Below are 96,399 nucleotides of genomic sequence, written 5' to 3'. Positions count from 1 at the left end.
GAGGTGATCGAGCTGTTCGCCGTCGACGACACCTGGGCCGACCGGCCCCCCGAGACCCCTCCCGACACCGACACCGATGCCGATACCGATGCCGACGACCACGGTGCGGGCGGTGTGGTGGCGGGGGTGGACCGTGGCTGTGCCGGCGGGCCGGGCGGGTCCGGGTACACCCGGCTGGGCCCCGCGGGCGGGGGGATGCTGCACCCCGCCGACGAGACCACCACCCCGGCCGCACCCCTGACCGTCGACACCCCGGCCTGGCTGCGGGCCGACCCCGCCGGCTGCCTCATCCCCGGCATCGGGGTCATCCCCGCCGACAGCTCCACCGTCGCCAACCTGCACTGCCTGTGCAAACACCACCACCGCGCCAAACACCAAGCCGGCTGGCGCCTGACCATGACCCGCGACGGCGTGTGCACCTGGACCTCACCAGCCGGCCAGGACTACCCCACTCACCCGACCAACCACCTCCAAGCCAGCGCCTGACGCGCCCCAAGAGCCACGTCACGTCAGCGTGCACCGGTGACCACGGCTGGCCCGTCGTCCGAGCTCAACGCGTGCCGGCGTCTGCGCAGCCCCAGGGACAGCGACACGAGCGCCGCCAACAGCGCAGCCACGGCCGCGCCCAGAAACACCGTCTGCACCTGCACCACCCCCGCGTGGACCATCGCACCGGGGGCCTGTGGGTCGGGCAAGGCATTGACCGCAGCGTAGAACCGATGCAGTCCGATCGCGGTCAGCAGCGCCAGCCCCACGACCATGCCGACCATCCGCCCGACCACCAGGAGTGCGCTCGCCATCCCGTGCGCCTCCTGTGGCGCGTCCGCGAGCGCCGCGTCGTTGACCGGTGCAATCGCGAGCCCGAGTCCGAGCCCCACGACGACGAGCACCAACGTCGCGGTCCAGTGCTGGAGCGAGCCCTCGTCCCATCCGGCCATCGCCAACATCCCGGCGGCGGCAGCAAGCAGTCCCGGCCCGGCCACGAGCCCGGCCCCGCACCGCTGGAGCAACCATCCGCCGGCCACCGCTCCGATCGGCACCGCCACGAGAAACCGCACCAGCACGAGCGCCGCGGTGGTCTGGGAGTCGGTCATCACCAACCGCGCGAGCAGGGGGACGTCCACCACGACCGCTACCAGAGCACATCCCACGAGCACGCTCACCAGCAAGGCCGGTATGACGCGTGCCTGGACCAGTCCGCGCGCGATCAGTGGAGACGCCGCGACACGATGGCGCCACAGGAAGAGCGCGACCGCGACGAGGCCCACCGGGACCAGCCACCAGCCGAGCGGTCCGATGACGGAACGCTCAGGGTCGGCCGACGAAAAGGTGAGAACCAGGGACCCGAGGGCCACGGCCAGGCACACGGCACCGGTGAGATCGGCCTGCCTCAGCACCGGGCCCCACGATCCCGCGGTGGCGGTGACAAACAGCAGCACAGCCACGGCGGCGGCGACCCCGATGGGCGTAGCGACCCGCGAATCTCCATGGAACGGGATGAAGGGGACGCCCAGCGTGATGTCGACGACCAACCGTTGGGGCGCGAGCAGGGTCAGCACGCCGAGCACTCCCGCGACCAGGCCCAGGACAACCGGCACCGGCCGCGCCCGGACGCGTTCGCGCCCGGTGAGGACGATGACCCCGGCCAAGGCAATCCCCAGGGCGACGTTGACCCAGAAGATCATTCGCCAGTCGGACACCGCGAGGATCAGCGCGCCCACGAGCGGCCCGAGGACGCTGCCGAGCTCTTGCACGCCACCCACGACCCCGAGCGCGGTGCCACGCCGCTCGACCGGCCACAGGTCGGCGACGAGGGCCAGGGTCGCGGGGACCAGGCCTCCCCCACCGACTCCTTGGAGCACCCTGCCGGATACCAGCACCGACAGGTCCACCGCGCTCGCGGTGACGACGGACCCGGCGACGAAGATGCCGAGGCACACCAGCAGGATCCGCTGCCGAGACACCAGGTCGGCCACCCGTCCGATCAGCGGGAGGACCGCGACGTAACCGAGCAGGAACCCGGAGATGATCGGCGCCGCCCGTTGCAGGGCGTCGATGCCGAGGCCCACGCCGGCCATCATGTCCGGGAGGGCAAGCACCACGACATACGTGTCGGCGGCGGCCAGCGCGACGGCCGCCGAGGCCGTGCCCAGAAGGGCCCTAGGGCTGGGTGATCTCAACCGGCTGACCGTAGGCGTCCAGGTGCAGGGTGTAGGTCGACGTGGCACCTGGGTAGAACGGCCCGCTGACCGCCACGGTGCGGATCTGCTTGCTGTCCGGGACGATCCCGTAGGTCACGTCGTAGCTGCCTTTCGCGTCACCGATGACCAGGACGTCGGTCACCGCCTTGCCGGGGAGCGTGCCCGTGATCGTCTGCACGACCTCCTTGCCATCGCGTGACTTGTCGCCGAGCTTCGGGTCCTTCGTGGCCGGGAGCAGCGTCGTGATGCCGTGGTCGGTCGAGAAGAGGTCGGCGGGGTCGGGCGCGTTGTACTTCGCCGGGTCCTCCTTCAGGTAGGAGCTCGAGAAAGGCAGCTTGAGCCAGAATCCGCCGCCGACCGCGACCACCGGCACCGTCGCCTGCAGGCCCTTGATCCGGGCCTCCAGGGTGCCCTTGAACGCCGGCGCGTGGGTGCCGTCTCCCTCCGCGCCAAGGACGCCGTCAGCCTTCTCGGGCACGTCCTGGGAGGTCAGCCTGAGGTGCACCGACGACGCGTCATCCAGCACCTTCTTCGCAGCCGCCAACTGGTCGCGGGCCGAGGGCGGGGTGGCCGTTCCCGACCCGGAGTCGGCGCCGCCTCCCCCGCTGCAGGCGGTGAGGGCGAGAAGCGCGGCTGCCACGGCAGCCACGGACGTGGAGCGAAGTCGCATGAACTGAACCTAACCTCTGGCCGGCAGACATCGGGACCGCCGGTCGGATGACCGGCGGTCCCGAGCGGTCCCGCGGACTCCGTCAGCCGTTGACGGCAACACCGGCCGGTCGCACGGTGAGTCCGTCCGCCTCGGGGTCTCGGTCCACGACGACCGTGTCGCCGTCATGGATCTGGCCCGCCAGCAGCTCCTTGGCGAGCTGGTCACCGATCTGGGTCTGCACCAGCCGGCGCAACGGACGGGCGCCGTATGCCGGGTCGTAGCCGGTCAGCGACAGCCACTCACGCGCCGCGTCGGTCACCTCGAGGGTGATCCGGCGGTCGGTGAGCCGCCGAGCGAGCGCCGCGACCTGCAGGTCCACGATGTGCGCGAGCTCGTCGGTGGTCAGGGCGTCGAAGATGACGACCTCGTCGAGCCGGTTGAGGAACTCCGGCTTGAACGCGGCACGCACCGCGGCCATGACCTCCTCGTGCTTGGCGTGGTCGTCCAGCAGCGGATCGACCAGGAACTGCGAGCCCAGGTTGGAGGTCATCACCAGGATCACGTTGCGGAAGTCGACCGTGCGGCCCTGACCGTCGGTGAGCCGTCCGTCATCGAGCACCTGCAGCAGGATGTCGAAGGTCTCGGGGTGGGCCTTCTCCACCTCGTCCAGCAGGACGACGCTGTACGGACGTCGACGCACCGCCTCGGTGAGCTGGCCGCCCTCCTCGTACCCGACATACCCCGGGGGAGCTCCGATGAGCCGCGCGACGGCATGCCGCTCGGAGTACTCACTCATGTCCAGCCGCACGATGGCGCGCTCGTCGTCGAAGAGGAAGTCGGCGAGCGCCTTGGCGAGCTCGGTCTTGCCGACTCCGGTGGGTCCGAGGAAGAGGAACGAGCCGGTGGGGCGGTCGGGGTCGGCGATACCGGCGCGCGAGCGGCGCACCGCGTCGCTGACCGCCTGCACGGCAGCCTTCTGGCCGATCAGCCGCTTGCCGAGGTGGTCCTCCATCCGCAGCAGCTTCTCGGTCTCGCCCTCGAGCAGGCGGCCGGCAGGGATGCCGGTCCACGAGCTGATGACGTCGGCGATGTCGTCGGGCCCGACCTCCTCCTTGACCATCGGCGCCTCACCGCCGGCGGTCGACGAGGTCGACTCGGCGGCCTGGGCCTGGTCGAGCTCCTGCTCGAGCGCGGGCAGCTGGCCGTAGAGGATCGCCGACGCGCCGGCGAGGTCGCCCTCGCGCTGCAGCCGGTCGGCCTGGCTGCGCAGGTCGTCGATCTGGGCCTTGACCTCACCGACCTTGTTGAGGCCGGCCTTCTCCTGCTCCCAGCGCGCGTTGAGGGCGGCGAGCTCCTCCTCGCGGTCGGCGAGGTCCTGGCGAAGCTTGGCCAGACGCTCCTTGCTCGCCGCGTCGGTCTCCTGGGCGAGCGCGAGCTCCTCCATCTTGAGCCGGTCGACGCCGCGCCGCAGCTCGTCGATCTCGACGGGGCTGGAGTCAATCTCCATCCGTAACCGCGAGGCGGACTCGTCGATCAGGTCGATCGCCTTGTCGGGCAACTGCCGACCGGTGATGTAGCGGTCGGACAGCGCCGCCGCGGCGACGAGCGCGGAGTCGGCGATGGCCACCTTGTGGTGCGCCTCGTAGCGCTCCTTGAGCCCGCGCAGGATGCCGATGGTGTCCTCGACACTCGGCTCACCGACGAAGACCTGCTGGAAGCGCCGCTCCAGCGCCGCGTCCTTCTCGATGTGCTCGCGGTACTCGTCAAGCGTGGTCGCACCGACCAGCCGCAGCTCACCGCGGGCCAGCATCGGCTTGAGCATGTTGCCGGCGTCCATGGCACTCTCGCCGGTCGCGCCGGCACCGACGACGGTGTGCAGCTCGTCGATAAAGGTGACGATCTCGCCGTGGCTGTTCTTGATCTCCTCGAGGACGGCCTTGAGCCGCTCCTCGAACTCGCCGCGGTACTTCGCGCCCGCGACCATCGCGCCGAGGTCGAGACTGATCAGCCGCTTGCCGCGCAGCGACTCGGGCACGTCACCGGCCACCATGCGCTGCGCCAGTCCCTCGACGACGGCGGTCTTGCCGACGCCGGGGTCGCCGATCAGCACCGGGTTGTTCTTGGTGCGCCGGGACAGGACCTGCACGACGCGCCGGATCTCCGAGTCACGGCCGATCACCGGGTCGAGCCGGCCCTCGCGGGCAGCCTCGGTGAGGTCGGTGCCGTACTTGCCCAGCGCGTCATACGTCGCCTCAGGGTCAGCGGAGGTGACCTGCGCTCCGCCGCGGATCTTGGGGATCTCGGCGGTGAGCGCGTCGGCGTCCAGACCGAAGCTGCCGGTGCCGGCCAGCGCCACGAGCAGGTGGTCGGTCGAGACGAAGGTGTCGCCCATCGACTGCATCAGCGACCTGGCCTGCTCCAGCACGGCCAGCGCCTGGCGCGAGAGGCCGGGCGCGCTCACCGAAGAGCCACTGGCCTTCGGCAGCGACGCCAAGGCCGTGGTCGCAGCGTGCCCCGCGGCGGTGGCCGACGAACCGACCGCTTCCAGCAAGGGTCCCGTGGTGGTGTCGGTCTGCTGGGTCAGCGCCAGCAGCAGGTGCGCCGGCTCGACCTGGGGGTGGCCGGTGGCAGCGGCGTCGCGAACGGCGGAGGACAGCGCCTCCTGAGCCTTGGTGGTGAGCTGCAGGTCCATAAACAGATGATCTCCTCGTGATGACGACGCCGCAGGTCGGTGCCGTGACGTCGCCGGGTCGGGACACGTTCAGTATCAGCAACCGGAGTAGAGTTGAGTCTATTCCGCTCAACCCTGGGAGTGAGCGGCGCCCGGGACCGTGCCGAGCCGCGCGGTGACCAACTCGGCGGCGGCCTGCCACGACTGCTCTGGTGCGTCACCGGTCGGGTAGCGCTGGTCGAGCTCGAGAATCGTCATGCCGTGCGCCATGGACCAGAGAGCTTGGGCGAGGCGGCATGTTCTGGTCCGTTCGGGAATTCGGCGCGGCGAGCCTTCAGCTGGTGCAGGATGGATCGGACGAAGGAGGAGCCATGCCGTTGCCTAGGAAGGTCGCCGAGCTCAACAAGGTCGGTCTCAACCGCGTCACAAGACCGCTGGCAGGGCAGCTGCCCGGGTTCGGGCTGGTCACTCATCGCGGCCGCAGGTCCGGCAAGGAGTACAACACCCCGGTCAACGTGTTCCGGGTGGAGGGCGGCTTCACCATCGCGCTGACCTACGGCACGGACTCCGACTGGGTCAAGAACGTGCTGGCCGCGGGTGAGTGCCGGATCCACACCCGTGGCAGGACACATCACTGCACGGCACCGCGGCTCTTTCACGACGAGAGCAGGACCGGGATGCCGAGTGTGGTGCGCCAGATCCTGGCCCTCACAGACGTTTCCGACTTCATGTCCCTGACCACTGTCGGTGAGGACGACTAACGTCAGGGGGTATGCCCGACTCCGACGCCACCGCCACCGCCACCTTCCTCCAGCTGCACCACGACTCCGGTCCCCTGCTGCTGCCCAACGCGTGGGACACGGGATCCGCGCGCCTGCTCGCCTCCCTCGGCTTTCGTGCCCTCGCCACCACCAGCAGCGGGTATGCCGCGTCGCTCGGCCGGCTCGATGGTTCCCTCAGCCGCGACGAGGCTCTCGAGCACACGGCACAGCTCGTGCGAGCCACCGCGCTACCCGTCAACGCCGACCTGGAGAACTGTTTCGCCGACGAACCTGCCGGCGCGGCCGAGACGATCCGGCTGGCGCTCGGCACCGGCACCGCGGGCGCATCCATCGAGGACTTCAGCGGCCGACCCGACTCTCCCATCTACGATCTCGGTCTCGCCACCGACCGGGTGCAGGCCGCCGCCGAGGCGGCGCATGCCGGGCCGCAGCGGCTGGTCCTCACCGCGCGGGCCGAGAACCACCTGCACGACCGGGCCGACCTCGCTGACACGATCACGCGGCTGCAGGCCTACCAGGAGGCCGGGGCCGACGTGCTCTATGCACCGGGCCTGACCAGCGCCGACGACATCCGCGCGGTCGTGACCTCGGTCGACCGTCCGGTCAACGTCCTCGCGATGTCGGCGACGCCGACCGTCGCCGAGCTCGCCGAGATCGGTGTCGCCCGCATCTCGGTGGGCGGCGCCTTCGCCTTCGCCGCGCTGGGTGCCCTGCTCGAGTCGGCCCGCGAGCTGCTCGACCAGGGCACCTACGGCTACACCACCCGGTCCGCCGCCGGTCGAGCAGCCATCGAATCGGGGTTCTCCGACGAGAGCGGTGCCGGAACGGCCTGAGCCGAGGGACCGCGTCCGGTGTCCGTCGCGCCACGGGCTCGGCGCAACAGACGCATCGCGTTGGCGATCACCACCAGCACGGACGCCTCGTGCACCAGCATCCCGATCGCCATCGTCACGCCACCGAACACCACGCCGAGCAGCAGCGCGAGCACGGTGGCCAACGCGACCGCGATGTTTTGTCGCATGGTCCGCACCGTCCTCCGGGCCAGCGACACCGCCTCCGGGAGCCGAAGGAGGTTGTCGCCCATGAGGGCGATGTCGGCCGTCTCGACCGCCACGGCCGGTCCGGCCGCCCCATCGCCACGCCGATGTCCGCGATGGCGAGGGCCGGGGCGTCGTTGACCCGTCACCCACCATGGCGACGGTGTGACCCCGGCGTTGCAGCTGCGCGACGACCTCGAGCTTGTCCTCCGGGAGGAGAACGGCATGGACCTCGTCGACACCCGTGGCCGGGGCGACCGCCTCGGCGACCTGCCGGGCGTCACCGGTGAGCATGACGACCCGCTCCACCCCGGCCTCGTGCAGCCGCGCCACCATGTCGGCGGCGTCGGCCCGCACCTCGTCCGCGACGGCGATCACCCCGACGGCGGTGTCGTCGACGGCGACGATCATGGGCGTTCGGCCCGCCGAGGCGAGTGCGTCGGCGGCTCGTGGAGCGTGTCCCAAGAGGTGCTCGGCCGGGTCTCCAGCGAGGTAGAGCGGATCCCGTCTGCCCAGGAGAGCGAGTGCATCCGGCGGTCGATCCCCTCCAGCTGCTCGCGGGAGAGACCGGCGAAGTAGGGCACGCGCGACAGCACGCGCATGCGCACCGCGTCGTCGCAGGAGTGCGGCACGCCACAGGTCTGCGCCAGCGGTGTCCGCCGCCTGGCCGCGGAGGAGGTGGGGATGGCGCTGGTGGTCATGTCAGCTCCGTGCGGTCAGGGATGGATCATTCGGACCGTATCCCGCCGTGTCGGCGTCTGACAGGGGCCAAGGTCCTGCCACGAGCACGGACCGGGCCCCCGACACAGCGGTAGCGTGGCCGTCATGACAGGTCACATCGAAGCCGTCGAGGGTGACATCACCACCCAGCAGGTCGACGCGATCGTCAACGCTGCCAACAGCTCGCTGCTCGGTGGCGGTGGGGTGGACGGCGCGATCCACGCCGCCGCCGGTCCAGCCCTGCTGGAGGAGTGCCGGGCACTGCGTCAGGACTCCTACCCGGACGGGCTGCCGGTCGGCGCGGCGGTCGTCACGGGCGCCGGCAACCTGCCCTGCCGCTGGGTCGTCCACACCGTCGGGCCGAACAGACATGCCGGCCAGACCGATCCGGCTCTGCTGATCTCCTGCTTCAGCACGTCGTTGTCGGCCGCTGCGTGCGCAGGAGCACGCACCATCGCGATGCCGGCGGTGAGCGCCGGCATCTACGGGTGGGACGCGGACGAGGTGGCCGAGATCGCCGTCACCACGGTGAGGGACACCCTCGCCAGTGGGACGGTCATCACGCCATACGGCGACGGCGACCTCGGCCAGGTGGAGCTGGTGCGGTTCGTGCTGTTCGGCGCCCGCACCTACGACGCCTTCACCCGCGCACTGGGCTGAGCGCGGGCGCACCGGTCAGACGACTCCGAGCGCCAGCATCGCATCGGCCACCTGGACGAAGGCGGCGGCGTTGGCGCCCACTACGTAGTTGCCCGGCACGTCGTACTCGTCAGCCGTGGCGGCGCACCGCTCGTGGATGCCCTTCATGATCTCGGCGAGCCGGTCCTGCGTGTAGTCGAAGGTCCACGAGTCGCGCGAGGCGTTCTGCTGCATCTCGAGCGCGCTCGTCGCCACCCCTCCGGCGTTGGCTGCCTTGCCGGGGCCGAAGAGCACACCGGCCTCGGCGAAGATCTGGGTCGCCGCGGGGGTTGTGGGCATGTTGGCGCCCTCCGCGACCGCGACGCAGCCGTGGTCGACCAGCCGTCTGGCGTCGGCCTCCTCGATCTCGTTCTGAGTCGCCGACGGCAGTGCCACGTCGCACGGCACCTCCCAGATCCGGCCGCCCGCAACGTGGTTCGCTCCCGATCCGCGTGCCTCGGCGTAGTCGGTCATCCTCCCGCGCCGGACCTCCTTGACCTCCTTGAGCAGCTCGACGTCGATGCCCTTCTCCTCGACGACGTAACCGCCGGAGTCCGAACAGGCCACCACGGTGCCACCCAGCTCGTGCACCTTCTCGATCGCGTAGATCGCCACGTTCCCCGAGCCGGAGACCAGCACGCGCTTGCCGTCCAGCGAACCGCCCCTGGTTCGCAGCATCTCGTCGACGAAGTAGACTGTGCCGTAGCCGGTCGCCTCGGTGCGCACCAGCGACCCGCCCCAGCCGATGCCCTTGCCGGTGAGCACGCCGGACTCGTAGCGGTTGGTGATCCGCTTGTACTGCCCGAAAAGGTAGCCGATCTCGCGGCCGCCCACACCGACGTCACCGGCGGGAACGTCGGTGTATTCGCCGATGTGGCGGTAGAGCTCGGTCATGAAGGACTGGCAGAACCGCATCACCTCGCCGTCAGAGCGGCCCTTGGGGTCGAAGTCGGACCCGCCCTTGCCCCCACCGATCGGCAGCCCGGTGAGCGCGTTCTTGAAGATCTGCTCGAACCCGAGGAACTTGACGATGCCGAGGTAGACGCTCGGGTGGAAGCGCAGCCCGCCCTTGTAGGGCCCGAGCGCGGAGTTGAACTCGACCCGGAAGCCGCGGTGGATCTCGATGCGTCCGTTGTCGTCGACCCACGGCACGCGGAAGATGATCTGTCGCTCCGGCTCGCAGATGCGCTCGATGACCCGCGCGTCGGTGTATGCCGCGTGCTTGGCCATGACCGGACCCAGGCTGTCGAGCACCTCGCGGACCGCCTGGTGGAACTCGGTCTCCCCCGGGTTGCGCTGGAGCACCAGCTCGTAGATCGACTGCAGCTTCGGTTCGAGCGCCGACACGGGCGCCTCCTCGGGGGGTGGCGGGCAGGGACGCGGGTCACCATACCCGCGGTGTCCGGTCCCTGAGATGACTGTCCACTCCGCGGAAATGCGACCGAGGCACCGTGCCCGGGAGTGGGCTTCAGGCCCGCGGCCGCCACACCACCAGCGCCCGCGAGTCGCTGAGGGTGCGGCTGGGACGCTCACCTGCCCGCACAGCGACCACGTCGCCGGCCCGGCCGGCCGCGAAGACGCGGGCCGCCGCGCTGCGCTCGAGTCGCGCGCGCTCGAGCTCTGCGGTCAGCACCTCCACGCGTTCCTCCAGCCGGCTGACCTCGTGCTCCAGCTCGAGGATCCGCTGGATCCCGGCCAGGCTGATGCCGTCCTCCTGGGACAGACGTTGCACCGTCCGCAGCCGTGCGATGTCGCGGGCCGAGTAGCGGCGCCCGCCTCCACGGGTGCGAGAGGGCGAGACGAGGCCGAGCCGGTCGTACTGCCGCAACGTCTGCGCATGCATGCCAGCCAGCTGGGCAGCCACCGAGATGACAAACACCGCGGCGTCGTCATCGTGGGGGAAGCCTCGTGGCGTCACGTCCGCTCACTCCTTCGCACGGGCGAAGAGTTCGGCCCGGGGATCGGCCCCGTCCTCGTCCGCGCGCAGGACCTCGAGGGCGTCGCGCGCGGAGTCGGACAGCCGTTGCGGCACGACGACGGTGACCTTGGCCAGCAGGTCACCGGTGCCCTTCTTGCTCTCGATGCCCCGCCCCTTGACCCGCAGCACCCTGCCGCTCGGCGTGCCCGGTCTGATCTTGACCTTGACCGGCGCGCCCGACAGGGTCGGCACCGAGACGGTCGCGCCCAGGGCGGCCTCCGCGAAGGTGACCGGCAGGTCGACGGTGAGGTTGTTGCCGTCACGGCCGAAGACGGGGTGCGGCTCGACGTGCACGGTCAGCATCAGATCTCCCTTGGGGGCTCCGTGGTCGCCGGCATGGCCCTTGCCGCGCAGCCGGATCCGCTGACCGTCCTTGACCCCCGCGGGGATCCGGGTCGTCACGTGGCCGCCGTCGGCGTCCTGGAGAGTGACCGTGTCACCCTGGGTCGCCTGCCGGAAGGACAGCGTCGTGCGGGCGTTGATGTCCGCGCCGGGGCGGGGGCCGGCAGGTGCGCCGAACCCCCCGTAACCGCCACGGCCGGCGCCACCGCCGAACATCCCACCGAGCAGGTCCTCGAGGTTGGGTTGCCCAGCCCCGCCGCCACCGCCGGAGGTGGTGAAGCGCACATTGCCCCCGCCGCCGAACATGCCACCGAAGAGGTCCTCGAAGCCGGCGCCACCGGCAGAGCCGCCCGGGCCGCCGCCGGCGGTGAATCGGGCGCCGCCGTGGGCCATCTGGCGGATCGCGTCATACTGCTTGCGCTGCTCGGGATCGGACAGGACGGCATACGCCTCCCCGATCTCCTTGAACTTCTTCTCCGCCGCGGTGTCGCCCGGCTTGGAGTCGGGGTGCCATTCGCGCGCGAGCTTGCGGTAGCGCTTCTTGAGTGCCTTGTCGTCGACGTCGGGGGAGACGCCGAGGATCGCGTAGAAGTCCTTCTCGAACCAGTCCTGGCTGGCCATGGGCGCCTCCTCCTCTGCTCACTGTTTCGTCCCGACACCGCTTCGGCGAGTCGTGTCGCCGAAGCGGTGTCGGGTCCGGGTCACTGCGGGTCGGCGACCGCCACGCGGGCGGGTCGGATGACCCGTTCTCCCATCTTGTAGCCGGGCTGCATCACCTGCACGATCGTGGTGACCTCCGTGCCGGGTGCCAGCTCGGCCTCGGTGTGCATCAGGGCCTCGTGCACGTTGGGGTCGAACGCCTCGCCGGGCTCGCCGTAGCGCACGACACCGTAGCGGCCGAGGGTCGTCTCGAACTTCTCCGCGATGGCCGCGAACGGCCCGCCCTCGAGGTCGCCGTGCTGCCGCGCCAGGTTGATGTCGTCCAGCACCGGCAGCAGAGCCTCCACGACACCGCTCACGGCGAGATCCTTGTGCAGCTCACGGTCGCGGTCCACGCGCCGCTTGTAGTTGACGTATTCGGCGTTGAGCCGCTGCAGGTCGCGCTTGAGGTCGTCGGCCAGCGTGGCGTCGGGATTGGCCGGCGCCTCCGAGGCGCCGGACCCGGCCTGGCTCCCCTGCGAGTCTGCGGTGTCTGCGGCCCGGGTCGAACCGTCACCGCTCGGGGACGCCCCGGCGGCCGGCTGCCCCGAGCCGGCGCCGCGGACGGCGCCGGTCTCGGGGTCGAGCCGCCGCTTGTCGCGGATCACCGGCCCGACGGTCTCCTCGGCCGCTTCCGGGTTCTCCGGCGGGCTCGCGGCCCCGTGCACTGGCTCGTCGGTCACTTCTTCTCCTCTTCGTCCTCGACGACCTCGGCGTCGACGACGTCCTCGTCGGCCGAGCTCGCGCTGTCACCGGCCGCTCCCGCACCGGGGTCCGTCGCTCCGGGGTCACCCGCGGCGCCGTCGGCCGGCTGCTCCGACTGGGAGGCGGCATACATTGCCGTGCCGACCTTCTGCGACTCCTCGGACAGCTTGGCGCTCTTGGCCTTGATGTCCTCGGCGGACGCGCCGGAGCCGTCCTTCAGGGCCTCCTTGAGGTCGGCCAGGGCGCTGTCGACGTCTCCGCGGCTCTCGGCCGGGATCTTGTCGGCGTTGTCGGCCAGGAACTTCTCGGTGGAGTAGACCAGCTGCTCCGCGGTGTTGTGGGACTCGGTCTCCTCGCGGCGCTTCTTGTCCTCCTCCGCGTGGGCCTCGGCCTCTTTCACCATGCGGTCGATCTCCTCCTTCGGCAGCGCGCTGCCGCCGGAGATCGTCATCGACTGCTCCTGACCGGTGCCGCGGTCCTTGGCGGACACGTGCACGATGCCGTTGGCGTCGATGTCGAAGGTGACCTCGATCTGCGGGACGCCACGGGGGGCGGGGGCGATACCCGTCAGCTCGAAGTTGCCGAGCGGCTTGTTGTGCTGGGCCAGCTCGCGCTCACCCTGGAAGACCTGGATCATCACCGACGGCTGGTTGTCGTCGGCCGTGGTGAAGACCTCGGAGCGCTTGGTCGGGATGGCCGTGTTGCGCTCGATGAGCTTGGTCATCAGGCCGCCCTTGGTCTCGATGCCGAGCGACAGCGGGGTGACGTCGATGAGCAGCACGTCCTTGCGCTCGCCCTTCAGCACACCAGCCTGCAGGCTCGCGCCCACCGCCACGACCTCGTCGGGGTTGACGCCCTTGTTGGGTTCCTTGCCGTCGGTGAGCTTCTTGACGACCTCGGTCACGGACGGCATACGGGTCGAACCACCGACGAGCACCACGTGGTCGATCTCGCTGACCTTGATGCCCGCGTCCTTGATGACGTTGTGGAACGGCGCCTTGGTGCGCTCGAGCAGGTCAGCGGTCATCTGCTCGAACTGCGCGCGCGACAGCGACTCGTCCAGGTGGATCGGGCCGCTCTCCGACATCGAGAGGTACTGCAGGCTGATGTTGGTGTTGGACGCGGTCGAGAGCTCCTTCTTGGCCTGCTCCGCGGCGTCACGCAGACGCTGCATGGCGATCTTGTCGCCGGACAGGTCGGTGCCCGTGTGGTTCTTCACCGTGGTCAGCAGGTGCTGGACGATGCGGTCGTCCCAGTCGTCGCCACCGAGCTTGTTGTCACCGTTGGTGGCCCGGACCTGGATCGTCGAGAAGCCGTCCTCCGGGTCCTTGCCGACCTCCAGGAGGGACACGTCGAAGGTGCCGCCGCCGAGGTCGAAGACGAGGATGAGCTCGTCCTCCTTGCCCTTGTCGAGCCCATAGGCGAGCGCCGCCGCGGTGGGCTCGTTGATGATGCGCAGGACGTTGAGGCCCGCGATCTCGCCGGCCTCCTTGGTGGCCTGGCGCTCGCGGTCGTCGAAGTAGGCCGGCACGGTGATGACCGCGTCGGTGACGTCCTCACCGAGGTAGGACTCGGCGTCGCGCTTGAGCTTCTGCAGGATGCGCGCGCTGATCTCCTGCGCGGTGTACTTCTTGCCGTCGATCTCCGGCGACGTCCAGTCGGTGCCGATGTGGCGCTTGACGGAGCGGATGGTCCGGTCGACATTGGTGACGGCCTGGCGCTTGGCGATCTCGCCGACGAGGACCTCGCCGTTCTTCGAGAACGCGACGACGGACGGCGTGGTGCGGCCGCCCTCGGCGTTGGCGATGATGGTGGGCTCGCCACCCTCGAGGACCGCGACCGCCGAGTTGGTGGTGCCGAGGTCGATTCCTACCGCACGTGCCATGAGTGACTCTCCTGTATGTCGGGTGCCTGGCTCGGTGCTCCCGGCGTGCTGTCGGGAGACTTCACCAGCTGGTTGATGCGTCAACACTCAATCTGCAGACTTCCCGCCCGAGTTGTCAAACTGAGGCTCCGCAAACTTGAGTTCGTCAGGCTCAACTGTACCGGTGGCGGATTCATTCCCGGCCCTGCGGCAGTCGGCCCCAGTCGCTCGGCCGCTTGCGGCCTGACGTCGCAACTCGCGCTGGCACTACTGGGGTGAACGGACGCCATACCGGCGTGTCGTGCTGCGTGTCGCGAGGTAGTGCCAGCGTGACGTGCGGTCAACCCCTCCCAAGCGGTCCTTCCGTGGTGTCGTATGACGGTGCAGTCGTTCGTGGAGTAGGTGAGCGGCCGTCCGGCCGCTGGAGCCGAGGTCGCGAGGCGGCGGCCCCGGCCCGAGTCGAGAGGAGACGACAGTGGCTCAGTACCTGATCATGTTCAACGACGAGTGGGTGCCCGACCAGACGCCCGACGACCTACGCACCAAGAGCGCGACCTCGCACGCCCTGCTCGACGAGATGAAGGCGGCCGGCGTCTTCGTCTACGCCGAGGGCGGTATCGACGCCTCGACCGCGCTGTTCAGCGTCGAGACCAAGGACGGAGAGCCGGTCTTCACCGACGGGCCGTTCGTCGAGACCAAGGAGCACCTGGGCGGCTTCACCGTCATCGAGGTGCCCGACGACGAGGCCGCCCGCGAGTGGGCGGGGCGGATGGCCGTCACCCTTGACTGGCCGCAGGAAGTGCACCGGTTCGGCTCCGGGGTCGAGGAGATCATCGAGCGGCAGACGCAGGGACGTGAATGAGATGCCCCGTTACCCGTTGTCGGTCACTCCGTGCCCACCTCCAGGAGTGCGCTCGAAAACCGGGTGACCCCGACCGCGACGACGGTGTGTGATCGCGGGATGACGATCGTGATGGAACGGCCGGGCGCCAACGGGCTCGCCGCGGCGGTGGGCGCGCTGCGCGACTGGCAGTACGAGGGGTCGCCGATGCAGCTTCACCCCGGGGACCTGGGCTGGAACTGGTCGTTCGGCGAGCGGACCCTGGCCGCCGCCGTCCGCACCTGGAGCCGGGACGGGCGACTCCTCGCGGTCGGGCTGGTGGACGACCCCCGCACCCTGCGGCTGACGATCGCGCCGGATGCAGACCGGGATGAGGAGCTGGCCGACCGGCTGGCCCAGGACCTGACCGAACCGCGGCGCGGCGTCCTGCTCGCGGGGCGGGCGGCCGTGGAGGTGCCCGCGGTGCCACTGCTCCAAAAGCTGCTGCGCGAGGAGGGCTGGCAGGACGACGAGCCCTGGAGCCCGCTGCGCCGTGGCCTCGCCGAACCGGTGCCGGCCCGGGGCCTGCGGATCGAGGCCGTCGGCCCCGAGTCGGCACCCGAGCGGGTCGCCGACCGGGTGGACGTCCAGCGCGCGTCGTTCGACGGGTCGAACTTCACGCCGGAGCGCTGGCACGCGATGGCCGGCGGGGTGGCCTATGTCGATGCGCGGTGCCTGGTTGCGTACGACGGGCAGGACGCGCCGGTCGCGGCGGTCACGGTCTGGTCGGCCGGGCGCGGCAGACCCGGCCTGCTCGAGCCACTGGGCGTGCACCGGGACCACCGCGGTCGCGGCTACGGCACGGCGATCACCCTCGCCGCCGCGGCGGCACTCCGGGAGATGGGCGCGTCGAGCGCCGTGGTGTGCACGCCGAGCTCCAACGTCGGCGCCGTCGCCACCTACCGCTCAGGTGGCTTCCGGGCACTTCCCCAGCGCCGGGACCTCTACCGCGAGGGGTGACGCGACCGGCCCCGAGCGCTGGAGCCGGACGCCGAGGCCGGCACCGGCCAGGCAGACGACGGCGACGGCCGCCGCGAAGACGGAGTAGACGCCGTCGAGGTCCCAGCGGCTCGCCGCCCAGCCGGCCGCGACGGCAGGAAGCGCCATCGCGGAGTAGCAGCAGATGTAGAACGCCGACATGACACCACCACGGGCGTCCGCGGGGAGCACGGAGGCGAGGTGCCGCAGGGCCCCACTGAAGGCCAGGCCGAACCCGACGCCGAGCACCACGGCGCTGCCCACGATGAGGCCGGCGTGCCCGCTCCGGACCGCCGGCACGCTGAGCAGGACGCCCACCGCCATGACCGCGTCGCCCGTGATCCCGAGGGGCCGGGCCGCATGGCGCCCCACGACGGCCTGCGCAGCTGCAGCCGACAGCATCATCGCGGCGACCACCACCGCACCGAAGGTGTGCCCGTGCAGGCCAACCTGCCCGGTCGCGAGACCGGGGAAGAGCGAGAGATACATACCGATGAGGACCCAGGACGTCCCCGCCGACAACACGGCGAAACGGAAGTCGTTGCCGATCGGGCCCGGCACGTGCGGGCGGGCCACGTGGATGTGCGTCCGGCGCACTCGGTGGGTCTCGGGGATGGTGGTCAGCGCGAGCGTCACGCCGACCATCAGCAGCCCGAGGACGGCATACGGAGTGACGAGCGCGTCCGGGGCGTGGTCAGCGAGCAACGCGGACACCAGGATGCCGAGGCCCATGCCGGCCGCGAAGAATATGCCGGTGAGCCGTCCCGTGCGGTCGCCCTCGGTCGGGCGCAGGTCGAGCATCGCGGCCGCGCCGGCGACCACCGCGGTGCCGATGGAGGCGCCGTGGATCGCGCGGGCCACGAACAGCTCCCACGTCTGGTGTGCCACGACGAACATCACCAGACCAGCGAACATCCCGACGCCCGACCCCACCAGCGCAGGTTTGCGGCCGAGCGCATCCGTGAGCGGCCCCGCGACGACGATCGCGGACAATGCCGCCACGGCATACGTCGCGAACAGGGCAGTGATCGTGAGTGGGCTGAGCTGCCAAGCCTTCTCGTAGGTCGAGTAGAGCGGCGTCGGTGCGCCCGAGACGGCAAGGGCGACCCCCATCAGGGCAAGCAGCAAGCGGTATGCCGAGTCGTGACGCAACGTTGTCGCTGCGCCGATAGCTGTGGTCACGGCCGCTCCCTCATGTTCGATGCTCATCAAACCTTCCGCGTTGAGATTACGCTGGGTTTGATGCTCATCAAACTTGTTTTATGCTGGTCCCATGCCCGAGACGGAAACCCCCCACGACCCGGACGGGTACCCCGTGGCGTCGATCCAGTCGGTCCTGGCCGCGCTCAGCGACCCCGTGCGCCTCGAGATGGTGCGCCGCCTCGATGCCGCCGGCGCCGCGCAGCCCTGCTCGCTGCTCTACGACGAGGTGTCGAAGTCGACCGCCAGTCACCACTTCAAGATCCTGCGGGAGGCCGGTGTCCTCGAGCGCTCGAAGATCGGCGGGCAGGTGCACCAGCGCCTGCGCCGCGCCGAGGTCGACGCCCTCTACCCGGGGCTGCTCGACTCGGTGACCGCTGCGCTGGGCTGAGGGCTCGGCTGGCCCGGGCCGTGTTCCGCCACCCCGAGTCCTTACCCACCGGTTCATCATGCCAAGCGCGCAGTCTGGCACCGCGGCCCGGAGCGCGACCGAGTCCGAAGCTGGATCAGGACGAGTGCAGTCGGGCGGCTTGGCGAGTGAGGTGCTCACGTTCGGCGGCGCTGCTCGCCGCCCGCGCCGCCTCGGCATACAGGCTTCGTGCCCGCGCGAGGTCGCCAGCACGCTCGTGCAGGTAGGCGCGCACGGCGGTTTGCCGCGGAACATCAGCGGGCACCTCTGCAACGGCACGCAATCCAGCCAGCGGGCCGTCGACCTCACCCACCGCGACGGCCCGGTTGAGCGCCACGACCGGGCTGTCGGTGATCCTGTTGAGCTCGTCATACCACTCGAGAATCTGCGGCCAGTCGGTCTCCTCGGCCGAGGACGCATCGGCGTGCAGTGCCGCGATCGCTGCCTGCGCCTGGTATTCACCGAGCCGGTCCCTCGCGAGCGCTGACTGCAGCACCTCGACTCCCTCGGCGATCAGGCCGGTGTCCCACCGCGACCGGTCCTGCGCGGCCAGCGGCACGAGCTGCCCCTCACCGGTGCGGCGGGACGCCCGACGTGCGTGGTGCAGGAGCATCAGGGCCAGGAGCCCCGCCACCTCCGGCTCGTCGCTCGCGGCGGCCAGCTGCCGGGTGAGCCGGATGGCCTCGGCCGCGAGGTCCACCTCGCCCCCGTAGCCCTCGTTGAAGATCAGGTAGAGCACCTTCAGGACGGCTCCCAGGTCACCCGGCTCGGTCAGCCGCCGGCCGCGGATGCTTGCCTTGGCACGGCTGATCCGTTGGGCCATGGTGGCCTCGGGCACGAGGTATGCCGAGGCGATCTGGCGGGTCGTCAGACCGCCGACAGCGCGCAGGGTGAGGGCGACGGCCGACGGCGGAGTGAGTGCCGGGGCACAGGCCAGGAAGAGCAGCAGGAGGGTGTCGTCCACCTGCTCGGTGGGCCCGGGAGCAGGCCGGTCTCCGTCGAGGAGCTCGCGCCGGCGTCGGGCGAGCTCGGAGCGTTGGGCGTCGACGTACTTGCGGGAGGCGACGGTGACCAGCCACGCCTTCGGGTCGTCGGGCATCGCCTGCGGCCAGTGTCGAAGCGCCTCGATCATCGCCTCCTGCACAGCGTCCTCGGCCGCCGCGAAGTCGCCTCCGCGGCGGACGAGGACACCGAGAACCTGCGGGCCGAAGCCCTTGAGCAGGTCACCGAGGTCGGCCATGTCGGCGGCGCCAGCTCACTCTGTGACGACGGGGGGTTCGGTCATGAAGGGTCGGACCTCGATCCACTCCTGCAGCGGTTTCCCGCCCTTTCCCGGCGCTGACGACAGGAAGGCAGCCGCCTCGTGGGCGCGCTCGACGGAGTCGACGTCGATGACCATCCAGCCGGCGATGAGATCCTTGGTCTCCGCAAACGGCCCGTCGGTCACCGGCGGCTTGCCCTCACCGTCGAACCGCACGAACGCGCCCTCGGGCGAGAGCGCCTGGCCCTCGACGTACTCCCCTCGCTCGCGGAGCACGTCGGCCACGTGGTTCATGAACGCAAGGTGGTCCGAGATCTCCTGAGGTGTCCAGTCCTCCATCGGTGCCTCGCTGTTCGGCATCGGCTTCGGGCCGCCCCGGTAGTGCTTGAGCAACAGGTACTTCGTCATCGTTCGCCCTTTCGTCCGTGACGGCCATCATGCCGCCATCACCCCGAGGACGGAGCCGTGTGGACGTTCTCGACATCCGACCCGCCGAGCCGCCGCGCCACCGACTCCGTGGCCCGCGCGAATACCGCTGCGGCGCTGTTGAGCCGGTGTCCCTCGCCTTCGATGAGGTGCAGCTCGGAGCCGGGCCACGCTCGATGCAGGTCCCACGCTGTGACCGGTGGGGTGCACAGGTCGTGGCGGCCCTGGATCAGGATCGCCGGCAGACCGGCCAGGGCGGAGACACCGGAGATCAGCTGGCCTTCGCGCAGGAAGGCCCGGTGAGCCGTGTAGTGGCTCTCGATCCGCGCGAACGCCAACGCGAACCGTGGCTGGGCAAACAGGTCCTCGATGAACGGGTCGGGCGCCGACAACATGCCTGCCGTCTCCCACCGCGTCCAGGCCAGGGCCACTGCGATCCGAGCCTCCGGACTGCCCGACTCCAGCCGTCGCCGGTAGCCGGCCACGAGGTCGTCGCGCTCCTCCGGCGGGATGGGGGCGACGAACTCCTCCCACCGCTCTGGCAGAAGGTGGTTCGCGCCGTCCCGGTAGACCCAGTCGAGCTCGCTGGCCCGGAACGTGGTGACGCTGCGCAGGATCATCGCCAGCACTCGGTCGGGGTGAGTCTGGGCGTAGGCCAGCGCCAGCGTGGTCCCCCAGGAAGAACCGGACAGGACCCATCGGTCGATCCCCAGCTCGCGCCGGAGCCGCTCCATGTCGGCGACCAGGTGCCACGTCGTGTTGGTCTCCAGGCTGACATCCGGATCGCTCGCGTGCGGCGTGCTGCGACCGGTGCCCCGCTGATCGAACAACACCACGCGATAGGTCGACGGGTCATAGGGATGGCGCATCGAGGGCAGGCTGCCGCCGCCCGGCCCCCCGTGCACCACCAGCACGGGTATGCCGTGTGGATCGCCGAACTCGCTCCACCAGACCCGCTGCCCGTCACCGACGTCGAGCAGTCCCTCTCGATTGGGCGCCGCGTCGCTCATCTCCTCCACGCCCCGTCCAACGCGTCGAGGGCCGCCGGTCGTTCCGGCGCGAGCCGCGAAGGGTCCCGTGGCAGCGGGCTCACGTCAGCGCCAACATCTGAACCGCAGGATGGATCCCCCTCCGTTTCCAACTTATAGCGCACCAGGGGGCTTGCGGCAAGGCCCCGTTCGTGACGCAGAATCACCGTTCGAAGCTCTCGCCGACAGCATGGGGAACCGGCCTCGTGCGCGCTTCCTGGAGCTTCAGATTCGGAGCCGATCAGGTGACTCCCCTGACCGTCAGCGCGTTCGACCTTCCCGACCACCTCACCGCCAAGACCGACCCGACGATGATCGCCGACGATGAACGCCACTTCGCGGCGATCGCCGACTGTCTCGAGCAGTCGACCGCTGACCTGACCGACCGCCTCGACGCCGCACGCAGGGCGCCGGGTGGCGCGGGGCAGGAGGCCATGGACCGGGACCTGGAGGTTCACCGGTTGACCGCCCGGCTTCGCCTCATGGGTCGCTTCGGTCTGGACCTGTGCCTCGGGCACATGGTCGCGTCGGATGACTCTGAGCCGGTCTATGTCGGACGACTCGGCCTCAGGGACAGCGAAGGACGACGGTTGCTGATCGACTGGCGATCCCCGGCTGCCGAGCCGTTCTTCGGGGCGACGCACGCGGACCCGATGGGTCTGGCGAGCCGCCGCCGGTATCGATGGACGCGCGGTCGCGTCAGTGACTACTGGGACGAGGTCTTCACGACGGACGGGACGGCCACGCTGGACCGGCACCCGGCACTGGACGACCAGTCCGCGTTCATCGCCAGCCTGGGCAGCAACCGGTCGCCCCGGATGCGGGACGTGCTCGGCACCATCCAGTCCGACCAGGACGCCATCATCCGGGCCGGCTCGCGCGGTGCTCTCGTGGTCGACGGCGGTCCGGGCACGGGGAAGACCGTCGTCGCACTGCACCGCGCCGCCTACCTCCTCTATTCGGACCCGCGCCTTGGCCACCACCGCGGTGGAGTGCTGTTCGTCGGTCCACACCAGCCCTACCTCGCCTATGTCTCCGATGTGCTGCCCAGCCTCGGCGAGGAGGGCGTGCGCACCTGCACCTTGCGCGACCTCGTCCCCGAGGGAGCCGCTGCTGGGCCGGACACCGACCCGGACGTGACCCGGCTGAAGTCGTCGGCGCGGATGGTGACTGCCATCGAGCCAGCGGTCAGCCTCTACGAGGAGCCGCCGGCCCACGGCATGGAGGTCGAGACTGCTTGGGGCGACCTGTGGCTCAGCCGCGACGACTGGACCGAGGCGTTCGAGTCGCCGGAGCCCGGTGCCGCCCACAACGAGGCCCGCGACCAGGTGCTCGAGACCCTGCTGGACATCCTGGTCGACAAGCACGACCACGCGGAGGTCTCCGCGGAGACGCTGCGGGCAGCCCTGCGACGGCACCGCGGGCTCAACGAGACGTTGGGCCAGGCCTGGCCGCTGATCGAGCCGACCGACCTGGTCGCCGACCTCTGGTCGGTCCCGGCCTACCTGCGCAGGTGCGCGCCCTGGCTCCAGCCGGACGAGGCCCGCGCCCTCCAGCGCGACGAGCCCTATGCCTGGACGGTGTCCGACCTCCCGTTGCTGGACGCCGCCCGCCAGCGTCTCGGTGACCCCGAGGCCTCCCACCGCAAGCGTCGACAGCAGGCGACCCTGGCGGCCGGGCGCAAGCAGATGTCCGAGGTCATCGACCACCTCATCGAGAACGACGACTCCGAGATGCAGGTGATGTCGATGCTGCGTGGCGACGACGCGCGCAACACCCTCGATGATGAGGACGTGCTGCCGACAGGCGAACCAGACGCGCTCGCGGGTCCGTTCGCGCACGTCGTGGTCGACGAAGCCCAGGAGCTGACCGACGCCGAGTGGCACATGCTGCTCCAGCGATGCCCGTCCCGGAGCTTCACCATCGTCGGGGACCGAGCCCAGGCCAGGCACGGGTTCACCGAGTCGTGGCAGGAACGGCTCGAGCGCATCGGCATCGATCGGATAGAGCTGGCGTCGCTGAGCATCAACTACCGGACGCCGGAGGAGGTCATGGCCGAGGCCGAGCCGGTCATCCGGGGTGCGCTCGCTGACGCCAACGTGCCGACCTCGGTGCGCAGCAGCGGCATCCCCGTCAGGCACGGATCCGTGTCGGAGCGAGCCCCGATCCTTCGGGACTGGCTCGCCGAGCACACCGAAGGGATCGGCTGCGTCATCGGTGACCCCACGTTCCGGTCCACGACCCGCGTCCGCTCACTGACTCCGGAGCTGGCCAAGGGGCTCGAGTTCGACCTGGTGGTGCTCATCGACCCGGACTCGTTCGGCACGGGCGTCGAGGGAGCCGTCGACCGCTATGTCGCGATGACCCGGGCGACCCAGCGACTCGTCATACTGACGAGGTCCTGACCACGTCCTGCCGGGCGGGACGACGGGCACCAGTGTCCACGGAAGGTCAGAGGCGCCCGCGCAGCCAGTCGAAGTCGGCTCGGTGCTCCTCCGGGCCGCCCGGGGTCTCGCAGACGACAGGCGCGCCGGCATCCCGCACCACCGAGGCGAACTCGTCGGGGTCCAACTGCCCCTGCCCGAAGTTGGTGTGCCGGTCGGCCCCGGAGTCGAACGCGTCACGGCTGTCGTTGGCGTGCACGAGGTCGATCCGGCCGGTGATGGCGTGGACGCGCTCGACCGCCTCGGTGAGCGGGATGCCGCCGGCCCACGCGTGACACGTGTCGAGGCAGAAGCCGACCTGCTCGTGCCCCTCCGCGCGGGAGATCGCCTCCCACACGCCCTCGATCCGGTCGAGGCGCCGCGCCATCGCGTTGTCACCGCCCGCGGTGTTCTCGAGCAGCATCGGGATCGTGCAGTGGGTCGCCTCGACCGCCTTGCGCCAGTTGTCGAAGCCCTTGGCGGGGTCGTCGCCCTTGTTCACGTGCCCGCCGTGGACGATGAGACCCTTGGCGCCGATCTCGGTGGCCGCGTCCATGTGCTGCTGCAGCAGCTTGCGGCTCGGGATGCGAATCCGGTTGTTCGTGGTGGCCACGTTGATGATGTAGGGCGCGTGGACGTAGAGGTCGATGCCGGCCTCCTCCGCCGCCGAACGGAGCGCGGCGGCGCCCCCGGCATAGCGCACCTCGGGGCCCTTGTAACCCTGCGGGTCGCCCAAGAAGAACTGGACGAGCGACGCCCCGCGGGCCTGGGCCTCCGCAACGGGGTCGGTCTGCTCGACGTGTGCGCCGATGGAGATCGTCATGCCCCCAGCCTACGAACCTCGACCGACACGGAGTCCGAGAGAACTTTTGCCGTCGAAACCGGGCTGGTGCTGGTGACTCCGCGGTCTCGCCGTGTGTCTGGCGGCGCGGGAGCGGTGGCCGCCCCGGGTCAGTGACCGAAGAGACTGGTGCGGCTCGGAGCACCGGCGGCGCGCTCGCACACCCAGCCGTCCGGCATCCGGCCGGACTCGATGAACGACTGCAGCTGCGTCGTCGCCTCGTCGGACAGGTTGTGATCGGCCTGTGGATAGATGACCGGCTCCTCCTTGGAGTTGTGCTGGTCGAGCTGCTCGAGCAGGCTCCGGCAGGCCTTCGCGGTCCCGTCGCCGCTGGCGCCCTGGGCCAGCAGCTCCTCCAGCCCGTCCATGGCGTCCCAGAGGTCGCCGTGCTCGCGCACCATCACGAAGATGGGCATGGACAGCCCGCCCTCGCGAAGCGGCGGGAACAGGAACGCCTCCTCGAGGTAGATGTGCCGCCGCAGCGCGTCGATCGCGCACTGCAGCGGCACGGGGTCTGCGGTGTTGGCGACGAAGGCCTCGATCGCACGGTCGATCTCGCGGTGTTCGCGCTCCAGAGCGCTCGACAACTTCTCCGACATCCGGTTCCTCCTTCGACCAACGGGCAGCTTGGCCCTTCGTCTCCTAGTCTGGCCCGGCTGCCCTCGGGAGGACAGGAGAAATCTGCCCGGACGGGTCAGGCGTCCGCGACAGCGTCGGCCATCCGCTCGACGGCCTCGGTCAGGATCGACGTCGAGGTGGCGTAGTTGAGCCGGCAGTGCCCCACGCCACCTGTCCCGAAGGCCGACCCGGCGTTGAGCGCCACTCGTGCGTGCTGGAGGAAGAAGGCGGCGGGACCGGAGCTCGTCATCACGTTGCCCCGACCGTCGGCGCCGCTCTCGTCCAGGCCGAGGGTGCGGCAGTCCAGCCAGGCCAGGAAGGTTGCCTCGGGTGACCGGTAGCCGATCGTCGGGAGGTGCTCGGCCACGAGTTGCGCCAGCAGCTCCCGGTTGCGGTCCAGCCCCGCGAGGAGCGCGTCCAGCCACGGACCTCCCTCGCGCAGGGCCGCGGTGTGGGCGACCACGCCGACATGACTGGGGCCGTGGCTGACCTCCTCGGGCATCCGGGCCAGGTCCTTCGCGGCCTCCGGGCCGGCGACGGCGAGCGCGGCCTTGAGTCCAGCGAGGTTCCACCCCTTGGAGGCCGACATCAGTGCGAAGCCGCGCTCCGAGCCGGCCACGCTGAGATAGGGCACGAACCGCGACCCGGGCAGCACCAGCGGCCCGTGGATCTCGTCGGCCACGACGCGGACACCGTGTCGCTCCGCCAGCGCGGCAACCGCCTCGAGCTCGCGCGCGGTGTGCACCGTGCCGAGGGGGTTGTGCGGGTTGCAGAGCAGGTATGCCGCGCCCGCACCTCCCGCTGTCGCCTGCTCCATCGCCCCCTCCAGAACCGCCAGGTCGAGGCGGCCGTCCTGGCCCGCGGGCGCTTCGAGGATGCGCCGGTCCATGTGCTCGATGAACGAGTAGAACGGGGGGTAGACGGGGTTGTTGACGATCACCTGCTCACCGGGCCTGGTGATGAGCCGCAGCACCTCGACGATCCCCATCATCACGTCGGGCACGATCGTGCTGCGCTCGACGGCGATCCCGTCCCAGTCCCACCGCTCCGCCGCGAACGCCGCCAGCGCCTCGGCATACGCCGTCCCGGAGGGGTAGCCGGTGTCCCCTCGCGAGACCAGGTCGGTGAGGGCGCGCGCCACGGGGTCGGCCAGGGGCACGTCCATCTCGGCCACCCACAGCGGAAGGACGTCCGGCTCGAAGGCTCGCCACTTCATGCTCGTGCGCTCACGCAACTGGGGCAGGGTCAGGGTCTCCAACGGGTTCGGGATCTCGTGCGCCATGACGCCCAGCCTCGCACCTCGGCGGCCGGCACCGAAACCTCGTTGCTGCCGCAGGTGCGCCTCGCTAGTTTCAAGACTCCACCGGTTCCACGTGAAGAGGCACGGCATCCGCGGCACGGGGGGGACATCCATCCACCGTTCCTCGACGCCGCGCGTGACCGGGCCAGCGCCCCGTGAGATACACCCGGTACCAACGCGCATACCCCGGCTGGGGCGTCTTCGCGTTGATGCGGCGCTGATCGCGAGCCGACCCCGAGGAGTCGAAAACCGGTCGACAGGGCGAGCACCGGATCACCAGACTGCCGCCCATGAGCAGCGCAGACCTGTGGGACACCGAGACCGCCGAGCGATACGACGACGAGGCCACCGAGATGTTCGCTCCGGAGGTGCTCGGCCCGGCCGTCGAGCACCTCGCCCGGCTGGCGGGCAACGGCCCGGCCCTGGAGTTCGCGATCGGCACCGGACGCGTCGGCATACCGCTGCGGTCCCGGGGCGTGCCGGTGACCGGAATCGAGCTGTCGGCACCCATGGTCGAGCAGTTGCGGCGCAAGGTCGACGAGCAGACCCTGCCGGTGGTCGTCGGCGACATGGCGAGCACGACCGTGCCCGGCGAGTTCGCGCTGGTCTACCTGGTGTGGAACACGATCGGCAACGTGCGCACCCAGGAGGAGCAGGTCGCGTGCTTCGAGAACGCGGCACGGCACCTGCGCTCCGGCGGCCGGTTCGTGGTCGAGGTGGGCGTGCCCTGCCTGCGCCGGCTGCCACCAGGCCAGCTCGCGGTGCCGTCCGACGTGGGCGAGCAGCACGTCGGCTTCGACACCTACGACCTGGCGACCCAGCAGGCGGTGTCGCACCACTACACCCGGGAGGCCGACGGCAGGATGCGCTACGGCGCGCACCACTACCGCTTCGTGTGGCCGTCGGAGCTCGACCTGATGGCCCGGCTCGCCGGGCTGCAGCTGGAGGAACGGCTGGCCGACTGGGACGGCAGCCCCTTCACGTCCGAGAGCGAGAAGCACGTCTCCGTGTGGCGCAAGGGCTGACCACCCGGGCGCCCGGCCACGAAACGCACAGTTGCGGCCATCTCGGGCGTGGGCGCGAAACGCACAGATTGTCCCCCGGATCCGGAGCCGAGCCTTCAGAGGTTGACGATGACGACCCTTTCCATCGCGCGGAACCCGAACTTCTCGTAGAGCGCCCGCGCGCCGGCATTGGGGCCGAAGACGTTGAGTCCCAACACCTTCGCCCCTCGCTCGATCGACGCGCGGGCGCCTGCCCGGAGGATCGCGCCGCCGTAGCCCCGCCGGCGGCAGGCCTCGTCCACCTCGATGTCGTAGATGAAGGCCCGGTCGCCGTCCACGTTGACCCAGAGCACACCAACCTCGTCGTCCCCGTCGTATGCCGACCACAGCCAGTGCCCGGGCGACTCCACTCCCCGGGGCAGGAGCTGCTCGTGCTGCCGGCGCGAGTCCTCCCTGGCCGCACTCAGATCCGTGTGACTTCCGGAGTCGTACATCGAGCGGGCGTAGTGCTCGATGCCGTGCCGCACGAAGGCGTCGAATCGCTTCCGGGTCATCGGCACGAGCCGCACCCGCTCCTCGCGGCCCGGTTCCTGGGAGAGATCGAGCTCCATCCTGGTTGCCATCAGCTCGAGATCCTCCCCGGCCAGGAAGGCGTCGGTCGCCTCGTCGCGATCGAACCGGCTGATCACGATCCGGCTCGCCCCGAGCTCCCGAGCGGACTCGGCGACCACTTCGAACGCCGACCCCGCCACTTCGAGCTCCACGTCCACGCACACGACGTGCGCCGAGTCCTGTCCGTCGACCCCCATCAGCCAGACGAAGCCGACCTCCGCGTCCTGCGCGACCACCCGGCATACGTGCTGACCCCGGTCCAGCTCGCCATCCCGTAGAGCCCGGTCGAACACCCGGGACGCGAGCGCCTCCGCGTCGGCAGGACGCCACCCCGCGCTGACCCGCTGGCCGACCAGTCGCTGACGCACGCGGGGCTTCCACTCCGGGAGGTCACCGGACGAGAGGGGCTGCAGCTCGAGGTCGGAGGTCACCAGCGCACTATGCCCAACGCTGAGCCACGATGTCGACGAGCCGCACCAGGACCGGTCCGGAGGGCTCCCCACTGGCAGCCTCCGACCGCGTCAGCGGCCGACAGGTGAGAATGGCAACGTGCGCGTTGGAGACGATGGAGTGACGCATGACTCGGTGTCGGTCGCGTCGATGGAGGACGGACACGCGGAGCAGGTGCTCGCCATCTACGCGGAGGGCATCGCCGGTGGCGACGCGACGTTCGAGACGCAACTGCCGAGCTGGGCCGGGTTTCGCGCCGGCAGGCGCCCGGACCTGAGTTTCGTGGCACTCGACGGCTCGGGTCGGATGCTGGGGTGGGTCGCCTGCTCCGCCGTGTCCGGCCGCGCGGCATACGCGGGTGTTGTCGAGCACTCGGTCTACGTCCGGAGCGACTCGCGGGGCCGGGGTGTCGGTGCCCTGTTGCTCGATGCCCTGCTCGAGGCCGCCGACCGCGGCGGGATCTGGACCGTCCAGTCGTCCCTCTTCCCCACGAACGCCGCCAGTCTCGCCCTGCATGCGGGAGCCGGCTTCCGGATCGTCGGCACGCGGGAGCGCATCGCCCGACAGCACGGACGCTGGCGTGACACCGTCCTGGTCGAGCGCCGCTCCCCCACAGTGGACTGAGTCGCTCACCCCCACGAGCCGTCAGCGCGAACCTCGACGGACTGCCCGGCCGGCCAGCGTGCCGGTGAACTCGCCGCCCCGGATCGCCGCCCGACCGTTGACCACGACGTCGCCCACGCCGACCGAGAGCCGGTGCGGGTGGTCGAAGGTGGCGATGTCGGCCACCGTGGCGAGGTCGAAGACGACGACATCGGCAAATGCGCCCTCCTCCCGGCGGCCGCGGCCGGTGATGCCGAAGTTGGCGGCGGGCAGGCGGGTCATCCGGTCGACGGCCTCGGCCAGGGTCAGCAGCCGTTCCTCACGGACGTACTTGCGCAGCACCCGCGCGAACGACCCGTAGGCCCGTGGATGTCTCGGCGATCGGAGCGAAACCCCTTCCGGCGCGACGGAGGAGCTGTCGGAGCAGATGCTCACCCACGGGTGTCGCAGCTGCTCCGCGAGGTTGTCCTCGGACATGGAGAAGAACGCCACACCGACCCGTGAGCAGTCCTCACCGATCATGCTGAGCGCGGTGTCGACCGGGCTGCCGTGGGCGGGCGGTCCTCGTATCCCATGACGCAGGGCCGCAGCGTGCCGTTGCCCACGAAGGAGGCGACGTTCTGCGAGCAGCCCTGCGACTCGACATACGAGAGGTATTCCGACAGTCGGCTGAACCTGATCTCCAGGCCGAGCTCCGGCACCTCCTGCTCGAGGGCAGGTTGCTGCTCCGGTCGCAGCGGGCCCATGGCATCGCCCTCGCCGAAGACCTGCAGGGTCACAGCTCACCGAGCGACCGTGGGTCGTGCAGCATGGTGAAGTAGGAGTGGCTGAGCACGTTGATGAACCCGGGTGAGACCGCGCGTCCGCCGGCGTCGATGCGTTCGGCCGCCTCGGCCCCCGCGCACGATCAGGTCGTACACACTGTGCTCCTTCGTTGGCCCGCTTCTCGAACGACGCCGCCCGCCGCGATCGACGCTAGCGTCCGGGAGTGGTACGGGTCGCAGGGATTTCCAGCGGGTTTGAGGGTCGGACGGCCTGCCTCTGCAACGGTTCCTGCACCTCCCCGAGCGGTGGCGGCGCCTGCTCCCAGCCCGGATAGCCTTGGGGCGTGAGCAAGGAGCAGCACCACGGTCACACGCACGCGGTGGGGGTGCACGCCGACCGCCGCTACCTGCTCATCGTCCTGATCCTGCTGCTGGCGTTCATGATCGGCGAAGTGGTCGTCGCCGTCGTCTCCGGTTCACTCGTCCTGCTGTCCGACGCCGGGCACATGCTCTCCGACGTGGGAGCGATCGCGGGGGCACTGTGGGCCATGCGGCTCGCGGCCCGTGCCGCCGGCGGGTCGTGGACGTTCGGCTGGAAGCGCGCCGAGATCCTCTCGGCCGCGGCCAACGGCGCCACGCTGCTCGTGGTCTCGGGTGTCGTCGGGCTGGAGGCGATCCGCCGACTCATCCAGCCGCCACCGGTCGAGGGCGGCCCTGTGGTCGTCGTCGCGCTCGTCGGTGTCGCTGTGAACCTCGTCGCGGCCTGGTCGCTGGCGCGTGCAAACCGCTCGAGCCTCAACGTGGAAGGCGCCTACCAGCACATCGTCACCGACCTCTACGCGTTCATCGGCACGTTCGTCGCCGGAGTGGTCATCGTCGCCACGGGCTGGGCGCGGGCGGACCCGATCGCCTCCCTCGTCGTCGTCGCGTTGATGCTGCGCGCCGCCTGGGCCCTGCTGCGCGACAGCGGCCGCGTGCTCCTGGAGGCGGCGCCGGAGAAGATCGACCTCGACCATGTGCGCGAGCACCTGCTCTCCACCGAGCACGTCGCCGACGTGCACGACCTGCACGTCTGGAGCGTCACCTCCGACCTGCCGACCCTTTCGGTGCACGTCGTGCTCGCCGACTCCTGCTTCCACGACGGCCACGCACCACAGATCCTCGACGCCCTGCAGGCGTGCCTCGTGGGCCACTTCGACGTCGAGCACTCCACCTTCCAGCTGGAGCCGGCCAGCCACGCGACGCACGAGCCCGGGACCCACTGACCCGGCATTCACGTACGTCGGTCGAGCTCGCCTTCGGCTCTCGGGACGGCAACGCCGGGACGCAGCCGCGCACAGACCAGCGCGATCGGCGAGAGGACGAGCGCGGACGCGGTGAGTGCGGTCGACACCGAGGTGCGGTTCGCCAGGGCCCCGAGTGGAGGACCCCCGACCACCTGCCCGATGGCGTTCGCCTGGCCGTTCATCGACAGCACCGTGGCGCGCACCTTCGACTCGACGTTGCGGTTGAGCCAGGCCGACTCGATCGGCGCGGCGACCGTCGCCGCTGCCCCGCGGACCCACATGGCCACGAGGGCGACCCACAGGTTGCCGAGCAGCGCGAGGCCGATGATCCCCGCCACCTGGACCAAAGCCAGGCAGGCGAGCAGGCCGCCGGGGTGCAGCGCGTTGACGTGGTCCGGACCCACCCGGCCCACGACGATGGAGGACAGCAACGAGATCACCGTGCCGATCAGAGTGATCCCGGCGAACAGGATGACGGGACTCGCGGCGTCGAACGGGCCGGGAAGGTCGAGCTCGAGGACCCGCACCGTCCACAACCGGTCGAAGGCCTCGCTGGACAGGCCGCCGATGAGGCTGATGAGCAAGAACGATCGGACCACCCGACTGCGGCGCGCCATGGACACGCCGGCGGTGAACGACCGGCCCACCTGCGCGAACGTCTCCCGCTCCGCGGCCGGAGTTCGGGCAAAGCGCCGTTCCGGCATGGTCAGGGCGAGCCAGCCGGCGAGGAGGACCAGGCCTGCTCCGCCAGCCACCATGGGAACCCGGATGTCAACCAGCCCCAAGGCGCCCGCGCCGATGACGGCCACGAAGGTCGCACCGAGAGAGAGCTGCACCTCCCGGGTGAAGATCGGCCCGATGGCCTCGACGCCGATCTCGTCGGCGAGCCAGGCCTCGATCGACCCCGAGGTGAACGTGTAGCCGATCCCCCACACCACCTGCGCGGCCAACACCCCGGCGAAGGTGGGGACCAGCCCCTGCAGCAGGAAGCCGCCCCCCACGAGCAGGAGCCCGATGAGGATCGACAGCCGCCGGCTGTAGAGGTCCGACACGATCCCGGTGGGGACCTCGAAGCAGAAGCACACCGCCTCGAGCACCGTCCCCACCAGCACCATCTGCAGCGGACTGAGGCCGACCGTGGTGGCCATGTAGACGAGGCTGAGGGTCGAGAAGAGGGTGAAGCACAACGTCATGACGACGTTCAGGACGTAGTAGGTCCGGACGGTGTCGGCGGGCCACTTCGGCCGCCAGAGCAGGGAGGTCAGCACGGCGCGGCGAGGCTACCAAGCCCCTGCCCGCCCGTCGCCCGGTTTTCGCCGGTCGCCGGTCGGCGGGCTCAGCGCGGCGGCAGGAGCCGGTGCCCGCGGAGCCCGCGCGGGTCGATGCCTGAACGCGCCGGGTCGGGTGCTCAGCTGCTGGCGCGCAGGGTCGGTGGGACCTCGCCGCTGGCGAGGGCGGAGCCGACGGCATACAGCAGTCGAGGGGCCTCGCTGGAGTCCAGCCGGAACGACGCGGTGCAGGTCTCGTGGTGCCAGATGCTGAGGACGAAGGTGCCAGAGTCCTCGTGCCAGGACAACCGCAGCGTGCGGCCGTCCGCTCGCGTGTCGAAGAACACCGTCCCCACCCTCGGGAAGGGCGTGACCTCTGCCATGACCTGATGTTGCCACCCGACATCGCCGGCGTCCATGGATCCGGCGATGTCGCTCCTGGCCACGGCGTGAGACCGTGGAGCGATCCGGAATCCCCGGGCGCAGACGCGGGTTGTCCGTCATGGGCGCCGCGTTGCCGCGTGCTTGCGCCTGCCACATCCGCCGACGAAAGGTCTCACTCTCGTGACTGCCAGCAGCGTTCCCACCGTGAAGCTCAACAACGGCATCAAGATCCCGCAGGTCGGGTATGGCGTGTTCCAGGTCCCCGAGGACGGCACCCAGCAGGCCGTCGAGCTCGCGCTCGAGAGCGGCTACCGGCACATCGACACCGCCGCGGCCTACTACAACGAGGAGGGGGTTGGTGCCGCCATCAAGGCCAGCGGCATCCCCCGCGACGAGCTGTTCGTCACCACGAAGCTGCGCAACGGCGACCAGGGCCACGACAAGGCGCTGCAGGCGTTCGAGGACAGTCGCCGCGCCCTCGGCCTCGACGTCATCGACCTCTACCTGGTCCACTGGCCGCTGCCGAGCGCCGGCCTCTACGTCGAGACCTGGAAGGCCTTCGAGAAGCTGTATGCCGAGAAGGCCGTCCGCGCGATCGGCGTCTCCAACTTCCTGCCCGAGCACCTCGACACGCTCCTGGTGCAGACCGAGGTCACGCCGGTGGTCAACCAGATCGAGGTGCACCCGACCTTGCAGCAGACCGCCGTCCAGGACGCCACGCGCGCGGCCGGCATCGCCGTGGAGGCGTACTCGCCGCTGGGACAGGGCGTCGACCTCGACCAGCAGGCGGTGCTCGACGTCGCCGAGGCGCACGGCAAGACGCCGGGTCAGGTCGTGCTGCGCTGGCACCTCGAGCACGGCACGATCATCATCCCGAAGTCGGTCACTCCGGAGCGGATCCGCTCCAACATCGACCTGTTCGACTTCGAGCTCTCGGCCGACGAGGTCGCGTCGATCGACGCGCTCGAGGCTGGCAACCGCACCGGCGAGGACCCCGCCACGGCCGCGTTCACCCAGTACCGCTGATCCTCAGGACCGCGACTCGCTCATCTGCTGTGCGCCCATGACCCGCAGCAGTGCCAGGGCCGAGGACTCCCGGCTGCCGGGTGCGGCCGAGTAGACGATCATCGACTGATCGTCGTCGGGGACCAGCATCGTGTCGCAGTCGAGGGACAATGGGCCCAGCTCGGGGTGCACCACGGTCTTGGTGTGGCTGCGCCAGGCACTCGAGCGGCCCTCCCGCCACAACCGGTCGAATCGCTCGCTGCCCGCGCGCAGCTCGCGCACCAGTCGGCGCAGACCACGGTCGCCGGGGTAGCGCGCGCTGGCCGCGCGCAGGCTGGCGACCGACTGCTCGGCGGTGAGCCGCTCCTCCTCTTCGCCCATCGCCACGCGGCCCGGTTCGCCGAGGAAGCGCTGCCAGACGATGTTGCGGGACGGCCACGCCGAGATGTCCCCCAACAGCGCCTCAGCGAGCAGGTTCCACGCCAGGATCTCGCTCTTGGCATCGAGGACCAGGGCAGGCAGGTCGGTGAACCGGTCGAGCATCCGCAGGACGCCCGGCCGCACCGTGGAGTTGATCTGGCCGGGCGTCGGCGGCGCTGCCCCGGCCAGCAGGAAGAGCTGGTCGCGCTCGCGCCCATCGAGGCGCAGCGCCCTGGCGAGCGAGCCCAGCACCTGGGCCGAGGGGTGCGGTCCGCGAGCCTGCTCGAGCCGCACGACGTAGTCCACGCTCACCCCGGCGAGCTGGGCCACCTCCTCGCGGCGCAGGCCGGCCACGCGGCGGCGCGGCCCGGCGGGCAGGCCGACGTCGGCCGGGCTGATCCGCTGCCGTGCGGTGCGCAGCACCGCAGCGAGCTCCTGTCGATCCACTCCTCCAGCATGGTGCACCGCGGCGGCCGCAGGGTAGGACCGCTGCTCCCAGGGTCATCCGGCACTGGATGGCCCCGTCGATGACGTCGATCGTGGTGCCCATGAACACCACAGACAGGGCGCCCGAGAGCGCCGACACGGCACCCCACGACAACACGTCCACCATCGCCCTGGTGACGGGCGCCAACAAGGGCCTCGGCCGCGAGACCGTGCGCCGGATCGCGGCCCTCGGCTGGACCGTCTACCTCGGCGCCCGCGACCCGGAGCGGGGCAAGGCCGCGACCGCCGAGCTCGCCACCGACGGCGCCGACGTCCGCCACCTGCTGCTCGACGTCACCTCGGATGAGTCCGTGGCGGAGGCGGTGCAGGTCGTCACCGCCGAGAGCGGGAGGTTGGACGTCCTGGTCAACAACGCGGGGATCACCGGAGGCCGCACCGCGGTCGAGGCGACCGTCGCCGGGGACTTCCTCGCGCCATACGGCGTGAACGTGCTCGGGCCCGTCCGGGTGACGCACGCCTTCCTGCCGCTGCTGCACGCCTCGCGGGCAGCGCGGATCGTCATGGTCTCCAGCGGGGTTGGCTCGCACGGTGTCACGAGCGACGTCGACCGGCTCGAGTCGCGCATCCAGTCGCTCGTCTACCCCTCGTCCAAGGCCGCCCTCAACATGGTCACTGCGCAGTACGCCAAGGCGCTGCCCGGCATGCGGGTCAACGCCGTCGACCCGGGCTACACCGCGACCGACCTGAACGACCACCAGGGTCATCAGGACATCGAGGAGGGCACCGACGCGATCGTCGCGATGGCCACCATCGGCGCGGACGGCCCGACCGGCGGCTTCTACGACAGGTCCGGACCGATCCCCTGGTGACCTCCACCTCCACTTGTCGCTGGGAGAAGGCGTCGCATGTGACGCCTTCTCCCAGCAACAACTCGGAGAGCGGTCGAGGTCAGAGTTGCGGCACCGCCGCGAGCGCCGTCTGCAAGGACTCCTCGGAGAGCTCGTCGTCCTGCAGCCGGCCGCCGAGGAACTGGTCGTAGGCACCGAGCTCGAGCAGTCCGTGGCCGGACAGCAGCACGACGATGACCTGCTCCTTCCCGGACTCCTTGGCCGCCAGCGCCTCCCGGCGCACCTGGGCCAGGGCGTGTGACGACTCCGGCGCGGGGATGACGCCTTCGGTGCGGGCGAACTCCACCGCCGCCTCGAAGCACTCCGTCTGGTGCAGCGCGGTCGCCTCGATCAGTCCCTCGTGCACGGCGTGCGAGACCAGCGGTGCCATCCCGTGGTAGCGAAGGCCGCCGGCGTGGATCGGTGTGGGGACGAAGTCGTGGCCGAGGGTGTACATCTTCATCAGCGGAGTCAGCCCGGCGGTGTCGCCGAAGTCGTAGCGGTATTCGCCCCGGGTCAGGGTCGGGCAGGACGTGGGCTCGACCGCGAGGATGCGCGGGTCGAGTTTGCCGGCCAGCTTCTCCCGCAGGAAGGGGAAGGCGAGCCCGGCGAAGTTCGACCCGCCACCGGCGCAGCCGACCAGCAGGTCGACGGAGTCCTCGCCGGCCTTGGCCAGCTGGAGCAAGGTCTCCTCGCCGCTCACCGTCTGGTGCAGCAACACGTGGTTCAGCACCGACCCCAGGGCGTACTTCGCCTCCGGGTCCTGCGCGGCCAGCTCGACGGCCTCGGAGATCGCGATGCCGAGGGAGCCGGGGTGGTCCTCGGGGAAGGCGCGGCCCGACGCGGTCTGCCTGCTCGGTGACCGGTGCACCGTGCCGCCGAAGACCTCGATCATCGTGCGACGTTGCGGCTTGGTGTCATAGGAGGCACCGACCTGCCAGACCTCGCACGTCAGGCCGAACAGCGAGCAGGCATACGCGAGCGCCGTCCCCCACTGTCCCGCGCCAGTCTCCGTGGTCAGCCGCGTGATGCCGTTGATCGAGTTGTAGTAGGCCTGCGGCACCGACGTGTTCGTCTTGTGCGACCCGGCGGGCGAAACGCCCTCGTACTTGTAGTAGATGCGCGCCGGAGTCTCCAGCTTGCGCTCGAGCCGGTGTGCCCGGATCAGCGGCGAGGGGCGGTACTGCGCATAGACCTCGCGGACCGGCGCAGGGATCTCGACGAATCGCTCGGTCGTGACCTCCTGCGCGATCAGCTCCGGCGGGAAGAGCGGCGCCAGGTCGTCGGGACCCACCGGTTCGTGCGTGGCCGGATGCAGCGGCGGCGGCGGCGGCGTCGGCAGGTCGGCGACGATGTTGTACCAGTGGGTGGGGATCTCCGACTCGTCGAGCATGAACTTGTGCTGGTCCATCGGACTCTCCTTCTGCCGGCGGGTGTCGCCCCGACGCTACGGGGTCCGGATGCCTCACGTCTCCCGGTTCCGCTGCGCGAGATCCGCCGGGGCGGCCTATGGTCGAGACACGGGCGGCGACGACGCAGCGGCCTGCCGCCGAGGAGCCACGACAGGAGGAACGCATGAGCATCCGGGTGAAAAGGGTGTATGACGACCGCTCACCTGAGGACGGTGCACGCGTCCTCGTCGACCGCGTGTGGCCCCGTGGGGTCAAGAAGGAGGACGCGCAGCTCGACGACTGGGCCAAGGACGTCGCGCCCTCGACCGAGCTGCGCAAGTGGTACGGCCACGACCCGGACAAGTTCGACGAGTTCACCAAGCGCTACCGCAAGGAACTCGAGAGCGGCGACGCCCGCGGCGGCCTCGACCGGCTCCGCGAGTCGGCCCGCGAGGGTGACCTGACGTTGCTGACCGCGAGCAAGGCGGTCGACATCAGCCAGGCCACGGTCCTGGCGACGCTGCTCGGCGAGTCCTCCTGACCGACGCCCCGCGGGACCCACGACGCAGGCCGACGCCCGGGCGGGGTCGACCGCAGCGCGCACGCACCGAGGGGCCGGAGATCCTGTGATCTCCGGCCCCTGGGCCACCCTGCAGGACACCCGGCTCGGCAGCCCCTCATCCACTCATCTCAGCGGTGCAGCTCCACGTCGGCGGCCCGGACGAAGACCATCCGGTGGGCGAGCTGGATCTGGTAGTAGCGGTCCTGTCCGACGACGTCGGTCCGGTCGCCCGGGATGGAGCCGTCGAAGGACCACGCCCGGTAGTAGTCGGTCACGGGAGTGAGGTCCGTGACGGCATACGACTGCCCCGGCTTCATCGTGTACTCCAGTGGCGAGATCGGCTGGTAGGCGATGGTTTCCGGATAGGCCTCCGGCTCGGGGTAGGCGCGCCCGTAGACCGGGGCCGACTCCGCGCCGGCCTTCACCGACACGGTGGCGGCGTCCCGCTTGACCAGGATGGGGTCGTCGCTCGGGTTGTGCACCCAGGCGGGTCCACCTGCCCACCAGACCTTGACCCAGTCGCCCCGGACCTCGGCGACGACGAGCTTGTCGCCGGCGGTGGCACGGGCGCTGACGTCGGAGACCACGGTGCTGCCCTCGGTCGTGCCCGGCCGGACCGCGGGGTCGCTGACCAGCGGGGCGGACTCGCTCGGTGCCTGGCGCAGCGCCGCGAAGTTGGTCGGCGCATCGGCCACGCAGTCACCAGACCCGGGTGACTGCTCCTCGCACTGGGTCAGGGTGTGGCCGTTGCCCTCGTAGCCCGGGCGGACGATGACCGTGTCACCGGCGCTCAGCCTGGTGGTGGCCGGCTGCTGGTCGCCGATCGGCTCCTTGAGCAGGTCGAAGTAGTGCTCCCAGTCCCAGTAGGGGCCCGGGTCCCAGTGCACGTTCCTGGTCGCGCCGTAGACCGTCCCCGGGACCTCCCCGTGCCCGATGACGTGCGCTCGGTCGAGCGGGATCTGGTACTCGAGTCCGAGGTAGCGCACCAAGGAGGCGGAGTTCTGGTACATCGCCTCGGTGAACCAGCCGGGGTTGCCGGCCTTCCCCTCGTGCTCGATGCCGATCGAGTGCATGTTGACGTACCAGTTGCCCGCGTGCCAGCCGACGTCCTTGGCGTCCATGTGCTGCGCGACATGGCCGTCGGAGGAGCGGATCGTGTAGTTCCAGCCGAGGTAGGTCGGGTCCTGCACGAGGTTGATCGACTGGTCGTAGGTCGCCTCGGTGTCGTGGATGACGATGTACTTCAGCTTCGGCCCGCCCTTGCCGGTGCGGTCGGCGATGTCGTGGTTGCCGTAGCTGCCGGTGTCGTCCGGCGCGTTGGGGTCGTCCTTCTCATAGGGCGCGGGCAGCCACTCGCAGCTGAGCGTCCGGGGGCAGTCCGTCGGGGACGCCGAGGGCGCCACGGTTGGCACTGCCACGTTCGGGCGCGCCTTGAGAGTGACGGCCGCGCCCTCCGCCGTGACCCGGCTCTGGCCCTCGCGCAGGGTCGTGTAGACCTGCTTGGCGAAGGAGTCGCTGTTGCCGGGCGACCCGGCGGTGCCGTAGCGCGCCACGGCACCGGACCAGTCGTTGACGTCGCTGCTCGAGCCCTCCTGGTAGGAGGCGAGGACGGCGGCGCCGGCGCAGATGTTGGCGTCGGCCTCGCCCTTGATCGCCGCGAGCGGCAGGCCGGTCAGCCGCTGCGCGACGCGTGCGGTCTGGGTGGACTCGGCGGTCCTGGCCGGTCCCACTCCCTTGCCGTTTGACGCCTCGGTCGCCTGGGCCGTCAGGTTCATCGGTCCGTAGCCGCCGTCGGCACTGGCCTCGCCGGGATGGGCGTCCCAGCGCGACTCCATGTAGGAGACCGCCTTGAGCAGGGAGACCGGCACGCCGCTCGCGCCGGCGGAAAGGGTGAAGGCCTCCTGCAGCCGGACCGTGCCCTGCTGCGCCCACCCGCAGTCGACGCTGACGACCGCCCGGTCCGGCTGTGACGCGGCCATCGCCGTGGGTGCGAGCGCGGCGACCAGCCCCGCCCCGGCCACCAGGGCGCCGGCCCTGTAGAACGCGTTCTTCATTCCGACCTCTTCCCGGTGCGACCGCCCGAGTCGATCGCGTCACCGTTCCTGTACGTCAATAATTTTTGTATGGACGTGTCGCTGCGGCGGAAATGTCCGCATCGCCACCGTGGCAGAGCCGCACGAGACCCGGCAACCCCTGGATCGTCATGATTCGGTCAGGATCGGCGATACCGGCGATACCCCGGACGAGCGGCTGCCCGCCCTCCCTTGACTGATTCCATTCTCAGTGATGGGGTAGTCAGATGAACGCGTCCGCACCCCCGGAGGTCCAGCTTCGCAGCGCCTCGCTGCGCGTGACCCGACCGCGACTCGCGGTGCTGGACGCAGTGCGCGGCACGCCCCACGCGGATGCCGACACCATCGCGCGCGAGGTCCGCGCCCGGCTCGGCTCGGTGTCGACCCAGGCCGTCTACAACGTCCTGGCCGCGTTGACCGAAGCCAACCTGCTGCGCCGGATCGAACCGGCCGGCTCACCGGCGCGCTACGAGACGCGCGTCGGCGACAACCACCACCACGTCGTGTGCCGCGTGTGCGGCGCCATGGCCGACGTCGACTGCGCCGTCGATGAGACGCCGTGCCTGGAGGCCGACGACCCCCACGGTTTCGTCATCGACGAGGCCGAGGTCACCTACTGGGGACTGTGCCCCCGCTGTCAGAAGCGCTCCGGCAGATCCGTGTCATCAATGTCATCAATGTCATCAATGTCATCAATGTCATCAGTGTCATCCGTGTCATCCGTGTCCGACACCACCTCACCACAAGGAGAGAAGTCACATGAGCAATGACAACGCGGCAGGCTCCACCACCGGCTCGGGTGCTCCGGCTCCGAGCGACCGCAACTCGCTGAGCCTGGGCAGCAATGGTCCGATCCTCCTGCACGACGTGCACTTCCTCGAGCAGATGGCGCACTTCAACCGGGAGAAGGTGCCCGAGCGCCAGCCGCACGCCAAGGGATCGGGCGCCTTCGGTGTGCTCGAGGTGAGCGAGGACGTGTCGCAGTACACCAAGGCGGCGCTCTTCCAGAAGGGCGTCTCGACCGACATGCTCATCCGGTTCTCCACCGTCGCCGGCGAGATGGGCAGTCCCGACACCTGGCGCGACGTCCGCGGGTTCTCGATGAAGTTCTACACATCCGAGGGCAACTACGACCTGGTCGGCAACAACACGCCCATCTTCTTCCTGCGCGACCCGATGAAGTTCCCGCACTTCATCCGCAGCCAGAAGCGGCTGCCCGACTCCGGCCTGCGCGACAACCACATGCAGTGGGACTTCTGGACCCTCAACCCCGAGTCCGCCCACCAGGTCACCTATGTCATGGGCGACCGCGGCCTGCCGCGCACCTGGCGGCACATGAACGGCTACGGCTCGCACACCTACATGTGGATCAACGCCTCCGGCGAGAAGTTCTGGGTCAAGTACCACTTCCACACCAACCAGGGGATGGAGTTCTTCAACAACGCCGAGGCCGCGGCGATGGCCGGCCAGGATGCCGACTTCCACCGCCGGGACCTGTTTGAGGCGATCAAGCGGGGCGAGCACCCCAGCTGGACCCTCTCGGTGCAGGTGATGCCCTACGAGGACGCGAAGACCTACCGCTTCAACCCGTTCGACCTGACCAAGGTCTGGCCCCACAGGGACTACCCGCTGATCAAGGTCGGCACGATGACGCTCAACAAGAACCCGGAGAACTTCTTCGGCGACATCGAGCAGGCGGCCTTCTCCCCGGGCAACACCGTGCCCGGCATCGGCCTGTCCCCCGACAAGATGCTGCTGGGCCGGGCGTTCGCCTACAACGACGCCCAGCGCAACCGGATCGGCACCAACTTCCACCAGCTGCCGGTCAACCGGCCGCACGGCGTGGATGTCAACACCTACATGTTCGACGGCCAGATGAGCTACGAGAACAGCGGCGCCGCACCGGTCTACGCGCCCAACAGCCAGGGGCGCAGCTGGGCCGACCAGACCGGCCCGGTCGAGGAGGGCTGGGAGACCGACGGCGAGATGGTACGCAGCGCCTACGAGCTGCACGCCGAGGACGACGACTTCGGCCAGCCGGGCACCATGGTGCGTGAGGTCTTCGACGAGGCGCAGCGCGACCGCCTGGTCGACCAGGTCAGTGGGAGCCTGCTCGGTGGCGTCCACGGCGAGGTGCTCGAGCGGGCGCTCCAGTACTGGAAGAACGTCGACGAGGGCATCGGCAAGCGGATCGAGGAGAAGGTCCGCGCCGACGCGGCCTCCGAGCCGGCCGAGGGCATGGGCGAGGGCTGACTCCAGCCCGTCCCAGCCACAGCGCAGGTATGCCGTCCGCTCACCCGAGCGGACGGCATACCTGCGTGACGGCCCTCCACGAGCGCGGGGCCCGGGCCGTGCTGTCTAGGCTGTCGACGTGACGACCTCCGTTCCGCCCGACGGCGACAGCTACTACCTCCCCCTCGGCGAGGGCCGCTACCAGCCGACCCGGCTGGTGCAGGGCGTCTGGTCCGAGAAGGAGCAGCACATGGGGCCGGTCTCCGGCCTGATCGCCCACGAGCTCGAGCGGCACGCGCCGCGGGACGACCTCCAGCTCGCCCGGATCACCTTCGAGATCTATGGGTTCATCGCCGCGGAGCCGCTGCAGATCGAGGTGCGGACCATCCGCCCGGGGCGCACCATCGAGCTGCTCGAGGCCACGATGACCATCGGCGAGCGCCAGGTCGTGCGGGCGAACGCGTGGCGGCTGTCGCGGCAGGACACCAGCGCGGTCGCGGGTGGCGTGGGCGAGCCATTGCCGGGAGCGGACTCGTTACCGCCGTGGGACGGGACATCTCGCTGGAGCGGTGGCTTCATCGGATCCCTCGAGGGCCGCCAGGTGCCAGGTGCCCAGCCGGGCCGGGCACAGACCTGGCTGCGCACACAGCACCCGCTCGTGGAGGGCGTCCGGTCCACACCCCTTGCAGCCTTCGTCGGCCTGGTGGACACGGCCAACGGCGTGAGCACCCGCGTCCACCCGTCCGAGTGGATGTTTCCCAACACCGACCTGTCCATCCACCTGTTCCGCACGCCCGAGCCGGGGTGGGTGGGCTTCGACACGACCGTCGTCTTCGGTGACAGTGGTGTCGGTGTCACCTCGGCGGTGTTGCACGACCGACTCGGCCCGGTGGGCAGGTCCGAGCAGATCCTGACCGTCCGGCCGCTGCAGCGCTGAGCGGCACGAGCGGCATCCCGCCCGGGAAGGGAGCGAGCGCGTGACGTCCGAGGCGAGCATGGTCTCCGCGCCGAGCACCGATCCGGTGACGGCGGCCCTCGACGAGGTCCACGCCCGTCACGTCGGTGCGCGCGGTGGCGAGATCCCGACCTACATCCCCACGCTGTCGTTGGTCGACCCCGACCAGTTCGGGCTCGCCCTGGCCAGCATGAACGGCAACCTCTACCGGTCCGGTGACGCCGAGGCACCCTTCTCGATCCAATCGGTCTCCAAGCCCTTCGTCTTCGCTCTGGCGCTCTCCGAGCTCGGGCTCGACGAGGTGCTGCACAACGTCGGCGCCGAGCCGAGCGGAGAGGCATTCAACGCGATCAGCCTCGAGGAGGGCACCGGCCGGCCCGACAACCCGATGGTCAACGCGGGGGCCATCGTCACCTCGTCACTGGTCCCGGGTGACCCCGCGGAGAAGTTCGACCGGATCCGCCGCTGCCTGTCCGCCTTCGCCGGGAGAGCACTGGAGATGGACGAGGAGGCCTTCGCCTCCGAACTGGAGACGGGCGACCGCAACCGGGCGCTCGCCTACCTCATGCGAGGGGCGGGATCACTGCGCTCGAGTGCCGAGGCGGCGGTCGAGGTCTACTTCCGCCAGTGCTCGCTCGTGGTGACCGCGTGTGACCTGGCGGTGATGGCCGCGACCCTCGCCGCGGGCGGCACCAACCCGCGCACCGGCGAGCGCGTGGTCGAACCCCGCGTGGCCGAGCACGTCCTCACCGTCATGGCGACGTGCGGCATGTACGACTACGCGGGCGAGTGGTTGCTGCGTGTGGGACTACCCGCCAAGAGCGGTGTTTCAGGGTGCCTGGCGGCGGCCAGTCCCGCGCAGTTCGGGATCGGCGCCTTCAGCCCCCGCCTCGACGTGCGCGGCAACTCGGTGCGCGGTGGCGCCGCCCTGCAGGACCTGTCCGAGCGCTTCGAGCTGCACTTCGTGCATGACACCGGCCTGTCCGCACCCGTGGTGTTCCGGTCCGAGGACCTGTCCGCGACCGATCCGTTCACCCCGGTCACACCGGGCAGCCGCGAACCCGTGGTGCACCTGCGCCGGCTGCAGGGCGAGATCGAGTTCGCTGCGGCCGAGACCGCGCTCGACGACCTCACCATCGAGACCGGCATCCGGGAGGTCGGCACCTGGCTCCTGCTCGACCTCAGTCACGTGACCAGGGTCAACGGTGTCTCGGCCCAGCTGCTCGACGCCCGGCTCGCCGGACTGCGGGCCAGCGGCGTGACCGTCTTCGTCACCGACGCTCTGGCGCGTCACCTGCTACGGTCCGCGGATGCCGAGTTCACCAGCGCGGAGGAGGCCTGGGCCGCCGTCGCCGGCGGTCAGGCCTGACATCCGTCAGGAGACGGCGGCCCGCACGAGCTCGACGACCTTCTTCTCCACCACGGGGCTCCACCGGTGGAGCGCGAACGAGACCGGCCAGATCTCTCCGTCATCGAGGTGCGCAGCCTCCTGGAACTCCAGCGTCGAGTAGCGAAGGCCGAACTTGCCGGAGTTCTTGAAACAGAAGACCACCTTCCCGTCCGCGTTCGCGTAGGCGGGCATCCCGTACCACGTCTTCGGCGACAGCTCGGCAGCGTTGGAGGTCACCACCACATGCACGCGCTCGGCGACCACGCGGTCCTCAGGCGTCATCTTCTCGATGGCGTCGAGCACCGCCTGCAGCCCATCGGCCTTCTTGGCGCCCGCCCTGCCCTCGGCACGCAGCTCGGCCGCGCGCTCCTTCATCGCTGAGCGTTCTGCGGCGCTGAAGCCGCCGGACTCGGTCTGAGTCTTCTTCGCTGGCATGGTCGCGTTCCTCCTCGGTGGTCTGGCCCGGCGGTTGCCGGCCGTCACGAAGCAGACTAGGTCTGCCGCCTCCCGGAGGCTTCTCGATTCCTGACGGAGTCGGCGCCATCGACGAGATCCATCCGGCCAGGACGCGTCGGGAGGTCTGTGGACAGGGTGCGCGGGCTGTCCGTGACCGGCCTTAGGCTCGTGAGAGTGGACCACGGATGGCTGGACGGGCTGAGCGACGAGGCGATCACCGCCGTCGCGGGCTCCGGGGCCTTCCAGCGGGGCACCGCCTACTCGCGAGAGGGACGCGTCGAGCAGCTCACCAAGGGCGGTGGAGGGACCCTGTTCGCCACGGTCCGGGGGAGTGCCCGCGAGGCCTACTCCGTGCTCGTCACGGGTCAGGACACCGTCGGTCCGGCCAGCTTCCAGGGTCGGTGCACGTGCCCGATGAGCGTCAACTGCAAGCACGTCGTGGCGGTGCTGCTGACCGCGCGGGAGTCGGCCACCCGCGCGGGCGGTGCGGACGGCGCCGGGTCCTGGGAGCTGCCGTTCGCGGGCATCGTCGAGGCGCAGGCCGAGCCGGAGCGTCAGGGGGTGCCCCTCGGGCTGCAGTTCGAAGTGGTCTCGCCCCGACGACCGGCTTCACACCGCTTCAGCGCCGCAGACGCCGCGCGGATGCCGCGCCGGCTCAAGCTCGACCCCGTGATGCAGGGCGCCCGCGGCACCTGGATCCGGACGGGGGTCTCGTGGCGCGACCTCGGCTACGGCTACACCCGCCAGTCCACCAACCCCGCCCACGTCGACGCGCTGAGCGAGTTCTTCTTCGCCCACCAGGCCCGCACCCAGCGGCACCAGTACGCCGCGGGCGGGCAGGCGATCTACCTCGACGAGCTCGGACCGTCGCTGTGGCCCATGCTCGACCAGCTGCGCGAGGCGGGGATCACCCTCGTGGGCGCCAAGTCGGCCCGCGGTGGCGTCGCGGTCGCTGCCGGCCCCGCCCAAGCGTCGCTCGACCTGCGGCGTCGGCCCGACGGCGACACCGTCGTCGAGCCGGTCGTCACGCTGGAGGGTGCGGTCCTGGCCGCCGGCGCGGTGCAGTTCATGGGGCGTCCCGCCCACGGGTTCTTCGTGGAGGGCTCGGACGAGCTGGGCGCCGGACGGCTGGTCAGCCCGGGCGCCCTGCTGCTCTGCCGGCTCGACCGTCCGGCCACCGGCGAGGTCTCCCGGTTGCTCTATGACGGGCGCCGCATCGACATCCCCGCCTCCGACCTGGGGCGGTTCCTGCAGAAGTACTACCCGGCACTGCGGCAGGCGCTGCGGGTGGCGTCGTCGGACGAGACCGTGCAGCTGCCCGAGATCCGGCCGCCTCGGCTCGCCCTGACCGCCACCTACGCGGAGGACCACCACGTCAGCCTCGACTGGGAGTTCGCCTACACCGTGGGCGAGGACGTCGCGCGGGTCCCGCTGCACGGTCCGGCCAAGGCGATCGCTGCCCGTGACCGGAAGACCGAACAGGCCCTGCTCGACGGACTGGACCTGCCCTCCGACCGGCTGCCGCAGCTGGTCACCAACGTGACCGGCCAGCCGACCCTCGTGCCACGGGTCCGACTCAGCGGGCTCAACACCGCGGTCTTCACCGAGGACGTGCTCCCGGCTCTGCAGGAGCGAGACGACCTGCTGGTGGAGGTCGTCGGCACACCGCAGGACTACCGCTTCACCGACTCGGCGCCACTGATCTCGGTGTCGACCACCGACTCCCGGGACGACGCCGACTGGTTCGACCTCGGCGTGATGGTCACGGTCGACGGTGAGCAGATGCCGTTGGTGCCCCTGTTCACCGCGCTGGCCCGCGGCGAGAGCCACCTGCTGCTGGACAGCGGCACCTGGTTGCGGATCGACCGGCCCGAGCTGCAGCAGCTGCGCGAGCTGATCGAGGAAGCCCGCGAGCTGCAGGACCGCGAGTCCGACGGGCTGCGGATCAGCAGCTACCAGGCCGGGTTCTGGGAGGAGCTGGTCGCCCTCGGGGTGGTCGACTCGCAGAGTCGTCGGTGGGACGGCACCGTGCAGGGGCTGCTCGAGATCGACCAGGTCGCCCCACCACCGGACCCAGCAGGTCTGGAGGCGGAGCTGCGTCCCTACCAGCGCGAGGGCTACCACTGGCTGAGCTTCCTGCACGACCACGAGCTCGGCGGCATCCTCGCCGACGACATGGGCCTGGGCAAGACGGTGCAGACGCTGGCGATGGCGCTGCGCGCCTTCGAGTCGGAGAAGCCGCCGTCGCCCTTCCTCGTGGTGGCACCGACGAGCGTGGTCTCGGGCTGGGCCCACGAGGCCGCCCGGTTCGCACCGACCCTGCGGGTGGCGACGGTGACCGAGACGTCGCGCAAGCGCCGCACCAGCCTGGCGGAGCACGTCGGCGACGCGCAGGTGGTCGTCACGTCATACGCGCTGTTGCGGCTCGACTACGACGCCTACGCCGAGCTGCCGTGGGGCGCCCTGATCCTCGACGAGGCGCAGTTCGTCAAGAACCACCAGTCCAAGGTCCACCAGTGCGCGCGCCGGTTGCCGGCGCCGTTCAAGCTGGCGATCACGGGCACGCCGCTCGAGAACAACCTGATGGAGCTGTGGTCGCTGTTGTCGGTCACGGCGCCGGGGCTCTTCCCCAACCCGCAACGTTTCACCGACCTGTTCGCCCGGCCGATCGAGCGTGGCACCGACCCTGACCGGCTGGACACCCTGCGCCGGCGGATCCGCCCCCTGATGCGGCGACGGCGCAAGGAGCAGGTCGTCGCCGAGCTGCCGCCCAAGCAGGAGCAGGTCCTCGAGGTCCCGCTCAACGCGCACCACCGGCGGATCTACCAGACCCACCTGCAGCGCGAGCGGGCCAAGATCCTCGGCCTGATCGACGACATGGCGGGGAACCGCTTCGCGATCTTCCGGTCGCTCACCCTGTTGCGACAGCTCGCCCTGGCTCCCGAGCTGATCGACCAGGACTACGTCGGTGTGCGCTCGAGCAAGGTGGATGCGCTGCTCGAACAGCTCGAGGAGGTCGTCAGCGAGGGGCACCGCGCCCTGGTCTTCAGCCAGTTCACCGGCTTCCTCGGGCTCGTGCGGCGACGGCTCGAAGCGGAGGGGATCGCCTACGCCTACCTCGACGGCTCCACCCGGCACCGCGGCGAGGTGATCGAGGGCTTCAAGTCGGGTGAGGCGCCGGTGTTCCTGATCAGCCTCAAGGCGGGCGGCTTCGGGCTCAACCTCACCGAGGCCGACTACTGCTTCGTCATGGACCCGTGGTGGAACCCCGCCGCCGAGGCGCAGGCCGTCGACCGTGCGCACCGGATCGGCCAGGAGCGCACGGTCATGGTCTATCGCCTCGTCTCCACCGAGACGATCGAGGAGAAGGTCATGGACCTCAAGGCGCGCAAGATGGGCCTGTTCACCCAGGTCATGGACGGCGACCCGCTGCTCGCCGCGCCCCTGTCGGCCGACGACATCAAGGGCCTGTTCGAGCACTGACTGCCCGCATGCCGGGTTGGCCCGACGCGCTTTGCTCAGTTGAGACCGCTCCGGCCGCGCTCGAAACCGGTTTGAAGGGAGCAAAGGCAGCCGGGAAGGCGGGTCAGCGGGGCGGGAGGACGGCCAGCCCGGCCGGGTCGACGGTCAGGCGGACCCGCTGGCCGGTCTCGAACCGTTCGTCGAGGCCGGCCACTCCCGCCAGGGCCCCGAGCCCCTCCACCTCGACGGTGATCCGCATGGTGTCGCGGGCCGCCGAGACCGACTCCACGACGCCCCCGAGCTCACCTGCCGGGTCGACCCTCACCGCGGACCTCCGGACGGCAACCTGCAGGCCCTCAGACGTCCCGGCATCCGGCGTGTTCACCTGTGGTTGGGCGGGATCCGGCCCAGCGCTGCGGCGTCCGCCGGACAGTGACAGCAGGCGTATGGCGGCCGGTCCGGTCAGCACTGTCGCGTAGCCGAGGAACCGCGCCACGTCCGCGTCCGCCGGGTTGCGCCAGACCTCGACCGTCGGCCCGTCCTGCACCAGCTGGCCGGCGCGCATCACGGCCATCCGGTCGGCCACGGTGAAGGCCTCGTCGTGGTCGTGGGTCACGAGCAGGGTCGTCGTCTTGGTCTCGGTGAGGATCCGGCGCAGGTCGTTCGCGAGGCGCTCCCGCAGCGACCGGTCCAGCGCCGACAACGGTTCGTCGAGGAGCAACAGCCGGGGTTCGGCCGCCAGGGAGCGCGCGAGGGCGACCCGTTGCTGCTCGCCACCGGACAGCGTCGCGGGCCTGCGATCTTCGTATCCGGGCAGCCCGACCAGCTCGAGTAGCTCGCGCACGCGCCTGCGCAGCCGGGACCGGCCGATCCCCTGCAACCGCAAGGCGTAGCCGACGTTGCCGGCCACCGACTGGTGGGTGAAGAGCTGCCCGTCCTGGAACATCAGGGCGAAGCCACGCCTGTACGTCGGCACTCCCGCCAGGTCCTGCCCGTCGAAGACGACGCTGCCGGAGTCGAGGACCTCGAGGCCGGCGATGGCCCGCAACAGGGTGGACTTGCCGCAGCCCGACGGTCCGAGGACTGCGAGGACGTCCCCGGACCGCAGTGCGAGGTGGACGTGGTCGACCGCGCTGGTCGTGCCGAAGCGCACGCTCGCGTCACGGACCACGAGTCCGTCTCGCTCCGTCTCCGAGGTGGCCATCATCAGAAGGATCCCATCGATCCGACGCGCAGCCTCTCGACCAGGCCCATCAGCGCGACCGTCACGGCGCTGAGGATGACCGAGGCGGCGAGCGCCATCCCGAAGTTCTCCGCGCCCGGGCGGGAGATGAGGCCGTAGATGACGACCGGCAGAGTCGGCCGGTCCGGCCGCGCCAGGAAGCTGGTCGCGCCGAACTCCCCCAGGGACACGGCGAAGGCGAACCCGGTCGCGGCCAGCAGCGGCCGCCATACGATCGGGACGTCCACGGTGAGCACCGCACGCAGCGGCGACGCGCCCAGCGCCGCCGCGGCCTGACGCAGCCGGTCGTCGATCGAGCGGAGCACCGGCACCAGGGTGCGGACCACCAGCGGCAGCGCCACCATGGCCTGCGCGATGGGGACCAGCACCGCGGAGGTACGCAGGTCGAGAGGCGGCCGGTTCAAGGTGATGAGGAAGCCGAAACCGACTGTCACTGCGGAGATCCCGAGCGGCACCATGAAGACACCGTCCATCGTCGCGATCACGCGCCTGCCCCATGCGGAGCGCGCCCGGCGCGACACGATGATCGACACGATGAGCCCGAGGACGACGGCGATGAGGGTGGCGTCCACGGCGGTGCGCCACGAGTTGTCCAGCGCGGTCCAGACCGGCACCACCAGTGCGTCTCCCGACCCCGTGGTGCCGAGGTTGCGGTAGTTCGCCAGGCCCCAGCCGTCGCCCACCTGGAGCGAACGGGCGACGAGGGTCACGAGGGGCAACGCGACGAACACCAGCACCAAGCCGGTCAGCGCCAGTGCCGTCAGGTCGCCCCGGTGTGGACGGCGCAGCCCACTGAGCAGGGAGGTCCGCGGCATCGCTCGTTCGCGGTGGGTGCGAGCCGCCCCTGCCACGAAGAGGATGGCGACCACGGCGAGGAGTTGCACGATGGACAGCACCGCCGCAGCCCTCAGGTCAAGGAACTGCGTGGTGAGGATGTAGATCTCGGTCTCGATCGTGCCGTAGCGCAGCCCCCCGAGCGTCAACACCACCCCGAAGGCGGTGGAGCAGAAGAGGAACACGATGGTGGCAGCCGAGGTGATGGCCGGGGTCAACGCCGGCAGCGTGACCGTGCGGAACACCCGCCAGGGCGAGGCGCCGAGGGCCGCCGCCGACTCCTCGGCCCGCGGGTCCAAACCCTCCCAGACTCCGCCCACCGTGCGGACCACCACCGCCAGGTTGAAGAAGACGAGCGCGGCGAGGATCGCGGCCCAGCTGCCGTCCAGGCCGAGGAAACCGAGCGGTCCCCCGGCCGCCAGCAGGGTGCGGAAGGCGACCCCGACCACCACGGTCGGCAGCACGAACGGCATGACCACCAGTGCCCGCAGCAGGCGGCGGCCGGGGAGCGACAGCCGGTAGAGCGTGTAGGCGACCGGCAGGCCCAGCACGGTGGTGAAGGCGGTGCCGGCCAATGCCATCCACAGGGTGAACCACAGGATGCGCAGCGTGCGGCCACGGCCGAGCACCTCACCGATGCCGCCCAGGTCCCAGGCGCCATCGCTCTGGAGGCCGCGCCCGACCATGCCCGCGACCGGCAGGACGAAGAAGATGGCGAGGAAGACGACCGGCACCAGCGCCAGCCCCACCAGGCCGGCCTTGGCGCCCCATCCAGAACGGCTCAAGGTCAGCCGGTGGCGATCTCTGACCACTGCTCGAGCCAGGCCCGACGGTCCTTGGCGATCTTCTTCGGTGCGACCGTGAAGGGGTGCTTCGCGACCTTGGCCCACTTGGCCCACAGCGGCGGGAGGCTCACCGAGTCGTTGACGGGGTAGACGTACATGTTGTCGGGGACCGTCTTCTGGAATGTCGGGCTCACGAGGAAGTCGACCAGCGCGGCCGCGCCGGCGGGGTTCTTCGCGCCCTTGAGGACCCCGGCATACTCGATCTGGCGGAAGCAGGTGTCGAGCAGGGCACTGGTGGTCGGCTTGTCACCGCCCTTCGGGATCGTGAACGGCGGCGACGACGCATACGACAGCACGATGGGGCGACTGCCCTTGCCCTCGCCGCCGGAGAAGTCGACCGAGTAGGCGTCGGACCAGCCCTGGGTGATCCTGGTCCCGTTGGCCATCAGCTTCTTCCAGTAGTCCTGCCACCCCTGCTCGCCGTACTTGCCGATCGTGGCGAGCAGGAACGCCAGGCCCGGTGAGGACGTGGCGGCACCCGGCGTGACGAAGAGGTTCTTGTAAGCCGGCTTGGTCAGGTCGTCCAGCGTCTTCGGCGGGTTGATGCCCTTCTTGGCAAACCACCGGTCGTCGATGTTGACGCACACGTCGCCGTAGTCGACCGGCGTCAGCTGCCTCGCCGCCTTCGGGTCGGGCAGTGCGAACGGGGCCATCCCGGCCGGCGGGTTCGTCGGCGTGTGGTCGGAGAGGACACCCGCGTCCACCGCGCGCGACGCGAACGTGTTGTCGATGCCGAAGACGGCGTCACCGAGCGGCGAGTCCTTGGTCAGCACCAGCTTGTTGGTCAGCTCGCCGGCGTCACCGTTCTTGCGCACCTCGACCTGGTAGCCAGTCTGCTTGGTGAACGCTTCGAGTGTCTTCTTCGGCGCCACGAAGGAGTCGTGGGTCACGAGCACCACGGTGCCCTTGGCGTGCCCCGAGGACGGCGTGCCCTGGGTGGAGCCCGCCGCGGTCGAGGCCGGTGACGACGACGGTTCGCCGCTCGAGAGCGAGCAGGCGGACAGCGCGAGCGTGAGTGTGCCGGCCAGCGCCAGCGACACCCGGTGGTTGATGGGGTTCATGCATCCTCCTGTGCTTCAAGGAGGGGTTCCCCACGCAGGCCGGGGCTCCGGTCCTTCGTGGGGTTCGAGACTCGACTTCCTCCACCGGTACTAACCGGATCAGGTTCGAGGGTCTGCGGTCGGTCCGCACTCTCAGCGCTTCATGGCGCTCCCCTGTCGTTCTGCTGAACAGTGTAGACCGTTCCCATCAACTGGCTCCCCGGCCTTCGCCGTGGCAGGCTCAGGTGCGAGAAGCACATCCGACTCTGGGAGGTATGCCGTGGGTTCACTGGTCTGGAAGGTGCTGGGCACGGGGGGCGCGATCCTCGCCGGGATCCTCGCGAGAAAGGTCACCGTGACCGGTTGGAAGGTGGCCACCGGCAACGAGCCACCGGCCAACCCGGAGGACCCTGAGGTGGAGTGGAAGGAAGCGCTGGCCTTCGCCATGTTCTCCGGCGCCGTGGTCGGACTCGCGCGCCTGCTGACGACCAAGAAGGCCGCCGACTTCTACAACAGGTCCGCCGGCCACCTGCCCAAGGACCTGCAGAAGAAGATCGACAAGTCCAACGCCCAGCCGACGGTCTGAGGGAGCACCGGGCGGCGCCGACACCGCCGCGGCTCCTCCGCGAAGGAGCTGCGGCAACGGGACTCAGGACCAGTCGGCGCCCCGCCCGTCGAACTCCTCGAAGACCAGCCATGTGCGGGTCGCCTTGACCCCCGGGACTCCTTGGATCTGCTCGAGCACCACGTCCCGCAGGGCGGCGTTGTCGGGTGCGCGCACCTGCACCAGGGCGTCGAACTCCGCGCCGACCAAGGCGATGTGGTCGACGAAGGGCAGTTCGCGCAGCCGCGCTGACACGTCGCGCCAGGCGTTCTGCTCGATGGAGACGCTGACGTAGGCCGAGGTGGCCAGGCCGGCGCGTTCGGCGCTGATCCGGGCCGTGAAGCCGGTGATCACGCCGTCGGTGCGCAGTCGCTCGAGGCGGGCGTAGGTGTTGGCACGCGAGATGTGCAGGCGCTCCGCCAGGGCGCGCACCGAGAGGCGCCCGTCCCTCGCCAGCTCGGCCACCATCTGTCGATCCGCCTCGTCCAGGGGCCGGGCCGGATGTCCGGACGTGGGGGCCGGGCGGGGAGTTGGCTGAGACGTCTTGTCGTCCATCACGCTTCCATTCAACCAAACGTCTTGGCTTCTTGGCTGTTCTTGTGTCAACCATCTCGCGGGAGGGACGATGGCAGCTCGGGCGGCGTCCTGCCGCGCGCGCTGAACCGTGCCCACGTCCCGGAGGTTGGTCCTCGATGACGGCCCAGAAGGAATCGACCCACACCACCGATCCTCACGCTGCCGGGCTGGTGGCCAGCCTGCTCCCGTGCCCGGAGCCGGTGCAGTTCGTGGACGCGACCGGGCGCCGGGTGCCCGGTGGTGAGGGTGGGCGCGGTTATGCGCAACCCACCGCCGAGCAGCTGGTCGAGACGTGGCGGCGGATGGTGGTCGGTCGACGCTTCGACGTGCAGTCGACGGCGCTGACCAAGCAGGGGCGGCTGGCGGTCTACCCCTCCTCCCGCGGACAGGAGGCCTGCCAGGTCGGAGCCGTCATGGCGCTGCGTCCCGACGACTGGGTGTTCCCCACCTACCGCGACTCGGTCGCGCTGATCACGCGCGACATCGACCCCGTCGAGACCCTGACCCTGCTGCGCGGCGACGCCCACTGCGGCTACGACCCCATCGCCCGCCACACCGCGGCGCAGTGCACCCCGCTCGCCACCCAGTTGATCCACGCGGCCGGCGTCGCGCACGGCGAGGCCCGACGGGGACGGGACACGGTGGCCCTCGGGTTCATCGGCGACGGCGCGACCAGCGAGGGCGACTTCCACGAGGCACTCAACTTCGCCGCCGTCTTCAATGCGCCGGTCGTGTTCTTCGTGCAGAACAACAAGTACGCCATCAGCGTGCCGCTCTCGAAACAGACCAAGGCACCGTCGCTGGCCTACAAGGGAATCGGCTACGGTGTGCCGTCCGAGCAGGTCGACGGCAACGACGCGATGGCGGTGCTCGCCGTGGTGAATCACGCCGTGCAGCGCGCACGCGACGGCGGAGGTCCCTTCCTCATCGAGGCGCACACCTACCGGCTCGACGCGCACACCAACGCCGACGACGCGACCCGCTATCGCGAGGCCGACGAGGTCACCGACTGGTTGACCCGCGACCCGATCGCACGGCTCGAGGCCTGGTTGCGCTCGGAGGGCCTGGTCGACGACGCCCGGGTCGAGGAGGTCACCGCCGAGGCCGAGGCGTTTGCCACGGCCTTGCGCGACCGGATGAACGCCGACCCCCAGGTCGACCCGATGTCGTTGTTCGACAACGTCTTCGCCGAGCCGACCCCCGAGTTGGTCGAGCAGCGCGACATGGTCGCGCAGGAGATCGCCGCCGAGCAGGAGGAGCAGGAATGACCACCCTGACGATGGCGCAGGCGCTCAACACCGCACTGCGGGACGCCATCACGCAGGACGACGACGTCGTCGTCTTCGGGGAGGACGTCGGCACCCTCGGCGGCGTCTTCCGCATCACCGACGGGTTGACCCGCGACTTCGGCGAGGAGCGCTGCTTCGACACCCCCCTGGCGGAATCGGGCATCGTCGGGTTCGCCGTCGGCATGTGCATGGCCGGCTTCCGTCCGGTCGTGGAGATGCAGTTCGACGCGTTCGGCTACCCCGCGTTCGAGCAGGTCGTGTCCCACGTCGCGAAGATGCGCAACCGCACCGCTGGTGCCGTGCAGCTCCCGATGGTCATCCGCTTCCCCTACGCCGGAGGCATCGGTGGCGTGGAGCACCACAGCGACTCGAGCGAGGCCTACTACGCGCACACCCCGGGCCTGAAGGTGGTCAGCCCGTCCACCCCCGCCGACGCCTACGGCTTGCTGCGACAGGCGATCGAGGACCCCGATCCGGTGGTCTTCATGGAACCCAAGGCGCTCTACTGGGCCAAGGGCGAGGTGCAGACGCCGGGCCGGCCCCTCCCGTTCGGCCGCGCAGCCGTGCGGCGGGAAGGCACCGACGTGACGCTGATCGCCTACGGACCCTCGGTGCCGGTCGCGCTCAAGGCCGCCGAGGCAGCTCGCGAGGAGGGCTGGGACGTCGAGGTGGTTGACCTGCGGACGATCACGCCGTTCGACGACGACACGGTCACGCGTTCGGTGCGGCGCACCGGGCGCTGTGTCGTGGTCACCGAGTCGCACGGGTTCGCGGGCGTGGGAGCCGAGGTCACGGCCCGGGTGCAGGAGCGCTGCTTCCACTCGCTCGCCGCGCCGGTGCTCCGAGTGAGCGGACTGGACATCCCTTACCCCGCACCGAAACTCGAGCACACCTACCTACCCGGGGTCGATCGGGTCCTGGACACCGTCGCCCGGCTGCAGTGGGACGACGAGCCGGACACCCGCTGGCTCGACAGCGCACGAGGAGGAGCTGCATGACCCACCCCAGGAAGAGGGCCCCGGCGTGAGCGAGCAGGTCTTCCGGCTACCGGACCTCGGCGAGGGGCTGACCGAAGCGGAGATCATCGAGTGGCAGGTCGCCGAGGGCGACGAGGTCGTGGTCGACCAACACGTCGTGGTCGTCGAGACGGCGAAGGCGACGGTCGAGGTGCCTTGCCCGTATGCCGGGACCGTCCACACGCTGCACGGCGCGGTGGGCGACGTGGTCGAGGTCGGCAAGCCGCTGATCAGCGTGGCCGGCGACGCCACCGCCAGCCCGCAGCCGCCCACGGCCGACGAGCCGGTTGCAGACGAGCTCGCCGGCGCCGGGCAGTACCGCGAGGAGGAGCAGGCCGGCTCCGGTGCGGTGCTCGTCGGCTACGGCACGGCCGAGGGGCCGCGCCGAAGGCGACGCGGCAGGCGCACTCCGGCAGCGGCCGGGTCCGGCTCTGCCGCAACCGTGTCCGAGGCGCCGGGCGCACCGAACGGTGGTCGGGTCCCCGCACAGCCCGGTGCGGTGCGCGTCATCTCGCCGATCGTCCGCAGGCTGGCTCGCGAGCACGGTGTCGAGCTCGCCGCACTCGCCGACGCCGCGCCCGGGGGGATCGTCCGACGCTCCCAGGTCGAGGACGCAGTGCGCGCCAACACCAGGGCAGGCGCGCCCCGCGCGACCGGAGACGATCTGCGGATCCCGTTGCGCGGCATACGCAAGACCATCGCCGACAAGCTGACCACGAGCCGGCGGGAGATCCCCGACGCGACCACGTGGGTCGACGTGGACGCCACCGGGCTGATGGATGCCAAGGACGCGCTGCGGGCGCTGCGCCCGGAGGCGGGGATCGGCGTGCTCGCACTGGTGGCCCGCATCACGATTGCCGGGCTGAGCCGCTACCCCGACCTCAACGCGTCGGTCGACGTCGACCGCGCGGAGATCGTCCGGCACGGGCGAATCCACCTGGGCTTTGCGGCGCAGTCCCCTCGAGGCCTGGTCGTGCCCGTGATCCACGATGCGCACGAGCGCTCGACCTCTGAGTTGGCCGCGGCTCTGCGGGACCTCACCGAGCGCGCCCGGGAGGGCACGCTCTCCCCCGCGGAGCTCAGCGGTGGCACCTTCACGCTCAACAACTACGGCGTCTTCGGGGTGGACGGCTCGACACCGATCATCAACCACCCCGAGGCGGCCATGCTCGGCATCGGCCGCATCACGGACAAGCCGTGGGCGCACGAGGGCACGCTGGCCCTGCGCAAGGTGACCCAGCTGTCGTTCACCTTCGACCACCGGGTGTGTGACGGTGGCGTCGCCGGCGGCTTCCTGCGTTTCGTCGCCGACTGTGTCGAGGCGCCGACCACGCTGCTCGCCGAGCTCTGAGCTCAGGCGGTAGTCCCGCACAGCGAGCCGAGCGCCCTGGCCCACGCGGCCACGGGCGCAGCCGCGTGTGGCGCGAACGCGTTCGCAAAAAAGGTTGCCACACGCTATATCGCGTTATAACGTGTCCTCTGCACACGCGATATAACGCGATATAGCGCACCAGTGAGGAACCGCCGCCATGAGCACCACCGCCACCCGCCGCCACCCCGAGACCACCGTCCGCCCCATCGCGACCACCACCAGCCGCCACGGCGGCCACTCTGGCTCCAGCCGCCTGCGCCAGGCTCTCCGTCGGGTGTTCCAGCCCCGCCCGGTGACCGGCTTCTCGAAGCCGCTGCCCCCGACCAACGTCCCCGAGCACCTCTCGCGGGACGAGATCAGGGACGCACAGGTCCGCCAGTTCGGCTTCCACTCCCGGCTCTGCTGACCTGACCGGGCGACACCGAAACGGCCCCCGCGTCGTCCTCCTCCGGGGGAGGGGCGACGCGTGGGCCGTTTGCTTGCGGGCGGCCTCGAGGGAGCCGCAGGCCTACTTGCTCTCGACCGGCAGGACGCTGAAATAGGCCTTGCTGTCCTCGACCTTGGTCACCCTGACCTTGTAGTCCTGCTCCTTGCCGTCCGCGGTGGCCGTGCACGTCATCTGGGCGTCGACCTCGCCCTTGAGGTCCTCGGGGCACTCGACCTTGTCCACCTTGACCCCCTGCTTCGACAGCGCGCTCGAGATCTGCGTCTGGACGTCGTCCTTCGGCACCTTGCCCCCACAACCGGCGACGAGTCCCACGGTCAGCAGTGCGGCTGCGGCCGCCGAGATCTTGCGCGTGACGTTCTTCATGTGTCCCTCCCATTGGGCAGGCAAGCAGGCGGCGGTCGCTGCCCGAAGCGTGTGCTGGTTTCCCCCTCTGACCCACGCCGACGAGGAAAGGTTCCGCCGGTCATCGTAGGGCGTCCCGGTGGAGCGGGGAACCGCGGTCGAGGAGGCCGCGGTTCGGCTCACCGGCCGGACCGGTCAGTGGAGAGCAGGCGTCAGCGTGAGGATCGGGAGCTGCTCGACGACGCGGCGCCGGCTCGCGTCGGTGCCGTCGTAGTCGACGTCGGCAAGGCGGTTCAGCACCCCCGGGATGAGCCGGGCCGCGAGGCCGTGCGCACGCTCGTAGTCCTCCAGCACGACGGCCGCCTCGTCCGTGGTCAGCAACCGGTGCGTGGGCACGAACCGGTCGCCGCCACACCGCACCTCGAGACCCTGACCGGCCTGGAGGTTCTTCAGCCACTGGCTGCCGCGACCAAGACCGGAGATGACGTATGCCGTGCGCGAGCCCGGCTCCCAGCGCAGGACCTCGAGCATGGTGCGGTGGACCAGTCCGCTCTTGCGACCGCGATGGGTGAGCAGGAGGAAACGATGCCCGACCACGCGTCCCAGTCCCACGTCATACATCACGACCGGCGCCTTCAAGGCGGCCTCGAGTGCCCGGTTCATCGCTCGAGGATACGCCGAGCAGCGGCGCGCATGGCCGTCGTTCGTGGGCACCGAGCCCGGTCAGGACGCGGTGATCCGGACCAGCGCCACCCGGCCACGCCCCCGCAATCGCGCCTGTCCGCCGTCCCCGAGCACGACCGAGTCGAACTGGGCCAGCGGGCGCGGGACGGCTTCGGGCTCCTGGAGGCGGAGCGACCCGTCGAGGACGACAGCCACGGCGTGCCCGGTCAGCTCGACGGGCTCCCCTGCCAGCTCGCGGACCGTCAGCTCGCCGGTCGTCCTGCCCCGGCGGGTCATCACGTTGAGGTCGCGGGTCGGTCCGCCCGGCAGCCGACACGACGTGTCGCTCTCGCCGGCGAACGCGAAGGGTTCGTGAGGGCGCAGGGTGCGTTCGACGCCGTCGACGGTGAGCACCATCCCGTCGCCCTCGAGCAGGGTGATCACCCGGTCGACGCCGGGGAACGCGGAGAACGCACCAGATCGGTCGACGTCCGCGATGCTCACCCGCCAGTCGAACTCCCCCGCCTCCTGGACCGGTGCCGTCGCGACCTCGCGGGTGAGGCCGCCGCCGTTGCGCCAGGGCGACTCGACGAGGTCGGCGAAGTGCAGCACGCGCACCACGTCACTGCCCCGGCAGCTCGAGGGCGCGGGCGATCGGCACGCCGGGACGGTAGGGCAGATGGAGGTAGGAGGGTGCGTCGAGCAGCGTGAGGTCCCCACTTCCCCCGACCATGATCCGGCCGATGTCGTTGCGCTCCAACGACTGCGCGCTGCCATAGGTCACGGCTCGAAGTGCCTCCGCCGGCGTCAGCCCCATCTCGCGCACCGCCAGCGCGATGACGAAGGGAACCGACGAGGAGTAGCACGTGCCGGGGTTGCAGTCGCACGCCAGCGCGATGGTCACGCCCGCGTCCACCAGGGCTCGCGCGTCGGGGTAGGGCGACTTCGTGGAGAACTCGACTCCGGGCAGCAGCGTGGCCACGGTGGTGTCGGCCGCTCCTGCGAGGGCCTCGACGTCGTCGTCGGACAGGTAGGTGCAGTGGTCGATGCTGGCCGCGCCGAGCTCGACGGCGAGCTGCACGCCCGGGCCGTGGCCGAGCTGGTTGCCGTGCACCCGCAGCAGGAGCCCGGCCTCGCGCCCCGCTTCGAGGATCGTCCGGGACTCCTCACCGGTGAACGCGTGCGCGCTGTTCGGCTCACAGAAGACGTCCACCCACTTCGCGTGCGGAGCACACGCCCGAAGCATCTCGCCGCTGACGAGCTCGACGTAGTCCTCCCGGCGGTCGGCATACTCCTGCGGCACCACGTGGCCGCCGAGAAACGTGGTCTCGGAGGTGAACTCGCCCGCAATGCGCAGGGCCCGGGCCTCGTCGTCCACCGTGAGCCCGTAGCCGCTCTTGATCTCGACGGTGGTGGTCCCCTGCGCACGCATCTCGTCGACCCGCCTGGCCACGAGCGCGCGCAGCTGCTCGTCGGAGGCGGCCCGGGTCGCGTCCACGGAGTTGGCGATGCCGCCTCCGTCGTATGCCGTGCCGGTCATCCGCGCCGCGAACTCCGCCGAGCGGTCACCGGCAAAGACCAGGTGGGAGTGGCTGTCGACGAACCCTGGCACGACGGAGCGGCCCTCCACGTCCACCCGCTGGTCGGCGTCCGGCGCGTCCGCCCCGTGCCCGACCCACTCGACCGTGCCGTCCTCGACGACGACCGCGGCGTCTCGCAACAGCCCGAGTCCCTCCGAGTGGTCCGCCCCGTCGAGGGTCGGGTCGTTGGTGACGAGCTCGGCGATGCCGGTGATGAGGGTGGTGGTCACGAGTCTCTCCCTGCGTCTGTCGGGGTGGCGGTGCGCCACAACGGTGCGATGGAGTCCTGCAGCAACGCTCCCACGTCACCGAGGACGTGCCGCCCCCCGGTGACGACCACACGCCCGTCGACCACGACCGTGTCGACATCGGGCGCGGTGGCCGAGAGCAGCACCTGCTCGGGCGCGGACCCGGCGGTGCGCGGCGAGTCGAGCCGCACGGCGACAAGGTCCGCGCGGGCCCCCGCCTCGAGGCGCCCCGCGTCGGCCCAGCCGAGGCTGGCGTGGTTGGTGGCGGCGGCGAGGAGCGCGGACGGCTGGAACCTCCCACGTTGCAACGTGTTCAACCGCTCGTGCATCTCGAGCGCACGGGCCTCCTCGAGGAGGTCGATCACGGCGTGCTGGTCGGAGCCCAGCGACAGCGGAGCGCCCACGTCGGCCAGGGCACGGGCCGGCCCGATCCCGTCGGCGAGGTCGCGTTCTGTGGTGGGGCAGAAGCACGCGGTGGTGCGGGTGCCTCCGAGGGCCGCGATGTCCGCGTGGGTCAGGTGGGTCGCGTGCACGGCGCTCGTCATCGGGCCGAGCACGCCCTCTGCCCGCAGCAGCGCGGTGGGGGTGAGCCCGTAGAACGCCTGGCTGGCCTCGTTCTCCGCCGGCTGCTCGGAGAGGTGGACGTGCAGCGGTCGGCCGCGGGCGGCCTCGACCACCGGCGCCAGCTGGTCACGTGGCACGGCACGCACCGAGTGGATCGCCGCGCCGATGCGGGTGTTCGCGTCGTCGTCGAGAGCCGCTACCCGGGACGCCCAGGCCCTCGCGTCCCCGTCCCCGAACCGCTGCTGGTCGACGTTCAACGGGGTGTGCCCGTCTGGGCTGAGCCCGCCCGCGAGGTAGCAGGTGTCCAGCAGGGTGAGCCGGATCCCCGCCTCGGCGGCCGCCCTGCGCAGCGACTCTCCCATGGCGTTGGGGTCGTCGTAGTCGGCGCCGTCCGGCTGGTGGTGCACGTAGTGGAACTCGCCCACGCAGGTGATCCCGGCCAGCGCCATCTCGGCGTACGTCGCCCGGGCGAGCGCGAGGTAGGACTCCGGATCGAGTTGCCGCGCCACGGCATACATCCGCTCGCGCCACGTCCAGAAGGTGCCGCCGCCGTCATGGGTGCGGCCGCGCAGCGCCCGGTGGAAGGCGTGGCTGTGCGCGTTGGCCAGGCCGGGCAGGGCGACACCGGGCAGCGGCTCGGCGCCACCGGGATCGGTGCCTGGTGTGACGGAGACGAAGCGCCCGTCCTCGACCTCGAAGGTCACGTCGCGTGCTACGCCCCCCGGGAGCCAGGCGTATGCCGCGTGCCACCTCATCGGGCGAGGTCCTCGACGACCTTGGCCAGCGCCTCGACACCCGCGTGGCAGTCGTCGCGCTCGGCGAACTCCTCCGGCGAGTGGGAGATGCCGGTTGGATTCCGGACGAAGAGCATCGCGGTCGGCACACCGTGGGTGGCGAGGATGCCGGCGTCATGGCCGGCGCCGGTGCCGAGCAGCGGCACGTCGTCACCGAGCACGCCGGTCAGCCGCCCCGCGAGCTCCTCGTCGAAGCGCGTCGTCGGGGTCCAGGACTCCTCGCGCACCGTCGCGCCGTGCTGCTGGGCACGGGTGGTGAGGTCGTCGATGGTGCGGCGCACCTCGTCCTCGACCGGCCCGCGGGCGTCGAGCCAGCCCGTGACGTGGCTGGGTATGGCGTTCACGCCCCCCGGCTCGACGTGCACCTTGCCGACGGTGGCCACGCAGCCCCGTTGCTCGGCCACCGACCGTGCCGCGAGGACGGTGTCGGCGTAGCCGAGCATCGCGTCCTGGCGATCGGCCAGTCGCGTGGTGCCCGCGTGGTTGGCCTGTCCCGGGAAGTCGAACCGCCAGCGGCCGTGCGGCCAGATGTCCGTCGCGATCGCCACCGGTTGGCCGAGGTCGACCAGGCCACGGCCCTGCTCGACGTGCAGCTCGACGAATGCCCCGATCCGCCGGGCCGTCTCCTCGTCGGGGCCGAGCTGCTCGGGATCGCGGCCGGCGGCCCGCAGCGCCTCGGCCATGGTCACCCCGTCGACGTCGGTCAGCGAGCGCGCCCGATCGGCGTCGAGGACCCCCGTGATCACTCGGGATCCGGCGCAGGCGATGCCGAACCGCGCGCCCTCCTCGTCGACGAAGTTCACCACCCCGATCGGCCGGGACGGCTGGAAGTCCTCGGCCCGCAGCAGGTCGATGACGGCGAGTGAGCTGACCACGCCGAGCGGTCCGTCGAACGCGCCGCCGTCGGGCACCGAGTCGAGGTGCGATCCGATGACGACGCCCGGCCGGCCGGCGACGAGTGCGGCGTCGGGGTCGCCCCACCAGGCCCACTGGTTGCCCATCCGGTCGGTGGTCAGGTCGAGCCCGCGCTTCGCGCACTCACCCGCGAACCACTCGCGAAGGTCGTGGTCCTCGCGGGTCCACGCGAACCGGTGGTAGCCGCCGGAGGACTTGTCACGCCCGATGCGACCGATCGCCGACCACATCGCGTCGAATTCGGAGGTGTCGATGCTCATTCCGGGGCCCCCGCGAAGTACCGAGTGAGGCACGAGTGAGGACTTCGTGGGGTGGTCTTCGTGGGGTGTGTCATGTCTGAGAGCCTAGGGTTGGGGGGTGGATCACGAGGATGCGGCTGCGGCGCCCGGGGAGACCCGGGCCCGGGAGGCCATCGAGCGCGCCGAGATCGCGTTCGCCGTCACCCGCCACGGGCCGGTGCGCTCCCTGGAGGAGGCGGCCGCGGCCCGTGGTGTCGAGCCGCGCGACATCGTCAAGACGCTCGTGGTGCGCCGGGCGGAGGACGACTTCCTCTTCGTCCTCGTGCCCGGCGACCGCGAGATCTCCTGGCCCAAGCTGCGTGCCCTGCTCGGGGTCAAGCGGATGTCGATGCCCGACGCGACGACCGCGCTGGCGGCGACCGGGTACGAACGCGGCACCATCACGCCGTTCGGCGCCACCACCGCGTGGCCCGTCATCGCCGACGAAACCGTTGTGGGACGGGCGATCTCGATCGGTGGTGGCGCGCACGGGGTGGCGTTCACCGCAGACGGGAGTGACGTCATACGCGCTCTGGACGCCGCCGTCGCCGACGTGACCGAGGTCAGTCGCCCTCGCGCATAGGCACGCGCACGCCACGCTCCTGGGCGACTTGCTCGGCCCGCTCGTAGCCCGCGTCGACGTGCCGGATGACGCCCATGCCCGGGTCGTTGGTGAGCACCCGCGCGAGCTTCTCCGCCGCGATCGGCGTCCCGTCGGCCAGGGAGACCTGTCCGGCGTGGATGGAACGGCCGATGCCGACACCGCCGCCGTGGTGGATCGAGACCCACGAGGCACCCGACGCGGTGTTGATCAGGGCGTTGAGCAGCGGCCAGTCGGCAATCGCGTCGGACCCGTCGAGCATCGACTCGGTCTCGCGGTAGGGCGAGGCCACCGACCCGCAGTCGAGGTGGTCGCGGCCGATGACGATGGGCGCCGAGAGCTCACCCGAGGCGACCATCTCGTTGAACTTCAGGCCGGCCTTGTCGCGCTCGCCGTAGCCCAGCCAGCAGATGCGGGCGGGCATGCCCTGGAAGGCGATCTTCTCGCGGGCGCCGCGGACCCACTTCTGCAGCCGGTCGTTGTCGGGGAAGAGGTCGAGCACGGCCTGGTCGGTCTTGTAGATGTCCTCCGGGTTGCCCGAGAGCGCGGCCCAGCGGAACGGGCCCTTGCCCTCGCAGAAGAGTGGCCGGATGTAGGCGGGCACGAAGCCGGGGAACTCGAACGCCCGCTCGTAGCCGCCCTGCCGGGCCTCGTCGCGGATCGAGTTGCCGTAGTCGAAGACCTCGGCGCCCTTGTCCTGGAACTCGACCATCGCCTTGACGTGCTTGGCCATCGAGGCGCGGGCCCGGTCGGTGAACTCCTCCGGCTTCTTCTCGGCGTAGTCCTGCCAGTCGTCCGGGTCGATGCCCTCCGGCAGGTAGGACAGCGGGTCGTGCGCGCTGGTCTGGTCGGTGACGATGTCGATCTCGACGCCGCGGCGCAGCAGCTCCGGGAAGACCTCGGCGCAGTTGCCGACGAGGCCGACCGACAGCGCCCGCTTCTCCTTCTTCGCCAGCAGCACCTTGCCGATCGCGTCGTCGAGGTCCTCGGCGATCTCGTCGAGGTAGCGGTGGTCCACCCGCCGCTGCAGCCGGCTGTGGTCGACGTCGACGATGAGGACCACGCCGTCGTTGAGCGTGACCGCGAGCGGCTGCGCGCCGCCCATCCCGCCGCAGCCGCCGGTGAGGGTGAGGGTGCCGGCAAGGGTGCCGTTGAAGCGCTTGTCGGCCACTGCGGCAAACGTCTCGAACGTCCCCTGCAGGATGCCCTGGGTGCCGATGTAGATCCACGACCCCGCGGTCATCTGGCCGTACATCGTCAGGCCGAGGTGCTCCAGGCGGCGGAACTCGGGCCAGGTCGCCCAGTCGGGGACGAGGTTGGAGTTGGCGAGGATCACCCGCGGGGCCCACTCGTGGGTGCGCATCACGCCGACCGGCCGGCCGGACTGGACCAGCATGGTCTCGTCCTTCTCCAGCGTGGTCAGGGTGCGCACCATCGCGTCATACGACCGCCAGTCGCGGGCGGCCCGGCCGGTGCCGCCGTAGACGACCAGGTCGTCCGGCCGCTCGGCCACCTCAGGGTCGAGGTTGTTCATCAGCATCCGCATCGGGGCCTCGGTGGTCCACGACTTCGCGGTCAGCGTGGTGCCCTGGGGGGCACGCACGGGGCGGGCGCCTTCCATGTCAATCTCCTTCTGTTCTGTGCTCAGTCTGCTTTGCTCGCTTCAGGCCGGTTTGCTCGCTTGGGACCGGTTCTCGGGGGTGCCGAAGCGGTCTGAACGGAGCAATGCGGGGTGAGCCGAGCACGGGTATGGCGAGGGGCTAGTTGAGGGGGCCGGTCACCGACTCGACGGCCGAGACGGCACGGCCGCTGGCGACGAGCTGGACGGCCGCCTCGATGTCGGGGGCGAGGAACCGGTCCGTGGCCGGGCCGGCCGCGGACTTGCGCAGCTCGGCGATGAGCGCGCCGGTGGCGGGCGACGGCTCGAGGGGTGCGCGCAGGTCGATCCCGCGCGCCGCGGTCAGCAGCTCGACGGCCAGGACCCGAGTGAGCCCGTCGACCGCACGACGCAGCTTGCGAGCGCCGGACCAGCCCATCGACACGTGGTCCTCCTGCATCGCCGAGCTCGGGATCGAGTCGACGCTGGCGGGAGCCGCGAGGCGCTTCATCTCCGAGACGATCGCGGCCTGGGTGTACTGCGCGATCATGTGTCCCGAATCGACGCCGGGGTCGTCGGCCAGGAAGGCGTTGAGCCCGTGGCTGCGGGCGACGTCGAGGAACCGGTCGGTCCGGCGCTCCGCCATGCTCGCGACGTCCGCGGCGACGATGGCGAGGAAGTCGAGGACGTAGGCCACGGGCGCCCCGTGGAAGTTGCCGTTGGACTCGACCCGGCCGTCGAGGGTGACGACGGGGTTGTCGATGGCGGACGCGAGCTCACGGCCAGCGACCAGGGCGGCGTGGTCGACGGTGTCACGGGCGCCGCCGGCGACCTGGGGGGCGCAACGCAGCGAGTAGGCGTCCTGCACACGGGTGCACGCCTCGGGGTCGCGGTGGCTCTCGCGGATTGGGCTGTCCGCCAAGACCTTCCGCAGGTTCTCGGCGCTGGCGGCCTGCCCGGGGTGGGGGCGCAGCGCCTGCAGGTCGGCAGCAAAGACGTCGTCGGTGCCGAGGAGGCCCTCGACGCTCATCGCGGCGGTGATGTCGGCGGTGGTGAGCAGCTGGCGCAGGTCGGTGATGGCGAGGACCAGCTGGCCGAGCATGCCGTCGGTGCCGTTGATCAGCGCAAGGCCCTCCTTCTCGCGCAGCTCGACGGGCGTGATGCCGGCGGCGGCCAATGCGTCTGCGGCATCGGCGAGCTCACCGTCAGCGGTGCGGACCGTCCCCTCACCCATCGCGGCGAGGGCGCAGTGGGCCAGTGGGGCCAGGTCGCCCGAGCAACCGAGGCTGCCGTACTCGTGCACGACCGGGGTGATCCCGGCGTTGAGCAGCGCGGCATACGCCTGGGCGGTCTGCTCACGCACCCCGGTGCGACCGGTCGCGAGGGTCGAGAGGCGCAGCAGCATGGTGGCGCGGACGACCTCGCGCTCGACCTCGGGCCCGGAGCCCGCGGCGTGCGACCGGACCAGGCTGCGCTGCAACTGGGCCCGCAGGTCGAGGGGGATGTGCCGGGTGGCGAGCGCGCCGAAGCCGGTGGAGACGCCGTAGTGCGGCACCACGTCGTCGGCCAGTGCCTCGATGATCCCGCGGCTGCGGCGGATCTGCTCGAGCGACTCGGACGAGATCTCCACGGACGCGCCGTGGCGGGCGACGGCGACGACGTCCTCGAAGGACAGCGGGCCGACACCCACCGTGACGGGCGCCATGCGGTCGGTGCCGACGGCCTGGTCGGGCTCGGCAAGGTTCTGGATGCTCATGACTCCATTGCACCTGCCACCGTCGGTTGCCGACAGACCCGAGGGCCCGATGCTGTCTCACCCCTGAGACACCACGCCCAGCCCGGTGAGGAATCTTCGCGGGGTTTCGGCCCCTGGGAGGGCACCGAACCTCACGAAGACTCCTCACCGGGTCTGCAAGACTGGGCGCGTGAGCAATGTGCCGGCGGCAGGCCACGCGCTCGCGGTCCTGCAGCTGCTGGCCCGGCGCGCCGAACCGGTCCCCGCCGCCGCCATCGCGCGCGAGCTGTCGCTACCCCGGTCCAGCGTCTACCACCTGCTCACCGTGCTGCGTGACCGCGGATTCGTGGTGCACCTGCCTGAGGAGCGTCGCTACGGTCTCGGCGTCGCGGCGTTCGAGCTCGGGTCGGCCTACACCCGGCAGGCCCCGTTGCAGCGGGTGGCGCGGCCCGTGCTCGCTCGGCTGGTCGACCAGACCAAGCACAACGGCCACTTCGCGGTGCTGCACGGCCGGGACGTGCTCTACGTGATCGAGGAACGCGCCATCGGACGCCCCCCGCTCGTCACCGACGTCGGCGTCCGGCTGCCCTCCCACCTTGCCGCCAGTGGCCTGGCCATGCTCGCGGCCCTGCCGGCCGCACAGGTGCGGGCGCTCTACCCGTCACGCGACTCCTTCGTGCAGCGCCACGGCGTCGGCCCGACCTCCCTGCCGGCCCTGCGCAGCGTCCTGGCCCGGGTGCGCCAAGAGGGCTACGCGCAGGAGGACGGGTCGGTGTCGCCCGACTTCTCCTCGGTCGGGGTCCCGGTGCTCGACCGCAACGACCACCCGGTCGCCGCGATCGCGCTGACCTATCCCACCGACCAGGTCGACGACGAGCAACGCCTCACGCTCGTCGACGCCGCGCGCCTCGCCGCGACCGAGGTGTCGCGGCGCCTGGGCCGCGCCTGAGCAACGCTGGTTCCGGCCCGGATCCGGCCCGGTGCGAGCCGGAGCTCGACCCGGCCCGCCCGCCGCCGCCGTCACACCCCGATGCGATGCCAGGGTCCCCAGATGGCGAACGTCATACCGGCACTGGCCTGGATGTTGACGAACAGGGTCCGGCCGTCCGGGCTGAAGGTGGACCCGGCGAACTCGTCGTCGTAGCGCTCGCGACCGTTCGCGCTCGCCACCCGGTTGAGCGCGATGTCGGACAGCTGCCCGCCCCGGCTCAGCCCGCGCAGGTAGTTGTCGTCATCGTTGTCCTCGCAGACGACGAGCGTGCCGCGCCTGCTGCTCGTGATGTTGTCGGGGAAGTCCAGCACGTCGGCCCCCGGCGACTCGAAGAGCAGCTGAAGCCGCTCGGACCGGGTGTCGTAGGCCCACACCTGGCCGTGCCCGTTGCCATAGCCACCGACGGTGTCCGAGGGTCCCGACTCCTCCGCGCCACCACCCTGGGTCGAGCAGAAGTAGATGACTCCGTCCTCGTGCACCTGCCCCTCCAGCCGCGAGAACAACGCGGCGCCGCGAGCTCGGCCCTGGTTGCCGACGTAGCAGATCGCGTCGTCGTTGGCCGTGGGCGCCGGTGCACCGGGTGTGTAGGGGAAGGTCGGCGACGGGTCGTCGATGTCGACCCAATGGGCCTGGTATGTCGCCCGCTTGCGTTGGGAGGCGGCAAGATTGGCGTTGGGCTCACCCTTCACGGCAAGCATCTGCAGCTGGCCGTCATTGTCCAGACGGCCGGTCTGCATCGGGTTGCGGCGCGGCCGGTAACGGTAGAAACCGGACGGGAAGCCGAAGTTGTCCTCGGTGAGGTAGAGGACCCCCTCACGCGGGTCGAAAGAGACCGCCTCGTGGGCGAACCGGCCTGCCCGGGTGAGGGGCTCCGCGGCCGACACACCGTCCGCCGGCACCTCGAAGAGGTAGCCGTGCGGCTGGGTCAGCGCGGTGTTGGGCGTGCCGGTGAAGTCCGCGCCGACATCCGGCCCGTTGACCGTCTCCTCACAGGTCACCCAGCTGCCCCACGGCATGATGCCGCCGCTGCAGTTCATCATCGTGCCGCTGAGACTGGTGCGCGCCGTGACGACCTCACCCGTGTGGCTGACCTCGATGGTCGTGGTGCCGCCCTGGGCCATCGGGTCATACGGCGTGGTCGGGCCGAACGCCGGGCCCGGTCCGTTGACCTCGTGGTTGCGGATCAGCACGACGTTGCCGCCCGGCCCGCGGAAGGCCCCCATCCCGTCGTGCCTGCCCGGCAGGACGGTGCCGTCGTCGAGGACCACCGGCTGCTCGGTGTCGTGGAACGACCGGTAGGAGAAGCCGGCCGGTAGGTGCAGTCGCACCTTGCCGTCGCGCAGGTCCGGGATCGGCCGCAGGGCCCGCTGCGCTGACCGGGGGGCGGCCAGCGCCTGCCCGGCCACCAGGCCGGAGAAGGGTCCGGCGAGCAGCGCGCCACCGGCCGCTGCCTTGAGGAAGGTCCGTCGTTCGACTGTCATGGATCGATCTCCCGCTGACTCGGCCCCGAGCGATGATCCGGCCGACCCTAGCGGGCTCCTTGCCCCGTAGCCACCCCTCCAGGCCTTCGTCCTTCAGGCTCCACCACGGCCAGGCGCCTCTTCATCACCGGACGCAGCCACACGACCCGTGACATCGCTGGGAGACTGGGCGCGTGCCCGTCAACCCGCCACGCAACGACCCGCCGCCGGCCACCGCGGTGGTGCTCTGTGGCGGCGCGTCACGCCGGATGGGCGGGGCGGACAAGACGGCGCTGCCGTTTGCCGGCACCACCGTGCTGGACCACCTCCTCGACTCGCTGCCCGCGGACTGGCCGGTCGTCTGCGTCGGTGAGGCACGGCATACGCAGCGCTCCGTCACGTGGACCCGCGAATCACCACCGGGCGGAGGGCCGGTGGCTGGTATGGCGGCCGGCCTGGCGCTCGTCGCCACTCCCCTGGTGCTGCTTCTCGCCGGAGACCTGCCGTTCGCCGGTCCCGCCGCCGCCCACCTCGCGCTGGTTGCTGGGAAAAGGAGAGCTATTTCGCCCCCTTTCCCAGCAACCAGCGCGGTGGTGGCGACCGATGAGGAGGGTCGCGCACAGCCGCTGCTCGGGGCCTACCGGACCGAGGCCCTGCGCCGAGCCGTCCCGGACGAGCCCGGCGGAGCGCGCCTGATGGGGGTCCTCGAGCACCTCGGGGTCGAGTTCGTGCCGCTCGACGATCGGGCGTGCCTCGACGTCGACACTCCCGAATCCCTGGCCCGTGCCACGCAACTGGCCGCCCGGTCCTGAGCCCGGGGGAGCCAGGCCGACCTGGGACGAGCACCTCGCAGGTTCGCCCTCCGGCACCCGGCGACGTGCCGGCGCGGAGAGCGCAGCCTAGGGTCGGACCATGAAGGCGATCACCATCCCGACCCCCGGCGACCCCGACGCGCTCGTGCTCGATGAGGTGGCGCCCCCGGTGCCGGGGAATTCCGAGGTGCTCATCGACGTGGCCGCCGCCGGAGTCAACCGCGCCGATCTGCTGCAGCGCCAAGGGTTCTACGACCCACCTCCCGGTGAGTCCCCCTACCCCGGGCTCGAGGTCAGCGGCACCATCCGTGCGCTCGGCAGTGAGGTGACGGGCTGGCAGGTCGGAGACCAGGTGTGTGCCCTGCTGTCCGGTGGTGGGTATGCCGAGCAGGTCGCCGCACCCGTCGGCCAGGTGCTGCCCGTGCCTGAGGGCGTCTCCCTCCAGAACGCAGCCGCCCTGCCGGAAGTCGTCTGCACGGTCTGGTCCAACGTCTTCATGACGGCCAACCTCCAGCCCGGGGAGATCCTGCTGGTCCACGGCGGATCCAGTGGCATCGGCACGATGGCGATCCAGCTGGCGCGCGAGATCGGCGCCCAGATCGCCGTCACCGCGGGCTCGCAGGCCAAGCTCGACGCCTGCCGGGAGCTCGGGGCCGAGATCCTGATCAACTACAAGGAGCAGGACTTCGTCGAGGTGCTGCGGGACGCCACGGACGGCCACGGAGCCGACGTGGTGCTCGACAACATCGGGGCGAAATACCTCGCGCGCAACCTGGTCGCCCTCGGCGCGAACGGCCGTCTGCTCGTCATCGGGATGCAGGGCGGCGCCAAGGCCGAGCTCGACCTGGGTGCGCTGTTGCGCAAGCGCGCCGCTGTCATCGCCACGTCGCTGCGGGCGCGGCCGCGCGACGAGAAGGCGACGATCGTGAGCGCGGTCCGCGAACACGTCTGGCCACTGGTCTCCGGCGGTCTCGTCCACCCGGTCGTCCACACCACGTTCCCCCTTGCCCAGGCGCCCGCGGCCCATCGCACCCTCGACGAGAGCCAGCACATCGGCAAGGTCCTCCTCCTGCCCTGATCGTGCAGGTGGGGCGGCCCGCCTGTTGACGACCGGCGACATACTCGGTATACATCTCTTCACCAGCAACAATACCGGGTATGCACGGACGTGGAGAGGTCGCCGCATGTCGATCAGACAAGGACTGCTCGCCCTGCTGGCGCAGGAGCCGATGTATGGCGCGCGGCTGCGCAGTGAGTTCGAGGACCGCACCGGCGGCACCTGGCCGCTGAACGTCGGGCAGGTCTACACGACCCTGACCCGGCTCGAGCGGGACGGGTTGGTCGAGGTGTCGGGCCGGCCCGACGCCGAGGGCCGCATCGCCTACCGGCTGACCGACGCCGGCCGCGCCGAGGTGACCCGCTGGTGGTCCACGCCGGTGGACCGTGACAGCACCCCTCGCGACGAGCTGGCCATCAAGCTGGCGTTGGCGGTGACCGTGCCGGGGGTCGACGTGCAGCGGGTGGTCCAGACCCAGCGGACCGCGACGCTGCGCCACCTGCAGGACCTGACCCGGCTCAAGTCGAGGAACGACCCGGCCGGGGTCCCTCGGCACGAGCTGGCGTGGCAGCTGGTGCTGGAGAACCTGGTCTACGCCGCGGAGGGCGAGGTGCGCTGGCTCGACCACGTCGAGGCCAGCCTGGCCCGCGCCGCCGTCGGCCGGCGCGAGGAGACCAGAAAGCGGGACGTTCGCGAGGCTGATCGGGGCGACGGCGCTGACGCGAGCGCGGAGGGTCACCCCGGGACGAGTGAGGGCGGCCGGGAGGCACACGGCATACCGGCCACTTCGCGAAGGAGGCGGCGATGAGCGCCTCCGCGGGCGCGCCGTTGCTCGAGCTGATCCGGGTGTCTCGCGTGCACGGCGAGGGCGCCACCGAGGTGCACGCCCTGACCGACGTCTCGCTCCAGGTCGGTGTGGGCGAGCTCGTGGCCGTGATGGGGCCCAGCGGGTCGGGCAAGTCCACGCTGCTCAACCTGGCCGGCGGCCTCGACCGACCGACGACCGGGCAGGTGCGCATCGACGGCCGCGACGTCGCCGGGCTGTCCCACCGAGGGCTGGCCGAGCTGAGGCGCCGCAAGGTCGGGTTCGTCTTCCAGGACCTCAACCTCATCCCGTCACTGACCGCCGCCGAGAACGCCGCGCTCCCGCTCGAGCTCGACGGCGTCGGCGTCAGGCAGGCCAGGGCGTCGGCTCTGGAGTCCCTGGGGTCGGTCGGCGTGGCCGAGCTCGCCGACCGGTTCCCCGAGGAGATGTCCGGCGGGCAGCAGCAGCGGGTCGCCATCGCCCGCGCCTTGGTCGGCGAGCGACGACTGGTGCTGGCCGACGAGCCGACCGGTGCCCTCGACTCGCACACCGGCGAGTCGGTGCTGCGGGTGCTGCGAGCGCGGTGCGACGAGGGCGCCTCCGGACTGCTGGTGACCCACGAGGCCCGGCACGCGGCCTGGGCCGACCGGGTGGTGTTCCTCCGGGACGGCGTGGTGGTCGACACGACCGGCGCGCCTCCCGCCGCGGAGGAGCTGCTCGACCACCCCTCGGGGGTCTGACGTGGACGAGACCGACGCCGGCGCCGCGGGACGCAGGGGATCGCGCGGCGCCGGTGCCTTCGGACACTGGTATGCCGGGTGGCGCAGCGCCCTGCGGCTGGCCCGCCGTGACGCCAGCAAGCACCGCGGCCGTGGCGCGCTCGTCGTGCTGCTCGTCGGGCTGCCGGTGCTGCTGATCAGCGCCGGCCTTACGGCCTTCGCCACCGACGACGTCAACCCGGTCGAGTCCCTCCCCCGCGTGATGGGGCAGGCCCAGGCGGTGGTCTCACTGTCCGACGCCGGCGTCGCCGCGCAGCGCGTCCTGCAGGGCCCCTACCCCATGGACGGGGGTTACGGCACTGCCGGGCCCGCCGAGCGCGAGCCCGGCGTGCCCAAGAGAGCCCCGTGGACGCGCGAGCGGGTGCAGCGTCTCACCGGGGGCACCGTGCTCTCCACCACCACGACCGTGGTCCGCGCCGAGGTCGGTGACCGCCAGGTCCACGCGGCAGCCCTGCTGGTCGACGGTCGCCAGCCGGTGACCCGCGGTATGGCGTCACTCACCTCGGGCCGGTGGCCCCGCACCGCCGACGAGGTCGTCGTCACCCCAGAGGGAGCGGCCGCCGGCCTGCCCACCAGTGGCACCATCACCCTGGCGGCCCGTGGACGCCCGACCAAGGTGACCGTGGTCGGCACGGGCACCGGCTGGGCGACCGCCACGGCGCACGCCGACCTCGTCGCCCTGCCGGCGGCGGAGGAGGCGTGGGAGGCGCCCGCCGACCGCCCCCAGTCCTTCCTCATCGCCCGGTCGCAGCCGGTCACGTGGTCGGGCGTGAAGCAGCTCAATGCGCACGGCCTGCTGGTGGAGAGCCGTGCGGTCTTCGAGCACCCGCAGGAGGCGCAGGCCGATCCTGACGTCCCCCCGGCAGAGAGCGAATCCGACATCGTCGTGGCCGGGATCGTGGCGCTGCTCGTCGTGGGGATCCTGCTGGAGACCGTGCTGCTGGCCGGGCCGGCCTTCGCAGTCAGCGCGTCACGTCAGCGCAGATCCCTCGCACTGATCGCCTCCAACGGGGCCCCCAGGGCCCAGATCAGACGCTACGTGCTCGCGCAGGCCGTGCTGCTCGGCGTGTTCGCGGCCGTGGTGGGCGCGTTCCTCGGCGTCGTTGCCGGTCTGCTGGCCATCCGCTGGTGGGCGGCCTCGAGCCACGCGATGAACGCACCGGGACCGGTCGACATACCGGTCTGGGAGGTGCTCGGCGTCGGCGCCTGCGCCAGCGTCGCCTCGCTGGCCGCGGCCTATCTCCCGGCGAGGGGAGCGAGCCGGCTCGACCTGATCGGCGTGCTGCGAGGCCAGGGCGTGACAGCCCGCCCGGTGCCCCGCGGGCTGCCCGTGATCGGTCTGGTCCTCGCCGGGATCGGTGGCGCCGTGCTGGCGATGAACATCGCGAACGACGGGCACGAGGCGGGCATCGCGATCGGCGCGATCGTGCTCGTCGCCGGCGCGCTGATGCTCATCCCCTGGCCGCTGTCGTGCGTCGGCCGTCTCGGACGTCGACTCCCCCTGCCGCTGCGGATGGCCACACGTGACGTCGGCCGCCAGCGCGGGCGGGCCGCACCCGCCGTGGCCGCCGTCATGGTCGCGGTGACCGCGCTCACCGTCCTCGCCATCGCCAACACCAGCGACCAGGCACAGGCGCGCCGCGACTACCAGCCACAGGCCCCCATGGGTGACGGCCTGGTGCACGGTGGTGGACCCGGGTGGCCCTCGGCGGTGGCCGCGGTGGTGCACCGGCAGGCCCCCGCGCTCGACGTGACCCCGGTCCGCCGGGTCGGCATCAGCCAGTGGTTCGATCCGATGTCCACCAGCCCCGACTCGCACCTGCCGACCTCCACCACCGTCGTCCGGTTGCAGAAGGCCTCCTGCGCCGTGTCACCGCCTGGGGCCCGCGGCAAGTCACCGGTCGTCCCCGGCTACGGCTCGGTCGGCCGCTGCACGGCGCTCGGCTCCGACCGCCATGACCGGCGCGCCTCCATCGGTGTCGTCGACCTGCGCTCGGCCCGCGACCTGCTCCACCTGACCGACTCCCAGGTCGACGTGCTGGCGCGCGGCGGCATCCTCGTCGCCCCCGGCCGTGAGGCGGTCCACGACGAGCACGCCACCGTCCTGGCCGGCACGCGCCGGGTCACCGAGTACGGCCAGGCCGTCGGCAGCCTCCGCGATCCCCGGGTGGACCGCATCGCGGCCGCCACGGTGAGCACAGCGACGCTCGACCGGTTCGGCCTGGCGGGCGACACGGGGGCGCTCGTGACACCGGCCACCGCGGCGTCCCACCACTGGCCGACCTTCACCGACGCGCTGCAGCTGCATGACCCCGGTGGGCCCGTCTCCTCCGGCGACGAGGACGCGATCACCCAGCACCTGCCGCAGAACGCCTTCCTGCAGGTCGAGCGTGGCTTCCAGAGCAACCTGGCCCTGCTCTACTCGCTGCTGTTCGGCGTCTTCGGCACCCTGGTGCTCGTCGCCACGCTGATCTCGACCGCCTTGGCGCAGGCGGAGGGACGCGCCGACCTGGGCACGCTCGCCGCCGTCGGGGCCACGAAGCGACTGCGCCGCGCCGTCGCGGGCTCGCAGGCCTTCGTCGTTGCGCTGGTCGGCAGTCTGCTCGGGCTGGTCGTCGGGTTCGTCCCGGGCGTTGCGCTCGCCTGGCCACTCACGGTCGAACATATGGGCTCCTACGACCCGGCGACCGGGAACACGACGCTTGCGGACGCCGGGGCGGCGGCACCGGTCATCGACATCCCGTGGCTGGTGCTCGCCGCGGTGGTGATCGGTGTGCCGGTGCTGGCCGCACTTCTGGCGGCGGCCGCCATACGGAAGTCACCCGAGGTGACCCGCCGGGCCGCCTGACGCGTGCCCCGCCCCCTGCACACCAGCGACTGTCGCACCGCGCGGGACACCCCTGACCGCCTCGGATCGTTGTTGCGGCCCGGTTGCCATCCGCAATGGACGTGTCACGAAGATCGGGCGGGGTAGAGGGAAGCATGGGCGCAGGGTTGGCCAGACAACCTACGGTCCCGTAACCTACGTAGACGTAGGTGTCGTATCGGAGAGGACCTGCCATGACCAAGACCTGGAGCCAGACCGACCTGCTGCGCGAGATGAACCAGGTCGTGGAGGGTGAGCTGAACCGCCACCTGTCCATCGCCAAGGAGTGGTTCCCGCACGACTACATCCCCTGGAGCGACGGCCGCAACTACGACGGGCTGATGCAGGGGGAGAAGTGGAGTCCCGAGGACTCCGGCATCTCCGACGTCGCCCGCTCCGCGCTGATCGTCAACCTGCTCACCGAGGACAACCTCCCGAGCTACCACCACGAGATCGCCACCATCTTCGGTCGCGACGACGCCTGGGGCGCGTGGGTCCACCGGTGGACCGCGGAGGAGGGCCGGCACGGCATCGCGATGCGCGACTACATGCTGGTCAAGCGGCTCTGCGACCCGGTCGAGCTCGAGCGGTTCCGGATGAAGCACATGTCGGAGGGCTACGAGTCGGCGCACTCCGGTGAGCTGCTGCACTCGCTGGCCTACGTGTCGTTCCAGGAGCTCGCGACGCGGGTGTCCCACCGCAACACGGGCAAGTTCACCGCGGACCCGATGGCCGACAAGCTGCTCGCCCGCATCGCCGCCGACGAGAACCTGCACATGGTCTTCTACCGCAACCTGCTCGGTGCGGCCCTGCAGATCGACCCCGACCAGACGATGCAGGCCATCCTCGAGGTGGTCAAGCAGTTCCAGATGCCCGGCACCGGGATCCCCGGATTCCAGCGCAAGGCCGTCGAGATGGCGGTCGCCGGCATCTACGACCTGCGCCAGCACAAGGACAGCGTCCTCGACCCGGTCCTGCGTTTCTGGAACGTCTTCGAGCTGGAGAACCTTTCCCCCGAGGGCGAGCAGGCGCGCACCGAGCTCGCGGCGTTCATGGACGACCTGGAGAAGCAGGCGCTGCGGTTCGAGGACAAGCGCGACATGCTCAAGGCCCGTATGGCGTCCCGCTGAGTCGGTCACGCCTCTGATCGACAACCCTCCCGCCTTGCGAGAAGGCAGTCGGGGTGCAGGATAGGGACATGACCCAGTCGCAACAGGAGCCCGAGAAGCGGCCAGCTCACGCGTCCGACGAGCCAACCGGTGACGATGCCCAGCGCGTCGTCATCGTCACCGAGGGCGGCATGGGCGTGGCCGACAGCACGTCGTCCGACTCCGACGAGTCGCGGCGAGGCGAGTCCGACGACCGGGGGAATCCCACGGACCTGGTCGAGCAGCCGGCCAAGGTGATGCGGATCGGGTCGATGATCAAGCAGCTGCTCGACGAGGTGCGCAACGCGCCGCTCGACGAGGCCGGCCGGGCCCGCCTCGCCGAGATCCACCGCCGCTCGATCGCGGAGCTCAAGGACGGCCTCGCGCCCGAGCTGACCGAGGAGCTCGACCGGATCGCCCTGCCCTTCACGGAAGAGGCGCCGTCGGAGCCGGAGCTGCGGATCGCGCAGGCCCAGCTGGTCGGCTGGCTCGAGGGCCTCTTCCACGGCATCCAGACGGCGATCATGGCCCAGCAGATGGCAGCGCAGGCCCAGCTGCAGGGGATGCGGCGTGCCCTGCCGCCCGGACACCCCGCGGCCCAGGGTCAACACATGGTTCCCGGCCAGGCTCCGCAGGGTGGGCCCCACGCCGCCGACGGCGGCCCCACCGGCCAGTACCTCTGACCCGCCGCAATCCGCCCGCTTCCCGCTAGCTGCTGGGAGGGGGCGTCACGGGTGACGCCGCCTTCTCCCAGCAGCTAGCGGTGCAGGTGGTAGGCGATCCGCAGCGCCACGAGGATCACCAGCAGGACCAGCACGATGATCCGGATGCGACGACGGCTCATGCCAGTGATCCTGTCACCGAGTGGCCGGGACGCAGGAGCTGACGCGGCTGGAAGAGCCGCAGCGGGTGCTCATCCTCACGACCAACGACACCGAAGCCGACATCCTGGGGGCGGTGGAGGCGGGCGCTGCCGGCTACCTGCTCAAGGACGCCTGGCCGGCAGCTCAGGAGGGCCCCGCCGCGACGGTCACGGTGTGGTGGCGATCACCGGCACGGACGACCTCGACCAGCCGTTCGTCCCTGCCGACCCACGCGCCGTCCCAGACCACGCACCGCTCGATCCGGCCCTCGACAACGGCACCCTCTCCGACCACGCTGCGACCGCCGGAGGCGTCGAGGTTGGCGGTGAGGTAGTCCGCCGGCGTCCCGCAGTCGATCGCCGTCCCGGCGAACGGCACCACCTCGAGCCGCCCCTCGCATTCCGCCTGCCGCCACAGCACCTCGTACAGTCCGCTCGGCTCGTCGGTGAGCTGGCGGACCATGGCCCACGGCAGCAGGCAGGCACCCACATAGCGCATCGTGCCGAAGTCGGCCGGCCGGCCGGAGTCGATCCCGAGGAGTCGGCACGACGAGCGGTCCCAACCGTCGACCAGCACGTCCAGGTCCCCGCGCAGCCAGGCATCGGCGTTGGTCACGAAGACGTCCCGCCCGGCGATCCACTGACGCAGTGCCCCCAGCGCGCCGGCGGTCCCGAGCTCCTCGGGCTCCTCCACCGAGAGGTGGACCCGGTCGGCGAGGTGGTCAGCGAGTCGGGCCGCGTGGTGGTGCGCGTTGACCGCGAGGTGGGCTGGGCCGGTGCCGGTGTATGACGTGAGCCTCGCCAGCGCGTGGTCGACGAGCGGCACCCCGGCCACGGGACACAGCGCCTTGGGCCGCAGCTGCGTGAGCGGTCGCAGCCGGGTGCCGAGGCCTGCCGCCAGGACCACCCCCGCCAGGCCCGAGGGCCTCACCGCCCCGGTTGGTCCGGGGTGGAGACCAGCCGGCCACGTTGGTCGGCCTCGTCATGCGGTCGGGCGAGGACCTCCAGGATCCGGGCTGTCGAGTCGTCCACCTCGGGCACCTGGTCGGGTCGCATCCACCGGTAGGCCTTCGCCTCGCCCCCCACGACGACGGCGGGCCGGTGCGACAACTCCATCCGGAAGACGACGTCCACGCGCAGCACGTCGGGGTGGACCTCGGTCGCGACCGGTTCGCCGAGCTCGACCACCAGCCCGGTCTCCTCGGCGATCTCGCGCACCACGCCCTGGGCCGGGGTCTCACCGCGGTCCAGCAGGCCGCCGGGCAAGCTCCAGCCGATCCGGTGCGGCTGCCGGAGGAAGAGCACCTCGCCGTTGTGCGAGATGGCGCACACGCCCCCGACGGTGTAGCCGGGTGTACCCATCCGCACCAGGAACCGGCGGACCACGGGCGGCAGGCCACGGAACGCCAGCAGGGCCGCCGTGTAGGCCTTTCGACGCACGACGCGCAGGAGCGACATACCCAGACCCTATGTGGTGCGGGGGGACGGCTCTGTCCAGAGCACCGCCCCGCCGCGCTGACGTGGTTCGTCAACGCGACGGCGCGGGTCGGTCGCGCCGTCGCTCAGGCGGTGGCGCGGCTGGAGTGCCGAACCTTCGGGAGGGCGAAGATGATGACGAGCAGACCTGCAGCCACGGCGAAACCGCCGCCGACCTGTCCGAGGCTGAACGCCGGGAACCCGCCGCCCGCGGACGAGCCACCCGGAGCCTGGGGGCCGGCTCCGCCTGCTGCGCCCGAAGGCCCTGCGGTGGCGGTTGCCGTCGCGGTGGCCGTCGGCGTGGAGGTCGCCGTGCCCGTGGGGGTGGACGTCGGGCTGGTCCCGCAAGGACCGTGCGACAGGTTGAACTGGCCGGGCCAGCCGGAGTAGTTGCTGGTGGCCGCGGACACGATGGTGCTGTCGAGGTGGCCGACGTAGGTGTAGTGCGCGACCTTCCCGGTGAACTTGGTGAGGGGGACGGCCACGGACGCACCGTCGGCGAAGGTCACGGTGATCGACGCCGGGGCGTTGGACTCCGCGTTCACCTGGGTGATGACGAAGTGCCACTCACTGTCGTTGCACTCGTGGTCGGTCAACGCCTTGGCGCTGATCTGCATGGAGTCCGCGGCGGCCAGCGAGACGTTGGCGGGGCTGTGACTCGGCGGGGCGGCCGATGCGGTGGAGATCCCGAACATCAGGCCGCCGGCGATCATGAGGAAGGCGCCGGCCAGGAAACTCAGGAAGCGGGAAGGGCGTGTGACAACGCTCATGACGGTCCGTCTCTGCCTCCCTCGCGGAGAGGCTCGGGCGATATGGGAGTCGGCTGCTCCGAGCGGCCAACAGGCCCTCGGGCAAAGTGGTCGGCGACGGCCAGCTCCCGAGTCCCCGGTCGGCACCATCCCGCCGGGCGAGCCACCTCGACGAATCGTGTAGTGACGCCACCGTAGAGGCAAAAGCCTGTGGACGTAGGTCGATTCCAGGAGATTGGTGCCGTGGCTCCCGTACGGGGTGATCAGCGCTTGAGGTCGCTGCGGTCCCAGCCACGTCGGGTCGGAGCCGAGCCCAGTCGTCCCTCCGGCTTGGCGCGGTAGACGATGTAGGGTCGCCACAGGTAGCCGATCGGCGCGCTGAAGACGTGGACCAGCCGGGTGAAGGGCCACATCGCAAAGAGGAAGATGGCGATGAACCCGTGCAGCTGGAACGTCAGCGGTGCCGCGGCCATCAGGTCGGGGTGAAGGCTGAACCGGAAGATCCCACGGAACCAGATCGACACGCCTTCGCGGTAGTCGTATTCACCGATGACCTGTCCGACGGTGTTGGCCAGACCGAGCAGGATGACCACTGCAAGCACGAGGTACATCGCCTTGTCCATGCGGGTGGTCGCACTGAACACCGGGCCGACGGTGCGGCGCCGGTAGATGAGGATGATCATCCCCACGATGGTGCAGAAGCCCGCGACCGCCCCGATCGTGATCGCCATCAGGTGGTAGAGGTGGTCGGAGATGCCGACCGCCGAGGTCCAGGACTTGGGTACGCCGAGTCCCATGACGTGGCCCAGGAACACGAAGAGGATGCCGAAGTGGAACAGCGGGCTGCCCCAACGCAGCAGCCGCGACTCGTAGAGCTGGGACGAGCGGGTGGTCCACCCGAACTTGTCGTAGTGGTAGCGCCACCAGTGACCGAAGACGAACACGGCGAGGCAGACGTAGGGCCACACCACCCACAGGAGGATGTCGAGCGTCGACGCGCCGCTCATGACCCGCTCCCTCGTCCGGCCATGGCCAGGTCCGTGTAGGGATCGAGGCCGACCTCCTCGGCGGGCGGTCCCTGAGCGACCAGCTGGGCCACCGCGTCCCGCTCGTCGCCGCGAATCGTCGGCAGCGTGGTCGAGATCGCGTCCAGGACACCGACGTAGGCCGATCCGCGATCGCGCAGGGCCAGCCGCAGCAGCTCGAACCCGGCACGGTTCTCCAGCAGGAGTCGGCGCCCCTCGGCGAGGTCCACCGTGGCTGCGAACTCGAGGACGACCGCGAGGTGGTCGGGCAGCTCGCCCTCGTCGAGGACCACCCCGCCCCGGCGGTAGGCCGACTTGAAGTTGAGCAGCGCCATGCCGCGGTTGCGCGTGTCGCCGTGGGCGTAGTAGGTCAGGTAGAGGCAGCAACGGCGACGCAGGTCGAAGGTCTCGACGTAGTCGGTCTGGACCTCCACCGCGGGCACCGACTCCAGCCGATCGAGCACCAGGGCGAGTCCCGCCCGAGCGTCCGCGGGCTGCTCGGCCGCCACGGCCCGCAACAGCGGGAGTCGGCCCAGCACCGCGTCGTCGGGATACTGCAGCAGCAGCGAGGCGGCCTGGTAGAGCGCGGCCGTCCGGTCGTCACTCATCGACGTCACCCTTCCGCTTGCGGGGGAACAGGCCCCGCGGCATCCCCTGGCCGTCCCAGTTGAGCAGGTTGACCCGCCGATGCTTGTCCGGTGGTCCCCAGCTCTCGTCCGACGTCTGCCTGGTGCGCAGCGCCTGCAGCGTCTCGACCGCGATCGGCTGGGACTGCTCGCCCGACCCCTCCCCGAACGGTCCGGAGACGCCTGCGTAGTCCTGCTCCAGCCCGTCGTCCACGTTCGCCACGGCGCACTCGGTGACGAGTTCCTCCAGCTGGTGCGCCTGTTCGCTGTGAGCCGGTGGTATGACGTAACGCTCGTCGTAGGGCGCAAGAGCCAGCAGGCGGTACATCTCGTACATGTCCTCCTCGCTCATCCCGACACCCGCGGGGATCTCCGGCCGGGGGTCACGGCCGAGGTTGAGGTCACGCATGTAGGAGCGCATGGCCGCGAGCTTGTGCAGCACCCCGGTCACCGGCACCGTGTCGCCGGCCGTGAAGAGCTCGGCGAGGTACTCCACCGGGATCCGCAGGCTCTCGATCGCGGCGAAGAGCGTGTCCACGTCCTCCGCGTCCACGCCGGTCTCCTGGACCTGGTCGACCACGGGCGACAGCGGAGGGACATACCAAACCATCGGCATGGTGCGGTATTCCGGGTGCAGCGGCAGCGCCACCTCGTAGCGGTTGATCAACTTCCACACCGGCGAGCGCTGCGCCGCTCGCACCCAGTCGTGAGGTATGCCGGCCGCCTCCGCCTCGCGCTGCACCTCCGGGTCATCCGGGTCGAGGAACACCGAGCGCTGGGCGGCGAGCAGCTCGTGCTCGTCCTCGGTGGAGGCCGCGTCGAGTACGCGGTCCGCGTCATACAGCACCAGCCCGATGTAGCGCAGCCGCCCGACGCACGTCTCGGAGCAGACCGTCGGGATGCCGACCTCGATGCGGGGAAAGCAGAACGTGCACTTCTCCGCCTTGCCCGTCTTGTGGTTGAAGTAGACCTTCTTGTAGGGGCAGCCGGTGACGCACTTGCGCCAGCCACGGCACTTGTCCTGGTCGACCAGGACGATGCCGTCCTCACTGCGCTTGTAGATCGCCCCACTCGGGCAGGACGCGGCACAGCTCGGGTTGAGGCAGTGCTCGCAGATGCGCGGCAGGTGGAACATGAAGGTGCGTTCGTACTCGAGCTTGATCTCGTCCGACACCTTCTTCAGGATCGGGTCGTTCTGGGTCACGTTCGGGGCTCCGCCGAGGTCGTCGTCCCAGTTGGCGCTCCAGCTGATCTTCATCGGCTGGCCGCTGATCAGCGAATACGGTTGCGCCACAGGCGTGTGCTTCGTCAGCGGCGAGGAGATCAGCGTGTCGTAGTCATAGGTCCACGGCTCGTAGTAGTCCTGGATCGCCGGCATCGTGGGACTCGAGAAGATGGTGACCAGGTTCTTCAGCCGGCTGCCGGCGCGCAGCCGCAACCGGCCCGTCCTGGTCAGCCGCCAACCGCCCTGCCACCGTTCCTGGTCCTCGTAGGTGCGCGGGTATCCCTGCCCGGGCCGCGTCTCCACGTTGTTCCACCAGACGTATTCCACCCCGCTGCGGTTGGTCCACGCCTGCTTGCACGTGACGCTGCAGGTGTGACACCCGATGCACTTGTCGAGGTTCATCACCATCGCCATCTGCGCCATGACCTTCACCGGTACTGCACCTCCTGGCTGCGCCGGCGGATGACCGTGACCTCGTCACGCTGGTTGCCGGTGGGGCCGATGTAGTTGAACGCGTAGCAGAACTGGGCGTATCCGCCGATCAGGTGGCTCGGTTTGACGAGGACCCGCGTGGCAGAGTTGTGGATGCCGCCCCGTTTGCCGCTCGCCTCGGCGAGCGGCACGTCGATGACCCGGTCCTGCGCGTGGTACATGTACACCGTGCCGCGGGGCATCCGGCTCGTGACCACCGCGCGGGCCACGACGACCCCGTTGCGGTTGACGGCCTCGATCCAGTCGTTGTCCTTGACACCGATGGACTCGGCGTCCAGGGCGCTCATCCAGATGTTGGGCCCGCCCCGGGAAAGGCTGAGCATCAGCAGGTTGTCCTGGTACTCACTGTGGATGGACCACTTGGAGTGGGGCGTGAGGTAGCGCACCGTCAGCTCGGTCGCGCCGCCCTCGCCGAGCTGCGGCTCACCGAACAGCTGGTGCATGTTGAGTGGCGGTCGGAAGGTCGGCAGCGCCTCCCCCATCTCGTGCATCCAGTCGTGGTCGAGGAAGAAGTGCTGCCGTCCGGTCAGCGTGTGCCACGGCTTGAGCCGCTCGGTGTTGATCACGAACGGCGAGTAGCGGCGGCCACCGTGCTCACTGCCCGACCACTCCGGCGACGTGATGACCGGCGACGGTCGGTTCTGTGTGTCGGCAAACGTGATCCTGCTGCCGGCATGGTCCGACGACAGGTCGGCGAGCTCGGTCCCGGTGCGCGCCTCGAGCTGCCGGAAGCCCTCCGTCGCCAGGCGTCCGTTGGTCGTGCCGGACAGCGCGAGGACGGCCTCGCACATGTCCTTGTCGGTGGCCAGCGAGGGTCGGCCGGCGCCGGCGCCGCGGTGCACCGTGCCGGACCGTTGCCGCAGCCACTCCACCTCCTGCTCGGGGTGGAAGGTCACTCCCTTGGTGGTCATGCCCAGTTCCTCGACGAGCGGGCCCACGCTGGCCATCTTGTCCGCGATGGCGGCGTAGTCCCGCTCGACGATCACCAGCTTGGGCATCGAGACGCCGGGGACCGGTTCGCACTCGCCGGCACGCCAGTCACGGACCTCCCCGGTGGGGTTGGCGATCTCGTCGATGGTGTCGTGGGCCAGCGGCATCGCCACGATGTCGCGGCGGGTGCCGAGGTGGGTGGCCGCCAGCTGACTGAACGACCGCGCCAGTGCATGGAACGCGTCGAAGTCGGTGCGGGTCTGCCACGGCGGTGGGATCGCCGGGCTGAACGCGTGGACGAAGGGGTGCATGTCGGTGCTCGACAGGTCGAACTTCTCGTACCACGTGGCCGCCGGCAGCACGATGTCGGAGAACAGCGTGGTGCTGGTCATCCGGAAGTCGAGGGTGAGCAGCAGGTCCAGCTTGCCGTCGAGCGACCCGTCCTCGTTGTCCCGCCAGACCATGTCCTCGCCGCGCTGGCCCTCCGGCGCCTCCGTGGCGCGCACCGAGGCGTCGGTGCCGAGCAGGTGCTTGAGGAAGTATTCGTTGCCCTTCGCGGAGGAGCCGAGCAGGTTGGAGCGCCAGACAGTCATCACCTTGGGGGCGTTGCCCGGCCCATCGGGATCCTCTGCGGCAAAGCGCAGTCGGCCCTCCTTGAGCTCCGAGACCACGTGCTCGCGCGGATCAGCCCCGGCCGCCTCGGCCTCGTCCACGAGGTCGAGCGAGTTGCGGTCGAACGTGGGGTAGGACGGCATCCAGCCGAGCCGCGCCGACATGGCGAGCAGGTCCGCCGTCGACTTGCCGGCAAAGCGGCCCGAGCCGAGGGGCGAGGCGAGGGCAGACGCCTCGAAGGCGTCGTAGCGCCACTGACCCGTGTGCAGGTAGAAGAAGCCGGTGCCGATCATCAGTCGTGGTGGCCGTGACCAGTCGTTCGCGGTCGCCATCTGCGTGTAGCCGGTGAGCGGTCGGACCTTCTCCTGTCCCACGTAATGGGCCCAGCCCCCGCCGTTGACCCCTTGGCAGCCGGTGAGCGTGGTCAGCGTCAGGAAGGCCCGGTAGATCAGGTCGGAGTGGAACCAGTGGTTGGTGCCGGCTCCCATCAGGATCATCGAGCGGCCGCCGGAATCGATGGCGTTCTGCGCGAACTCGCGGGCGATCCGCGTGGCCTGGGCCGCCGGCACCGAGGTGATCTGCTCCTGCCAGGCGGGGGTGTAGGGGGCAGGGTCGTCATACCCCTCGGGCCACTCGCCGGGAAGGCCGACCCGGCCCACGCCGTACTGCGCGAGCAGCAGGTCGTAGACCGTCGTCACCAGCTTGCCGCCCACCTCGCGCACGGGCACTCCGCGGACCAACGACTCCGCCGAACCGTCCGGCTCGTCGAACCGGGGCAGCAGCACCGGCACCGACTCGGACCGGGATGCCTCCCCCTGACCGGCCTGGTCGTCATACAGGCTCAGGGTCGGGTCGACGTCGCCGAGGTCGAGGTTCCAGCGCCCGGCACCCTGCTCGCCGTAGCGGAACCCGAGCGAGCCGTTGACCACGGTGGGTGCTCCCGCTGCGTCCAGCAGCACCGTCTTGGATCCGGCGTTCTCGGCCTGCGCCTCCTCGCCGCCGAGCTCTGCCGCCGTCAGGAAGCGACCGGGGACCCGGGTGCCGTCGGCACGCTCCTCAAGGGTGACCAGAAAGGGCAGGTCGGTGTATTTCTTGCAGTATGACGTGAACTCGTCGGTCGTGCGGTCGACGAAGAACTCCTTGAGCACGACATGGCCCATCGCCATGGCGAGGGCTCCGTCGGTGCCCGGGTGCGGTCGCATCCACTCGTCGGCGAACTTGGTGTTGTCGGCGTAGTCGGGCGACACGACGACGACCTTCTGCCCGCGGTAGCGCGCCTCGGTCATGAAGTGGGCGTCCGGGGTGCGGGTCACCGGGACGTTGGAGCCCCACATCACCAGATAGCCCGCGTCCCACCAGTCGGCCGACTCGGGCACGTCGGTCTGGTCGCCGAAGACCTGTGGCGAGGCGACGGGGAGGTCGGCGTACCAGTCGTAGAAGGACAGCATGGTCCCGCCGATGAGGTTGACGAAGCGCGACCCGACGGCGTGCGAGATCATCGACATCGCGGGGATCGGGGAGAACCCGGCCACCCGGTCCGGCCCGGCGGTCTTGACCGTGTGCACATGGGCGGCCGCGGCCATCTCGACGGCTTCCTCCCAGGTGCACCGCACCAGGCCGCCCTTGCCACGGGCCGCCTTGTAGCGGCGCGACCGCTCCGGGTCCTCGACGATGTCCGCCCAGGCGAGCACCGGGTCGCCGGTGCGGGCCTTGGCCTCGCGGTACATCTCGAGCAGGAGGCCGCGCGCGTAGGGGTAACGCACCCGGGTGGGTGAGTAGGTGTACCAGGAGAATGCGGCGCCGCGGGGACAGCCGCGCGGCTCGTACTCGGGGCGGTCGGTGCCGATCGACGGGTAGTCGGTCTGCTGCGCCTCCCAGGTGATGATCCCGTCCTTGACGTAGACCTTCCACGAGCAGGACCCCGTGCAGTTGACCCCGTGAGTCGAGCGCACCACCTTGTCGTGGCTCCACCGGTCGCGGTAGAAGCTGTCGGCCTCACGCCCACCCGTCTTGTGCAGCGTGCGCAGGTCGTCCGAGACCAGGTCGCGCCGGAAGAAGCGACTCGTGCGCAGGATGGCGTCGGTGACACCGTCGTCGAGGCCGGGGCTGCCCGGGCCGGGGTTCTTGGCGGAGGTGGTGGTCACCGGCACGTCCCTTCGTTGGCCCTACCTAGCGGTTTACCAGTCAAGATGTCAGAGATCGCTGTTCGTATCGGTCAGGGTGCCAGATGCAGACTCGTCCGTGGCGGGCAGGGCGTCACCTCCGTGCCCGAAGACGCGCCAGGTGAACAGCGCCACCGTGGCGCAGGCCAGGGCCAGCAGGAACAGGCCCCATTGGTAGCTCCCCGTTGCTCCGTAGATGCTGCCCATCACGAGCGGGGGCACGAATCCGCCGAGTCCGCCAGCCGCCCCGACCACGCCGGTGACCGAGCCGACAGCGGCCGGTTCCACCAGGCGGGACACCAGCGCGAAGACGGCGCCGGCGGCAGCGCCGAGCAGCATCGCCAACCCGAGGTAGGCCACCGTGCCCGCGGGCAGCAGCTGCAGCTCGAACCCGGCGAGGAGCGCGAACAGGCCCGAGCCGACGAAACACACCAGCAGCACGGGGACGGGGTGGAACCGGTCCGACAGCCACCCGCCGACCGGGCGGGCCACGACCGCCAACACGACGAACCCGGCGGTCCGCAGTGCTGCGTCACCAGCGGTGAGGCCGTAGGCGTTGATCAGGTTGGTGGGCAGGTAGACGCTGAACGCCACGAAACCGCCGAAGCCCAACGCATAGAGCAGGGCCAGCTGCCAGGTCACCGGGCGGCGCAGGGTGGCCCACACCCCGGCCAGTGCTGAGCCTCGGCGCGAGGTGGGACGGCCCGGAGGGTTCTCCAGGAGGAACCACGACGCCACGGCGAAGACGGCCAGCACGACGGCCACGATGAGGAACGGGGCCGCGCTGCCCAGCGCGTCGCTGATGTGCACCGTGGTGAAGGCGGAGACGGCCGTCCCCACCGTTCCGGCGCCGAAGATGCCGATGGCCGTGCCGCGCCGCTCGGGCGGGAACCAGGCGTTGACGAACGGGACGCCGACCGCGAACGTCGTGCCGCCGATGCCGAGGAAGAAGCCGCCGACCAGCAGTGCCGCGTAGGACGTGCCGAAGAGTCCGGTGAACAGCACCGGCAGGATCGTGATCGCGGCCAGCAGCGGGAACATCACTCGAGCGCCGAAGCGGTCGGTCAGCACGCCCGCCGGGATCCGGCCGAGCGAGCCGACCAGGACCGGCACCGCGACGAGCAGCGAGGTCTGCAACGGGCTGAGCGAAAGCTTGTCGGCGAAGTGGCTGCCCAGAGGACTGATCAGGTTCCACGCCCAGAAGGTCACGGCGAAGCCCACGGTCGCGAGCGCCAGCATCTCCCACGGGCGCCGCGATCCGGGCGCAGTGCTCGTCATCTCGCCTCCTGCTGAACTTCTCCCGGCGCGGGCCCTCGCGGCCCCGGCGAGGGTGGTGGGCCCCGCCGTTCGGGACACCATGCCATCCGGCTCGGGCAAAGTCACGAAGTCACGTTGCCTCCCGCGGGTTGCGGCGTTCGGGACATCACGTTGCTGCGTTCTGGGCACAGACCCCTCCTTGTCGATGCTGTCGAATCTAGGAGAGACGAGCCGGCCCCAGAAGGGACCATCGTCCCGGCCCGGTGGCCCTGGGACGTGGCGTCAGTCACCTTCCGAGCTGGCCACACCCTGCGGTCCGGTCACGGCGGGCGGGACCGGCCCGGCACCGGTCCGACGCACCACGGACACCACATTGTTGACCACCGCTACGAGGGGCACCGCGACGAACGCCCCGAAGATGCCACCGAGCAGGGTGCCCGCGGTAACCGTCACCAGGATGGCCAGCGGGTGGATCTGCACGGCCTTGCCCAGGATCCACGGATTGAGCAGGTTGCCCTCGAGCTGGACCGTGAGGATCAGGGCGATGACCATGATGAGGGCGAGCGTGGGCCCGGCGGTCACGAGAGCGATCAGCGCGACCACGGCCCCGGCCACGATGATGCCGATGAGCGGGATCAGGGAGCCGAGGAAGAGCAGCACGCCGAGCGGGACCACCAGCGGCATGCCGGCGACCAGCATGATCACCACCATCGTCCCGGCGTTGATCACCGCCAGCAGGATGAGGCTCAGCATGTAGCGGGTCAGGGTCCGCCATGCGACGGCGCCGGCGGCCTCGGTGGGCCGGCGGGCACCGGCGGGGACGATGCGCACGAACCAGTTCCAGATGGAACCGTTGTCCAGGAGCAGGAACAGCAGGGCGAACAGGCAGAAGAGGGCACCGGACAGGACACCGAGCGCGCTGGTGGCCGTGGCGAAGAAGCCGGAGACCAGCGAGCCCCGGTTGCCCCGGAGGGTGTCGCCGAGCTGGGTCGTGTACTGGTCGACCTGCCGCTGGGACAGGTCGAGCGGCCCGGTCACCAGCCAGGTCCGGATCGAGTCGCCGGCCTGTGCGATCTGCTCGTCGATCGTCCCGTAGCTGCTGGTGATCTGCGTGACCACGAACCACCCGGCCAGTCCCAGGACCGCGCAGCCGAGAACGAAGACGACGAGCGCCGCCAGCGGCCGCGGCACGCGGTGCCCGTTCAGCCACGCGACCGCGGGCTGCAGCAGCGAGCAGAACATGATCGCGATGGTGACGGCGACGGTGACGAGGGCGACCCGGTCCAGCAGCCAGACGACGACGAGGACGGCCGCCGCCACCGCGAGGAAGCGCACTGCCCACGCCGAGGCCACTCGCAGGCCCCAGCTGACGCTGTCGGAGGGGCGGCGTTGGTATGCCGGGTGATCGCCGCGCTCCCGCGCCGGCTCCTCCAGCCCCTCGAACCGGTGGTTCCTCACGCAGGGGCCTCCACAAAGGATCGAAGGCGGGAGTCCCCGCGAGATATCGGAGGCCGGGGTCCCCGCACAGTATCGGAGGCCGGGGTGCTCTTCGTGGGGCGCGTTCTCATGCCACCACTGTGGCAGCAGCGCGGCCTGCGGTGCGACCAGAGAACAGGCAGCCCCCGAGGAAGGTGCCCTCCAGGGAGCGGTAGCCGTGTACCCCCCCGCCGCCGAAGCCGGCCACCTCGCCGGCCGCGTAGAGCCCTGGCACCGGTGCGCCGTCGGGGCTGAGCACCCGCGAGGACAGGTCGGTCTGGATCCCGCCGAGGGTCTTGCGGGTGAGCACCCGCAGCCGGACCGCGATCAGCGGGCCGGCAGCCGGGTCGAGGATGCGGTGGGGTGCCGCGGTGCGGATCAACCGGTCGCCCCGGTAGTGCCGAGCCCCGCGCAGCGCGGCCACCTGGAAGTCCTTGCCGAACGGGTTGTCCAGCTCGCGGTCGCGTGCGACGACCTGCCGCTCGAGCTCGGCCGGGTCGAGCAGCGGCTCCGGCGTCAGCCGGTTCATCCCCCGGACCAGCTCGGGCAGGGTGTCGGCCACGATGAAGTCGGTGCCGCGGCTCTTGAACGCCTCCACCGGGCCGGGTGCGCCCGGCCCGACACGCTTCAACAGCAGTCGCAGGTCCCTGCCGGTCAGGTCCGGGTTCTGCTCCGAACCGGACAGCGCGAACTCCTTCTCGATGATCCGCTGGGTCAGCACGAACCACGAGTGGTCGTGCCCGGTGCTTCGCAGGTGGGCGAGCGTGCCGAGGGTGTCGAACCCCGGGTAGAGGGGCGCGGGCAGCCGTCGCCCCAACGCGTCGAACCACAGCGACGACGGGCCGGGCAGGATCCGGATCCCGTGGTCGGGCCAGACGGGGTCCCAGTTCTGGATCCCCTCCACGTAGTGCCACATCCGGTCGCGGTTGACCACGCGGGCGCCAGCAGTCTCGCTGATGGCGAGCATCCGCCCGTCGACGTATGCCGGCACCCCGGTGAGCAGGTCCGTCGGCGCAGTGCCCAGCCGCCGTGGCCAGCTCGCCCGGACCAGGTCGTGGTTGGCGCCGATGCCACCCGACGTCACCACCACCGCCTGGCCGGTCAGCTCGAAGTCGCCGACCTTGTCGCGGTTGCTGCGCACACCTCGCGGCTCATCCGCCTCGGCGAGCACCGTGCCTCGCACGCCGGTGACGACACCGTCGGTGACCACCAGCTCATCGACCTGGTGGCGAAACCGCGTCCTGAGCAGGCCGCGGTCCGAGGCGTGCCGCGCAGCGCGGACGAAGGGTTCGAGCAGCCCCGGCCCGGTGCCCCAGACGATGTGGAAGCGCGGGACGGAGTTGCCGTGGCCGCTGGCGCTGCCGTCACCGCGTTCGGCCCACCCGACCACCGGGAAGAAACGCACGCCGCGCTCGCGCAGCCAGCTGCGCTTCTCTCCGACAGCGAAGTCCACGTAGGCCTGTGCCCAACGGCGTCCCCAGGAGTCCTCGTCTTCGCGGTCGAAGCCGGCGGTGCCCTGCCAGTCCTGCCAAGCGAGCTCGTGGCTGTCGTGGATGCCCATCCGACGCTGCTCCGGCGAGTCCACGAGGAACAGGCCCCCGAACGACCAGTAGGCCTGGCCGCCCAGGTTGCGCCACGACTCCTGGTCGACCAGCACGACCGAGCGACCGGAGGCGACCACCTCGGCGGCGGCCACCAAGCCGGCCAGACCGGCGCCGACGACGATGACGTCCGCGTCCACTGGGTGCTCCGATCGTCGTGACGGGTCGTCCCCGGAGGCTACCGGCTCGGATGCCCCGCTTTAGCATGGCGGGCGTCATGAGCAGTGACGACAGCCCGAGGACACGAGCGCAGCGAGGCCCGCAGGGCGGAGGAGCGCGACCATCGAGATGAGCGAGCCCGAGCAGAAACGCCCCGGGCGCCCGGCCCTGCGGCGTCGCGCGTCCCGCGTCGCCGCCGTGCTGGTCCTGGGGGTCGCGGGTTTCCTCGGTGGGGTCGGCACCACCAGCATCCTGCCCACGACCGTGCAGACCCAGCACTACGAGGCTGACGTGCGGCTCTCCCCGCTCCCGACCCAGGCGTCGACGCTGCACAGCCCCACGACGTTCGGGGACATCGACCTCGAGTTCGGTGGATGGGCACCGGCGCCCGGGATCGACGCGCCGGTCCAGCTCAAGGCCAGCGTCACCGAGTTGTTCAACCAGCGCCCGGTCTCGCTCGACCTGCTCGAGCCCGCACCGCACGAGGTGGACGACGCCCTGCGCTCGGCGATCATCCAGCTGGGCGCCAAGTTCGTCGGGGGGGCGCTGCTGACCCAGGTGGTGCTGCTCGGGCTGTTGGCCGTGGGACGCCGGGCGAAACCGACCCGGGTCCAGGCCGTGATCGCGGTGATCGCGACCACCGGCGCGGTGCTGGTTCCGGCGGGTAGCGCCTGGTATGCCTACCGTCCCGACAACCTGGCGGCCTTCAAGACCACCAGCCTGCTGGGCACGGTGCGCAGCAACGCCGGGCTGCTCGCCGACGTGCGGGTCCGCGCCGAGCAGGCCACTCCCTACGTGCAGAACCTGCTGGCCCTCTCGCAGGCGCTGCAGGAGAAGTTCGTGCCGCAGGAGCTCGACAAGCCGGCCGCGGCCCGCTTTCTGCTCGTGTCGGACATCCACGGCGCCAACCAGTACCCGATCATGAAGAAGATCATCGAGGACGAGCACATCACCGCCGTGATCGATACCGGCGACCTGCTCAACTTCGGCAACGTCAAGGAGGCCGAGGTCGCCGGACTGTTCCAGTCCATCCAGAGCCTGCCGGTGCCCTACGTCTTCGTCCGTGGCAACCACGATGCGAGCAGCCCGCACGACCAGTCACTGCTGCAGCGGATGGCGCGCATCCCCAACGTCATCCTGCTGGAGCCGAGCCCGGAGCACTACACCGAGGTCGACGTCCACGGGATCACCATCGCCGGGTTCAACGACCCGCGGTACTTCGGCGACGACAACAAGAACAACGACCAGAAGCAGAAGCCCGCGATCGCCGCCTTCAAGCGGGTCTTCCAGGACCGCCACCCTCGTCCCGACATCCTGATGTCCCACGAGCCCTCCGCGGTGGAGGCGGTCAAGGCCGGGCAGTTGCGGATCAACGGGCACATGCACGTGGCGGAGGTCCAGGGCAACCGGATCCAGATCGGCACCTTCACCGGAGGTGGCACGGTGAGCCACTTCCTGACCGGCGCCACGACGAACGACCAGAACGGCGGCCACGACGAGGGAGAGCTGACCGGCCAGCCCTACTCCTTCGACATCGCGGTGTTCGGCGAGAACTGCAGCCTGCAGTCCCTCACCACCTACACCTACCGCAACCTCATCCAGGGCCGCCCGGTCTACGACGACGTCAGTGTCGTCAACGGCAAGACGATCGCGAACGCGCCGGCGGAGGGACGCACCTGCAGTCCCTCGATGGGCGTGAGCAAGCAGGAGGTCGACGCCGACGAACCGCCGCAGGAGACGCCCTCGACCACCCCGGTTCCCCCGATCACCCCGACCGTGCCGGTGAGCCCGATCTCGCCGGTGCCGTCACCCTGACGTCCCCCGCCGTGCGATGCGGCGCGGCGCGGCGAAGGACGGGCCTCGGCCCGGCTACGAGCACTCCGCAGCCCGGCCGAGGGGGAGCGTGGCCCGGACCTCATGACGAGCGCGCCGGTGTCGCCCTTCGCCGAGGTGCGACTCGACCAGCTTCAGCTGCAGCGCGGTCCAGGTGGGGCCGTCGTAGGACTCCAGGATCCGCAGCCAGCGGGTCGCCTCGGTCCCTCGGGGGACCCTGGCCACCGTGAGGTGCGGGTGGAACCGTGAGCCGTCGACGACTGATCCCGAGGCCACGGCGGCGTGGCGTGACCGCGTGGCGAGTCGCCCCAGCACGGCCCCGGCGTCGTCCGGCACCCCCATCCACAGCACCTTCGCCCGCGCCGCGTGCGGGAAGGCCCCTCCCCCACGCACCCGCAGCTGGAAAGGCGGCTGCTTCCGAGCCGCGTCACCGAGCCTCTCCACGAGCTCGTCGAGCCGGTCCTCGTGGACCTGGGGCAGGAAGGCCAGGGTGAGGTGCCACTGATCCGGGTCGGTCCAGCGCAGGTCATGATCGGCAGCCCGCCTGGGCTCGAGGAACTGGTCCAGGTCGTCCAGCACCTCCTGCGCAGGACGCACCGCGACGAACATCCGCATCACGAGGTCGCGACGTCGTCCGCGGTCGGGACCGGCTCGGCCGCCACCAACCAGCGCAGGCCCCCGACCGCGCACCGACCGCCGAGCGGCACGACCGTGCGTTCGGCCACCGGCTGGTGCGGAAGCCCCAGCGGCACGCGGGCCCAGGCCGGGAGCAGGCCCACCGCTGCCGCCGACACCAGGGCGTAGGGCAGCCGGGCGCGCCGGGACAGCGGGGTGTCGCGGAGCAGGAAGCGTGCGACCTCCCGGGCCTCTGCCGTGCCCTCGAGCTCGGGACGGAAGCGCTCGAGGTCGGCGTCCAGCTCGGCCCGCGTCCCCGGCACGTCGACGGCGCCGAGCTTGCGCGCCACCGTGGCGGTCTGGGCCACGTAGGTGTCCGCCTCGGCCGCGGTGAGCGGCTGCCGGCCGTAGCGCTGGTGGGCCCGCAGGAAGCTGTCGACCTCGGCAACGTGCACCCAACTGAGCAGGTGCGGGTCGTCGGCCCGGTAGGACCGGCCGTCGGGAGCGGTGCCCGTGATGTGGTCGTGCACGGTGCGCACCCGCGCGATGGCCCGTTCGGACTCCTCCTCGGTGCCGAAGGTCGTCTGGGCGATGAAGGTGCTGGTACGCGCCAGCCGTCCCCATGGATCACTCTGGTAGCCGGAGTGGTCCGCGACCGCGGCCATGGCGAGCGGGTGCAGCGACTGCAGCAGCAGCGCACGGAGCCCACCGACATACATCGAGGTGTCGCCGTGGACCCGGCGGATCGGGGCGTCCGGGGGAAACCATCTGGGCCCGGGAGTGCCGTGGATGCGCTGCCGGGTCCCCTCGCCGTCCTCGCCGGCCACGAGTGCGAACACGTCTTGCGCCAGCCGCCGGCGCACGGCACCGATCACCCGCATACCCCCATTGTCCCGCACGCGCCCGGGAGGCAGTCGGCCGGGCGGACACGTAGGCTCGATGCATGACGCGGATCATGGCCGTGCGCGGTGTCCTGCCGCAGCACCGCTACGCGCAGGCCGAGATCACCGCCGCGTTCGCCGGCGTGGTCGCCGCGCACGGAGCGGACGGCGCCCTGCTCCAACGGTTCCACCGCAATGCAGGGGTCGACTCACGGCACCTGGCGCTGCCGCTCCCGGAGTATGCCCGGCTCGCCGACTTCGGCGAGGCCAACGACGCGTTCCTGCGCGAGGCGGTGGAGCTCGGCAGCCGCGCGATCACGGACGCGTTGGAGGGGGCGGGCCTGCGTCCGGGCGACGTCGACCTGGTGACCTGCACGACGATCACCGGCCTTGCGGTGCCGTCGCTCGAGGCCCGCATCGCCGCCCGACTCGGCTTGCGCGAGGACGTGAAGCGGATGCCCCTGGTCGGGCTCGGCTGCGTGGCCGGTGCTGCGGGCGTCGCACGGGTGCACGACTACCTGGTCGGCCACCCCGACGACGTGGCGGTTCTGCTGTGCGTCGAGCTCTGCTCGCTCACGATCCAGCGCGACGACACCTCCACGGCCAATCTGGTGGCCAGCGGCCTGTTCGGCGACGGGGCCGCCGCCGTGGTCGCGGTCGGTGACACCCATCCCGGTGCCGGAGGGGCCCCGCGTGGCGAGGCCGGCCCGGCACGGCCGTCGGTGCTGGCCAGCCGGAGCCGGCTCTACCCCGACACCGAGCGGGCCATGGGCTGGGACGTCGGCGCCACCGGTCTGCGGATCGTGCTGGGCGCCGAGGTGCCCGACCTCGTGGAGCAGTTCGTGGGCGATGACGTGGAGAAGTTCCTCGCCGACGTCGGCGTGCGGCGCGACCAGGTCGACTGGTGGGTCTGCCACCCCGGAGGCCCCAAGGTGCTCGAGTCGATGCAGAAGGCGCTCGGGGTGGATCGAGAGGCCCTCGCGGTGACCTGGGACTCGCTCGCCCGCATCGGCAACCTGTCGTCGGCCTCCGTGCTCCACGTCCTCGCGGACACGCTCGCGGGACGGCCGCCACGGCCGGGCAGCTACGGGCTCATGCTGGCGATGGGTCCGGGTTTCTGCCTCGAGCTCGTCCTGCTGCGCGGCTGAGGTCGCCACCGTGGGCAACACGAGCGAGGTCCTGTTCACCGTGCTCGTGGCCCTGGTCGGGGTCGAGCGGCTGGCCGAGCTGGTCGTGGCGCGGGCCCACTCTCGTCGCAGCCTCGAGCGTGGGGGGATCGAACGCGGGCGCAGCCACTACCCGTTCATGGTGGTGCTGCACACCGGACTGCTGGCCGGCGCGCTGGCCGAGGTGTGGTGGCGACGGCCCGACTTCGTCCCCGCCCTGGGCTGGACCGTGCTCGTTCTCGTGGTGCTGGCCCAGGGCCTGCGCTGGTGGTGCATCGCCACCCTCGGTGACCGGTGGACCACCCGGGTCATCGTCGTGCCGGGGTTGCCCCTGGTCCGTGGCGGCCCCTACCGGCTGATGCGCCACCCCAACTACGTCGCCGTGGTCACCGAGGGGTTCGCGTTGCCGCTGGTCCACTCGGCGTGGGTGACCGCCCTGGTCTTCACCGCGCTCAACGCCGCGCTGCTCGCCGTCCGCATCCGGGTCGAGGACGCGGCCCTCGCCGAGGCCGAGGGCGCCGCATGATCGACCTGCAGGTGGTCGGCGGAGGGCCGGCCGGTCTGGCGACGGCGCTGTATGCCGTCCGGGCGGGACTGTCGGTGGTGGTCCACGAGCCCAGGACCGGCCCGGTCGACAAGGCCTGTGGCGAGGGGCTGATGCCGGCCGCGGTGACCGCGCTGGCGGACCTCGGCATCGATCCGAAGGGCGCTCCGCTGCGGGGCATTCGCTACCTCGACGCGGGGCACTGCGTCGAGGCGGTCTTTCGATCCGGCCCCGGCCGAGGGGTCCGCCGCACCGTGCTGCACGCCGCCCTGCTGGAGGCGGTGGCCGGGGCGGGGATCGAGATCCTCCACTCCCCTGCGCGCAGCGTCAGCCAGGACCACGCGGGCGTCGATGTCGAGGCGGCCATGGCCTCGCGCGGAGCGGTCGGCAGGAGCACGTCACGGTCGGTGCGGTCGCGATACCTGGTCGCGGCCGACGGCCTGCATTCCCCCCTGCGGCGACAGCTCGGCCTCGAGGCACAGGCTCTGATCCCCCGCCGCTTCGGTTTGCGCCGGCACTTCCGGCTCGAGCCCTGGACCGACCGGGTCGAGGTGCACTGGTCGGGCGACACCGAGGCCTACGTGACGCCCGTGGCGGCGGAAAGCGTCGGGGTGGCCCTGCTCACCTCCCGGCGGGAGGGCTTCGACCAGCAGCTGCGCGCCTTTCCCGCACTGGTCGAGCGGCTCGGGGGCACGGCATACGGATCCGACGAGCAGGGCGGGGCACGAAGCCCGGTGCGCGGTGCCGGCCCGCTGCGTCAACGGTCGCGTCACCGGGTGGCCGGGCGCGTGCTGCTGGTGGGCGACGCGAGTGGCTACGTCGACGCGCTCACCGGTGAGGGGATCGCGCTCGCGCTGGCGCAG

Annotated in this window: 86 protein-coding genes, 4 pseudogenes and 1 riboswitch (1 of these 91 running past the window's edge); of the genes and pseudogenes, 38 read left to right on the top strand and 52 right to left on the bottom strand. The window is 70.7% G+C overall.

All coding sequences use genetic code 11. The features are described from left to right. Positions 1-486 (top strand): annotated as a pseudogene (locus FCN22_RS21535) (hypothetical protein); the annotation flags it as partial. Between the two features lie 23 nt (positions 487-509). Here FCN22_RS21535 and FCN22_RS01495 read toward each other — a convergent pair. The 4 genes from FCN22_RS01495 to FCN22_RS22470 form a co-directional block, all read right to left on the bottom strand. Then, a complete protein-coding gene (locus FCN22_RS01495) occupies positions 510-2,180 on the bottom strand; it encodes an MFS transporter (RefSeq protein WP_137119745.1) in 1,671 nt (556 codons plus the stop codon). Then, entirely contained in the window at positions 2,161-2,871 is a 711-nt protein-coding gene (locus FCN22_RS01490) for an LppX_LprAFG lipoprotein (RefSeq protein ID WP_137119775.1), read from the bottom strand. The genes FCN22_RS01495 and FCN22_RS01490 overlap by 20 nt, the downstream gene beginning before the upstream one ends. 82 nt (positions 2,872-2,953) lie before the next feature. After that, positions 2,954-5,545: an ATP-dependent chaperone ClpB gene (gene clpB, locus FCN22_RS01485; protein ID WP_137119744.1), complete on the bottom strand. Its 2,592-nt coding sequence runs from the start codon at positions 5,543-5,545 to the stop codon at positions 2,954-2,956. A 108-nt stretch (positions 5,546-5,653) separates the two neighbouring features. Next, the gene (locus tag FCN22_RS22470) at positions 5,654-5,782 is read right to left on the bottom strand and encodes a hypothetical protein (RefSeq protein ID WP_274381527.1); all 129 of its coding nucleotides are present in this window, start codon (positions 5,780-5,782) and stop codon (positions 5,654-5,656) included. A gap of 113 nt (positions 5,783-5,895) precedes the next feature. Between FCN22_RS22470 and FCN22_RS01480 the strand changes: the two genes are divergently transcribed. Beyond that, complete coding sequence (locus FCN22_RS01480) at positions 5,896-6,285, top strand: nitroreductase family deazaflavin-dependent oxidoreductase (protein WP_137119743.1); 390 nt, start codon at positions 5,896-5,898, stop codon at positions 6,283-6,285. Positions 6,286-6,296: 11 nt separating this feature from the next. Then, complete coding sequence (locus FCN22_RS01475; RefSeq protein WP_137119742.1) at positions 6,297-7,139, top strand: isocitrate lyase/PEP mutase family protein; 843 nt, start codon at positions 6,297-6,299, stop codon at positions 7,137-7,139. Here FCN22_RS01475 and FCN22_RS01470 read toward each other — a convergent pair. Next, positions 7,061-7,796, bottom strand: a pseudogene (locus tag FCN22_RS01470) (HAD-IC family P-type ATPase); the annotation flags it as partial. The gene FCN22_RS01475 and the pseudogene FCN22_RS01470 overlap by 79 nt on opposite strands. Further along, positions 7,751-8,044, bottom strand: a complete 294-nt coding sequence (locus tag FCN22_RS01465) for a hypothetical protein (RefSeq protein WP_137119741.1) — start codon at positions 8,042-8,044, stop codon at positions 7,751-7,753. The pseudogene FCN22_RS01470 and the gene FCN22_RS01465, both read right to left, overlap by 46 nt. 124 nt (positions 8,045-8,168) lie before the next feature. Here FCN22_RS01465 and FCN22_RS01460 point away from each other — a divergent pair, with 124 nt between their 5' ends. Then, the gene (locus FCN22_RS01460; protein WP_137119740.1) at positions 8,169-8,723 is read left to right on the top strand and encodes an O-acetyl-ADP-ribose deacetylase; all 555 of its coding nucleotides are present in this window, start codon (positions 8,169-8,171) and stop codon (positions 8,721-8,723) included. A gap of 15 nt (positions 8,724-8,738) precedes the next feature. Here FCN22_RS01460 and gdhA read toward each other — a convergent pair whose 3' ends face one another. From gdhA to dnaK, 5 genes are all read right to left on the bottom strand, one after another. Beyond that, positions 8,739-10,088, bottom strand: coding sequence for an NADP-specific glutamate dehydrogenase (gene gdhA / locus FCN22_RS01455; protein ID WP_137119739.1), 1,350 nt, complete (start codon positions 10,086-10,088; stop codon positions 8,739-8,741). Between the two features lie 121 nt (positions 10,089-10,209). Next, the gene (locus FCN22_RS01450) at positions 10,210-10,659 is read right to left on the bottom strand and encodes a heat shock protein transcriptional repressor HspR (RefSeq protein WP_373681272.1); all 450 of its coding nucleotides are present in this window, start codon (positions 10,657-10,659) and stop codon (positions 10,210-10,212) included. A gap of 6 nt (positions 10,660-10,665) precedes the next feature. Further along, positions 10,666-11,682, bottom strand: coding sequence for a DnaJ C-terminal domain-containing protein (locus tag FCN22_RS01445; protein WP_137119738.1), 1,017 nt, complete (start codon positions 11,680-11,682; stop codon positions 10,666-10,668). 80 nt (positions 11,683-11,762) lie between these two features. Continuing rightward, on the bottom strand, positions 11,763-12,443 hold the full coding sequence (locus tag FCN22_RS01440; RefSeq protein WP_137119737.1) for a nucleotide exchange factor GrpE: 681 nt from the start codon (positions 12,441-12,443) through the stop codon (positions 11,763-11,765). Continuing rightward, positions 12,440-14,350: a molecular chaperone DnaK gene (gene dnaK, locus FCN22_RS01435; RefSeq protein ID WP_137119736.1), complete on the bottom strand. Its 1,911-nt coding sequence runs from the start codon at positions 14,348-14,350 to the stop codon at positions 12,440-12,442. Before dnaK ends, FCN22_RS01440 begins: the two co-directional genes overlap by 4 nt. Positions 14,351-14,804: 454 nt before the next feature. On the opposite strand from dnaK, the gene FCN22_RS01430 reads away from it, so the two are divergent. Beyond that, positions 14,805-15,191, top strand: coding sequence for a YciI family protein (locus FCN22_RS01430; protein WP_137119735.1), 387 nt, complete (start codon positions 14,805-14,807; stop codon positions 15,189-15,191). Positions 15,192-15,290: 99 nt separating this feature from the next. Then, the gene (locus FCN22_RS01425) at positions 15,291-16,169 is read left to right on the top strand and encodes a GNAT family N-acetyltransferase (protein WP_137119734.1); all 879 of its coding nucleotides are present in this window, start codon (positions 15,291-15,293) and stop codon (positions 16,167-16,169) included. On the opposite strand, the gene FCN22_RS01420 is transcribed toward FCN22_RS01425, so the two are convergent. Continuing rightward, positions 16,116-17,369 carry an MFS transporter gene (locus FCN22_RS01420; RefSeq protein WP_162308096.1) on the bottom strand — a complete coding sequence of 418 codons (1,254 nt, stop codon included), beginning with the start codon at positions 17,367-17,369 and terminating at the stop codon, positions 16,116-16,118. The genes FCN22_RS01425 and FCN22_RS01420 overlap by 54 nt on opposite strands. A 91-nt stretch (positions 17,370-17,460) precedes the next feature. Between FCN22_RS01420 and FCN22_RS01415 the strand changes: the two genes are divergently transcribed. Then, complete coding sequence (locus FCN22_RS01415; RefSeq protein ID WP_137119732.1) at positions 17,461-17,778, top strand: ArsR/SmtB family transcription factor; 318 nt, start codon at positions 17,461-17,463, stop codon at positions 17,776-17,778. Between the two features lie 115 nt (positions 17,779-17,893). Here FCN22_RS01415 and FCN22_RS01410 read toward each other — a convergent pair whose 3' ends face one another. Genes FCN22_RS01410 through pip form a run of 3 tightly spaced genes read right to left on the bottom strand, consistent with a single transcriptional unit; the run spans position 17,894 to position 20,493 of the window. Then, positions 17,894-19,036, bottom strand: coding sequence for an RNA polymerase sigma factor (locus FCN22_RS01410; RefSeq protein WP_137119731.1), 1,143 nt, complete (start codon positions 19,034-19,036; stop codon positions 17,894-17,896). Positions 19,037-19,051: 15 nt separating this feature from the next. Next, positions 19,052-19,465, bottom strand: a complete 414-nt coding sequence (locus tag FCN22_RS01405; RefSeq protein ID WP_137119730.1) for a YciI family protein — start codon at positions 19,463-19,465, stop codon at positions 19,052-19,054. A gap of 38 nt (positions 19,466-19,503) precedes the next feature. After that, positions 19,504-20,493, bottom strand: coding sequence for a prolyl aminopeptidase (gene pip / locus FCN22_RS01400; RefSeq protein ID WP_137119773.1), 990 nt, complete (start codon positions 20,491-20,493; stop codon positions 19,504-19,506). A 263-nt stretch (positions 20,494-20,756) separates the two neighbouring features. Here pip and helR point away from each other — a divergent pair, with 263 nt between their 5' ends. Continuing rightward, positions 20,757-22,916: an RNA polymerase recycling motor ATPase HelR gene (gene helR / locus FCN22_RS01395; protein WP_137119729.1), complete on the top strand. Its 2,160-nt coding sequence runs from the start codon at positions 20,757-20,759 to the stop codon at positions 22,914-22,916. Positions 22,917-22,962: 46 nt separating this feature from the next. Here helR and FCN22_RS01390 read toward each other — a convergent pair whose 3' ends face one another. From FCN22_RS01390 to FCN22_RS01380, 3 genes are all read right to left on the bottom strand, one after another. Continuing rightward, on the bottom strand, positions 22,963-23,757 hold the full coding sequence (locus tag FCN22_RS01390) for a deoxyribonuclease IV (RefSeq protein ID WP_137119728.1): 795 nt from the start codon (positions 23,755-23,757) through the stop codon (positions 22,963-22,965). 128 nt (positions 23,758-23,885) lie between these two features. Further along, positions 23,886-24,374: a hemerythrin domain-containing protein gene (locus FCN22_RS01385; protein WP_137119727.1), complete on the bottom strand. Its 489-nt coding sequence runs from the start codon at positions 24,372-24,374 to the stop codon at positions 23,886-23,888. A 95-nt stretch (positions 24,375-24,469) separates the two neighbouring features. Then, the gene (locus tag FCN22_RS01380) at positions 24,470-25,675 is read right to left on the bottom strand and encodes a MalY/PatB family protein (protein WP_137119726.1); all 1,206 of its coding nucleotides are present in this window, start codon (positions 25,673-25,675) and stop codon (positions 24,470-24,472) included. A 308-nt stretch (positions 25,676-25,983) separates the two neighbouring features. Here FCN22_RS01380 and FCN22_RS01375 point away from each other — a divergent pair, with 308 nt between their 5' ends. Continuing rightward, positions 25,984-26,718, top strand: a complete 735-nt coding sequence (locus FCN22_RS01375; protein ID WP_137119725.1) for a class I SAM-dependent DNA methyltransferase — start codon at positions 25,984-25,986, stop codon at positions 26,716-26,718. A gap of 95 nt (positions 26,719-26,813) precedes the next feature. On the opposite strand, the gene FCN22_RS01370 is transcribed toward FCN22_RS01375, so the two are convergent. Beyond that, positions 26,814-27,740: a GNAT family N-acetyltransferase gene (locus FCN22_RS01370; RefSeq protein ID WP_137119724.1), complete on the bottom strand. Its 927-nt coding sequence runs from the start codon at positions 27,738-27,740 to the stop codon at positions 26,814-26,816. Positions 27,741-27,879: 139 nt separating this feature from the next. On the opposite strand from FCN22_RS01370, the gene FCN22_RS01365 reads away from it, so the two are divergent. Next, the gene (locus FCN22_RS01365; RefSeq protein ID WP_338016627.1) at positions 27,880-28,383 is read left to right on the top strand and encodes a GNAT family N-acetyltransferase; all 504 of its coding nucleotides are present in this window, start codon (positions 27,880-27,882) and stop codon (positions 28,381-28,383) included. Positions 28,384-28,404: 21 nt separating this feature from the next. On the opposite strand, the gene FCN22_RS22465 is transcribed toward FCN22_RS01365, so the two are convergent. Continuing rightward, positions 28,405-28,884 carry an amidohydrolase family protein gene (locus tag FCN22_RS22465; protein ID WP_137119723.1) on the bottom strand — a complete coding sequence of 160 codons (480 nt, stop codon included), beginning with the start codon at positions 28,882-28,884 and terminating at the stop codon, positions 28,405-28,407. Continuing rightward, positions 28,881-29,141 carry a hypothetical protein gene (locus FCN22_RS01355; RefSeq protein ID WP_137119722.1) on the bottom strand — a complete coding sequence of 87 codons (261 nt, stop codon included), beginning with the start codon at positions 29,139-29,141 and terminating at the stop codon, positions 28,881-28,883. The genes FCN22_RS22465 and FCN22_RS01355 overlap by 4 nt, the downstream gene beginning before the upstream one ends. A 329-nt stretch (positions 29,142-29,470) precedes the next feature. On the opposite strand from FCN22_RS01355, the gene FCN22_RS01350 reads away from it, so the two are divergent. After that, a complete protein-coding gene (locus FCN22_RS01350; RefSeq protein WP_238384439.1) occupies positions 29,471-30,391 on the top strand; it encodes a cation diffusion facilitator family transporter in 921 nt (306 codons plus the stop codon). Positions 30,392-30,399: 8 nt separating this feature from the next. Here the strand turns inward: FCN22_RS01350 and FCN22_RS01345 are convergent, their stop codons facing one another. Together FCN22_RS01345 and FCN22_RS01340 are read right to left on the bottom strand one after the other, a co-directional pair. Beyond that, complete coding sequence (locus tag FCN22_RS01345) at positions 30,400-31,680, bottom strand: MFS transporter (protein WP_137119721.1); 1,281 nt, start codon at positions 31,678-31,680, stop codon at positions 30,400-30,402. Positions 31,681-31,820: 140 nt separating this feature from the next. Then, positions 31,821-32,126: a hypothetical protein gene (locus FCN22_RS01340; RefSeq protein WP_137119720.1), complete on the bottom strand. Its 306-nt coding sequence runs from the start codon at positions 32,124-32,126 to the stop codon at positions 31,821-31,823. Positions 32,127-32,244: 118 nt separating this feature from the next. On the opposite strand from FCN22_RS01340, the gene FCN22_RS01335 reads away from it, so the two are divergent. After that, positions 32,245-33,090, top strand: a complete 846-nt coding sequence (locus tag FCN22_RS01335; RefSeq protein WP_137119719.1) for an aldo/keto reductase — start codon at positions 32,245-32,247, stop codon at positions 33,088-33,090. A 3-nt stretch (positions 33,091-33,093) separates the two neighbouring features. On the opposite strand, the gene FCN22_RS01330 is transcribed toward FCN22_RS01335, so the two are convergent. Next, positions 33,094-33,936: a helix-turn-helix transcriptional regulator gene (locus FCN22_RS01330; RefSeq protein ID WP_137119718.1), complete on the bottom strand. Its 843-nt coding sequence runs from the start codon at positions 33,934-33,936 to the stop codon at positions 33,094-33,096. A 101-nt stretch (positions 33,937-34,037) separates the two neighbouring features. Here FCN22_RS01330 and FCN22_RS01325 point away from each other — a divergent pair, with 101 nt between their 5' ends. Beyond that, positions 34,038-34,805 (top strand): SDR family NAD(P)-dependent oxidoreductase, encoded by a 768-nt coding sequence (locus FCN22_RS01325; protein ID WP_137119717.1) that lies wholly within the window; start codon positions 34,038-34,040, stop codon positions 34,803-34,805. Positions 34,806-34,884: 79 nt separating this feature from the next. Here FCN22_RS01325 and FCN22_RS01320 read toward each other — a convergent pair whose 3' ends face one another. Beyond that, positions 34,885-36,234 (bottom strand): TrpB-like pyridoxal phosphate-dependent enzyme, encoded by a 1,350-nt coding sequence (locus tag FCN22_RS01320; protein ID WP_137119716.1) that lies wholly within the window; start codon positions 36,232-36,234, stop codon positions 34,885-34,887. Positions 36,235-36,398: 164 nt separating this feature from the next. Between FCN22_RS01320 and FCN22_RS01315 the strand changes: the two genes are divergently transcribed. Next, positions 36,399-36,755, top strand: coding sequence for a DUF488 domain-containing protein (locus tag FCN22_RS01315; RefSeq protein ID WP_137119715.1), 357 nt, complete (start codon positions 36,399-36,401; stop codon positions 36,753-36,755). A gap of 149 nt (positions 36,756-36,904) precedes the next feature. On the opposite strand, the gene FCN22_RS01310 is transcribed toward FCN22_RS01315, so the two are convergent. Continuing rightward, the gene (locus FCN22_RS01310) at positions 36,905-38,830 is read right to left on the bottom strand and encodes an N-acetylmuramoyl-L-alanine amidase (RefSeq protein ID WP_137119714.1); all 1,926 of its coding nucleotides are present in this window, start codon (positions 38,828-38,830) and stop codon (positions 36,905-36,907) included. 245 nt (positions 38,831-39,075) lie between these two features. Here FCN22_RS01310 and FCN22_RS01305 point away from each other — a divergent pair. From FCN22_RS01305 to glsA, 4 genes and pseudogenes are all read left to right on the top strand, one after another. Then, a pseudogene (locus FCN22_RS01305) lies at positions 39,076-39,489 on the top strand (Fur family transcriptional regulator); the annotation flags it as partial. 118 nt (positions 39,490-39,607) lie between these two features. After that, positions 39,608-41,101, top strand: coding sequence for a catalase (locus FCN22_RS01300; protein ID WP_137119712.1), 1,494 nt, complete (start codon positions 39,608-39,610; stop codon positions 41,099-41,101). Between the two features lie 118 nt (positions 41,102-41,219). Continuing rightward, positions 41,220-42,017, top strand: coding sequence for a thioesterase family protein (locus tag FCN22_RS01295; RefSeq protein WP_137119711.1), 798 nt, complete (start codon positions 41,220-41,222; stop codon positions 42,015-42,017). 40 nt (positions 42,018-42,057) lie between these two features. Continuing rightward, complete coding sequence (gene glsA / locus FCN22_RS01290; protein WP_238384438.1) at positions 42,058-43,404, top strand: glutaminase A; 1,347 nt, start codon at positions 42,058-42,060, stop codon at positions 43,402-43,404. Positions 43,405-43,410: 6 nt separating this feature from the next. On the opposite strand, the gene FCN22_RS01285 is transcribed toward glsA, so the two are convergent. Then, entirely contained in the window at positions 43,411-43,860 is a 450-nt protein-coding gene (locus tag FCN22_RS01285; protein ID WP_137119710.1) for a hypothetical protein, read from the bottom strand. A 195-nt stretch (positions 43,861-44,055) separates the two neighbouring features. Here FCN22_RS01285 and FCN22_RS01280 point away from each other — a divergent pair, with 195 nt between their 5' ends. Then, positions 44,056-47,364 carry a DEAD/DEAH box helicase gene (locus tag FCN22_RS01280; protein ID WP_137119709.1) on the top strand — a complete coding sequence of 1,103 codons (3,309 nt, stop codon included), beginning with the start codon at positions 44,056-44,058 and terminating at the stop codon, positions 47,362-47,364. A gap of 103 nt (positions 47,365-47,467) precedes the next feature. Here the strand turns inward: FCN22_RS01280 and FCN22_RS01275 are convergent, their stop codons facing one another. Genes FCN22_RS01275 through FCN22_RS01265 form a run of 3 tightly spaced genes read right to left on the bottom strand, consistent with a single transcriptional unit; the run spans position 47,468 to position 51,326 of the window. Next, a complete protein-coding gene (locus tag FCN22_RS01275) occupies positions 47,468-48,550 on the bottom strand; it encodes an ABC transporter ATP-binding protein (RefSeq protein ID WP_238384437.1) in 1,083 nt (360 codons plus the stop codon). Then, positions 48,550-50,205: an ABC transporter permease gene (locus FCN22_RS01270; protein WP_338016626.1), complete on the bottom strand. Its 1,656-nt coding sequence runs from the start codon at positions 50,203-50,205 to the stop codon at positions 48,550-48,552. Before FCN22_RS01270 ends, FCN22_RS01275 begins: the two co-directional genes overlap by 1 nt. A gap of 2 nt (positions 50,206-50,207) precedes the next feature. After that, positions 50,208-51,326: a thiamine ABC transporter substrate-binding protein gene (locus tag FCN22_RS01265; protein WP_137119708.1), complete on the bottom strand. Its 1,119-nt coding sequence runs from the start codon at positions 51,324-51,326 to the stop codon at positions 50,208-50,210. Positions 51,327-51,385: 59 nt separating this feature from the next. Further along, a riboswitch (TPP riboswitch) is annotated at positions 51,386-51,491 on the bottom strand. A gap of 94 nt (positions 51,492-51,585) precedes the next feature. Between FCN22_RS01265 and FCN22_RS01260 the strand changes: the two genes are divergently transcribed. Beyond that, on the top strand, positions 51,586-51,891 hold the full coding sequence (locus tag FCN22_RS01260) for a DUF4235 domain-containing protein (protein ID WP_137119707.1): 306 nt from the start codon (positions 51,586-51,588) through the stop codon (positions 51,889-51,891). Between the two features lie 63 nt (positions 51,892-51,954). Here the strand turns inward: FCN22_RS01260 and FCN22_RS01255 are convergent, their stop codons facing one another. Then, positions 51,955-52,464: an Lrp/AsnC family transcriptional regulator gene (locus tag FCN22_RS01255; RefSeq protein WP_137119706.1), complete on the bottom strand. Its 510-nt coding sequence runs from the start codon at positions 52,462-52,464 to the stop codon at positions 51,955-51,957. A 137-nt stretch (positions 52,465-52,601) separates the two neighbouring features. On the opposite strand from FCN22_RS01255, the gene pdhA reads away from it, so the two are divergent. The 4 genes from pdhA (at position 52,602) to FCN22_RS21530 (ending at position 56,568) form a co-directional block, all read left to right on the top strand. Further along, a complete protein-coding gene (pdhA, locus tag FCN22_RS01250; RefSeq protein WP_137119705.1) occupies positions 52,602-53,753 on the top strand; it encodes a pyruvate dehydrogenase (acetyl-transferring) E1 component subunit alpha in 1,152 nt (383 codons plus the stop codon). Beyond that, a complete protein-coding gene (locus FCN22_RS01245) occupies positions 53,750-54,772 on the top strand; it encodes an alpha-ketoacid dehydrogenase subunit beta (RefSeq protein ID WP_137119704.1) in 1,023 nt (340 codons plus the stop codon). Before pdhA ends, FCN22_RS01245 begins: the two co-directional genes overlap by 4 nt. Before the next feature lie 25 nt (positions 54,773-54,797). Continuing rightward, positions 54,798-56,141 carry a dihydrolipoamide acetyltransferase family protein gene (locus tag FCN22_RS01240; RefSeq protein ID WP_137119703.1) on the top strand — a complete coding sequence of 448 codons (1,344 nt, stop codon included), beginning with the start codon at positions 54,798-54,800 and terminating at the stop codon, positions 56,139-56,141. A 178-nt stretch (positions 56,142-56,319) separates the two neighbouring features. Beyond that, on the top strand, positions 56,320-56,568 hold the full coding sequence (locus tag FCN22_RS21530; protein ID WP_162308095.1) for a hypothetical protein: 249 nt from the start codon (positions 56,320-56,322) through the stop codon (positions 56,566-56,568). Between the two features lie 102 nt (positions 56,569-56,670). On the opposite strand, the gene FCN22_RS01230 is transcribed toward FCN22_RS21530, so the two are convergent. The 6 genes from FCN22_RS01230 to FCN22_RS01205 all read right to left on the bottom strand — a co-directional run bounded on the left by FCN22_RS01230 (position 56,671) and on the right by FCN22_RS01205 (position 61,976). After that, positions 56,671-56,973, bottom strand: coding sequence for a DUF4333 domain-containing protein (locus FCN22_RS01230; protein ID WP_137119701.1), 303 nt, complete (start codon positions 56,971-56,973; stop codon positions 56,671-56,673). Between the two features lie 174 nt (positions 56,974-57,147). Beyond that, complete coding sequence (locus FCN22_RS01225; protein ID WP_137119700.1) at positions 57,148-57,615, bottom strand: nitroreductase family deazaflavin-dependent oxidoreductase; 468 nt, start codon at positions 57,613-57,615, stop codon at positions 57,148-57,150. A gap of 60 nt (positions 57,616-57,675) precedes the next feature. Then, positions 57,676-58,233, bottom strand: coding sequence for a HutD/Ves family protein (locus tag FCN22_RS01220; RefSeq protein WP_202911329.1), 558 nt, complete (start codon positions 58,231-58,233; stop codon positions 57,676-57,678). A gap of 4 nt (positions 58,234-58,237) precedes the next feature. Beyond that, on the bottom strand, positions 58,238-59,425 hold the full coding sequence (gene hutI, locus FCN22_RS01215) for an imidazolonepropionase (RefSeq protein ID WP_137119699.1): 1,188 nt from the start codon (positions 59,423-59,425) through the stop codon (positions 58,238-58,240). Further along, positions 59,422-60,762 (bottom strand): formimidoylglutamate deiminase, encoded by a 1,341-nt coding sequence (locus FCN22_RS01210; protein ID WP_137119698.1) that lies wholly within the window; start codon positions 60,760-60,762, stop codon positions 59,422-59,424. Before FCN22_RS01210 ends, hutI begins: the two co-directional genes overlap by 4 nt. After that, on the bottom strand, positions 60,759-61,976 hold the full coding sequence (locus FCN22_RS01205; protein WP_238384436.1) for an allantoate amidohydrolase: 1,218 nt from the start codon (positions 61,974-61,976) through the stop codon (positions 60,759-60,761). The genes FCN22_RS01210 and FCN22_RS01205 overlap by 4 nt, the downstream gene beginning before the upstream one ends. Positions 61,977-62,073: 97 nt before the next feature. Here FCN22_RS01205 and FCN22_RS01200 point away from each other — a divergent pair, with 97 nt between their 5' ends. Further along, positions 62,074-62,577 carry an aminoacyl-tRNA deacylase gene (locus FCN22_RS01200; protein WP_137119697.1) on the top strand — a complete coding sequence of 168 codons (504 nt, stop codon included), beginning with the start codon at positions 62,074-62,076 and terminating at the stop codon, positions 62,575-62,577. Here the strand turns inward: FCN22_RS01200 and hutU are convergent. Together hutU and hutH are read right to left on the bottom strand one after the other, a co-directional pair. Beyond that, positions 62,558-64,216: a urocanate hydratase gene (gene hutU, locus FCN22_RS01195; protein WP_137119696.1), complete on the bottom strand. Its 1,659-nt coding sequence runs from the start codon at positions 64,214-64,216 to the stop codon at positions 62,558-62,560. The two genes, FCN22_RS01200 and hutU, sit on opposite strands and share 20 nt — an antisense overlap. Positions 64,217-64,355: 139 nt before the next feature. Next, positions 64,356-65,948, bottom strand: coding sequence for a histidine ammonia-lyase (gene hutH, locus FCN22_RS01190; RefSeq protein WP_238384435.1), 1,593 nt, complete (start codon positions 65,946-65,948; stop codon positions 64,356-64,358). Positions 65,949-66,117: 169 nt separating this feature from the next. On the opposite strand from hutH, the gene FCN22_RS01185 reads away from it, so the two are divergent. Further along, positions 66,118-66,876, top strand: a complete 759-nt coding sequence (locus FCN22_RS01185) for an IclR family transcriptional regulator (RefSeq protein ID WP_137119695.1) — start codon at positions 66,118-66,120, stop codon at positions 66,874-66,876. A gap of 71 nt (positions 66,877-66,947) precedes the next feature. On the opposite strand, the gene FCN22_RS01180 is transcribed toward FCN22_RS01185, so the two are convergent. Next, the gene (locus FCN22_RS01180) at positions 66,948-68,399 is read right to left on the bottom strand and encodes a PhoX family protein (RefSeq protein ID WP_137119694.1); all 1,452 of its coding nucleotides are present in this window, start codon (positions 68,397-68,399) and stop codon (positions 66,948-66,950) included. Positions 68,400-68,572: 173 nt separating this feature from the next. Here FCN22_RS01180 and mobA point away from each other — a divergent pair, with 173 nt between their 5' ends. From mobA to FCN22_RS21765, 8 genes and pseudogenes are all read left to right on the top strand, one after another. Then, a complete protein-coding gene (mobA, locus tag FCN22_RS01175) occupies positions 68,573-69,190 on the top strand; it encodes a molybdenum cofactor guanylyltransferase (RefSeq protein WP_137119693.1) in 618 nt (205 codons plus the stop codon). 100 nt (positions 69,191-69,290) lie between these two features. Continuing rightward, positions 69,291-70,268, top strand: coding sequence for an NAD(P)H-quinone oxidoreductase (locus tag FCN22_RS01170; protein WP_137119692.1), 978 nt, complete (start codon positions 69,291-69,293; stop codon positions 70,266-70,268). A gap of 106 nt (positions 70,269-70,374) precedes the next feature. Further along, entirely contained in the window at positions 70,375-71,055 is a 681-nt protein-coding gene (locus FCN22_RS01165) for a PadR family transcriptional regulator (protein WP_137119691.1), read from the top strand. Further along, the gene (locus FCN22_RS01160) at positions 71,052-71,792 is read left to right on the top strand and encodes an ABC transporter ATP-binding protein (RefSeq protein ID WP_137119690.1); all 741 of its coding nucleotides are present in this window, start codon (positions 71,052-71,054) and stop codon (positions 71,790-71,792) included. Before FCN22_RS01165 ends, FCN22_RS01160 begins: the two co-directional genes overlap by 4 nt. 1 nt (position 71,793) lies before the next feature. Continuing rightward, complete coding sequence (locus FCN22_RS01155) at positions 71,794-74,679, top strand: FtsX-like permease family protein (protein ID WP_137119689.1); 2,886 nt, start codon at positions 71,794-71,796, stop codon at positions 74,677-74,679. A 212-nt stretch (positions 74,680-74,891) separates the two neighbouring features. Next, positions 74,892-75,827, top strand: a complete 936-nt coding sequence (locus FCN22_RS01150) for an acyl-ACP desaturase (protein WP_137119688.1) — start codon at positions 74,892-74,894, stop codon at positions 75,825-75,827. A 68-nt stretch (positions 75,828-75,895) separates the two neighbouring features. Then, on the top strand, positions 75,896-76,528 hold the full coding sequence (locus FCN22_RS01145) for a bacterial proteasome activator family protein (protein ID WP_137119687.1): 633 nt from the start codon (positions 75,896-75,898) through the stop codon (positions 76,526-76,528). 226 nt (positions 76,529-76,754) lie between these two features. After that, positions 76,755-76,841: pseudogene (locus FCN22_RS21765) on the top strand (DNA-binding response regulator); the annotation flags it as partial. Positions 76,842-76,852: 11 nt separating this feature from the next. Here FCN22_RS21765 and FCN22_RS01135 read toward each other — a convergent pair. The 10 genes from FCN22_RS01135 to FCN22_RS01090 form a co-directional block, all read right to left on the bottom strand. Further along, positions 76,853-77,638, bottom strand: a complete 786-nt coding sequence (locus tag FCN22_RS01135) for a nucleotidyltransferase family protein (RefSeq protein ID WP_137119686.1) — start codon at positions 77,636-77,638, stop codon at positions 76,853-76,855. After that, complete coding sequence (locus tag FCN22_RS01130; RefSeq protein WP_137119685.1) at positions 77,635-78,165, bottom strand: NUDIX hydrolase; 531 nt, start codon at positions 78,163-78,165, stop codon at positions 77,635-77,637. The genes FCN22_RS01135 and FCN22_RS01130 overlap by 4 nt, the downstream gene beginning before the upstream one ends. 104 nt (positions 78,166-78,269) lie before the next feature. Then, positions 78,270-78,953, bottom strand: coding sequence for a hypothetical protein (locus FCN22_RS01125; protein ID WP_137119684.1), 684 nt, complete (start codon positions 78,951-78,953; stop codon positions 78,270-78,272). Between the two features lie 242 nt (positions 78,954-79,195). Beyond that, a complete protein-coding gene (gene narI, locus FCN22_RS01120; protein WP_137119683.1) occupies positions 79,196-79,939 on the bottom strand; it encodes a respiratory nitrate reductase subunit gamma in 744 nt (247 codons plus the stop codon). Beyond that, on the bottom strand, positions 79,936-80,565 hold the full coding sequence (gene narJ, locus FCN22_RS01115; protein WP_137119682.1) for a nitrate reductase molybdenum cofactor assembly chaperone: 630 nt from the start codon (positions 80,563-80,565) through the stop codon (positions 79,936-79,938). Before narJ ends, narI begins: the two co-directional genes overlap by 4 nt. Beyond that, the gene (gene narH / locus FCN22_RS01110; RefSeq protein WP_137119681.1) at positions 80,558-82,240 is read right to left on the bottom strand and encodes a nitrate reductase subunit beta; all 1,683 of its coding nucleotides are present in this window, start codon (positions 82,238-82,240) and stop codon (positions 80,558-80,560) included. The genes narJ and narH overlap by 8 nt, the downstream gene beginning before the upstream one ends. Next, entirely contained in the window at positions 82,237-85,986 is a 3,750-nt protein-coding gene (locus tag FCN22_RS01105; RefSeq protein ID WP_137119680.1) for a nitrate reductase subunit alpha, read from the bottom strand. The genes narH and FCN22_RS01105 overlap by 4 nt, the downstream gene beginning before the upstream one ends. 48 nt (positions 85,987-86,034) lie before the next feature. Further along, positions 86,035-87,282, bottom strand: coding sequence for an MFS transporter (locus tag FCN22_RS01100; protein ID WP_137119679.1), 1,248 nt, complete (start codon positions 87,280-87,282; stop codon positions 86,035-86,037). A gap of 261 nt (positions 87,283-87,543) precedes the next feature. Then, a complete protein-coding gene (locus FCN22_RS01095; protein WP_162308094.1) occupies positions 87,544-88,719 on the bottom strand; it encodes an AI-2E family transporter in 1,176 nt (391 codons plus the stop codon). 106 nt (positions 88,720-88,825) lie between these two features. Continuing rightward, positions 88,826-90,478, bottom strand: a complete 1,653-nt coding sequence (locus FCN22_RS01090; RefSeq protein WP_137119677.1) for an FAD-binding dehydrogenase — start codon at positions 90,476-90,478, stop codon at positions 88,826-88,828. A 148-nt stretch (positions 90,479-90,626) separates the two neighbouring features. Here FCN22_RS01090 and FCN22_RS01085 point away from each other — a divergent pair, with 148 nt between their 5' ends. Further along, on the top strand, positions 90,627-92,312 hold the full coding sequence (locus FCN22_RS01085) for a metallophosphoesterase family protein (protein WP_137119676.1): 1,686 nt from the start codon (positions 90,627-90,629) through the stop codon (positions 92,310-92,312). A 54-nt stretch (positions 92,313-92,366) separates the two neighbouring features. On the opposite strand, the gene thpR is transcribed toward FCN22_RS01085, so the two are convergent. Both thpR and FCN22_RS01075 read right to left on the bottom strand, forming a co-directional pair. After that, the gene (gene thpR / locus FCN22_RS01080; protein WP_137119675.1) at positions 92,367-92,945 is read right to left on the bottom strand and encodes an RNA 2',3'-cyclic phosphodiesterase; all 579 of its coding nucleotides are present in this window, start codon (positions 92,943-92,945) and stop codon (positions 92,367-92,369) included. Next, positions 92,945-93,826, bottom strand: a complete 882-nt coding sequence (locus FCN22_RS01075; RefSeq protein WP_137119674.1) for an oxygenase MpaB family protein — start codon at positions 93,824-93,826, stop codon at positions 92,945-92,947. The genes thpR and FCN22_RS01075 overlap by 1 nt, the downstream gene beginning before the upstream one ends. 62 nt (positions 93,827-93,888) lie before the next feature. Between FCN22_RS01075 and FCN22_RS01070 the strand changes: the two genes are divergently transcribed. The 3 genes in view from FCN22_RS01070 to FCN22_RS01060 are tightly spaced (at most 10 nt apart) and all read left to right on the top strand, a layout consistent with a single transcriptional unit that may run on beyond the window. Then, a complete protein-coding gene (locus FCN22_RS01070) occupies positions 93,889-94,974 on the top strand; it encodes a type III polyketide synthase (RefSeq protein WP_137119673.1) in 1,086 nt (361 codons plus the stop codon). 10 nt (positions 94,975-94,984) lie between these two features. Continuing rightward, entirely contained in the window at positions 94,985-95,518 is a 534-nt protein-coding gene (locus tag FCN22_RS01065) for an isoprenylcysteine carboxyl methyltransferase family protein (RefSeq protein ID WP_137119672.1), read from the top strand. After that, positions 95,515-96,399: the 5' portion of an NAD(P)/FAD-dependent oxidoreductase gene (locus FCN22_RS01060; RefSeq protein ID WP_137119671.1), read on the top strand. The gene runs 237 nt beyond the window's last position; the window shows 885 of its 1,122 coding nt (coding positions 1-885); the start codon lies at positions 95,515-95,517; the stop codon falls past the right edge of the window. The genes FCN22_RS01065 and FCN22_RS01060 overlap by 4 nt, the downstream gene beginning before the upstream one ends.

The organism is Segeticoccus rhizosphaerae, assembly GCF_005222685.1.
GTDB classification, from domain to species: domain Bacteria; phylum Actinomycetota; class Actinomycetes; order Actinomycetales; family Dermatophilaceae; genus Segeticoccus; species Segeticoccus rhizosphaerae.
The sequence above is the reverse complement of the archived record's forward strand: the minus strand, read 5'-3'. Positions and strand labels throughout refer to the sequence as shown.

Excerpts from the sequence above, each read along its gene's own strand:
- FCN22_RS01490 (WP_137119775.1), bottom strand. The coding sequence starts at position 2,871 with ATGCGACTTCGCTCCACGTCCGTGGCTGCCGTGGCAGCCGCGCTTCTC.
- clpB (WP_137119744.1), bottom strand. The coding sequence starts at position 5,545 with ATGGACCTGCAGCTCACCACCAAGGCTCAGGAGGCGCTGTCCTCCGCC.
- FCN22_RS22470 (WP_274381527.1), bottom strand. The coding sequence starts at position 5,782 with ATGACGATTCTCGAGCTCGACCAGCGCTACCCGACCGGTGACGCACCA.
- FCN22_RS01480 (WP_137119743.1), top strand. The coding sequence starts at position 5,896 with ATGCCGTTGCCTAGGAAGGTCGCCGAGCTCAACAAGGTCGGTCTCAAC.
- FCN22_RS01475 (WP_137119742.1), top strand. The coding sequence starts at position 6,297 with ATGCCCGACTCCGACGCCACCGCCACCGCCACCTTCCTCCAGCTGCAC.
- FCN22_RS01465 (WP_137119741.1), bottom strand. The coding sequence starts at position 8,044 with ATGACCACCAGCGCCATCCCCACCTCCTCCGCGGCCAGGCGGCGGACA.
- FCN22_RS01460 (WP_137119740.1), top strand. The coding sequence starts at position 8,169 with ATGACAGGTCACATCGAAGCCGTCGAGGGTGACATCACCACCCAGCAG.
- FCN22_RS01445 (WP_137119738.1), bottom strand. The coding sequence starts at position 11,682 with ATGGCCAGCCAGGACTGGTTCGAGAAGGACTTCTACGCGATCCTCGGC.
- dnaK (WP_137119736.1), bottom strand. The coding sequence starts at position 14,350 with ATGGCACGTGCGGTAGGAATCGACCTCGGCACCACCAACTCGGCGGTC.
- FCN22_RS01425 (WP_137119734.1), top strand. The coding sequence starts at position 15,291 with ATGACGATCGTGATGGAACGGCCGGGCGCCAACGGGCTCGCCGCGGCG.
- FCN22_RS01415 (WP_137119732.1), top strand. The coding sequence starts at position 17,461 with ATGCCCGAGACGGAAACCCCCCACGACCCGGACGGGTACCCCGTGGCG.
- FCN22_RS01410 (WP_137119731.1), bottom strand. The coding sequence starts at position 19,036 with ATGGCCGACCTCGGTGACCTGCTCAAGGGCTTCGGCCCGCAGGTTCTC.
- FCN22_RS01405 (WP_137119730.1), bottom strand. The coding sequence starts at position 19,465 with ATGACGAAGTACCTGTTGCTCAAGCACTACCGGGGCGGCCCGAAGCCG.
- pip (WP_137119773.1), bottom strand. The coding sequence starts at position 20,493 with ATGAGCGACGCGGCGCCCAATCGAGAGGGACTGCTCGACGTCGGTGAC.
- FCN22_RS01390 (WP_137119728.1), bottom strand. The coding sequence starts at position 23,757 with ATGACGATCTCCATCGGCGCACACGTCGAGCAGACCGACCCCGTTGCG.
- FCN22_RS01385 (WP_137119727.1), bottom strand. The coding sequence starts at position 24,374 with ATGTCGGAGAAGTTGTCGAGCGCTCTGGAGCGCGAACACCGCGAGATC.
- FCN22_RS01380 (WP_137119726.1), bottom strand. The coding sequence starts at position 25,675 with ATGGCGCACGAGATCCCGAACCCGTTGGAGACCCTGACCCTGCCCCAG.
- FCN22_RS01375 (WP_137119725.1), top strand. The coding sequence starts at position 25,984 with ATGAGCAGCGCAGACCTGTGGGACACCGAGACCGCCGAGCGATACGAC.
- FCN22_RS22465 (WP_137119723.1), bottom strand. The coding sequence starts at position 28,884 with ATGATCGGTGAGGACTGCTCACGGGTCGGTGTGGCGTTCTTCTCCATG.
- FCN22_RS01325 (WP_137119717.1), top strand. The coding sequence starts at position 34,038 with ATGAACACCACAGACAGGGCGCCCGAGAGCGCCGACACGGCACCCCAC.
- FCN22_RS01320 (WP_137119716.1), bottom strand. The coding sequence starts at position 36,234 with ATGGACCAGCACAAGTTCATGCTCGACGAGTCGGAGATCCCCACCCAC.
- FCN22_RS01315 (WP_137119715.1), top strand. The coding sequence starts at position 36,399 with ATGAGCATCCGGGTGAAAAGGGTGTATGACGACCGCTCACCTGAGGAC.
- FCN22_RS01310 (WP_137119714.1), bottom strand. The coding sequence starts at position 38,830 with ATGAAGAACGCGTTCTACAGGGCCGGCGCCCTGGTGGCCGGGGCGGGG.
- FCN22_RS01300 (WP_137119712.1), top strand. The coding sequence starts at position 39,608 with ATGAGCAATGACAACGCGGCAGGCTCCACCACCGGCTCGGGTGCTCCG.
- FCN22_RS01285 (WP_137119710.1), bottom strand. The coding sequence starts at position 43,860 with ATGCCAGCGAAGAAGACTCAGACCGAGTCCGGCGGCTTCAGCGCCGCA.
- FCN22_RS01275 (WP_238384437.1), bottom strand. The coding sequence starts at position 48,550 with ATGATGGCCACCTCGGAGACGGAGCGAGACGGACTCGTGGTCCGTGAC.
- FCN22_RS01265 (WP_137119708.1), bottom strand. The coding sequence starts at position 51,326 with ATGAACCCCATCAACCACCGGGTGTCGCTGGCGCTGGCCGGCACACTC.
- FCN22_RS01255 (WP_137119706.1), bottom strand. The coding sequence starts at position 52,464 with ATGGACGACAAGACGTCTCAGCCAACTCCCCGCCCGGCCCCCACGTCC.
- pdhA (WP_137119705.1), top strand. The coding sequence starts at position 52,602 with ATGACGGCCCAGAAGGAATCGACCCACACCACCGATCCTCACGCTGCC.
- FCN22_RS01245 (WP_137119704.1), top strand. The coding sequence starts at position 53,750 with ATGACCACCCTGACGATGGCGCAGGCGCTCAACACCGCACTGCGGGAC.
- FCN22_RS21530 (WP_162308095.1), top strand. The coding sequence starts at position 56,320 with ATGAGCACCACCGCCACCCGCCGCCACCCCGAGACCACCGTCCGCCCC.
- FCN22_RS01230 (WP_137119701.1), bottom strand. The coding sequence starts at position 56,973 with ATGAAGAACGTCACGCGCAAGATCTCGGCGGCCGCAGCCGCACTGCTG.
- FCN22_RS01225 (WP_137119700.1), bottom strand. The coding sequence starts at position 57,615 with ATGAACCGGGCACTCGAGGCCGCCTTGAAGGCGCCGGTCGTGATGTAT.
- FCN22_RS01210 (WP_137119698.1), bottom strand. The coding sequence starts at position 60,762 with ATGAGGTGGCACGCGGCATACGCCTGGCTCCCGGGGGGCGTAGCACGC.
- FCN22_RS01205 (WP_238384436.1), bottom strand. The coding sequence starts at position 61,976 with ATGAGCATCGACACCTCCGAATTCGACGCGATGTGGTCGGCGATCGGT.
- hutU (WP_137119696.1), bottom strand. The coding sequence starts at position 64,216 with ATGGAAGGCGCCCGCCCCGTGCGTGCCCCCCAGGGCACCACGCTGACC.
- hutH (WP_238384435.1), bottom strand. The coding sequence starts at position 65,948 with ATGAGCATCCAGAACCTTGCCGAGCCCGACCAGGCCGTCGGCACCGAC.
- FCN22_RS01180 (WP_137119694.1), bottom strand. The coding sequence starts at position 68,399 with ATGACAGTCGAACGACGGACCTTCCTCAAGGCAGCGGCCGGTGGCGCG.
- FCN22_RS01170 (WP_137119692.1), top strand. The coding sequence starts at position 69,291 with ATGAAGGCGATCACCATCCCGACCCCCGGCGACCCCGACGCGCTCGTG.
- FCN22_RS01165 (WP_137119691.1), top strand. The coding sequence starts at position 70,375 with ATGTCGATCAGACAAGGACTGCTCGCCCTGCTGGCGCAGGAGCCGATG.
- FCN22_RS01160 (WP_137119690.1), top strand. The coding sequence starts at position 71,052 with ATGAGCGCCTCCGCGGGCGCGCCGTTGCTCGAGCTGATCCGGGTGTCT.
- FCN22_RS01150 (WP_137119688.1), top strand. The coding sequence starts at position 74,892 with ATGACCAAGACCTGGAGCCAGACCGACCTGCTGCGCGAGATGAACCAG.
- FCN22_RS01145 (WP_137119687.1), top strand. The coding sequence starts at position 75,896 with ATGACCCAGTCGCAACAGGAGCCCGAGAAGCGGCCAGCTCACGCGTCC.
- FCN22_RS01130 (WP_137119685.1), bottom strand. The coding sequence starts at position 78,165 with ATGTCGCTCCTGCGCGTCGTGCGTCGAAAGGCCTACACGGCGGCCCTG.
- FCN22_RS01125 (WP_137119684.1), bottom strand. The coding sequence starts at position 78,953 with ATGAGCGTTGTCACACGCCCTTCCCGCTTCCTGAGTTTCCTGGCCGGC.
- narI (WP_137119683.1), bottom strand. The coding sequence starts at position 79,939 with ATGAGCGGCGCGTCGACGCTCGACATCCTCCTGTGGGTGGTGTGGCCC.
- narJ (WP_137119682.1), bottom strand. The coding sequence starts at position 80,565 with ATGAGTGACGACCGGACGGCCGCGCTCTACCAGGCCGCCTCGCTGCTG.
- FCN22_RS01100 (WP_137119679.1), bottom strand. The coding sequence starts at position 87,282 with ATGACGAGCACTGCGCCCGGATCGCGGCGCCCGTGGGAGATGCTGGCG.
- FCN22_RS01085 (WP_137119676.1), top strand. The coding sequence starts at position 90,627 with ATGAGCGAGCCCGAGCAGAAACGCCCCGGGCGCCCGGCCCTGCGGCGT.
- thpR (WP_137119675.1), bottom strand. The coding sequence starts at position 92,945 with ATGCGGATGTTCGTCGCGGTGCGTCCTGCGCAGGAGGTGCTGGACGAC.
- FCN22_RS01075 (WP_137119674.1), bottom strand. The coding sequence starts at position 93,826 with ATGCGGGTGATCGGTGCCGTGCGCCGGCGGCTGGCGCAAGACGTGTTC.
- FCN22_RS01070 (WP_137119673.1), top strand. The coding sequence starts at position 93,889 with ATGACGCGGATCATGGCCGTGCGCGGTGTCCTGCCGCAGCACCGCTAC.